Here is a 115343-nt window from a genome sequence, read left to right as displayed (position 1 = left end):
CAAGGTCAAGGTCTACTGCTCCAATAAGTGCAAGCAACGTATTCGCCGAGCACGGGACCGCGCCAATCGTCGGGCCGCAGGCGGAGTGACCCGGGTAGTGGATGAACTGGCCGACCCCATCGCGGAGATGCTTATCCACGATCAGGAAGGAACAATCGGGCGGCACCGGTCATTGATGCGTCATATTGACGATGAGGATGACTACGGCGACACGTTCGAGTACATTCCCCCACTCGGTGACAATAAGGGTCCGCGCAAGATTTGCAGCAAGTGCGAGCGGTCAAAGGGACTGCAGTACTTCTCACCCAAGGCTGACGCCAAGGACGGTTTACATCCGTGGTGCAAACAGTGCCGTAACGCTGTGTCAAGAAAACCACAGAATGGCAGGAAACCGCAGGTCGGTTAGTAGTCCCGAATCCCGGTATTAGTAGAGGATCTATTCCTCGTGTTTTTTTATCGATAGTACGTCGCCGACACATTGGAGGTTTAACCATGCGCTGCTCAAAGCCGGATCTGCACCCGGAAATTCCAAGTGCAAAATATTGCCCTGAGTGCCGTAGGGAACGGCAGGCCCGCTGGCGTCAGCGCTCCCGCGAAGGCCGCGCATTACTCGATGCCATCGGTACCGATGCCGTCGATGAGTAGGGGAATGGGAATATGAAAGTCGATCTCGGCCGTGGTGCACCCACCTATATTGCACTCCGGCGCGACAACGGCGTGACCTTGCACCAGGGTGCCAGTCGCGTCCATCTTGCTGCAGACGAACTAGCAGGGGTGCTAGACGCTATCCATGAAATGACTAGTCAAGGCAGCCGCGTAGCGGCAGGGAAGACGATAAAGAGTGACCACAAGTAGAGGCTACAAATTCACATACCTAAAGAGCCTGCACGGCCTCAAGTTCCCGTCGGACACCTATTACCGGGTATTGGTAACGCTGCTCGACTACGCGAACCCCGACGGCACGTCGGCATATCCCGGCAATGGGCTGCTCGCCAAGGATTGCTGCTGCAGCGTGGACACCGTTAAGCGGGTGTTGTCATGGGCTAGGGCGCGCCACATCATCGTCCTGGTCAAGCGTGGCAGGCGCAATGCCGGCGCGTCTGTATGGCGCTTTCCAGAGTCTGCTCAAGGTGGCATGGCTGCACCCATGAAAGAAGTTCTCAAGGGTGCAGATGACACCGTTTTACCAGGTTCTCAACAGTGCACAACTGTGCACCCCCACCATATCAATACCAGTTCTGATGGCTTAACAAGCCAATCGAGTGACAGTGATGTGGGTGGTACCAATGGACAGCCTACTGATAAGTCCGGGGGCGCTGGCGCGCCCCGGGAGGTGGTCGGGTTAAAAGATGGCTTTCCAGAAAAGAGAAGTATCGAGATACATCACTTCGATACTGATGACTGCTGGACAGGTTCGCCTATTGGTAGTGGCGATGAGGTTGATGTACTTCCTGGTGGGCAGATGGAAGGCAACCCGAACAATTCCGCCGAGCATATAGAACCTACGCATTGCGATGCCATGTTCGGAGCGGCACCTTGCAAGCAGTGCGGTGAGACCATTGATTTGTATGAGCACCACTTTTACACGCGGCTACGCCGCGATGTGTGGGATTGCTGGCACGCGGAGTGTAATGCCCGCGACGCTTGGGGAGGCGGCCAGTTTGAATTCGTCCCCGACCAGTAGCGGCATCGTGGTCGGCATCTTGCTGGACGGCAATGGCTGGACAGCACTTCTTAGGCCGAAACTTTAATAGGGCGCTTATATCAGCGCGAATATTCAACATAGAGGAATCAATGACACCGCTAGGAATACTTGTGTCCACCCGCGACGGCTTGGAGACTGTGCCGCTTACCGCTGACGCGAATGGCTGGACGGCCAATCATGATGGCCATCTTGTTCACGTATCGATCACCCGTAGTGGCCCGACCGCGGTCACACCGTCGCACTGCCGATGGGAGGCCAAGTGAACCTTGACATAGTCGAAATTCCCGCGAACGTAGGCCCACCCTACGAACTCTCGGTAAACGACAATGGGACGCTTCTGCGGATTGCACGTCAGCGTGCCGATGGTGGCGAGGTTCGCGGCGGCGTGTTCTTCGACACCGAGTCCGGGAAGCGCATTTGCGACTCGATCATGGACGCGATTGAACGTCTGGAGGGCCGCACGTAAAAGACTTCGTCGCGATCAACGGGTTATACGGATGATCCGCTCCGCCGGCGAAAAAACACCGCATCGACGCGGTGACGGTGCGCAGTTAGTTGATCGGGGCTGCCACCAAAACGGACCCCGGCGTTGAGCGCGCGTGTCGATCCCCTTCGCACCTGCGCTCCGCCGGGGTCCTCCCTATTCACCAGAGGACAGGATTCACGATGACAATCATTACAGCTGGGGACCGCCCGATCTCCATAGAACGAACTCGCCGCGGCGGCTTCCGGGTATCTCGCAGCGTCGGCGGCAACGGGACCAGCCTGTTGGTATTCGACGGGCCAGACGTCGAACCCGTCGCCAAGGCGGTACTTGGCCTGGTTGAGGCTGGCGCTACCTCGACGGCATGTGCGGCCACCTCGGTGCCGCTGGTGAGCGGCCCGCCGCTGCTCATCAGGCGTATGCGCGACGGCACGCTGCAACTGTCCCGTGAACTGTCGGGCGGGCGCGCATGGATGTCGCTGACTGATGCGGTCGCCGTTGATGTGGCCCTGGCGCTGCTGGCCGAGGTCGCATGATCGTCATCCACGATGAACGCGGCGATGTCCACGTGGGTCGACAGCAGGGCGGTGCCCGCCTGATCGAGATCCGCAGGGTTCTCGGCAACGGGAAAGTGCTGCGCCTAATCCTCAATGAAGCCCTCGCGATCGCCGTCTCGAATGCCCTGGTCGATATCACCGAGGCAGACGAGTGAGCCGCCGCGCCCGCAATGCCAGCAGGTGCCTCATCTGCAAAACAAGATCAACTCACAGGCCGAGTCGGGTATGCGCGATCTGTGCCACTGGCCCGCAAGTAGAGCGTCACTCATCGGGAGACCTGCTCGTGCTTGGCCATCGCATGACGGAGACCGAGGCCTTGGCGATGGTCGACAGGGTCTCGGACCTGATCGAGTTGGGCCACATATTCCACGAGGTCGACTCGTGATCACCATTAGCTCGGCCGGCGACACCATCACCATCGAACCCATCGACGAGTGCGTGATCATTCGCAGAGCAATGGCCGGCCCCGATGGTCGGCAATGGACGTGGCGCCTTGACGGTGCCACTAGCCGTTTGGTTAGCGACGCTCTCGCAGATTGCTGCGAGCTGCTCGAAGGCCAGAGCAACGATCACACCAGCGAGCTGTAAACGTCGCTCAGCGTGGCGCACAGGGCCGCGTGGACCGCACCTGAGTCGGGTCGGTCGAACGGTTGTGCGACAAAACAGGCACAGCAAACACGAAAATCGGCATACATGCAGGTCAGAGGCCCGGGCACCCGCCCCTGGCTACCGTCCAGCGGCCCGCGGGCCACATAGTCGGACAGCCACAGCCTGCTAGCACAGGAATCTCAACCTGAACCCCCAGACAGTGCTCCGCCGCTGGTCGGAAGGGGTGAGGTTCGTCTTGAACCTTACCGATCAGGTACCTATTCGTACCTTACAACTATTGCTTGGAGTGTAACTATGCCACGTAAACGTACCGCAGCACAGAAGCTGCGCGAACAACTCGATGCCGCGTTGGTGCGGGTGTCCGAGGAACGTCACGGCGACCCGGACCGCCTCGATTGGGACGAGCGGGAGCTACAGCATCTTGCCGCCGCGGAGGCTGCTGCCGATCTGGCTGAGCGGCTGACCGAACGTCTAGTCGACCCCGATGTCAGTACGTCGCTGTTGATCAAGTTGGCGGCTGAGCGCCGTATCCAGTTGAAGTCCATCGCCGACCATATCGGCGCCCTGACTGTGTGGGCCACGATCCCGAAGTCCGAGCGGCACGTGAAGGCGGGCCAGTACCGCATGAGGAGTGGGAAATGACTTTCGAGAAGTCAGGGTCGGCGCACCGGCCGAAGCGTGACCCGCGCTATGTGCCTGGTGCGCCGGAATTCGACGGCCTGCTGTGGCTGGAGTCCCAGGGGATGCTCGACAACGAGAGTGACTTCCGGCGCAAGCACTGGAGTACCGGAACGTTCATCCCGTGTGAAGGCGACCCCGAATGTCAGTGCTGGGTCGCTCCCGCTCATTGCCACCGCTGCCACCGACCCGTCAGCGGGCCGGGCGAACTGTGCCCATCATTCAACAACTGCTGAGGAGAACCACCAACATGACCGAACTTCATATCGACGATCCCCGGACCGGCGCGTGGTCGTCGCTGCCGTGGCCAGCCGATCCCAATGAGAAGCACCACCTGATCGCCAATTCACTCGGCCCGTTGTTGATCAGGTGGGCTGAGGGCAATCTTTCCGATGAGGAATCTGCACACGGTCTGATCAATCCGGTGACCGGCGAATCCTGGAAGTTCACCGACGACCAGAAGCGTGCACTGATTCTGGCCCTGGCCTACAGCCCAGAAGATGGCAAGCCCCTATTCGGGCTGTAAATCACTTCCAACGCAAGGAGAACCAACATGACCGACTATCAACCCCCCGAGCTTGCCGTGGATCGCATCGCACGTATCTGGGCTGCCGCTTTCCCGCCGCCCGAGGTTGAGGAACCCTCCGAGGAAGCCGAACCGGAACCGCTCGGCAAGGGCAATGTCGTCCCAAGCGCCGGTAATTCACCCGGCGAGCTCACCGCGGATCAGAAGAAATCGTTGCTCCGCTCGAACAAGTCAAACAATGAGCTGCTGGCGGAGCTGCTCGACAATCAGAACACGTCGTACCTCTGGTACGGACCCCAGCGCTAACCCATCGACCCAACTTATCTAGGAGAACCAACTTATGACCATTCAGCTCAAATCCGTTGACTCGCCCGGCTTTCAGCGTCAGCCCGTCCGCACCCAGATCCTCGCGAAAGCGGGGTTCGCGGCGCCCGATGAGCACGCGGAGCTGGCTAGCCGGTTGGCGGCGTTCAAGAATCTTGACAAGCCCGTGTCGGCCCGCCTGGTCGACGCCCTGATCGCCGGGGATGACGATGATGCCCTGGCGTCCCTGCGTGCCCAGGCGATCGCGGAGCATGGAAGCGTCGAACGTCTGAACGGGTTCGTCGAGAAGGCGGTTGCGCACCGGCTGGCTAGCATCGTCCGGGCGGATGCTGCCGCCACTTATGAGGCTGTGCAGGAGAGGTTCAATACCGCAGCAGCCGCGCTGACGGTCGCGGCAGGTCTGGTCGATCCGACGACCTCGGCGCATGACATCCTCGCCCTGAACGACTTGAAAGTCCAAAAGGCTTGGCAGGCAGCCGCAACCCATTCGGCAGAGTTGGACGCCCTGCTGGTGCCGTTGGTCGGCGCAGCCATGAACGCTGGCGTCGCGCATCCCGCGGCCAGCGATTCCGTGGCCGGGTCACGGAGTCCGAAGTCGAAATCTCTGGCGTTCGGGTTGACGGTCGACGCGTCAGGATGTGAGGACTACCGGGCGCCGTGGAATGCATGGGATTCCGACAACAATGCGTGGGCGGCGCTGCTGGCGGCTGGCGCGACCATTCACGCCAAGGATCTCGATGCATACGAGCCGGCGCGGATTCCGTCACGCTTGGTCGATGTGAAGACGTTGCGGGCCGATGGCACCTACGTCTATATCACGACCGATCCCGACCTTGAGGCCGTGGAGGGCTAGAAACCGCCCCCTGAGCAGCCCACAGAGCGACGAACGCCCCCTACCCAGAATAGTTGGGTAGGGGGCGGTTTCGTGTCTCAGGGTGCGCTAGTTCCGGTACTCCGACCCGTCGTTGTAATACGTCTTCCCCGTGCGGGGACTGGTCCACATGCACGGCTGACCATCGGGGTTGCCGTCTTCGTACTGGCAGGCTGGCAGCGGGTCGGCTCTAACCTCATCGCCGAAGTACAGCCCGAAGATCACGAACCCGGCGGCAACAATCAACGCCATCGCCGCCGCCCTCATCGCGCCGCTACCTCGTCAGCTTTGGCGTAGAACTGGATTCGCTGCACCCATGCCAGCGAGGCTTCGATCTGGTCGGCCAACTGTGCGGTTCGAGTCGCCCGCGCGCCCGACAGTTCTGCCCGCGCCGAATGCGCCGACCCACGAGCTTTCAGCAGTGCAGTTTCGCAATCTTTGAGGTAGGGCGTCGTCGTGCTCATCGTTCGGCCGCCCACAGGCGCGCTAGCCGGGCCACCCGCTCAGCACCGACACGGCGAACCGATTCGGCATGCGCGGCGATGACCCGGGCGTGCCGCTCGGTGATGTAGTTCGCGCCGAGGACGACGTTGACCCGCCGGCCTTGCCGGATACGCAGGACAGGACCGAACACATGGGTAACAGTCCAGGCCCCGGGGGTGTCGACACCGGTACGTGGCGCGTCAGGGCGCCTGCGGATCTTGTCGCCTGCCCGGAAAGTGGTCATTGGTTTCTCCTTAGCGATTTCCGGCAAACGTGATACGTCTGCTCTGCGGTCAAAATACCGCAGTATCGACCGCAGCGATACCGCAATCAACCAACGGCCTCAGTCAGTAGCAGTCGCAGTATCCGCAGTTCAACGGGCATATACGTACCGCAGCAAACTACTGCCAGATGTTGCACACCATTGATTGTGCGGATTTTAAGTCCGCTGCCTCTGCCAATTGGGCTATGGGGGCTTCGCCTGCATCGCCTGCGATCGATAGCACCGTACCTGGACGAGACGCGGCAGCGTGCGCGGCCACTCCCCTGAATTGCGTGATGGTGGCAGTCCAGGGGCAGACAAGGCGCGGATTCTGTCAAACCAACGGTGACAGTCGACAACGGGCAAGTCCGATGGAACCCGGTCACGCGTGGTCCCCGCCGACCGTTGCCATCTGACACCGCCGCGAACGTGAGGTTGTGTGCGAGTCGAGGCCAGAATCTCGCAAACAACCTCACGTTGGGCGAGGGCGTGCGGAGTAAGCTCCGGATAGCCGGTCTCGCGGGAGGCCATCATCAGAAGACTGGACAGCGCCGATACGTCGAAGCACCAACTGACCATCGAACTCCGCAATGTAGTGCGCGAGTACAGGGTTGGTCGGCAGACCGTGCGCGCACTCGACGAAATCAGCCTGGAACTCACCGGCGGGCAGTTTGTGTCGGTGGTCGGACCGTCGGGAGCGGGTAAGAGCACGCTGCTGCATCTGCTGGGTGCGTTGGACTCCCCCGACTCGGGGTCGATCACGTTCGACGACGAGGAGATCGGCAGCCTGCGCGACGAGCAGCAGTCCGAGTTCCGCCACCATCGGGTCGGGTTTGTCTTCCAGTTCTTCAACCTGCTGCCGACGCTGTCGGCGTGGGAGAACGTGGCGGTCCCGAAGCTGCTCGACGGCATCCGCCTGGGCAAGGTCAAACCGGACGCGGTGAACCTGCTGGACCGGGTCGGCCTCGGGAATCGGACCCAGCACCGGCCGGCGGAGCTGTCCGGTGGCGAGATGCAGCGGGTCGCGGTGGCCCGGGCCATGATGATGGACCCACCGCTGATCCTCGCCGATGAACCCACCGGCAACCTGGATTCCACCACGGGCACCGCGATCCTGACGCTCCTTGCCGAGGTCGCACACGAGGAAGCCGGCGGCCGGCTGGTCGTGATGGTGACCCACAACGCCGAGGCCGCCGCGGCGACCGATCGGGTGATCACCTTGCAGGACGGCCGGCTGGGCTCCGACGAGATGTCAGTGGCACCAGGGTGAGACAGGCGATCGCCGCGGCAACGAGCAGGCTACGGGTGTTCAGCCTGCGTGAGCTTATTGTGCACCGTCGCCGCACGATCGCCTCGATCGCCGTAATGGCGGTATCCGCAATGTATCTCGTCGCAATCTTCGGCATCTTCGGGTCCATCACCGGATCGGTCAACCGGTTGGCGGACGGTGTCGCCGGCGTCGCCGCGCTCGAGGTGTCGGGTATCACCGATGCGGGTTTCCCCGAAGCGGTGTTGGCCGACGTGGCCAAGGTTCCCGGTGTCGCGACCGCGGCACCGATGATCCGGATGTCCGCGCCCACAGCGTCGGAGCCGGTCCTGCTGTTCGGCGCCGACGATCGCAGTCGCGCATTGGAAGGCGCCCTGAAAGACGCGGTCGGAGTCCAACTCCAGGCGCCCACAGCCGCCGAGGGTGTCCGGGTAGGCCCCGCCGTCGGCCACGCCAAAGGTGAGACCTTCCAGCTCAGCTCGGGCTCGGTCACCGTCGCCGAAGTACTCGAAGGCAAGCAACTCGCCGACCTCAACGGCGGACACTACGTGCTCGCCCCATTGCCGTTGGCGCAGCAGGTCACTGGACGGCAAGGCCAGCTCGATTCGATCCTCATCACCACGGCACCGGGTGCGGATCTCGCCACGGTTCGCGGCCAGGTCACCGCCGCGGTTGCAGACCGGGCCATCGTGGCTGACCCGAGCCTGCGGGCGGCGCGGGCCGGCGATGGGGTCAAGCTGATGAACTACATGGCCTTGATGGGCGCGGCGGTCGCGTTGGTGGTCGGGGCATTCCTGATCTACACGACGATGACCATGGCGATCGCCCAACGGCGCCCGGTCATCTCGATGCTGCGCGCGATCGGCGGCCGACGCGTCACCATCGTTCGCGACATGCTCGCCGAGGCCGCGATCCTCGGCCTGATCGGCGGCGCCATCGGATCGGCCCTCGGAATAGCTTTGGGCCGCTTGGCGATCGGCCGCCTACCGCCGACAGTCACCCAGGGACTCGAAGCCCGCATCGAATACTGGCTGCCCGGCTACGCGATCCCGGCGGCCATCGTCGCGACAGTCCTCACCAGTGTGGCCGCGTCGGCGATGGCCGCCCGGCAGGTGTACAAGGTGTCACCGATCGAAGCGTTGGCGCCGGTTGGCGTTTCGGCGGCCGACACCGTGGCGCGCTGGTTGCGCATTGTCAGCGGGGTCGCTGCCGTGGTGGTGCTGGCGGCCTCGATCCTGATCGTGTTCTACCAACCGGGCTCGCTGGCGTTCGTGGCCATTGCGGCGCTGTTCACGGCCCAGATCGCGCTGGGTTTCGCGCTCACCGGGCCGATCGTGAAATCCACTGCCGCAGTGGCCCGCATCTTCGGATCGGCCGGGGCCCTTGCGGCGGCGACGATCGAGCGCGCACCGCGGCGCGTGTGGGCGACGGTGATGACGGTGCTCATCGCCGTGGTCACGACCGTGGTGATCACCGGCACCAACAACGACATGATCCGATCCGCCCGTGACATCTTCGCACCGGTCGCCGACGTCGACGTCATGGTCAGCGCCAACTCGCCCGACCGGTATCCCACCGACGTTCTGCCACAGGGACTTACCGAGAAGGTGGCAGCGGTGCCGGGTGTCGCCGACGTCACCGAAGGCTCCTCCGGGTTCGCGGTCGTCGGCGGCACCCGCGTGATGCTCGACGGGTTCGCGTCGGGCACCCATGATCCGCTGTTCCGCGCTCTCGACGAACCCGTGCGCCGCGACGTCCTCGCCGGCCGCGGGGTGGTGCTCTCCCAGAATCTGGGCAAGACCCTCGGCGTCGACGTGGGCGACGAGCTGCAGTTGCAAACGCCCCACGGTCCGCAACCGACCACCGTGCTCGCCCTGGTGCCTTACTTCTCGACCGTCATCGGAACTGTGGGGATGAGCCTCAACCAGATGCGGGAGTGGTTCAACCGCCCGGGCGTGACCACACTGCAGATCACCGCCGCCGACGGCACCGATCCCGGCCAACTGCTGGCTGACATCCGCGGTGTGGTGCCCGCCCCGAACCACACCTACGACGGCCGCACCGCGCTGGCCGGTCTCGAAGCGCCGCTGCATCAGAGCATGCTCATCGCCAACGCCGTATGGATCATCGTGGTGTTCGTCGCCGGGGTCGCACTGCTGAACACGTTGACGCTGTCGGTCCTCGAACGACGCCGCGAAATCGGTGTGCTGCGGGCGATGGGGTCCAGCCGCCGGTACACCCTGGGCATGGTGCTGGCCGAGGCTGCGGCCATCGGCGTCGTGGGCGGTGTCCTGGGGCTGGGCGTCGGCCTCATCGATCAGTGGCTGTTCAGCCTCGTCAGCGGCGACATCATGAACTTCGACGTCACCTTCCGGCCGAGTCCGATGGCGCTGGTCTTCACCCTCGGGGCGCTGGCGATCAGCCTGCTCGGCTCCGTCCCGCCCGCACGGCGTGCGGCGCGGCTCAACATCATTGAGGCCGTCAGCGTCGAATAGCGACGCCCTGCAGATGCGGCGTACACGGCGGTGGCACCAACGTCCGCCGGTTGCTCCGCAGTCCCCGGGTGTCGAATCCGGCCGCGGCGATGGCCTCGACGGTGCGGCGGTTGGGCTCGCACCCGGACGCCAACCATGACCACGGCGTGGCGATGAGATCCTGGAACCGGCCCATCACACCGTCCCCGCGGACATGCTCGAGGACCACCAATCTGCCTCCCGGCGCAAGCACCCGCCGGATCTCGCCGAGAGTCGCCGCCACATCGTCGACCGAACACAACACCAGCCCCACATGCACCGAGTCGAAACTGTTGTCCGGGAACGGCATCGACTCCCCGACCCCGTCGACGATGTCGGCGTCAACGCCGATGCGACGCGCCAACGCGGCAGCCATCCGCCGCATCGCGGCCTCCGGCTCGACCGCGGCAACCGAGGTCACCGCCGCGGGAAGAAACATCAGATCGGTGCCCGGGCCGAGCCCCACGATCAGCAGCCTGCCGGTGGCATGGCTCATCGCCTCCCGCCGGTACCGGCGGTAGAACAGGCGGTCGAATACCGGCATACCGAACCGGTACACGTACGGGAACAACGGATTACGGTGCTTCAGATTCATCCTCCCAGGCAGGGTGCACTTGTGACGCGTTGGCCTTGGCCAGAGAAGTTCACGTTGCCTCCGCACAGTGACACCGCGAGGTTGTTGTCCCCATTCACCACCGCGTGGCTGTTCGGGATGGCGTAGGAAGTGTTGTCGTTCCCGGTTACCCGGTTCGTGCTGCCGAAGGCGGCCCGGACGTCGTTGTTGTCGCCGGTCGCGGTGGAGGTGCTGTCGTCGCCCGCGAAGACGAAGTTTCCGTCGCCGTCAGCCCGTGCGTTGCTGCCGTTGATCGCCAGGACGAAGTTTCTGTCCCCGTTGGCCGTGGCGGTGCTGGCGTTCGCGCCGGGCAGGTCGAACGCGATGGCGGTGCTGCGGCCCGCTGTGGTCGCCGTGCTGCCGCCCAGCTGCACCAGGTTGCGACCGTTGGTCGACACCGCCAGCCCGCCCGTGCGGGGTTGCTGCGTCGCCGCCGCGGTAGGCGACTCGTCGCCCGTCGACGTGTCAGCCCATGCGGTTCCTACCCCGAAACAGAGGGCCGCGATCGGCGCGGCGGCACACACGCTGACGAATTTGGCTGCTGTTTTCATGGGAATCCCACCCTTCCTGGGTGGATAGGACCACCCACACTCTTGGGCACGTCGGCCGGCGGCCAATGGTTCAACCCAGATCCAGACGAAACGGTGGATATTCGTCGCGCATCAACGACACGTACACGGCCACGCGGTAACGCCACCGGACGATCCCCATCAGGAGGTCGAACATGCCCGGCGAAATCGTGCCCCTGGCCGACAACCGCACCGCGGATATCACGCACAGCACCTGCAGCAACGGCTCCATCGCCCAGCAGATGATGATCTGCGGCAGCGCAAGCAAAGGCTTCACCAGCACCATCCACTTGATGAGTCGTTCCGGATAGTCGACGTCGAGTTCGCCCGGATAGTCGGGCCGCGCGGTGAGGGTGAAGGGCGGGTACACATCGGTGCTGTTCATCGGGAACCGGTAGTTCATCACTCGCCAGGACCAGCGCAGCACCCCGACATTGAAGTCGAAGATGGGCCGCGGATAGCGCCCGGTGGCCAGGATCGCCACGCCCGCAACGATGGTCAGCAATGGATACACCAGGTACAGGGCGATCAATATGGGGTAGTGCGGAACGGCCAGCACACACCATTTGACGAGCCAGAGCCAGCGAGAGGGATCGTCGATCGCGCCCCGGACCCGAACCGCGTTCATCGCGGGCGGCAGCTCGTCGCGACCGCCATATGGTGGTTGATGTCCGCGGCCATCCGGCGGTGACTCGTCGACTGCAAGAACGTGGCCAGCGCCCAGGTCATGAACCGGTCCGGGATCATCGCCGCGGGCCCCAGCACCGCCTCACCGTGCGAGACCTGCAGCGACGCCACCCGGGACACGACCGCAACGCGGTGTCGGCGCGTCTTCTCATACCAGCGCAGCGCGCCGGACAGGTCGCGATGGGCATTGCGCTGGAAATCCGACAGCGCTCTGCACAGGACCATCGTGTCGAGCAGTGCCTGATTGGTCCCCTGCGCCAGCGTCGGTGGCATGGTGTGGGCCGCATCGCCGAGCAAGGTCAGTGCGCCGTGGCCCGGTCCGGGAATCGGGTGCCGGAAATGGGGATAGGGCGAATGTGCGAGGTCATCGTCGGTGAGCGTGGCGAGTACACGGTCGACCAGCTCGGACCATCCGGTGAACGTGGACCGGATCACGTCGATCGGGCGTGCCGGCCTGACAAAGTCCGGCGACCACGGCAGGTCGAACCACCACTGGACATCGGAGCCGCCGGCCGGCCACAGGCCGAGGTTTCCGTGCTCACCGATGACGACGAACGCGACGTGCCTGTCCGCGCCGTCGGGAAGCGCGGCCAGCCCCTGCCAGCTGCACCAGCCGGTCGGCTCCGGCCTTCGGGCCCCGACGACACCGCGAACCGTCGAATGCAGGCCATCGGCGCCGATCACCAGATCAGCTTCGGCCGCGTGGCCGTCTGCGAAATCGACCCGTGCGACGGTGCCCGTGTTGACCACGCCGACGGCGTGGGCGTTGCACCGAATCCGTTCGGCTGGAAAGCCTTTCAGCAGCCGTTCGAGCAAGACCTGACGCGGAACCATCCGAACGGGCTCACCGAGGCGGTGCATGATCGTGGACGTGTTCAACGTGGCAAGGGGGCGACCCGTGGATGTCACGACCCGCACGGTGGACAGCTCCTGGCCGGCCCCGTCCATGTCCACGCCCAGCTGTCCCAGCACCGTCGCGCCGTTGGGCCAGATGGTCACGGCACCGCCACCGGCCTGTACATCCGGGCGCTGCTCGAACACGGTGACGTCATGTCCGTCCCGCAGCAATCCCCGGGCGATGGAGACGCCACCTACCCCGGCACCGATGACCAGGACCCGAAGCGGCCCGTTCGGCGCCGACTGAGTGCGAGACCGGCTCCCGGGCCGTTTTGGGCCCACGGCTCAATGTATGACCCTGACCAGGCGGCTGTACAGGGTTCGCACACGTTGGGCGGGGTTCAGGACCACCGCTGGGCCGAAATGACCACCATCGGGCGCGGGAAACGCAGCGTCGCGCACGCATCGTCGAGGGTGGCCTCGATTTCCTCGGCGCATCCGTACAGGTCACCGCCGAAGCAGGCGAATTCTCCGCCGAGCGCGATCCGGGTCAGCACCACGCCACGCTCGCGACGGATGCCGGCCATCTCCACCAGCAGGTCACCCACCGCCGCCGAACATCTCACGAAATGGTGCGCCCCCGAACCGATTTCACCGGACAGTCCCACCAGATCGAGCCGCGGACCGGCCAGCACCGCGCTGACGACATCGGCTGCGGCGACGCTCGGCATCCCGATCAACACCCGTTGCCTGCGGTGCGGGACAGCGGCCGACGCCAGCAGCTCGACGTGCTCGACCGTCGTCACCACCAGCCGACCCGCCCCGAGATTGGCTGTGCAGAACACCAACTCGTCGGCGGTCATCCCGTCGGCATGCACCAGCAGGCGCATCGGGTGGATACTGGCCCCGATCGCGGTGCTGAGCTCCGAACCGGTGCGCACTTCGACGGCGACGCTGTGCTCACGTACCCATTTGGCCACTGCGCCGTCGCTCAAAGCCGTTGCTCGTAGCGATATCTCGACCATGTCGAGCAACCGTCGGGACACCGGGGGCAGTACGGGCGAAACCGGTCGCAGGCCCATCGACAGCGTCACTGAGAACCTCCTCTGAATCCCCCCGGCCGGATGCCGTGGGTGTTCACCCCGAGATTCCGCCGCGGAAGGCCACAAATTCCAGCATCCTTGCAGGGTCTTGACAGGCTGAGCGCAAACCTTGATGCCCCGTTGACAGCGGTCACCACCTTGCGGTGATGACATACGCACAGCCCAGGATCAGGCTGCAGCCGACCATCTGCAGCACCGAGGGCACCTGCGCGAGCACCACCCCGGCCAGCAACAGTGCACCGACCGGGGTGAGCAGCAGCAATGCCGAGCTCACCTCGGCACGCAACGACGGGCTACCAAGCGCCACCAACAACCATCCGAGCACCTGACCGCAAACAGCGGTCAGCACAAGCCATTTCGCCTGACCCCAACCAAGGGTGAGAGTCACACCGCCCCAACAGGTTCCGCCGATGAGGGCAGCCACCGCCGCCGACACCATGATGGTCACGTACGACTGCACCGGCGGCTGATCCGCACCACCGCGCCGAAGCAGGAACAAGAACACCGAGTAACACAACGCGGCCAGCGCGGAGTGCACCGTTCCGGCGACCGGCGCCGACCCCGTTACCCCGTCTTCGAGGACCCCTCCGGTGAGCACCGCACCCACGATGACGACGGGCAGCAGCGCCAGAAACCGCCTGCTCAAGCCCTCACGGTCGATCAGCCAGGCGAGCAGCGGCACCATGACAACCTGGGTGTTGACGAGCACCGCCGAAAGCCCGACGCCGACCTCGTAGATCGCCTGGGTCCAGAACAACGCGTCGGCCGCGAACAGCACGCCCGCCGTGGCTGCCCAGAACTGTGCCCGCATCGTCGGCGCTCCGCGGCGCCGCCACTCCGCGACCGCCAGCGGAGCCAGCAACGGCAGGGCGAAGACACAGCGAAAAAACGACGCCGTGCCCGGCGAGGTGCTCGAGATGGCGACGAACAAGCCCGAGGTGGACACGCCGAGCGCACCCAGAGCCGTGGCCGGCACCGGGCGGTCGGCGATGGCGCCCACCCAGGTGCTCAAGCCACGACTCAACTCGGTAGCCACCGTCTGATCGTAGGAACCGGGACGCCCCGGACGCATCCCGTTTTCCCCGGCTGCCGCCGGGTCCGCAGCGTCGTCGCGAAAGAAGACCGTTAAGGACAGCTGCGGCCGCGTAAAGAATCCGTCAAGACCGTGTCCAGGGGGCTGAGCTGGGCAGATCCTGGGTCAGGCCGCCGAAACACGGTGGCCTGTAAACGTGTCTTAACGGGAGACTGCATGTCCGTGTTGGTGTACGTCCTGCTGACGGTGGCGATCTTCGCCCTCCTCGGCCTGGTGCAGAGGTTGGTCGAACGGCTGTGAGCTACGAGAACATCGTCGGCCTGATTCTGGTGATCCTCATCGCCGTATTCGTCTTCGCCGCACTGCTCTTCCCCGAAAGGTTCTAGTGACTACCACTACCGCGGGGATCGGATTCCTCGCCTTGCTCATCGTGGCCATCGCACTGGTACACCGGCCACTGGGCGACTACATGTACCGCGTGTACACGACGGAAAAGGACTCGCGCCCAGAACGGTTCATCTACCGGCTGATCGGCGCGGACCCACGGGCAGAACAGTCCTGGGGCTCCTATGCCCGCAGTGTGCTGGCGTTCTCGGCGGTCAGCCTCCTGTTTCTGTTCGGCCTGCAACTGCTGCAGGGCAGGCTGCCGCTGCACCTGAATGACCCGGCCACCCCGATGACCCCGGCGCTGGCCTGGAACACCGCCGTCAGCTTCGTCACCAACACGAACTGGCAGGCCTATTCCGGCGAGACGACCCAGGGCCACCTGGTGCAGATGGCCGGCCTGGCGGTGCAGAACTTCGTCTCCGCCGCGGTCGGCATGGCCGTCGCGATCGCGCTGGTGCGTGGCTTCGCGCGGCTGCGCACCGGGGAGCTCGGCAACTTCTGGGCCGACCTGGTCCGGGGCAGCCTCCGCATCCTGCTGCCGATCTCGATCGTCGGCGCTATCGTGCTGATTGCGGGGGGCGTCATCCAGAACTTCGCGCTGCACGACACCGTCGTCACCACGCTCAGCGGCGCCCAACAGACCATCCCGGGCGGGCCCGTCGCCAGTCAGGAAGTGATCAAGGAACTCGGCACCAACGGCGGCGGCTTCTTCAACGCCAACTCGGCGCACCCCTTCGAGAACCCGACCACCTGGACCAACTGGGTGGAGATCTTCCTGATCCTGCTGATCCCGTTTGCGTTGCCGCGCACCTTCGGTCGCATGGTGGGCAGCTCCAAGCAGGGGTACGCGATCGTGGCCGTGATGGGCGTCATCGCCACCCTGAGCGTCAGCCTGACGATGCTGTTCCAGCTGCAGCACCACGGCACCGTGCCCACCGCGGTCGGTGCCGCGATGGAGGGCGTCGAGCAGCGCTTCGGGGTGGCCGATTCGGCCGTGTTCGCGGCGTCGACGACGCTGACGTCCACCGGTGCGGTCGACTCGTTCCACGATTCCTACACCAGCCTCGGCGGCATGATGACGATGTTCAACATGCAGCTCGGCGAGGTCGCGCCGGGTGGTGTCGGGTCCGGCCTGTACGGCATGCTGATCCTGGCGATCATCACCGTGTTCGTCGCCGGCCTGATGGTCGGACGCACCCCGGAGTATCTCGGCAAGAAGATCACTCCCCGCGAAATCAAGCTTGCCGCAAGCTATTTCCTGGTGACGCCGTTGATCGTGCTGACCGGGACCGCAGTGGCGATGGCGCTGCCCGGCCAACGCGACGGCATGCTCAACACCGGGCCGCACGGGCTCTCGGAGGTGCTCTATGCGTTCACCTCGGCCGCCAACAACAACGGCTCGGCCTTCGCGGGCATCAGCGTCAACACCGAGTGGTACAACACCGCCCTGGGTTTGGCGATGCTGTTCGGCCGCTTCCTGCCGATCATCCTGGTGCTGGCGCTGGCGGGCTCGCTGGCCTGCCAGGGCTCCACGCCCGAGTCGGTCGGCACACTGCCCACCCATCGGCCACAGTTCGTCGGAATGGTCGCCGGAGTCACCCTGATCCTGGTGGCCCTCACCTTCCTGCCCATGCTGGCGCTCGGGCCCCTCGCCGAAGGAATTCACTGATGTCTGTTCACACGGCTCAACGAGCTGTCCCCGACCACACCAAACCCAAGCCCGCGAACACTATTCAGGGCGGACTGCTCGACCCGGCCATGCTGTGGCGGGCATTGCCCGACGCGGTCCGCAAGCTCAACCCGCGCACGCTGTGGCGCAACCCGGTGATGTTCATCGTGGAGCTCGGCGCCGTCTGGAGCACGGTGCTGGCGATCGTGGCGCCCAGTTGGTTCAGCTGGCTGATCGTGGGATGGCTGTGGCTCACCGTGGTGTTCGCCAACCTCGCCGAAGCCGTCGCCGAGGGTCGCGGCAAGGCCCAGGCCGAATCATTGCGGAAAACCAAGGCGGACACCATGGCCCGCCGACTCAGCGCCTCCGGCGCCGAGGAACAGGTCCCCGCACCCCAGCTCACCCTCGGCGACATCGTCGTGGTCGAAGCCGGCCAGACCATCCCCGGCGACGGCGACGTGGTGGAAGGCATTGCCTCGGTGGATGAATCGGCCATCACCGGTGAATCCGCCCCGGTGATCCGCGAATCCGGCGGCGACCGGTCCGCAGTGACCGGTGGCACCACGGTGCTCAGCGACCGCATCGTCGTCAAGATCACCCAGAAGCCCGGCGAGAGTTTCATCGACCGGATGATCGCCCTGGTCGAGGGCGCCAACCGGCAGAAGACGCCCAACGAGATCGCGCTGAACATCCTGCTGTCCGCGTTGACGATCATCTTCGTGTTCGCCGTCGCGACCCTGCAGCCACTGGCCATCTACTCCAAGGCCAACAACCCGGGGGTACCGGACACCTTGTCGCTCACCGCAAACGGTGTCAGCGGCATCGTGATGGTCGCGCTGTTGGTGTGTCTGATCCCGACGACGATCGGTGCCCTGTTGAGCGCCATCGGCATCGCCGGCATGGATCGCCTCGTGCAGCGCAACGTGCTCGCGATGTCTGGCCGTGCGGTGGAGGCCGCAGGCGACGTGAATACCCTGCTGCTGGACAAGACCGGCACCATCACCCTCGGCAACCGGCAGGCCTCCGCGTTCCTCCCGCTGGCCGGGGTGACGCCTGACCAGCTCGCCGACGCCGCGCAGCTGTCCAGCCTGGCCGACGAAACACCCGAGGGCCGGTCGATCGTGGTGTTCGCCAAGGAACATTTCGGTCTGCGGGCGCGCACCCCCGGTGAGCTCACGCACGCCGAATGGGTCGAGTTCAGCGCCACCACCAGAATGTCCGGCGTCGACCTCGAAGGCCAGAAGCTGCGCAAGGGCGCAGCCGGTGCCCTCGCGGATTGGGTGCGTGCCGAAGGCGGCACGGTGCCGGCGGAACTCGGCGACATCGTCGACGGTATCTCCGCGGCAGGCGGCACTCCGCTTGTGGTGGGGCAGGTGACCGACAAGGCCGAAGTCCTTGGCGTCATCCACCTCAAAGACGTCGTCAAGCAAGGCATGCGGGAACGTTTCGACGAGATGCGCCGCATGGGTATCCGCACGGTGATGATCACCGGCGACAACCCGTTGACCGCCAAGGCGATCGCCGACGAGGCCGGTGTCGACGACTTCCTCGCCGAGGCCACCCCGGAGGACAAGCTGGCGCTGATCAAGAGCGAGCAGGCCGGTGGCCGGCTCGTCGCGATGACCGGTGACGGCACCAACGACGCTCCCGCGTTGGCGCAGGCCGACGTCGGCGTCGCGATGAACACCGGCACCTCGGCGGCCAAAGAGGCCGGCAACATGGTCGATCTCGACTCCGACCCGACCAAGCTGATCGAGATCGTGGAGATCGGCAAGCAACTGCTGATCACCCGCGGCGCCCTGACGACGTTCTCCATCGCCAACGACATCGCGAAGTACTTCGCGATCATCCCGGCGCTGTTCGTCACCCTGTTCCCCGGCCTGGACCTGCTGAACATCATGCGGCTGCACAGCCCGCAGTCGGCGATCCTGTCGGCGGTGATCTTCAACGCGCTGGTGATCATCGCGCTGATCCCGTTGGCCCTCAAGGGTGTCCGCTACACCCCGAGCAGCGCCTCGAAGCTGTTGAGCCGCAACCTGTGCCTGTACGGCCTCGGCGGCATCGTGGCCCCGTTCATCGGGATCAAACTCATCGACCTAATAATCCAACTTCTCCCCGGGATGTCCTGACATGCAATTCACGAACCTGGTCCGCCAACACGCCGCGGCGCTGCGGGCACTGCTGGTGCTCACCGTCGTCCTCGGCATCGGCTACCCGCTGTTCATCTGGCTGGTCGCCCAACTCCCCGGCCTGAACCACAACGCCGACGGGTCGATCATCGAGGTGAGCGGAAAGCCGGTGGGCAGCAGCCTGATCGGCCAGCAGTTCACCGACGCCGACGGCAACCCGCTGCCGCAGTACTTCCAGAGCCGCCCCTCAGCGGGTGACTATGATCCGATGGCTTCCGGTGCGAGCAACCTGGGCCCGGAAAGCATCGTTGACGCTCCTCGCGTGCGCAGCCTGCTCACCGAGGTGTGCACCCGCAGCCAGGCCGTGGGCGAGCGGGACGGGGTGAGCGGCGCCCGGCCGTTCTGCACCGGGGGCGGGGTGGGTGCGGTGCTGTCGGTGATCGGCCCGCGCGATGCCCAAGGCACCGTGGCGCACCCCACCACGGTGGTCAGCATCAACGAACCCTGCCCGGCCACACCGTTCCTGAGCACCTACCGCGGTGTACGCGTGCAGTGCGCCAAGAGCGGGGAGGACTACAGCGCCGGGGTGCTCGTCCCGGTCATCGGCGCGGCGCGCACCCAGGTGCCTGCCGATGCGGTGACCGCCAGCGGCAGCGGCCTGGACCCCCACATCTCCCCCGCCTACGCCGAACTGCAGGTGAACCGGGTCGCCGAGGCCCGCGGCGTCAGCCCCGACCGGGTCCGCCAGTTGGTCGCCGAACACACCGAGGGCCGCACGCTCGGATTCATCGGCGAACCGCGGGTCAACGTGCTCGAGCTGAACATCGCGCTGGACACGCTTGCCGCTGGTGGATGATGGGCTTGTGAGCACGCCGGCGTCCAACGCCACCAAACGCGGGGAGCTGCGCATCTACCTGGGCGCAGCTCCCGGCGTCGGCAAAACCTACGCGATGCTCGGCGAGGCGCACCGCCGGATCGAACGCGGCACCGACCTGGTGGCCGCGGTCGTCGAGACCCATGGCCGCAAGAAGACCGCCGCACTGCTCGACGGCATCGAGGTGATCGCGCCGCGCTACATCGACTACCGGGGCGGGCGTTTCCCCGAACTCGACGTGGCCGCGGTGCTGGCGCGTAACCCGCAGGTGGTGCTGGTCGACGAGCTCGCCCACACCAACACCCCGGGCAGCCGCAATGCCAAACGCTGGCAGGACATCGAGGAGCTGCTCGCCGCAGGCATCACGGTGATCACGACGGTCAACGTGCAACACCTGGAGAGCCTCAACGACGTCGTCACCGGGATCACCGGCATCGAACAACAGGAGAAGGTGCCCGACGAGGTCGTGCGGGCCGCCGATCAGATCGAACTCGTCGACATCACCCCGGAGGCGCTGCGGCGCAGGCTGTCCCACGGCAACGTGTACGCGCCCGAACGCATCGACGCCGCCCTGTCCAACTACTTCCGGCGCGGAAACCTCACCGCGCTACGGGAACTGGCGCTGCTGTGGCTGGCCGACCAGGTCGACGCCGCGCTGGCCAAGTACCGCGCCGACAACAAGATCACCGACACCTGGGAGGCGCGCGAGCGCGTCGTCGTCGCCGTCACCGGCGGTCCGGAGTCAGAGACCCTGGTGCGTCGGGCATCCCGGATCGCGTCGAAGTCTTCTGCGGAACTCATGGTGGTCCATGTGGTCCGCGGTGACGGGCTCTCCGGTGTCTCGGCGCCACAGATGGGCCGGGTCCGCGATCTCATCGCCAGCCTGGGCGCCACGTTGCACACGGTGGTCGGCGACGACGTGCCCACCGCGCTGCTGGATTTCGCCCGCGAGGTCAACGCCACCCAACTGGTGATCGGCACCTCGCGACGGTCCCGGTGGGCCCGGGTCTTCGATGAGGGCATCGGCTCCACCGTGGTGCAGCGGTCGGAGAAGATCGACGTCCACATGGTCACCCACGAGCAGGCCCGCAGCCCGTTCGCATGGTCGTGGGCCAGCGAGCGTCAGCGGCATCTGGCGTCCTGGCTTGCCGCACTGGCGGTTCCGTCTGTCATCTGCGCGCTCATCGTGTCGCTGCTGGACCCGTACCTCGGCGTCAGCGGCGAAAGCGCGGTGTTCTTCATCGGTGTGCTGGTGGTCGCCCTCCTCGGCGGTGTCGCCCCCGCCGCGCTGTCGGCGGTGCTGTCGGGGCTGCTGCTCAACTATTTCCTGGCCGACCCGCGGCACACCTTCACCATCGCCGAACCCGACAGCGCCGTCACGGTCGTGGTGTTGTTGATGGTCGCCGTGGCAGTGTCGGCGCTGGTCGACATGGCCGCCGGCCGGGCACGTGAGGCCAGGCGCGCGTCGCAGGAAGCTGAGCTGTTGACGCTGTTCGCCGGGTCGGTGCTGCGCGGTGCGGATCTGGGCACGCTGCTGGAACGGGTGCGGGAGACGTATTCGCAACGCGCCGTGAGTCTGCTGCGGGAAAGTGACGGCGACGCGCAGATCATGGCCTGTGTGGGCGAGGATCCCTGTGTGCAGGTCGACACCGCGGACACCGCGGTCGAGGTCGGCGACGACGAGTTCTGGTTGTTGATGGCCGGGCGCAAACTCACCGCCCGCGATCTGCGGGTGCTGAGCGCGGTGGCCAAGCAGGCCGCCGGTCTGGTCAAGCAGCGCGAGTTGACCGAGGAGGCAGGCAAAGCCGAGGCCATCGCGCAGGCCGACGCGCTGCGCCGCTCGCTGCTCTCGGCGGTCAGCCACGATCTGCGCACCCCGCTGGCCGGCGCCAAGGCCGCGGTGTCGAGCCTGCGCAGCGACGACGTCGATTTCTCCGACGAGGACACCGCCGAGCTGCTGGCCACCATCGAGGAGTCGATCGATGCGCTCACCGCGCTGGTCGGCAACCTGCTCGACTCCTCACGGCTGGCCGCCGGCGTGGTCCGGCCGGAGCTGCGCCGGGTGTATCTGGAGGAGACGGTACAGCGCGCCCTGCTGGGGATCAGCAAGGGCGCCACCGGCTTCGCCAGGGAGGGGCTGGACCGGGTGAAGGTCGAGGTCGGCGACGCGGTGGTGATGGCCGACAGTGGTCTACTGGAACGCGTGCTGGCCAATCTGATCGACAACGCGCTGCGGTACGCACCGGCAGGCCCGGTGCGGGTCACTGCGGGGCCGGTCGCCGACCGCGTGCTGATCGCCGTCATCGACGAAGGCCCCGGTATGCCGCGGGGCGCCGAAGAACGGTTGTTCGCACCGTTTCAGCGACTCGGCGATCACGACACCAGCAGCGGCGTCGGCCTCGGCCTGTCGGTGGCGCGCGGATTCACCGAGGCGATGGGCGGCACCATCGCGGCCACGGACACCCCCGGCGGCGGTCTCACGGTCGAAATCGACCTTACCGCACCGCCGAAGGACGGATCGGTATGACGACGAACAAGACCAGGGTGCTGGTCATCGACGATGAACCGCAGATCCTTCGTGCGCTGCGGATCAACCTGTCGGTGCGCGGCTATGAGGTGAGCACGGCGGCCACCGGAGCCGACGCGCTGCGCAGTGCCGCCGATCATCGCCCGGATGTGATCGTGCTCGACCTGGGACTGCCCGACATGTCCGGTATCGACGTGTTGGCGGGCCTGCGGGGCTGGCTCTCCGCCCCGGTGATCGTGTTGTCGGCGCGCACGGATTCCTCCGACAAGGTGGAGGCGCTCGACGCCGGTGCCGACGACTACGTCACCAAACCCTTTGGTATGGATGAGTTTCTGGCCCGGCTGCGCGCCGCGGTGCGACGTGCCGCTGCCGCCGAGACAGACGAGCCGGTGATCGAAACAGCCTCCTTCACAGTCGATCTCGCCGCCAAGAAGGTCACCAAGAACAACGTCGAGGTGCATCTGACGCCCACCGAATGGGGCATGCTGGAGATGCTGGTGCGCAACCGCGGCAAACTGGTGGGCCGCGAAGAGCTGCTCAAAGAGGTGTGGGGGCCGGCCTACGCGACCGAAACCCACTATCTGCGGGTGTACCTGGCCCAGCTCCGCCGCAAGCTTGAAGACGACCCGTCACACCCGGTGCACCTGTTGACCGAAGCGGGGATGGGTTACCGGTTCACCGAGTAGCTTCCCCCGTCGCCTTCTTCCGTCACCTTCTTCCGTCACCTTCCTCCGGCGAGCAGACAGTTCGGTACCTAATACGCGGGCGAAATGGGTACCGAACTGTCTGCTCGCGGGGAAAGGTGCGCGCGACAATGTCTCATTCCGGCTCAGATCGGTGTTCGGCGAGGGACACCAACCGCTGCGTGCATTCGCGGTTGCGGGGATAAGCGAGCAGCAGGCCCAGCCGGCGGGGCACCCAGTTGAGCGGCCCGCCGATCGGCACTTCCGCCATTTCGATGCGGGAACCGCTCTCGGTGTCGTGCAGCCGCAGCGTGATGCGGGCGCCACCGAATGGCCTTCCCTTGGCGCGCAGCACCAGTTCCTCACGCGGTGTGCATGACTCGACCTCGGTTTCGTCGTTGAGCACGACGGGCCAGATGCCGATGGTGTGGTGGATGACGCTGCCCGGGGCCGGCCAATTGGGGTCGACGGCGCGCATGCGGGTGTTGCCGACCACCCACTGTGAGTAGGTCCAGCCGTCGGCGATGACGTTCCACAGCTGCTGCCGTGTTGCTGTCGTATCGCGCTTGACGGTCAGCGAGCTGTCGACTGCCGCCGGAGATGACTCCATCGTGGATGCCCCCTTTGAACTGTGGCGATGGGCTACCCGGACCCGCCCGGCTCAAACCCCGCACCGAAAGGTCTCCTTCGGATGTGATTTGCAGGGTTGCACGGACGTTGCACGTGACGCAGATTACGGTTTGCGGTATGCCCGGTTATCGCGACCTCTTCGACGCCAGCATCACCGATCCGGCCACGTTCTGGGCCGAGGCCGCCAAGGCGGTCACCTGGACGCGCGCGCCGCAACGCATCCTCGATGACAGCAACCCGCCGTTCTACCGCTGGTTTCCCGACGCGGAGCTGAACACCTGCGCCAACGCCCTAGACCGGCACCTGTCCGAACGTGGCGACCAGGCTGCGCTGATCTACGACTCGCCGGTCACCGGGACCCAGCGTACCTACACCTACCAGGAGCTTTGCGACGCGACCGCGAAGTTCGCCGGGGCGCTGCGCGACCTCGGGGTGAGCAAGGGCGACCTGGTCGTGATCTACATGCCGATGGTCCCGGAGGCGGTCATCGCGATGCTGGCCTGCGCCCGGTTGGGCGCCGTGCACTCGGTGGTGTTCGGCGGGTTCGCCGCCCACGAATTGGCGGCCCGCATCGACGACGCGCGTCCGGTGGTGGTGGTCAGCGCGTCGTGCGGGATCGAGCCGACCCGCATCGTCGAGTACAAGCCGATGCTCGACGCCGCGCTGGAAATGGCCGAGCATCACCCGAGCGCCTGCGTCATCCTGCAGCGCGAACAGAGCCCGTGCGACCTGGTCGACGGCCGGGACCGCGACTGGCAGGAGCTGGTGGCCGCCGCGGCGCCTGCCGACCCAGTACCGGTGGCCGCCACCGACCCGCTGTATGTGCTGTACACCTCGGGCACCACCGGCAAACCCAAAGGCATCGTCCGCGACAACGGCGGGCACGCCGTCGCGCTGCTGTGGAGCATGCGCAACGTCTACGACACCCAGCCCGGCGACGTGTACTGGGCCGCCTCCGATGTCGGTTGGGTGGTCGGCCACTCCTACATCGTGTACGCGCCACTGCTGCTCGGCGCGACAACCGTTCTCTACGAAGGCAAACCGATCGGCACCCCGGACGCCGGGGCGTTCTGGCGGGTGGCCGCCGAGCACAAGGTGAAGGTGCTGTTCACCGCGCCGACGGCGATCCGAGCCATCAAGAAGGTAGATCCCGACGGCAGTTTCATCGGCAAATACGATCTGTCGGCGCTGAAGTATCTGTTCCAGGCCGGCGAGCGGCTCGACCCCGACACCTACCATTGGGCCGCCGACAAGCTCGGCATCCCGATCGTCGACCACTGGTGGCAGACCGAAACCGGCTGGGCGATCGCCGCCGATCCGATGGGCGTGGAACCGATGGACATCAAACCCGGTTCGGCGACCGTGCCGATGCCCGGCTACGACGTGCGGATCCTGCGGCCCGACGGCACGGTGTGCGACGCGAACGAAGAAGGCGCGATCTGCGTCAAGCTGCCGCTGCCGCCCGGCACCCTGCCGACGCTGTGGGGTGACGACAACCGCTACGTCTCGTCGTACCTGTCTGCGTTCCCGGGCCATTACCTCACCGGTGACGGCGGCTACCTCGACTCCGACGACTACCTGTTCGTGATGGGCCGCACCGACGACGTCATCAATGTCGCCGGGCACCGGCTGTCCACCGGATCGATCGAAGCCGTGCTGGCCGAACACCCGGCGGTGGCCGAATGTGCGGTGATCGGTGTTGCCGACGAGATCAAAGGCCAGGTTCCGCGTGGCTTCGTGGTGCTCAAGTCGGGGGCGTCGGCCGACGCGTTGGCCGACGAGCTGATCGAGGCGGTGCGCGAAAACATCGGCGCGGTGGCCTTTTTCAAGCTCGTCGACGTGGTGGCCGCGCTGCCGAAAACCCGTTCGGGCAAGATCCTGCGCAAGACCATGCGCGGTATCGCCGACGGCCGTGACGAGCCGGTGCCCTCCACGATCGAAGATCCGTCGGTGCTCGAAGCGCTCAAGGATGTTTTGCAGCGCTGACCCCCGGCGAGCAGACAGTTCGGTACCGGGGAATGCGCGTTCCCGGGTACCGAACTGTCTGCTCGCGCTGAGAGGTCTCGCGCTGAGATCTCGCGCTGAGAGGTCTCGCGCTAGAAAGGCTCCCCGGAGGCGCGGCGCCAGGCCCGGCTGCTCAGCAGCCGGAGACCGTTGAGCGCCACCAGAATGGTCGACCCTTCGTGACCGGCCACGCCAAGTGGTAACGGCAAGTGCCCGAACAGGTCCCAGGCCACCAGCACGGTGATGAACGTGGCGGCGATGGCGAGGTTCGCGATGACCATCCGGCGCGCCCGCCTGGCCAGCGCGATCACTGTCGGGATGGTGTCGAGTTCGTCGCGGATGGTGACCACGTCCGCGGTCTGCAGTGTGAGATCGGCACCCGAGGCGCCCATCGCCATCGACGTGTGGGCGGCCGCCATCGCCGGCGCATCGTTGACGCCGTCGCCGACCACCAGCACCCGTCGTCCGTCGGCCTGAAACTGCTGCACCGCAGCAACTTTCTGGTCCGGAAGCAGGCCGGCGCGGACATCGTCGATGCCGAGCTGGTGGCCCAGCCGTGCGGCCGCACGCTCGTTGTCTCCGGTCAGCAACACCGGCGGCTGCGCGGTCAGCATGCTCAGCCGTCGCACCGCACCGTCGGCGTCGGGCCGGGCCATGTCGAGCAGGCCGAGCACCCCGATGGCGGCGCCGTCGACGGTGACCACGACCACGGTCGCCCCGCCATCCTCGATCCGGTGCACCGCCGGGATCGCCGCACCGGCGTACGCCGACGGGCTGAGCACCTCGACGACCGACCCCGCCACGGTGGCCCGCACACCGCGGCCGGGCAACGCCGCGAATCCCGAGGCATGCGGCACCGTGATCCCGCGGGCGCGCGCCCGCGCGACGATCGCCCGTCCCAGCGGATGCTCACTGAATTGTTCTGCGGCGGCCGCGGTCCCGAGGACATCGGCATCAATGCCGACCAGAGCCACCACGTCTGCCACCTGCGGTCGGCCCTCGGTCAGCGTGCCGGTCTTGTCGAGCGCCACCATGGTGGTGTCGGCCAACCGCTCCATCGCGACCGCGGACTTGACCAGCACGCCGTGCCTGCTGGCGTTGGCGATCGCCGAAAGCAGCGGCGGCATGGTGGCCAACACCACCGCGCACGGTGAGGCCACGATCATGAACGTCATCGCGCGCAGCAGCGTCGACCGCAGGTCGGCACCCAACAGCATCGGGACCGCGAACAACGCCAGCGTGGCAGCCACGACCAGAACCGAATAGCGCCGTTCCACCTTCTCGATGAACAATTGCGTGCGGGCCTTGGTGGCCGACGCCTCGGCCACCATCGCCACGATGCGGGCCACCACGGTCTGAGACGGGTCACGGGTCACCGCAACCCGTAGGGCGGCACCGGCCCCGTTGAGGGTGCCGGCGAAGACTTCATCGCCGGCCCGTTTGGCCGCGGGCAGCGACTCACCGGTGATCGAGGATTGATCGACGTCGGAGACGCCGGCGACGACGGCGCCATCGGCCGAGATCCGCTCCCCCGGCCGGACGACGATGTGGTCCCCGGGCCGCAGGGAGTCTGCCGCGACCGCCCGTTCGGCGCCGTCGGCCTCGACCACCGTGGCACTGTCGGGGGTCAGGTCGAGCAGGCTCAGCACCGACTGCTCGGTACGTCTCGTGGCGACGTCTTCGAGTGCGCCCGACGTCGCGAAGATGACGATCAGCAGCGCGCCGTCGAACACCTGCCCGATCGACGCGGCGCCGATGGCGGCCACGATCATCAGCAGATCGACGTCGAGGGTCCGTTGCCGTAGCGCCTGCACGCCGGCCCAGGCCGGTTCCCATCCGCCGGTGACGTAGCAGGCCAGGTACAGCGCCCACCACACCGCTTCCGGCGCGTCCGCGAGCTGTGCGGCCAGTCCGGCGAGAAACAGCACGAGCGCCCCGGCGGCCCACCGGACCGAGGGCACCGACCACAGCCAGCCCGCCGAACCTCCCCGCGCCGGCGAGGGACGCCCGGGTATCGGCGTGGTGGCCAGGGTGGTCATCGAGTGGCTCCCGTCAGATGCCGAAAAGAGGCAGCAAAGATGCAACAACGCACACCTTTATACATGTAGAGATTGAAATGTATCAACCCTCACTTGCCGTACATGTTTGAATGGACAGATGGGTCACGGAGTCGACGGGCGCACCACGCCGGCGGCATCCCTCGATGCCGCCTCGGCGGCGAAAGTCGCCGAAACCCTGCAGGCCCTGGCCTCACCCAACAGGTTGCTGATCCTCACCCGGCTGCGCGAGTCGCCGTGCTCGGTCACCGAACTGTCCGCGGCCGTGAGCATGGAGCAGCCCGCGGTATCGAACCAATTGCGGCTGTTGCGGGCGCTGGGCCTGGTCACCGGTGACCGATCCGGGCGCAATATCGTCTACCGGCTTTACGACACTCACGTCGCCCAGCTTCTCGACGAGGCCATTTATCACATCGAGCACCTGCGCCTCGGTGCCCGCGATACCACTGCCTGACGTCAGAAAGCTTTTCGGTCAAGAGTTTTCACGCAACGTTCACGGCGACACCGCACACCCGCGGGCAAACGCCACCCCGGCCCGAATTCCTTTATTTTCGAACTGACCCGAACTATTGTGAAGTAGTCATATGTTGATATCCACGCGAGTTCGGACGTTTGCTACCGGCCAACACCGGTACGGCCCGGACAACAAAAGGAGTTGAACAACGATGCACATCGCAGCAACCAAGGGTTCATGTAACTGCCATTGCAACGCCTGCGACGGCGGCCACCACTGCGGCAACCCCCCGAATTGCAACGCACGGCGCTGACGCCGTCGGACGGCCTGCCTGCCGGGCAACCGGCGGCAGGCCGTCATCAACCTTCCCTGGAGCCCTGGAGTTACCCCTAGCCCCGCCCTGATCCTCCGTATGCTGCTGCTGTGCTCACCGCACTGATCTGGGGCCTGGTCGCCGCTTCTTCCTTGATCCTCGGCGCGGTCGCCGGCGTCGTCCGCGACTGGAATCCTCGCCTCATCGGTCTGGTACTCGGCTTCGGTGCCGGCGCGCTGATCTCCAGCATCTCATTTGAATTGGCGGAAGAAGGATTTCGTGTCGGCGGCGCATTGGCGGTGTCGCTCGGGCTGGCCGTCGGCGCCATCGTCTTCTACCTGGCCGACACCGCGGTGGACCGGCTCGGTGCGGGTGGAGCACAGACCGCGGGGCTGCCTCTTCTGCTGGGTGCCCTGCTCGACGGCATCCCCGAACAGGCGGTTCTCGGCATCGGGATCGCCGGTGGCGGCAGCGTCAGCCTGGCGCTGGTGGTGGCCATCTTCGTGTCAAACCTTCCCGAATCAATCGGATCGGCCAGCGATCTGCGGTCCGCCGGGCATTCGGTGCGCCGAATCCTGGGCGGCTGGACCGTGGTGGCGGCGCTGTGCGCATGTGCCACGGTCGGCGGCTACCAACTGCAAGAGGTCGCGGGCAACGCACTCCGCGGCGGGATCAACGGCTTCGCTGCGGGCGCACTGCTGGTCATGCTGGTCGGGTCGATGATTCCCGAAGCCACCGAGAAGGCGCGCGAAAACGCCGGACTCGCTGCGGTGCTGGGATTCGCCGTCGCGGCGGGCCTGTCGCTGGCGAGCTGAGCGGTAGGTTCGGCGAGTGATCCCGCAGTGGCATCTCGGGCCGGTGACCATTCCGGTGCACGCACTGTTCGTCGCGCTCGGAGTCCTTGCCGCGATGCTGGTGTTCGTCGCCGAGGCCCGCAGGCGCGGCGCGGTCAACGAGCAGTCGGTCGTCGCGGTGGCCGGGGCCCTCATCGGCGGGGCGATCGGCATGCGACTGTCCGGGTGGGCCAGGCACCTGGATTTCAGCGCCAATCCGAGCCTCGCCCAGGCCTGGCAGTACGGTTCGCGCAGCATCCTCGGCGGATTGCTCGGCGCATACCTGGGCGTGCTCATCGCCAAGCGGCTCGGCGGGTACCGCGGCAAAACCGGCGACCTGTTCGCACCCGCCGTCGCCCTCGGCATGGCGATCGGGCGCATCGGCTGCCACCTTACCGAGGCGCCCGGCAGGCCCACCACCCTGCCATGGGGCATACACGCACCGGCCACCGTTCCCGAATGTCCCGGATGCCTTGCCGGACAGGCAATGCACCCGTCTTTCCTCTACGAGATCGCCTTCCAACTCGTCGCGTTCATCGTTCTGCTGTGGCTGCGCACCAGGATCAGCCATCCCGGCGAACTCTTCGTCCTCTACGTCGCGGCGTATGCGGTATTCCGGTTCACCGTCGAGTTCACCCGCGCCAACGACACCGTCTGGCTGGATCTCACCCGCCCGCAATGGTTCCTGCTGCCGTCTTTGCTGATCATCGGAATTCGGCTGTGGTACGGCCACCGACGTGGGTACTATCGCCGTTGCGTCCACGAACAGGAAGTGCCCGTATGACGTCACCACCATCGGGGCCCCCGCCGGAGGAGTCCCCCGACGGTGTTCCCCCTCAAGGTCTTCCGCCACAGGACATTCCGCCCGCCTACCTGTACAACGCTCCGCCGCCGCCGGGCTACCCGCCACCACCGACGGGCTATCCGTACGCACCCCAACCGCCGCCACCGCCGCGCATCTCGATCGGTATGGTGTTCCTCGGCCCGCTGCTGTACGCGGGCATCAACCTGATCCTCGGTTTCATGGCGTTCATCGGCGCCGGCGCGGTCGACAGCGACGGCGGCAGTACGAACGTGGTGTTCGCGTTCGCCGCAGTGCTTTTGGCGGTGATCGCATTCGGCGGAGGGGCGCTCCTGTTGCGCTCGCGCAGTCCGCATGCCAAAGGCCTGGGCATCGGTCTGATGATCGGCTGGGCGCTGGTCTCGCTGTTCACCGCCGGATTCTGCACCGGCATCAACCCGACGATGTACAGCACATGACAGCCGGGATGGGACTGCGCGGTGACCGGTTGCACCGCTATGTGACGGCGTTCTGCCCGCGTTGCCACGACGAAGCACCCGAACGGCCGCTGACCGACGTCGCCCGACTGAGCGGCATGCTGATCGAGCACGACGGCCGGATCTGGCTGGAACGCGGCTGCCCGACGCACGGACGGGTACGCACCCTCTACGACGAGGACCCCGAGATCCTGTCCTACCTCGAGGAGTGGACCGCACCCACCAAGACGCACACCCCCGATGTCGCAGGTAATTTCGACCCGATCCCGTCGGCGTACCTCCGCGGACTGCCCGAGATGCAGACCCAGCACACCTGCATTCTGTTGGAGGACATCGCCGAGACCTGCAACCTGCGCTGCCCGACCTGTTTCACCGCCAGCTCCCCCGACCTGCGTGATGTGGTGCCGGTTGCCGAGGTACTCGCCAATGTGGACCAGCGATTGGCCCGTGAGAACGGCAGGCTCGACGTCCTGATGCTCAGCGGCGGGGAACCGACACTGCATCCGGACCTGGCCCACCTGCTCACCGAGCTCGTGTCGCGGCCGATCACCCGGATCCTGATCAACAGCAACGGCGTTCGCATTGCCACCGATGACGGCCTGCTCGAATTGCTCACCGTGCATCGCGAACGGGTCGAGGTGTACCTGCAGTACGACGGACTGTCCGAAACCGCCCACCGCCACCACCGCGGCGGCGACCTGAGACGCGTGAAAAGCCAAGCCCTGCAGCGTCTGTCGCAGGCCGAGATCTTCACCACGCTCGTGATGACCGCTGCACTCGGCGTCAACGACGACGAGATCGGGTCGATGGTCCAGCTGGCACTGGACACCCCTTACGTCGGCGGGCTCACCATCCAGCCCCAGTTCGGCTCGGGCCGCTCGGGCCACATCGATGCGCTGGACCGGCTCACGCACACCGGGGTACTCAAACGGCTCGGGCCACAGACGGCCGACGCGGTGACATGGCGCGACCTCACCGCACTGCCCTGCTCGCATCCGCACTGCTGTTCGGTGGGCTACCTGATCCGCGACGACAGCGGTCGGTGGCGGTCGCTCGTATCGCTGATCGGCACCGACAATCTCAAGGACAAGCTCGGGCTGGTAGCCAACCGCATCGCCGACACCGAGATCCCCCAACAATTGCGCCTGGCGGTGCAGGAATCGCTGCTCGGGTTGCTCTCGGAACAGTCGTCGCTGTCGCATCCGCAGATGGGCGATGTCTGGCGCGCCATCTGCGACAGCTGTGACCTCGGCATGTCGACGCTGCTGACGTTGGCGTCTTCGGCGCTACCCGGGCGCCGCCGCAAGATCCGCAGGCTGCTCGGGGAGCGCGTGGTGCGCTTGACCGTCAAACCATTCATGGATATGTCCACGATGATCGAAGAACGCCTGGTGCAATGCTGCGTCCACGTCGGAACCCGCTCGCCCGAGGTCAATCAGTGCGCGCCGTTCTGCGCCGTCCAGGCCTGGCCTGCACTCGGGCGCCAACGACTCTCGGTGAGCGCCGGTCGGGCGCTACCCCTTGTCGAGACCCGCTAGACGCCTTGCTGCCATGTTCCAGTGGCACAATCTGCAACTGCTGTTCCTAACCGTCCTCTTAAACTGATAACTTCGATCCAAGTGAGCATCCCCACTGTCGGGGCGTGCCGCCCTGTCAGACCCACTCAGGAGTGAATGCCTTGAAGATCACCAATATCAATACGGCGCTGGCTGCCGCGGCACTCGCCGCCGCCGCCATCCTTGCCACGGCGCCGAGCGCGCTGGCCGACGACAGTGCCGTCACCAACGCCGCCCTCGGCAGTCAGGCCAAGCTGGACACCGGAAACGTGGTGCAGAGCTGGACCATCAGCAACCTCAAGCCCAGCACCGATGTGCTCCCCTACCACGTGAACGGCACGTTGTGGGAGGTCACCGCGACGGACGAGGCACTGCAGGGCTCGGCCACCCCGATCGTCTCCAACTTCAACGCACGGGCCGCCGACGGTAAGAACTACCGCGCCCTCTTCCAGGTCGCCAGCCCCGATGGCGTCAACCCGGCCACGCTCGCCCAGGGCCAGAAGACCACCGGAAAGATCTATTTCGACGTCACCGAGGGTGACCCCACCACCGTGGCGTACAACTCCGGCGGCAACGACCTGCTGGTGTGGGACAAGCCGGCAGCGGCACCCGCTCAGAGCGGCAGCACCAGCAGCCCGGCACAGGTCATCACGACCCCGGCACCCGCCGCGGCAGCCGAGGCTCCCGAAGGCACCACCGCGGCACCGGCCGTGGCCACGCCCGCTCCGGCCGGCACCACAGCCACCCCGGCCGGCGCAGGTAGCCGCGCCACCGACCTGCCCGCCGCCACCGAGGGCGCCCCGCTGGCCGCAGGTTCGGAAGGCACCCCGGTCGTGGCCGGGGCCGAGGGAACACCCGTTCCCGCCGGTACCGAGACCACCGCGGCACCCGCCGCCGCCCCGGCTCCGGTTGCCCACGGCACCCCGGTCGCCGAGGGTGCCCCGGCGCCCGCCGGAGCAGGCAACGCCGCGACCGCGGTCCCGCCGGCGGAGCCGGCCATGGTTCCTGCGGGCGCCGAGCCGGCCCCGGCCGTGGTTCCCGCCGGAACCGAGCCGGTTCCGGCCGCCAACGAGGTGCCCGCCCCGGGTGCACCGGCTCCGATCGTCGAGCCCACCACGACGGCACCCGCCGCTCCGGTGAGCAACCACGGGCCTGCCGCCTAATCACGACACGACGGCAACGGCCGAACGCGGATCACCGCGTTCGGCCGTTTTCGTCTGCAGTGCTTGGGGATTCAGGCGATCGACAAGGCGATGCCGTCAAGGATGTCGTGTTCGCTGACGATCAGTTCGTCGATCCCGGCACGCTCGGCGAGCACCGCCGCCAACTCCTCGACGATGATCGCGCCGCCGCCGATGACATCGGCGCGGCCCTGATGCATCGGACCCAGCGCCAGCCGCTGTGCGCGTGTCATCGCGATCAGCTCGTCACACACCCCGAGCAGGTCACCGAAACCGATGCGGGACAGATGAATCGCGTCGGCATCATATTCGGTCATCCGTTGCGCCAGTGCCGACAACGTGGTCATGGTGCCTGCCACCCCGACCCAGGTGCGGGCCCCGTCCACCGGGACCGCCCGCAGCGCCTCGGCCAGTCCGTCGCGGGCCACCGCCCGCGCCTGTGCGATCTCGGCGGCGGTGGGCGGATCCGAATGCAGACACCGCTCCGTTAGCCGGACGCATCCGATGTCGGCGGAAAAGCTGGCCTGCACCTGCTGCGCGCCGAGCACCAACTCGGTGGAGCCGCCACCCAGGTCGACGACCACGAAAGGTGCTCCCGCGGAATCCAGTTCGCCCACAGCGCCGCGGAACGACAGCTCCGCCTCCTCGGTTCCGGTGATCACCTCCGCACTGCTGCCCGCCACCACGGTGCCAAGCACCCGCGAGGTCATCGCGAAGAATTCGTCACGATTGCCGGCATCGCGGGCGGCCGAGGTCGCCACCATCCGCACGGCCGTCACCGAGTGCCCGGTCATCAACGCGGCATAGTCGATCAGCGCTGATTCGGTGCGCGCCAACGCCTCCGGCGCGAATTCACCGGTGGCATCGATGCCCTGGCCCAGCCGCACGATCCGCATCTCGCGATGCACGTCGACGAGGCGGCCATCGACCGCATCGGCGATGAGCAACCGGATCGAGTTGGTACCGCAGTCGATTGCGCCGACCCGGTTCATGCCCATGTGTTGCGCTCCAGTATCCCGGCCATCGCCGGCTCGGTGGCCAGTACCGCCAACGCCTCATCGCCCAGCGGATTGACCCCGGGGCCTTTGGCCAGTGAATGGGCCATCAGCACGTGCAGGCACTTCACCCGGTCGGGCATGCCGCCGCCGGTGAACGTGGTGCCCAGTGGCTCGATCGCGTCACGTTCGGCCAGATAGGACTCGTGGGCGGCCAGATACGCTGCCGCCAGTTGCGGGTCCTGCTGCAACCGCTCGGTCATCTCCCGCATGAGCCCAGAGGATTCCAGCCGGCTGGCCGCGGCCGTCAGCGCCGGGTGCGTGAGGTAGTACAGCGTCGGAAACGGTGTGCCGTCAGGCAATTTGGGCGCAGTCTTGACCACACCGGGCTCCCCGTTTGGGCAGCGGTAGGCGATTTCGAGGACACCTCGAGGTTCACGGCCCAATTGCCGCGCGACCGCCTCGAGGTCGGCGGGCTCAACCACCGGGGCCTGGTACCGGGGCGGGCGCCGGTCCGCCCGGTGCGGGCGGTGGGCCACCCGGTGCGGGCGGCGCGGGCGCAACGGTCGGTGAAACCCCGTGCGGCTGATCGGCGATCGTGTGCCACAGCGAGGTGTACCAGGGCTGGCCTGCGGGCACGGTCGTCCCCGGCAGCCCGGGAGCCCCCGGTTCGGCGGGCACCGCGGCACCGGGCGGCAGCTGCACCTGATAGGGCGTGTCGCCGGGCATCACGAAGCCCAGCCGTTCCCTGGCCTGGGCGGCGATGAAGACCGGATCGGCGAGTTTGACCTTCTGCTCCTCAAGTTCGGCGATCTGTTCCCGCAACTGCTGTTCGGAAGCCTTGAGCTGCTTCATCTCGGTCCGCTGTGCGAAATAGGTGCGCACCGGACCGGCGATCGTCAGCGTCAGCACACACACCACCGCGGCGAGGATGGCGGCTCGTCGCGCAGCCGAACCGAACCGCTGTTCGGATTGCAGCTCGGCCTGCTGTTGAGCCTGTACGGCAATCGCTTTGGAGACGGTCTCATCGGCCACCGGTTCGGATGGCGTCGCCCGCGCCTCCGTCGAACGCGCCTCCGTCGCGCGACGCCGCGTCTGCCCGGCCCGCGGCCGATTCGACTCGCCGGACTTGCCCGGCCTACCAGGTCTGGAGGCCGGGGACCGTCGCTTCGGATCGGGCCGCTTCGGGTCGGGCATCGCGTCTTATTTGGCGTCCAACACGAACCGCGGGAACGCCAGGTCACCGGCGTACCGGGCGGCGTCGCCGAGGATCTCCTCGATGCGCAGCAGCTGGTTGTACTTGGCCACCCGCTCACTGCGGGCCGGGGCACCGGTCTTGATCTGGCCGCTGCCCACCGCCACCGCCAGGTCGGCGATGGTGGTGTCCTCGGTCTCGCCGCTGCGGTGGCTCATCATGGTGCGGTAGCCGCTGTTGTGTGCCAGCGCCACGGCGTCCAGAGTCTCGGTGAGCGTGCCGATCTGGTTGACCTTGACCAGCAGCGCGTTCGCCGCGCCCTTCTCGATGCCCTCTTCGAGGCGTTCGGGATTGGTGACGAACAGGTCGTCGCCGACCAGCTGCACCCGGTCACCGATCGCCGAGGTCAGGGCCACCCACCCGTCCCAGTCGTCCTCGGACAGCGGGTCCTCGATCGACACCAGCGGGTAGGAGTCGAGCAGCCCGGCGTAGAACTCCGCCATCTGCTCGGCGCTGCGGGTTTCCTTCTCGAAGCTGTAACCCGTCCCCGCGGTGAAGAACTCGGTGGCCGCCACGTCGAGGGCCAGCGCAACATCGGATCCCAGCGAGAAACCGGCCGCCTCGATCGCCGAGGAGATCAGGTCCAGTGCGGCCTTGGTGCCCGGCACATCGGGCGCGAACCCGCCCTCATCGCCGAGACCGGTGGACAGGCCCTGCTTCTTGAGAACCGCCTTCAGCGAGTGGTATACCTCGGCGCCCCAGCGCAACGCCTCCTTGAAGGACGGCGCGCCGATCGGGGCCACCATGAATTCCTGCACGTCCACCCCGGTGTCGGCGTGCGCACCACCGTTGACGATGTTCATCATCGGCACCGGAAGGATGTGCGCGTTGGGCCCGCCCAGGTACCGGAACAGGGGCAGCCCGGCCGACTCCGCGGCGGCCTTCGAGACCGCCAGGGAGACACCGAGAATCGAGTTGGCGCCCAGCCGGGACTTGTCCGGGGTGCCGTCCAGGTCCAGCAGGGCCTGATCGACCAGCCGCTGGTCGTCGGCACCGAGACCGATGACCGCGGGAGCGATCTCGTCGAGCACGGCCTCCACGGCCTTCTCCACACCCTTGCCGCCGTAGCGGGCGGCGCCGTCGCGCAACTCGACCGCTTCGTGCTCTCCGGTCGATGCGCCTGAGGGCACCGCGGCCCTGGCGAATGTGCCGTCGGTGAGGGCCACCTCGACCTCGACCGTGGGGTTGCCGCGCGAGTCGAGGATCTCGCGGGCTCCGACCTGCTCGATGATGGGCACTGGTTTCTCCTTATTGTGCTGGCGCTACCGCATGAGCCTAGAGCGTGACCCGGCGTGCAGCGTGTTAGAGGGGGTGACCTTCTGCATAAGCAGTCGCCCAGTCCCGCACGACGCGGGCGTACTGCTCGGAGTAGTTGTACGCCTTCAGGGCGTTCATCCAGCCCCGCGGCGTCGACAGGTCCTTGCCGTACCAACACAGCACTCCGGCCGCGGACAGTGCGGCATCGTCGAAATTGTCCGGGTTGACCTTGCCGTCGTTGTTGGCGTCCACCCCGAAATGGCCCCACGTCTCCGGGATGAACTGCATGGGACCCATGGCGCGGTCCAGGTGGGGATCGCCGTCGAGGCGCCCGCCGTCGGTGTCGGCGATCAGCATGTTGCCCGCGGTTCCGTCCAGCTGCACTCCGCGGATCGGCGGGGTGACATCCCCGTTGGGGGCGATCATCGCGCCGCGATACGTGCCGTGGTGGCTCTCCACCATGCCGATCCCGGCCAGCGTCGTCCAGGCCACGTTGCAGTTGGGGTTCTCCACCTGTGCGACGCGCGCGGCATAGGCGTAAGCCTCCAGGGCGTTGACCGGCAGCTCGAGGCGGGGTGCCCGTTCGAGCGCCCACTCGTGCAGCTGATCAGCCGGCCGCCCCTTGGCATAGGTGTCGATCGCCGGCACCGGGTCCCCCGCCGGCGGCGGCACGCCGTCCGGGATGGGGATACCGAGCTGCCACGAACAGCTGGAAGCCATCAGCAGTGCTGTCGCCCCAATTACCGCGACAGCCCGCAGCCAACGAACTGGCGACACCGGACTCCCTCAACCCCGCTTCTGACTCGTCGCCCATCGTCCCATGCGCCATGACTGGCGCGTAGACCGACAGCCCCCACCACAAGCCGACCGAACAGCGATTGCCCCCTGATAAGGTGAGCCACGCCTTGCTATGGCAAGCCAAGGCTACGTGTTCCATCCGGGTCTAGCGAGGATGCTCAGATGACTCCTGTCGCGGACGTTCCGACCAGCGTACTGGCCGCATCCAACGTCACATCACAGCTGTTCGGCAGCGGTCTCATCGGTCTGCGTGAAGGGCTTGAGGCCGCGATCGTCGTCTCCATCCTGGTGGCTTTCCTGGTCAAAGCCGAGCGCAGAGACGCCCTGAAATGGGTGTGGTTGGGCGTCGGCTCGGCGATCGCCATGACCGTTGCTGTTTTCCTGGTGATCCAGTTCGGCGAGAACACGATCAGCGGCCTTGGCGCCGAGGCCATCGCAGGCATCGCGTCGCTGCTGGCCGTCGTCATCGTCACCACCATGGTGCTGTGGATGAAGAAAGCCGCCGCATCCATGTCCGGTGAGCTGCGCGGAGAGATGTCGCGGGCCCTGCAGACGGGCGGCCCGGCGATCGCCCTGCTGGCGTTCCTGGCGGTCGGTCGCGAGGGCGTCGAAACCGCGTTGTTCATGGTCGGCTATGCCGAGGCTGAAACCCTCTGGCCGCTCACCGGGCTGATCATCGGTGTGCTGATCGCCGCCGCGATCGCCTACGGCATGTACGTCGGCGCGGTCCGCATCAACTTGGCGAAGTTCTTCAAATACACCGGCGTCTTCCTGATCGTGGTGGCGGCAGGCATCCTCGCCTACGGCGTCAAGGCTCTGCAGACCGTCGGTTGGTTGCCGGGTTTGGGCAACGTCGCGTTCGACATGAGCCAGGGTTGGTTCGACTGGTCGGCCTGGTACGGCGAGATCGTCCAGGGCGTGTTCAACATCGACCCGACACCCACGGTGCTGCAGCTGATCGCCTGGCTGGCCTACATCGTCGTGGTGCTCGCCCTGTTCCTGAAGCCCACCAGAATTTCCGGCGCATCCCCCACCGCGCCCGAACCCTCCGAGCCGAGTGTCGACCCGGAGACCTCCACCTCATCCGAAAGGTCGACCACGTGAAGATCACCCCTGCCGTGAAGACAGGAGTCGCGGCGTCTGCCGCGCTGCTTGCCGGTTTCTCGCTGGTCGGCTGCCAGGCAAAGGAGAGCGCGACGACCGAGGACGGCGCAGGCAAGCCCGCGCAGATCACCGTCGATGCCTCCGACACCGAGTGCAAGCTGTCGGGAACCGAGGCAGTGACCGGACCCAGCACGTTCGTCGTCAACAACAGCGGCAGCAAGGTCACCGAGTTCTACGTCTACAGCGAGGGCGAGCGCGTCATGGGCGAGGTGGAGAACATCTCCCCCGGTCTCAAGCGCCAGCTGATCGTGCAGCTGACCCAGCCGGGCACGTACCAGACCTCGTGCCGGCCAGGAATGGTCGGCGAAGGCATCCGCGGCGACTTCGTGGTCACCGGTGAAGCCGTGCAGGTCGACACCGAGGGCAAGTTCAAGGAAGCCGCCGACAATTACAAGCGGTACGTGAACAGCCAGACCGACGCACTGGTGCCTGCGACCGAGGCATTCGTCGCGGCGGTCAAGGCCAAGGACATCGCCAAGGCCAAGTCCCTGTTCCCGACGGCCCGTACCTACTACGAGCGCATCGAGCCGGTCGCCGAGTCGTTCCCCAACGACCTCGACCCCCGCATCGACCTGCGCGAGGCCGACCTGGAGCCCGGCCAGAAGTGGACCGGCTTCCACCGCCTGGAGAAGGATCTGTGGGTGACCGGGCTGCAGCCCGACAGCAACGCGATCGCCGACCAGCTGGTCGCTGATGTCAAAGAGCTCGATGCCGGTGTGAAGGCCCCGGACTGGACGATCGACTCCACCCAGATCGCCGGTGGCGCGCAGGGCCTGCTCGATGAGATCTCGATCAGCAAGATCAGCGGTGAAGAGGACATCTTCAGCCACACCGACCTGTGGGACTTCAAGGCCAACGTCGAGGGCAGCCAGACCGCGGTGGCCTCGGTGCGCCCGATCCTCGACGAGCGCGACGCCGAACTGGGCAAGCGTGTCGACCAGCGGTTCGCCGAGGTCGAGGCGCTGCTGGAGAAGTACCGTCAAGGCGATGGTTTCGTCTCCTACGACAAGGTGACCGAGCCGCAACGTCAGGAGCTGTCGCGCGCGATCGACGCGCTGAGCAAAGAGGTGAGCCAGGTGCAGGGTGTCATCGCCCATCAGTGAGCCCGCTGATCCGGAAACCCCCCAGCCGTCGTCGGGTATCTCGCGACGCAAGCTGTTCGGCGCGGCGGGGGTAACCGCGGCAGTGGTCGGTGCGGCCAGCGCAGGTGCGCTGGCCGGCCGGGCCTCGGCGGCATCGACCTCCCCGCACGGTGCGCTGAGCGGGCCGGTGCCATTTCGAGGTGACCGTCAGGCCGGGATCATCACCGAAGCCCAGGACCGGATGCACTTCTGTTCGTTCGACGTCACCACCGACAAGCGTGAGGACGTCGTCGCCCTGCTCCAGCAGTGGACGGCGATGGCCGAGCGGATGACCCAAGGCGAGGAAACCGAGGCAGGCGGAGCCGTGGACGGCAACCCGTATGCCCCGCCGTCGGACACCGGGGAGGCCCTCGGTCTGCCTGCCTCGCAGCTGACCCTGACCATCGGGTTCGGACCGTCGTTTTTCCTCAAGGACGGCAAAGACCGGTTCGGTATCGCCGACAAACGGCCTGCCGAGCTACAGGACCTGCCCAAGTTCCCCAACGAGACGATGGACCCGGCCCGTTCGGGCGGGGACATCTGCGTGCAGGCCTGCGCCAACGATCCCCAGGTCGCGGTGCACGCGATCCGCAACCTGGCCCGGGTCGGGTTCGGAACCGTGGCGGTGCGCTACTCCCAGCTGGGATTCGGCCGCACCTCGTCCACCACACGGGATCAGGCCACACCGCGAAACCTGTTCGGGTTCAAGGACGGAACGGCCAACCTGAAGGCCGACGAGACCGATCTGCTGGACAAGAACGTGTGGGTGGCCGACGGTGACGGCCCGGACTGGCTGACCGGTGGCACATATCTGCTGACCCGACGCATCCGGATGCGCATCGAGAACTGGGACCGCACCACCCTGCTCGAACAGGAGCGGGTCATCGGTCGGCAAAAGGGCAGCGGCGCGCCCAACGGTCTGAAAGAAGAGTTCGAGGAACTCGACCTCGACCTGGCCGACGACAAGGGTAATCCGCTGATCGACAAGGACGCCCACGTGCGTCTGGTGTCACCCGAGAATCTCGGCGGTATCGAAATCCTGCGCCGCGGTTACAACTTCACCGACGGCACCGACGGATTCGGCCATCTCGACGCCGGCCTGTTCTTCATCGCATTCGTGCGCAGCCCCGAAAAGCAGTTCATCCCCATGCTCGGCGAGATGTCCCGCAAAGACGCGATGAACGAGTACATCACCCACACCGGCACAGCGGTGTTCGCCTGCCCGCCCGGGCTGCGCGAAGACGACTCATCGGCCTACTGGGGTTCGACACTGTTCGCTTAGATGGGCCCGGCCGGCGGGCCGGGCGCCGAACGTGAAGCCTCTGCGAGGATTTCGCCGATTCTTCGCACTGGCTTCACTCTCGCGGCTCGGCGGGCCGGGCATCGAGATCGGCCAGATCGATGCCCTTGGTCTCCGTCAGGAAGCTCACCGCCACCGTCGAGATCACCGCGGCCACAGCCAGATAGCACGCGACGGGCACCCAGGACTCATATGACCGCAACAGCGAAGTACTGATGAACGGAGCCAATGAGCCTGCGAAGATCGATGTCACCTGATAGCCGAGCGAGACACCGGTGTAGCGCATGCGGGTAGGGAACATCTCCGCCATCATCGCCGGTTGCGGCGCATACATCAGGCCGTGCACCAAGAGCCCCAGGGTGATTCCCAGGAAGATGAAGAAGTCGTTCCCGGTCGACAACAGCGGGAAGCCGACGAACCCCCATCCGATCGCCAGTACCGAGCCCAACAGGAACACCGGCTTGCGGCCCCAGCTGTCGGCAAGGCGCCCGAAGAGCGGCACGACGATGAAGTGGATGGCGTGCGCACCGAGGATGAGACCGAGGATCTCAGTCGTCGTGCTGCCAATGGTGAACGCCAGATAGGTGATTGAGAACGTGACTACCATCTGATACATGATGTTCTCGGCCACCCGGGCGCCCATCGCGATCAGTACCTGACGCGGATACTTCTTGATGACCTGGAGGGCACTGGGCGTGGGCTCCGCCGACTTTTCAGCGGCCTCGCGGGCCTCGACAAACAGCGGTGCCTCATCGACTTTGGTGCGGATGTAGTAGCCGACGATGACGATCAGCGCCGAGAGCCAGAACGCGATGCGCCAGCCGTAGGACAGGAACGCCGCTTCGGGCATCACGAAGGACAGGCCCATGAGCACCAGTGTCGCAACGAAATTCCCCAGTGGCAGGGCAGCTTGTGGCCAGCTGGTCCAAAATGAACGACTCTCGTTCGGACTGTGTTCGGCGACCAGGAGCACGGCGCCGCCCCATTCGCCACCGACACCCACACCCTGGAGGAAACGCAGGGCCACCAGGATCAGTGGAGCCAGCATGCCGATGCTCGCGTAGCCCGGAATGCAGCCGATCGCGAACGTGGACGCACCGACGAGCAGCAGACTGACCTGGAGCAACTTCTTGCGGCCCACCCGGTCACCGAAGTAGCCGAAGACCAACCCGCCGAGCGGGCGGGCGATGAAGCCGACGGCGTAGATCAGCAGTGCGTTGATCACGCCGTCGAGGGCGTTGTCGCTCTCCGGGAAGAACAGGGTGCCGAAGACCAGCGCCGAGGACGCGGAGTAGAGCAGGAACTCATACCACTCGATCACGGTGCCGGCCATCGACGCAGCGACGACCCTTCGCAGCTTGCTCGTGGTGGGTGGCTTCTGATCGGTGACGTTGACCATGGCGGCTCCTATCGGCGCGCAGTGGGTGATAGTACGTGGGCCCTGCCCTGCGTCCCAGGTCACGGCCAAGTCAGTGAAACACGAGAAATCCCTGTAAACAACCGATTGCGCAATATTCACCAAAAGCTGGACAACCGATTGTCCACTTTGCTCTAATGCAGTCGACGGAAGCGTCCGTACAACCGCCAATCGAGGTCTTTTAGGAGGCACTGATGCCCATGCTCGACGGGATCCGGGTCGTCAGCTTCACGCACTTTCTGCAGGGGCCGTCCGCCACCCAACTGCTTGCCGATCTCGGCGCTCAAGTCGTCAAGGTCGAACCACCGACCGGTGCGTTCGAGCGTTCCTGGTCGGGGCCCGACGCATACCTCAACGGCGAGAGCGTCTTCTTCCTGCTCGGCAACCGCAACGTCCAGAGTGTGGTTGTCGACCTCAAGGACCCGGAGTGGCTCGACGTCGTGCTGCGACTGACCGACGAGGCCGACGTGCTGATCGAGAGTTTCCGGCCGGGTGTGATGGACCGTCTGGGTCTCGGCTGGGAGCGGCTGCGGGACCGCAACCCGCGGCTGGTCTACTGCTCATTGTCGGGCTACGGCAGCGACGGCCCGTACAAGGACCGCCCCGGTCAGGATGTCTTGCTGCAGTCGATGTCGGGCATCGCGGCGGCCACGGGCGCGGCCGACGGTCCGCCGACGCCGGTGGGTGCATCGCTGGTCGACCAGCATGGTGCGGTGCTCGGCGCGTTCGGGATCCTCGCCGGATTGCACGGCCGGGAACGTACGGGCCGTGGCACGCGGGTTGAGAGCAACCTGCTCAGCGCCGCTCTCGATCTGCAGATCGAACCACTGTCGTACTTCCTGAACGGATTCACCGGTAAGCGCAGCACCAGCGGTGTCTCGTCGCCGTATTACAAAGCGCCGTATGGGGTTTTCACGACCTCCGACGGGCACCTCACCCTGTCGTTGAATGCCCTGGAGGCGCTCGCGGCGGTGTTCGAGGATGACTGGTTCCTCGGCGTCGGAGAAGACTCGTCGTATGCGCGACGCGAGGATGTCAACGAACGGGTCGCCAAGCACATGGTGGAACGCACCACCCAGGAGTGGAGCGCGGTGTTCGCCGCAGCCAAGATCTGGTTCGCGCCGGTCAACACCTATGCCGAGATAGTCGACGACCCCCAGGTCACTCACAACAGATCGGTGATCGAAATCGACCATCCCAAGGCAGGAACCGTCAAACTCCTCGGACATCCGGTGCTCTACGACGGCGAACGACCGGGTGTACGTACCGTGCCGCCCGACCTGGGCAGCGCGAATCGCGCGGTGCTCACCGAGCTGGGTTACAGCGCAACCGATATCAACCGGCTACAAGCGAAAGTGAGCAAGTGATGACGGAAACTCTGGAGGCCGAACAGTCCGTGCTTGAGGGCTCTGCTGAGGCAGGGGTCCTGCAGGTGGTGCTGAACCGTCCGAGAAAGCGCAACGCCTTCGATCTGAACATGGTTCGATCGCTGACGCGCTTGATCGACGGACGCGCGGAGGACACCCGGGTCATCGTGCTCAGTGGGGGCGACTTCTTCTGCGCCGGAGCCGATATCGCGGTGTACGAATCCGGCACTCAGGCCGAGATCGGTGAACTCACGCGCGCCGCGGGGGTACTTGTCGAGACGATCAGCACGGTGCCCATCCCGGTCATTGCCGCCGTGGAGGGCATGGCGCTCGGCGGAGGTTTCGAGGTGGCGCTGGCCGCTGACCTCGTCATCGCCGGCGAGACGGCCAAACTCGGACTGCCCGAGGTATCGCTGGGTCTGATTCCCGGATGGGGCGGCACGCAGCGGTTGGCGGCACAGGTGGGCAGCCGAAAGGCCAAGCAGCTCATCATGCTTCAGCAGCGCTTGATCGCGTCAGACGCCGAGGCACTTGGCCTGGTGAACGAGGTTGTGCCGGCGGGCCAGAGCCTGGATCGCGCGCTCGAGGTGGCCCGTCAACTGGCGCAATCGTCGGCGACCGCGCTGGCCGCAACGAAAGAAATGGTCTCGGGGGCCGAGCGGGCATTGGCCTACGGCGACGAGCGGACGACGCTGATGCGGCTATTCACCTCGGCAGACGGGGTCGAAGGCGTCAACGCGTTCGTCGAGAAGCGGCCCGCGAACTTCGCTCGCTGACCCGCAGTCCCGGTCGATCGAGACGTCAGGCGCCTGCACGAGGCGCCGTCGTCTCATTGATCACCAGCTCCGGCGCGGGGTCGTCGACAACGATGTCCTCCAGGGGGGCACCGCCGAGATGGTTCAGCAGCATCGTCGTGGCCAACTCCCCGAGACGCCGTAGCGGTAGCCGCACCGTCGTCAGCGCCGGGTACACCGTGTCCGAGACCCACGTGGTGTTGATACCGATGATCGAGAGGTCCTCGGGTACCGGAATACCCAGCCGGAGTGCGGCTGCCAGGGCCCCGACAGCCGCGTTGACACTCGCCACGACAACGGCCGTCGGCCCGCCGGCGACGCCCAGCCCGGAATCGCGATGCAGGCACCCGAAGGCATGTGCGCCCGCGTCGGCTTCCCACCCGGCATCGACCACCCATCGCGGGTCAGGGGTCAGCCCGGCGGCTGCCATCGCGTCGAGGTAGCCCTTCTTACGTCGTCTCGCGGTGTCGTGTGCCTGGGTGCCCGAGATGAACGCAATGTGCCGATGCCCCAGTCCGATAACGTGTTCGGTGGCCATCGCCGAGCCGCGTTCGTCGTCCAGGATCACCGATCCCCTCCGATCCGGAAGGCGGGAGTTGATCGTGATCGCCGGCACGCCCGGCTTCAGCACAGCGGCCAGCATGGCGTCGTCGAAATCTTCACGACGCTGGATCAACAGACCATCCACGCGTCCTTCGCGCACCAGGCGCGACAGCTGCTGCGCCCCCGCGGGCGGCACGTCGACCTGGCCGAGCAGTACGTCGGTGCCATGGGCTGCGGTCGCGCTCTGCACGCCGGCGAGCATGTCGGCGAACACGGCATTGTTGACGTCCGGCACGATGAGACCGATTGCACCGGAGCGAGACTGACGAAGCGCACGGGCCCGCGCATTGGGCACGTAATCGAGCTGTTCAGCGGCCGCGAGCACCCGCGCCCGCGTCGCCTCGCTCATCCGCGCCTGCGCATCGCCGGTCAGGGCGCGCGAAGCCACGGATTTGGAGACGCCTGCGGCGCGTGCGACGTCATCGAGGGTCCCCATGCCAGCAATGCTATGCGGTGAATTCACACCCGGCGACGGCAGCTTGGGCTTGAGTCGCCTCAGTCAGCCTGGTCCGTATCATCTTCGACCTCGACAGGCTCGGGTTCATCGGCCTCGACCTCGACCTCGACCTCGACCTCGACAGGCTCGTCCGCGTTCGGCTCGGGCGCGTCGTCGCCGTCACCATCGGTCGGCACCGCCGACGAAGGCCAGTAGTCCCGCCACTCTTCCTCGGTGATCGTGCCGAGTGGCGCGATGTCGAGTTCCTCGGGAACATCCTCACCGCGACGGCCCGCGGCGACGTCGACCTCGACCCGCCGCACCGTGTCCATGAATTCCAGTACGGCTGTGCGCAGGTCGTTCTCGGCATCGGATTCGGCCGTCACGGTGATCGACGTGAGTGCCTCGGGAACCAGGTCCGCGGGCAGGCCGGCCTGTGCGACACGGGATATGACCTTCTGCGCCAACGCCAGCGCCGGCTGACCCGTCGGCACATCGTCCATCGACGACACCACCGAATTGCCGGCCTTCCGCAGTTTCTCCTGCGCCTTGCGCTCTTCCCACTGGGCGAGCTGCTCGTCGAGTGAAACCGATTCACCCGCAAGCACTGCCGGCACCCGATTGCCGAGCTTGCGGACCAGAGCGTCGGCGACGTCGTCGATGCTGAACGGGTGCTGAGGTGCGTCTTCGGCGATACGGGCGTGAAACAGCACCTGCAGCAGCACATCTCCGAGCTCTTCGCGCAGCTCGTCGGCATTGCCGCCGCGGACCGCGTCGAACACCTCGTAGGTTTCCTCCAGCAGGTAGCGCCGCAGCGAGTCGTGGGTCTGCTCGCTCTCCCAAGGGCCGGCGGTGCGCAACTTGTCCATCATCGCCACCGCGTCGACCACCCGTTCGCCGGGCTGTGCGGCCGGCGCGGCGATCAGCCGGGCGCCTGCGGCGAGCCGGGCCTTCACGGCCGGATGCTCGGGATCCGAGGACAGCAGTACGGGCGCATCTTCACCGTCATAGGCGGGCCGCGCCGCCGGCAGCGACCAGGGCACCTTGACCGGCATTTCCTCGGTGTACTGCACGTCGCCGGCGAGCAGATCGATCGCGTCGACCGGGATCAGTGACGGGCGACGTGGGTCGACCAGTACGACCGTCATCGGGCCACTCCCTCACGCATTTCGACGAGACCGCTGATCTCGGTTATACCAATACGTCGGCGGACCTCGACACGCCTGGTCGTCACCGCGTCGTCCCACGTGGGATGGCCGCCCTGCCCGAAGGCAAGGCGGCCATCATGTCACATTCGACTGATTCAGGACTCCGGCGGGAACTGGTCGTCCGGGATCACCCAGTGACCCGGCGTCTCATCGAAGAACGGGTTGGCGACCCCGTTCACCGTCGGCATCTTCTGCAGCTGGCCGGGCGAAATGCCGAAGAACGGATTGGTCACGCCGTTGATGACCGGTGAATTCTTCAGCTGACCGGGCGCGATCTGCTCATTTGGCAGCCGGAAGAAGTTGTTCAACTCGGGAAACTGCACGGTCGGCAGGTCCACGTCCGGGGCGTTCACATCCGGCACGTTTACGTCCGGAACGTTCACACTCGGCACGTTCACATCAGGAACGTTCACACTCGGCACGTTCACATCAGGAACGTTCACACCCGGCACGTTCACATCAGGAACATTCACACCCGGAGCGGGAACCGGAGGCGGCTGGGGCACATTCGGCTCGGCTTGTGCGAGACCTGTGCCGAGGCCAAGCGCGCCGAGTCCCAGTGCACCCACTGTGGTCGTGGTCACTGCGAACTTCTTCATGTTCATGGTCACTCCTTCTCCTTGCGTCACCGCGAGGGCACACCAATCGGTGGCAATCGCGTGATGTTCGGTTGGGAAATTGCATGACCGCCCTATGGCCGACGATCTTGCCGCCTCATCTCACGACGACACTGCAATACCTTGACCCCCCCGCGTGTATGTCGAATGCCAACCGGGGCGCGTTATCAGCGCAGCCGGATTCGAGCGCTGCCGGGGCCACGAAAACCGCCACCACCAGGCGATAAGGCCGAAAAATAAATTTCGCGGTCAGGTCGCTGCCGGCGCGGGTTGTCCTTTGAGCACCGACACCAGACCGGTGACCATCGCCACCAGTTCAAGATCGCGGATGCGCGGCGATCCCACGCCGTCACCGGCGCGCGGGATCGGCACCTGCACCGTCGACGTCGTGGCCCGGTAGTGCGCGCCGGGGTAGAGCCGCTTGAGCCGTAGCTGCGCGGAATCGGGCAGGACCAACGGCGACAACCGCAGCGTCGACGCGGATACCGCGCCGATCTCGGTGATGCCGTATTCGCGGCACAACAACCGCAGCCGCGCAACGGCCACCAGGCGCTCCGCCGGCTCGGGCAGCGCACCGTACCGGTCGATGAGTTCGTCGACGACCGCTTCGACGGCAGCTTCATCGGTGGCCGAGGCCAGCCGTCGGTAACCCTCCAATCGGAGCCGGTCGCTGGGGATGTAGTCCGGCGGCAGGTTGGCGTCGACCGGTAGATCGATTCGGACGTCCTTCTGTTCCTCCGGTGTGGCAATGGTTTTGCCGTCGGCGGCCGCCCGGTAAGCCTCCACCGCCTCACCGACCAGCCGGACGTACAGGTCGAATCCGACGCCGGCGACGTGGCCGGACTGCTCGGCGCCCAGCACGTTGCCCGCCCCGCGGATCTCGAGGTCTTTCATGGCCACCGCCATACCCGCGCCGAGGTCGTTGTTCTGGGCGATGGTGGCCAGCCGGTCATAGGCCGTCTCCGTCAAGGGCACCTCGGGCGGATACAGGAAGTAGGCGTAGCCGCGTTCGCGGCTCCGGCCGACACGGCCGCGCAGCTGGTGCAGCTGGGAGAGCCCGAAGGTGTCGGCCCGCTCCACGATCAGCGTGTTGGCGTTGGAGATGTCCAGCCCGGTCTCGACGATCGTGGTGCAGACCAGGATGTCGTACTCCCGGTTCCAGAAGCCCTCGACGGTGCGCTCCAGGGCCTCCTCGTTCATCTGGCCGTGCGCGACCACCACCCGCGCCTCGGGAACCATCTGACGGACCTTGGCCGCGGCCTGGTCGATGGTGCGGACCCGATTGTGGATGTAGAACACCTGTCCGTCACGCAGCAGTTCGCGGCGTAGCGCGGCCGCCACCTGTTTGTCGTCGTGCGGACCGACGTAGGTCAGCACGGGGTAACGCTCCTCGGGCGGGGTGAGGATCGTCGACATCTCCCGGATGCCGGCCAGGCTCATCTCCAGCGTCCGCGGGATCGGGGTGGCGCTCATGGTCAGCACGTCGACGTGGGTGCGCATCGACTTGATGTGCTCCTTGTGCTCGACGCCGAACCGCTGCTCTTCGTCAACCACGATGAGGCCCAGGTCTTTCCAGGTCACCCCGGTCTGCAGCAGCCGGTGCGTGCCGATCACGATGTCGACCGAACCGTCTTTCATACCTTCGAGCACCGCGCGGGATTCGGTCGGATCGGTGAACCGCGACAACCCCTTCACCGTCACCGGGAACCCGGCCATCCGGGCGGTGAAGGTCTGCAGGTGCTGATCGGCCAGCAGCGTCGTCGGCACCAGCACGGCGACCTGCTTGCCGTCCTGCACGGCCTTGAAGGCGGCCCGGACCGCGATCTCGGTCTTGCCGTAACCGACGTCGCCGCAGATCACCCGGTCCATCGGAACCGGCTTCTCCATATCGGATTTGACCTCGGTGATCGCGGTCATCTGGTCCATCGTCTCGGTGAACCCGAACGCGTCTTCCATCTCGGCCTGCCACGGCGTGTCCGGGCCGAAGGCGTGCCCCGGCGCGGCCTGCCGCTTGGCGTACAGCGCCACGAGTTCACTGGCGATCTCCCGAACTGCGCGCCGGGCTTTGGTTTTCGTGTTGGCCCAGTCGCTGCCACCAAGGCGGCTGAGTGACGGCGCCTCGCCGCCGACGTAGCGGGACAGCTGATCCAACGAATCCATCGGGACGTAGAGCCGGTCGGACCCGCCGCCGCGTTTGGCCGAGGCATACTCCAGCACCAGGTATTCGCGGCGGGCGCCACCGACCACCCGCTCGGTCATCTCCACGAACCGGCCGATGCCGTGCTGGTCGTGCACCACCAGGTCACCCGCGGTCAGCGCCAGCGGGTCGACGACGTTACGGCGTTTGGCCGCAAGCTTTTTGCCCTCCGACGCCGTCACCCGGTTACCGGTCAGGTCGGTCTCGGTGATGATGACCAGGTTCGCGCCGGGCAGTACGGCGCCGTCGTGCAGTGGGCCTTTGAGCACCCCGACGACACCAGCGCTAGGCGCCGCGCCGGGCTCCAACATCGTTGCCGCGGTGTCTGATTCGCCGAGCTGTTCGACGATACGTTGCGCGGTGCCTGCGCCGGGGGTGACGACGGCCGCGTAGCCACCGGTCGCGACGTGAGCGCGCAGCATCGCAAAGATCTCTTCGACGTTGTGCTGCTGTCCGCGTGCCGAAGGCGCCGCACGGATGTCGAGTTCGGTTGCGGTGCCGTCGGAAAGCTGCGAAAGCGTCCACCACGGGTGGCCCCCGGAGCGCGCGGCTTCGCGGGCCTCGTCGAACGGGACGAACCCGGACGCACCCATCGCCTCGATGTCGATCGGCATGTCCCCGCCGACCGCCGCCGTAGACCACGATGCTTCCAGGAACTCGCGGCCGGTCTTGATCAGGTCGGCCGCCCGGCTGCGCACCTTCTCCGGGTCGCACACCAATACCGGCGCATCGGCGGGCAGATGGCGCACCAGCGTCGTCGGCACACCCGGGTGCAGCAATGGCAGCAGCGCCTCCATACCGTCGACGGGTATGCCCTCGGAGAGCTTGGCCAGCATGTCCGGCACGCTGCCCGGGACGCTGTTCTCGTGGGTCGGGTGCTCCTTGGCGAGCACCGCCGCCCGGCTGCGCACCTCGGCGGTCATCAACAGCTCGCGGCACGGGACGGCCACCACGGACTCGACGGCGATCTCCGGGATCGACCGCTGGTCGGCGATCGCGAACATCCGCATCTCGGAGATTTCGTCGCCCCAGAACTCGACGCGCACCGGATGCTCGGCGGTCGGCGGAAACAGGTCCATGATGCCGCCGCGGACCGCGAACTCACCGCGCTTGCCGACCATGTCGACGCGGGTGTAGGCGAGGTCGACCAACCGCGCAATCAGGGCGTCGAAGTCGGCTTCGGCGCCGACGGTCAGCGTGACGGGTTCGATGTCGACGACGTCGGGGGCCATGGGCTGCAGCAGCGAGCGGGTGGTGGTGACCACCACCTGCAGTGGCGGGCCGAGCGTCGCATCGTCGGGGTGGGCCAGCCTGCGCAACAGCAGCAGCCGGGCACCGACGGTCTCCACCCCCGGTGACAGCCGCTCATGGGGCAGAGTCTCCCAGGACGGGAACAGCGCGACGGCATCACCGAGCACGCCGCGCAGTTCTGCGGTCAGATCGTCGGCCTCCCGGCCTGTCGCGGTGACGACGAGCAGTGGGCCGGTCCGCGCGATTGCGGTCGCCACCAGAAAGCGGGCGCTGGCCGGTCCGACCAGTGCAAGATCGGTGGGCCGGTCCGCGGCACGACGCGTGACGTCCTGCAGACAGGGATCGGCCAAGGCCAGTTCAACGAGACCCGCAATCGGGGTCTGGACATAAAGGTGCCCCGGTGCGGTCATGATGTGCCCATTCTAAGGCGTGTCGCCGCGTCAAGATTGGGGCCGGTTCCGTTAAGGAGCCGTCAGGGCGACTTCCTGCGCCCCTGGCACGGTCCACGGTGAAGTCATGACCTTGCTGGAGATCCTGCCGTCCCTGCGCACTGCCACCACCCCGCGACTCGATCCGGCGATCTGGCCACTCACCACGCACGTGGACGATCAGGGCCGGATCACGATCGGCGGGGTGGCGATGACCGACATCGCCGACCAGTTCCGCACCCCGGCCTACGTCGTCGACGAAGCCGACTTCCGGCGCCGCGCCCAGCACTACCGCACCGCGATGCGCGGGGCCGAGGTGGTCTACGCGGGCAAGGCACTGTTGACCACGGCGGTGGCGCACTGGGCCGCCGAGGAAGGCCTCGGCGTGGATGTCTGTTCGGCCGCTGAGCTGGCGACCGCGCTGGCCGGTGGGGTGGCGCCGGGGCGGATCGTGCTGCACGGCAATGCAAAGTCCCACGATGAGCTGCACGAAGCGGTCGATGCCGGGGTCGGGCGGATCGTGTTGGACTCCCCGATGGAGATCACCTACCTGGCCGGTTTGGCGCGCATGCCCCAGCAGGTGCTGATCCGGGTGACGCCCGACGTCGACATCCGGGGACATCGGGCCGTCACCACCGGCGTGTGCGATCAGAAGTTCGGTTTCACGCTGGCGGGTGGACACGCCGCCGAGGCCGCAGCCCGCGTGCTGGCCACCGCCCGGCTCGAGCTGGTCGGCCTGCACTGCCATATCGGTTCGCAGATCAGCGATCCGGACTGCTACCGCGAGGCCATCGGCCGGCTGATCGCTGCCATGGCCGATATCCGCAGCACCCACGGTGTCGTGCTCAGTGAATTGAACATCGGTGGCGGGCACGGCGTCCCGTACGTTTCCGGCGATCCGACGCTGAGCCTCGACGCGTTGGCCGACACCGTCGAGGATGCCGTCGAATCGGCCTGTGCCGCCGAGCGGTTCCCGCGGCCGCGCGTCGTCGTCGAACCCGGCCGTGCCATCAGCGGGCGGGCCGGTGTGACGCTGTACCGGGTGTGCGGGGTGAAAGCCCAGGCCGGCGGGCGGCGCTTCGTCGCGGTGGACGGCGGGATGAGCGACAACCCCCGGGTTGCCCTCTACGGTGCGAAATATTCGGTGGCACTGGCCAATCGCCATCCCATCGGGCCCACCCAGACGGTCACCGTGGCGGGCCGACACTGCGAGGCCGGCGACGAGATCGTGCGCGACGCCGAACTGCCCGCCGACCTGCGTCCCGGTGACCTGCTGGCCGTGGCCTGCACCGGGGCCTATCACCACAGCATGGCCTCGACATACAACATGGTCGGCCGCCCGCCGGTGGTCGCGGTGCGCGACGGCCGCGCCCGGGTGCTGGTCCGTCGCGAAACGACGGCTGACCTGTTGACGCGCGATTGCGGGTGAAGCTCAGTCGCCTTCGAGGTGCGGATCGGCCTCCAGGTGCGTCAGCCCGTTCCACATCAGGTTGACCAGGTGCGCGGCCACCACCTCTTTCTTGGGCTCGCGCACGTCAAGCCACCATTGTGCGGTCATCGACACCGACCCGACGAGAGCCTGGGCGTACAGCGGCGCCAGTTCGGGGTCCAGCCCACGCCGGGAGAAATCACCGGCCAGGATCGAGGCCACCTGGCCGACCGCGTCGTTGAGCAACGTCGAATAGGTGCCCGAGGTGATCGCCGCCGGCGAATCGCGGATCAGGATGCGGAAACCGTCGGTGCGATCCTCGACGTAGGTGAGCAGGGCCAGCGCCACCCGTTCCACACGCACCCGGGAGCGGTTGTTGGTCAGTGACGAGGTGATGCCGTCCAGCAGGGCCGACATCTCGCGGTCGACGACCACGGCGTACAGCCCTTCCTTGCCGCCGAAATGCTCATAGACGACGGGTTTGGAGACGTTGGCGCGCTGCGCGATCTCCTCGATCGAGGTGCCGTCGTACCCGCGCTGGGCGAACAGCGACTTGGCGACCTCGATGAGCTGTTGTCGCCGTTCACTGCCGGTCATCCTGGCGCGGGGTGCACGCACTTCCTTTTCGGGTGCTGCCACGCTGATCAGCCTATCGGGCTTCGACTAGAGTCACCGATTGATCAGTCCGTCGTGGTGTAATCGGCAGCACCTCTGATTTTGGTTCAGATAGTTCAGGTTCGAGTCCTGGCGACGGAGCTCTTATCGCGATTGTGCGAATGCCCGCATGACCGGCGAGCCGCTAGAGGAAACCGCCCGCTCGGACGTCAGGAGGCCGAATGACTGTGTCTACCGAGGCCGCGGTCGTGGTGTTGGCCGCCGGGGCCGGAACCCGGATGCGCTCGGACACCCCCAAGGTGCTGCACACCCTGGGCGGGCGCAGCATGCTCGCCCACGCCGTACACACCGCGGCCGAGGTGACGGCCCAGCATCTGGTGGTCGTGCTCGGCCATGACCGTGACCGCATCGTGCCCGCGGTCGAGGAACTCGCCGACGAGCTCGGCCGCACCATCGACATCGCCGTCCAGGACCAGCAGCTGGGCACCGGCCACGCGGTGGGCTGCGGTTTGACGGCGCTGCCCGACGACTTCGCAGGCACCGTGGTGGTGACCTCCGGTGACGTTCCGCTGCTCGACGCGGCCACCGTGGCCGAACTCATCGCCGGGCACAGCAGCGAGACGGCCGCCGCCACGGTGCTGACCACCACGCTGGCCGACCCGACGGGCTACGGCCGCATTCTGCGCACGCAGGACAACGAGGTCATCGGCATCGTCGAGCAGTCCGACGCCAGCGAATCACAACGGTCCATCCGCGAGGTCAACGCCGGGGTGTACGCGTTCGACATCGCCGACCTGCGCTCGGCGCTGAGCCGGTTGCGCTCTAACAACGCCCAGCACGAGCTGTACCTCACCGACGTCGTCGCGATCCTGCGCCAGGACGGCCGCACGGTACGCGCCAGGCACGTCGACGACAGTGCGCTGGTGGCAGGCATCAACGACCGGGTGCAGCTCTCCGCGCTCGGCGCCGAACTCAACCGCCGCCTGATCGCGGCCCACCAGCGGTCCGGGGTGACGATCGTCGACCCGGCCACCACCTGGATCGACGTCGGCGTCACGATCGGCCACGACACCGTGGTCTACCAGGGCACCCAGCTGCTCGGCACCACCGCCATCGGCGCGAAATGCCAGATCGGCCCGGACAGCACGCTGGCCGACGTCACCGTCGGGGACGCCGCATCGGTGGTGCGCACCCACGGCGGCCAGTCGACGATCGGCACGGGTTCCACGGTCGGCCCGTTCACCTACCTGCGCCCGGGCACGGTGCTGGGCGCCGACGCCAAGCTCGGCGCGTTCGTCGAAGCCAAGAACTCCACCATCGGTGACGGCACCAAGGTGCCGCACCTGACCTATGTCGGCGACGCCGACATCGGCGAACAGAGCAACATCGGCGCCTCCAGCGTGTTCGTGAACTTCGACGGCGAGAACAAGCGCCGCACCACGGTGGGCTCCCACGTGCGCACCGGCTCGGACACCATGTTCGTCGCGCCGGTCACCGTCGGCGACGGCGCCTACACCGGCGCCGGTACCGTGTTGCGCGACGACGTGCCGCCCGGCGCGCTGGCCGTCTCGGACAACGCGCAACGCAACATCGAGGGCTGGGTGGAACGGAAAAGGCCGGGCACCGCGGCGGCCAGGGCAGCAAAAGCTGCCCGGGAAAACCCATAGCCGACTCTTTTCGTTGGCATTCTGGTAACCCGGCAACGGGCGGCCCGCAAGGCTACGTACGATTGCCCCGTATCGATCCCCGACCGCGAAGGCAGCCATAGTGGCCACGGACTGGACCGACAACCGAAAGAACCTGATGCTGTTCTCGGGGCGCGCGCACCCCGAGCTGGCAGAACAGGTCGCCAAGGAACTTGATGTTCACGTGACCGCGCAAACTGCGCGGGACTTCGCCAACGGCGAGATCTTCGTGCGCTTCGACGAATCGGTGCGCGGGTGCGACGCATTCGTCCTGCAATCGCACCCTGCTCCCCTCAACCAGTGGTTGATGGAGCAGTTGATCATGATCGACGCGCTCAAGCGTGGCAGCGCCAAGCGCATCACCGCGATCGTGCCGTTCTACCCGTACGCGCGCCAGGACAAGAAGCACCGCGGCCGTGAACCGATCTCGGCCCGGCTGGTCGCCGATCTGCTCAAGACCGCAGGCGCGGACCGCATCGTGTCGGTCGACCTGCACACCGATCAGATCCAGGGCTTCTTCGACGGACCGGTCGATCACATGCGCGGACAGTCGCTGCTGTGCGGCTACATCGGGGAGAACTATGCCGGGGCCGACATGGTGGTGGTCTCCCCCGACTCGGGCCGCGTGCGAGTGGCCGAGAAATGGGCCGACGCGCTCGGTGGCGTTCCGCTGGCCTTCATCCACAAGACCCGTGACCCCCTGGTGCCCAACCAGGTGAAGTCCAACCGCGTCGTCGGCGACGTGAAGGGCAAGACCTGCATCCTCACCGACGACATGATCGATACCGGCGGCACCATCGCAGGCGCGGTCAACCTGCTGCGTGAGGACGGCGCCAAGGATGTCGTCATCGCCGCTACCCACGGCGTGCTGAGCGACCCGGCCCCGCAGCGGCTCGCCGAGTGCGGTGCCAGGGAAGTGATCGTCACCAACACCCTGCCGATCACCGAGGACAAGCAGTTCCCGCAGCTGACCGTGTTGTCGATCGCACCGCTGCTGGCCAGCACCATCCGCGCGGTGTTCGAGAACGGCTCGGTCACCGGCCTGTTCGACGGATCGGCTTAGCGTGACGGAGCGTATCTACCACAATCCGAAGTGCAGCACCTCCCGCAAGACGCTGGACCTGTTGCGCGACAACGGTATCGAACCAGAGGTTGTGCTGTACCTGAAGACTCCGCCGACGCGGGCGGAGTTGAAGAAGATGATCGCCGACGCGGGCATCGATGTGCGCACCGCGGTCCGCAAGCGCGAATCCCTTTACTCCGAACTGCAATTGGCTGACGCTTCGGACGACGAGCTGCTCGACGCCATGGCGCAGAATCCGATCCTGATCGAGCGCCCGTTCGTCGTCACCGCCAAGGGCACGCGCTTGGCCCGGCCGATCGACGCGGTGCGCGAGATTCTGTGAACCGACTGCGGGCCGCTGCGGTGACCTCGACCGCGCTGGCCCTGCTGCTGTCCGGATGCGGTGCCGAAACCCCTGACTACAAGTCGATCTGGACCACCAGCTCCACCACGACCGCCCCGCCGACCAGTGGCGAGGCGCCGGTGCCGATCTCGCGCTATCTGGAGAGCGTCGGCGTCGAGGGCGAGCCGGTCGCACCGGAGAAGATCCCCGAGCTGACCATCACCATGCCCACCCCGGCCGGCTGGCATGACTACGTCAACCCGAACCTGGCCCCGGGCACCCGGATGATCGCCAAGGGCGACACCTACCCGACCGCGATGCTGTTGGCCTTCACCCTGCACGGCGATTTCGACGTGGCGGCGGCCATCAAGGACCACGGCTATGCCGATGCGCAGCTCTCGGAGAACTTCAAGCAGCTCAATGCCTCCACCGCGGATTGGCACGGTTTCCCGTCGGCCATGATCGAAGGTTCCTACGACCTCAACGGTCGGCGGATGCAGAGCTACAACCGCATCGTCATCCCCAGTGACAACCTGAAGCCTCCGCAGCGCTACCTGGTGCAACTCACGGTCACGACGTTCGCCGACGAAGCCGAAGCCCAGGCCAAAGACATCGAATCGATCATCGCAGGGTTCAACGTCGTCGCTAAGTAGGGTGAGCGGTATGAGCGAATGGACCGCGTCCGACCTGCCCTCCTTCACCGGCCGCACCGTCGTCGTCACCGGCGCCAACAGCGGCCTGGGACTGATCACCGCACGTGAGCTCGCGCGGGTGGGCGCGAAGGTCATCGTCGCCGTCCGCAACCTGGACAAGGGCACTGCCGCGGCGGCCACCATGACCGGCGGGACGGTCGAGGTCCGCAAGCTGGATCTGCAGAGCCTGGACTCGGTGCGCGAGTTCGCCGACACCGTGGAGACCGTCGATGTGCTGGTCAACAACGCCGGCATCATGGCGGTACCGCTGTCGCGGACCGCCGAGGGATTCGAAAGCCAGATCGGCACCAACCACCTGGGCCATTTCACGCTGACCAATCTGCTGCTGCCCAAGGTCTCCGAACGGGTGGTCACGGTGTCGTCGCTGATGCACTGGATCGGATACCTCAGCCTGCAGGATCTGAACTGGAAGTCGCGGCCGTACTCCGCGTGGCGCGCTTACGGCCAGTCCAAGCTGGCCAACCTGCTGTTCACCAGCGAGCTGCAGCGACGGCTGACGGCCTCCGGCTCGCCGGTGCTGGCAGTGGCCGCCCACCCCGGCTATTCGGCCACCAACCTGCAGGGCCACAGCGGCAACCGGTTGGGGTCCAAGCTGGCGACCGCAGGCAACCGGCTGGCCACCGATGCCGCATTCGGCGCCCGCCAGACCCTGTACGCGGTGTCCCAGGATGTGCCGGGCGACAGCTTCATCGGGCCACGCTTTGGGCAGTTCGGTCCCAGCCAGCCCGTCGGTCGCAGCCCGCGGGCCCGCCGGGCGGACACTGCCCGAGCGCTGTGGGAACTGTCCGAGCAGCTCACCGATACCGTCTACCCACTCTAGATTTTTGCTGGGGGCAGTACCTTTTGCTACCCTCACCTGGCATCACGGCGAGGGTGGCCCACTGTCGGGCCACCGTTATCGACGGGAACAATTTTCACTAGTTGTTGCAGCCCTGGCCGTGCTGAATGTTTTGACCGCCAGGATGAGGAGCAACACAATGGCCAAGAATTCGGCCCCCAACAAGCTGACCGCCGCGGTGCGTACCCGCACCGGCAAGGGCGCATCGCGCCAGGCCCGTCGTGACGGCAAGGTGCCCGCCGTGCTGTACGGCCACGGCACCGACCCCCAGCACCTGGAGCTCGCCGCCCGCGAGTTCGCCGCCGTGCTGCGTAAGTCCGGCACCAACGCGGTGCTGACGCTGGACGTCGAGGGCACCGAGCAGCTGGCGCTGACCAAGGCTCTGGAGATCCACCCGATCCGGCGCACCATCCAGCACGCCGACCTGATCGTCGTGAAGCGCGGCGAGAAGGTGACCGTCGAGGTCAACGTCGTCCTCGAAGGTGACGCGCAGCCGGGCACCCTGGTCACCCAGGACGCCAACTCCCTCGAGATCGAGGCCGACCTCCTGTCCATCCCCGAGCAGCTCACCGTGTCGATCGAGGGCATCGAGGCAGGTACCCAGATCTCCGCGAGCCAGATCGAGCTGCCCAAGGGTGTCACCCTGATCTCGGATCCCGAGGTGCTGGTGGTCAACATCGTCGCAGCCCCGACCGCCGCGGAGATGGAAGGCGAAGGGGCCGGCGAAGGGGCCGAGGCGCCCGCCGCCGAGCCTGCTGCCGAGGCCGCCGAAGAGTCCTCCGAGTAATTCTCGATGGCCGAGCCGTTGCTTGTGGTGGGCCTGGGAAATCCCGGGCCCACCTACGCCAAGACCCGGCACAACGTCGGGTTCATGGTGGCCGACCTGTTGGCCGCGCGTATCGGCTCGGCCTTCAAGGTGCACAAGAAATCCGGCGCCGAGGTGGTAACGGGGCAGCTGGCCGGACGACCGGTCGTGCTGGCCAAACCGCGGTGCTACATGAACGAGTCAGGCCGCCAGGTCGGCCCGCTCGCCAAGTTCTATTCGGTGCCGCCTGCCGAGGTGGTGGTCATCCACGATGAGCTCGACATCGACTTCGGCCGCATCAGGCTGAAGTTCGGTGGCGGGGTCGCCGGCCACAACGGCCTGAGGTCGGTGGGTGCGTCGTTGGGCAGCAACGCTTTTGCGCGGGTGCGAATCGGCGTCGGACGCCCACCCGGACGCAAAGATGCCGCCCCGTTCGTGTTGGAGAACTTCAGTTCCGCCGAGCGTGCCGAGGTGCCGACGATCTGCGAGCAGGCCGCCGACGCCACCGAGCTGTTGATCGCCCAAGGCCTGGAGCCGGCCCAGAACACCGTGCACGCCTGGTAATTTCCCCCTGCGCGGCACCTTTCTCCGGCGAGCAGACAGTTAGGTCCCCTGGAATGCGCATTCCAGGGGACCTAACTGTCTGCTCGCGGGGAAAAGGCAACCGAAAAACTCAACGGCCGCGGATGCCGCTGTCGACCACCTTCACCGTCTTGTGCGGATAGCGCTTCTCCGCGTGGGCTTTGGCCGCCGAGTTCGGCAGCACGTAGAGCGTCTCTTTCTTGTCCTGAAGAGGCCGTAGGACCGTGTCCATGAATGCCTTGCGGTCGTCGAGGTAGGGCTCGATCACGTCCTCCCCCGCCGGACACACTGCCAGGCAGTAGGCCGCCTTGTAGTTGGCCTTGAAGGACAAGCTCTGCCACATCGAGGCGTTCTCCGAATCGCTCACCCGAGAACGGAAATCGTCTGCGTCGTCACTGTCGGCAATGGTCTGCACCCAGTCGGTGAAGCCACCCATGAATTCGCGGTAGTTGTGCACCGAGCACGCGACGAAGTCGAACTCGCCATCCTTGCCGATCGCACCGACCGGGCAGGCCGCCACGCACAGCTTGCATTCCAGGCATGGTGAATAGTCAAGCGGTTCACCGTAATCGCTGATGGGCGTGCCCACGAGAATGGTGGCCAACAGGATGAAGTTACCGAATCTGGGATGAATGACGTTGCGGTGGATGCCCATCACGCCCAGGCCCGCGGCCACCGCGATCGGCTTGTGCGCCGCCACCCAGATACGACCGGGATACCTGTCCATCTCCATCGGGAAGGTCGCCGACGGGTTCACCGCGCGGTGACCGGCATCCTCCAACGCACGGGTGATCCGGTGAGCGGCCTCGTTGATGATCTCGCCGCTGCGGTGAAACTCCTGGTTGGCGACGCTGCGCTCGGTGGACCGGACGTTCTCGCGGTTCATCTTCACCACCAGCGAGATATAGCTGCGCACGCCGGGCAGGGCGGTCTCGACATGCTCCTGCTCGGAGGCCAGCGCGGGATTGTCGACGGCGGCGAACGCGACGTCGTCGGCACCGGCGTCCAGACAGAGTTGCCGCAGCTGATCCGCATCGATGACCGCAGGTGGCGCGTCCGCCCGTCGGGCCCGCACCGCCCGCACCGCGCGCACCGTCGGATGGTCGGAGAGTTTCGGCTTGCCCGTCATCCATCTGAGTATAGTCATCTATACCCAGATGGCAACCTCAGAGCCCTTTCCCTGGTCCGCGCCGAGATGTAAGCAGATCCATCGAATTTCGGTCATCAAATGTCGCTTTTTTCGGAGCAGTGTTGCTCCTAGCGTGATGTGAGTCGCCACACACGGCGACCCAATCAGGCTCCAGCATCGACGCTGACCACACGCACGCTCCCGCGAAGGACTCCCACACATGGCGGCAAGAACTGTCCTCGACGCGCCCGCGTTGCGGTCGGCTCATGCTCGCCGGTGCCACCGGGCGCGGATCGGGCTGTGAGGGCAGTTTCGAGGACTTCGACGTGTATCGGGAAGTCCGCTCCTAGAACATCGCTCGTCGCGCCTCCGTTCAGGCGCTGGCCGAAGGACAGAACTCACTTGCACATCGCCACGGCGACAAGGGTCGACAATGCCTGCGCCAACCACTCCGCCACCCACTCCGCCACCGACGCAGAAACATTTATCGGCCGGCCGGAAACATCCAATACCTGTGCTGCACAGAGGAGTTCATCATGACCTTCAGTTCGGCAGAGTCCAGCACATTCTCAGAACCATCGAAATCGGTACTGCGCCGGGCCATCGCCGCGTCGGCGGTCGGCAACATGGCCGAATGGTACGACTATGGTGCGTACGCCTACGTCGCGTCCGAGATAGGCCGGCACTTCTTCCCAGGTAATCACCAGACACTGTTCACCATGCTGGTGTTCGCGGTGTCCTTTGTGCTGCGACCACTGGGCGGCATCATCTGGGGTGTCATCGGAGACCGCCGTGGCCGGCGATTCTCGTTGACAGTCACCATCTTGCTCATTTCGGCAGCGACGTTCTGCATGGGCCTGCTCCCGACCTACGGTTCCGTCGGAATACTGGCGCCGATCCTGTTGATCGGATTGCGCGTCATTCAGGGGTTGTCGACCGGCGGCGAATACGGCGGAGCGGCGACGTTCATGGCCGAGTACGCGCCCGACCGGCGCCGGGGGTTCTACGGGAGTTTCCTGGAGGTAGGCACGATCTCGGGATTCACCCTGGCCGTGTTGGTGGTCGCCGGTACCGAACACGTCATCGGGGCCGAAGCAATGAGCGACTGGGGTTGGCGCGTGCCATTTCTCCTCGGCGGCCCGCTAGGACTGATCGGTTTCTATCTCCGGAACCGACTCGAGGACACCCCGGTGTTTCGCGAATTGGAACGCACCGAGGACACCGCACGCCGCGCCACCGGAATCGCTCGCGAACTGCTCACCGTCTACCGCCGTCAACTGCTGGCATTGGCCGGCTTGACCATCGCACTCAACGTGGCGAATTACACGCTGGTGGCCTACCTTCCCACCTATCTGCAGGCGACCATCGGATTGAGCTCGACGCAGACCGATGTACTGGTCATCACCGGACAGGCGATCATGATCTTCTTCCTGCCTGCAGCGGGCCTCCTGTCCGACCGCATCGGGCGTAAGCCGGTCTGGTGGATTTCCCTGGTCGGCCTGTTCATCCTGGTGACGCCGATGTACCTGCTGATGACCGCCGGTTTCGGTTGGGCTGTACTGGCTTTCGCCATCCTGGCATCGGTGTATCTGTTGCAGCTGGGGACCGTCTCGGCGATGTTCCCCGCGATCTTCCCGGCTCACGTCCGCTACGCGGGATTTGCCATCTCGTATAACGTGGCCACCGCACTTTTCGGCGGAACCGCCCCCGCGGTCAACGACTGGTTGATCGGCTCGACACAGAATGCGATGGCCCCGGCCTTCTACATGATGGGCGCATTCGTGATCGGCATGATCGCGCTGCGATTCGTTCCCGAGACGCGCGGATGCTCGCTGCGTGGCCGCTCGATACCGGGCCTGCAGCCCTCGCACCAAGCCGACGCGATGGCACCGAGCCGGACTATCTGACTGTCCGGCAACGGGACTCGCAGAGCGTATTCACAACCGCCGGTTCACGGCGGGCTCACCACTTCTAAGGAACCTGACCAGATGACTTCGCTCGACGCCGCCCAACCACGGCTGGAACACACCACCGAACTGCTCCAGACCCTCATCCGCAACCGGTGTGTCAACACCGGTCACGAAGACTCCGGAGAAGAAGTTCGCAACGCCGATACGCTGCGCCAGTTCCTCGGGAATGCCGTGGACACCCAGGTCTACGACGCGGCCGAGGGCAGGCGCTCACTGGTCGCCAAGATTCACGGATCCGACCCGACGGCACCGTCTCTCGCGCTGCTCTGCCATACCGATGTGGTACCCGCCGATGACATCGATTGGCTGCACGACCCGTTCGGCGGCGAACTGATCGACGGAATGATCTGGGGTCGCGGCGCGATCGACATGCTCAATATGACGGCCACGATGGCAGCGGCGATCAGGCACGCCGGGCAGTGTGGACACCGACCGCGCGGAGACATCTCGTTCATCGCCACCGCCGATGAGGAAGGCCAGGCCACCTGGGGCGCAAAGCATCTCCTCGACCGCCACCTCCACGATGTCACCACCGATTACGTCGTCACCGAAGGCGGCGGCTGGCCCCTGACCTCGGGTCCGACTCCCAAATTGTCATGGTCTACCGCGGAGAAAGGCACGGTCTGGCTGCGTCTGGTCGTGCACGGACGCGCCGGCCACGCCGCGATGCCCTTCGGGGCCGACAATGCCCTGGTCAAGGCCGCCACGATCGTCGGCCTGCTGGACGCGCACCGCCCGGAACCGGTGATGTCGGAGATCTGGACGCGATGGGTCAGGGGTATGGATTTCGACGCCGAAACCACCTCGGGTTTACTCGATGCGAGCCGCATCCGCGATATCGCCGACGGGCTACCCGAACTCGGGGGAACCGCACACGCATGCACGCACATGACGCTGACTCCGACCGGCGCGCGCGGCGGGATCGCCATCAACTCCATCCCTGAGCGGGTGGAGATCGACATCGATGCGCGGGTGATGCCAGGACAGACGCGGGTGGATGTCGAGCGGGAGATCCGCGCCGCCCTCGGGCGACTCGCCGACGAGGTGACCATCGAGTGGATACATGAACTCGTCACCCACGAATCCCCGCTCGAGACACCGCTGTACGACACGGTGACGGGAATCGTCGACAACATCGCGCCGGGAACACAGCTCGTCCCGAGCATGATCACCGCGTCCACCGACGCCGACTATTTTCGCCGTGCGGGAGCGCAGGTGTACGGCTTCTCGATGTTCTCGGGGTTCGTCGGCCCCAGCGAATTCCGGCACATGTTCCACGGCGCGAACGAGCGCGTCGACACCACCACTCTTGCGCTGTCCACAGAGCTGTGGACGCAACTGATCAGCAAGTTCTGACCCACCGAAAAAAGGCCAACCAGACATGCAAGTCAAGACGATCGACGAAGTTTTCAGCACGCAGGAGTACCGCGAGCGCATCGCCGCGGTGAAACGTGCGGGCCAGCGTGCCGCGATGGACGCGCTCATCGTCACCGATCCCAAGAACATCTTCTATCTCACCGGTTACGACGCTTATTCGTTCTACGTGCCGCAGGCGCTCATCGTCGCGGTGGATCAACCCGATGAGCCGGTACTGATCCTGCGGGAGCAGGATGTTCCCGCAGCTACGGCCCTGACCTGGCTGGCGCCGGCCAACGTCGTGGGATACGACGAGGCCTACATCCACGGCACCCAACATCCCATGCGTGTGGTGGCAGAGACGATCTCGACTCTGCACTGGCGCCCCAAGAACGTCGGCATCGACGAGTCAGATCTGTCGGTCGGCGCGCTCCACGCACTGCACGACACCATGCCCGACGCCACCCTGATGAACGCCACGGGACTCGTCGAATGGATCCGATGCCACAAATCAGCACGGGAAATCGACCTGATCAGGGAGGCCGCGTCATTCAGTGATCAGGCGATGCTCGCGGCCATCGACATCATCGAACCCGGTGTCCGCGAGGCCGACGTTGCCGCCGACATCTACCACGAGCTCATCAGCGGAAAGGGCTCAGCGTACGGTTCCACCCCGTGGCAGCCCTACCTGTCCTGTGGCGTGCACACGAACAATCCGCACATGAGCTGGAGCGGCAGGTTCATCGCGCCGGATTCTCCGATCACGATCGAGCTTGGCGGCCATCGTCACAACTATGCGGCCGGTCTTGCCCGCACCGTCTACCTGGGGTCGCCACCACCTGAGTACCGGCGCCTGGAACGCACCGTGGCGGAGGGCTACGACATCGCCAGGTCGACGATGGCACCCGGGAACACCGCCGAGCAGGTGCATGCCGCCTGGTCGAGTGTCCTTGGCAAGCAAGGATTCACCAAGAACGCGCGCATCGGCTATTCGATCGGGATCTCTTTTCCGAAGACCGCCTGGATCGAGAACACGGTCAGCCTGGCCGCCGGTGACCGCACCGAGCTCCGCCCGAACATGGTGCTGCACCTCATGCTTGCCGTGTGGCTCAATGACATCGGCTACTCGCTGAGCGAGACGTTCGTCGTCGGCGAAACGGGGAGCGAGAGCCTCTCGTCGCTCCCCCACGAACTCATCGTCAAGTAGGCATGCCGATGTCGCACACCATGCCCGACCTGCAGTCGATACTGAAGGCACGCAGCCGAATTGAAGGCTACATCAGGCGAACACCGCTACAGCGTGCCGAGGTGATCAGCGAAACCACCGGTGTCGATACGTATCTCAAACTTGAAACTCTCCAACCCACAGGCAGCTTCAAGATTCGCGGCGCGAGCAATTCCGTCTGCACTCTCGTGGAGAATGGCCAACACAACGGAATAGCCACTGCGTCAACAGGAAACCATGCCCGTGCCGTGGCACACATGGGCAACAGAATGGGTTTACCCGTGAAAGTGTTTGTCGCGGCGTCAGTGCCCGCCGACCGGGTGGCGGCGCTGCATCAGCTCGGCGCGACGGTGGACAACTCGTTCGCCGACCAGTCCGAAGCGATCTGTGCGGCACGGAACCACGCAGAGGCGAACAACTTCGGGTTCATCCCTCCGTTTGACCACCCCGATGTGATCAGCGGCCAGGGTACCGCTGCCCTGGAGCTGTGGGAGGACCTCGACGACATCGACGCCGTCGTCGTTCCGGTGTCCGGCGGAGGTTTGATCACCGGTGTCGGGGTCGCGATGAAGGAACTGCGACTTGCGACGACCGTCATCGGGGTGTGCGCCGAGAACGCGCCTGCGATGGCGCTGTCGCTACGTGCCGGACATCCGGTCAGTCCGCCGGAGATCGACACGGTGGCGACCTCGCTCATGGGAGATCTGGGCCCGGACAACGCCTATACCTTCCCGCTGGCCCAGAAATGCGTCGACGAGATCGCCACCGTGTCGGAAAGCGACATCACGTCCGCGCAACGCAGGCTCCGACAGGACGCCGGAATCGCCGCTGAGGCCGCGGCGGCCGCCGCCCTGGCCTACCTGTGCACCCACCGAGACCGGTGGCAGGGACGCAAAGTCGCCCTGCTGGTCACCGGTGCCGGCGACGCGCAATCGACAGGAGATACACACGGTCAGGAGGAATCACGATGATTCGACCCTCGGGACACTACGCATTGGGGATACGGCGAGGACAGTGGCTGTTCGTGGCCGGACAGACCGGTGAGGACGCCATGGGCCGCCTGGGCGATCTCGCCGAGCAGACGGCGCAGGCGATCGCCAACATCACCGAAATCCTTGCTGCGCACGGCGCGGGGATCGCAGACGTGGTCCGCATGACCTGCTTTCTCGCCGATATCGACGAGTTCTCCACGTTCGATGCGGCGTACTCCCGCGCACTCGGCGGGCCAGGCGGGCAAACTCCCGTGCGGACGACAGTCGGCGCGAACGGTTTACCCGCAGGCGAGTTGGTCGAGATCGAAGCGACCGCCTACCTCGGCGAGACGACGTGACTTCCACAACGCAGCGTAAATAATTCGTTCGGACGGTGTTCGGGCGGTCGTGACCGGGGTACACCGGAGATATGGACACCTTCCGGTCACGCCCCGGCCCGCTGCGGCGGTGCTGGCTGCGCATGCTCGACGGCGGGCGGGTTTGGGGATCTGTGGACATCCGCCCGGGCCGCTTCGGTATCACCAGCTACCGTCTCGTGGTCTACCCACCCGGCCTGGATCAAACCCAGCGGCGCTGGGCGCGGGCGGCGCGGGGCTGGCCGATGTGGGGACTGCTGCTGTGGTTGCTGTGCCAAGCCTGGTTGTCCGGCACCATGGGGCCGGGGCCGGCGTTGGGGATCTCGGTCGCGGTGTTCGTCGCCTCCGGGATCGCCGCGGTCATGTTGGCAGGCGACGCGCGCACTCAGGTCCGCACCATGATCGCGGTCACGATGGCCGGATACGACGACCCGGACTCCCGCGCGGGCCGCGACAAACTACTGGACCTGGCGGCCACACTTCTCGAGGCCGACGACCAACTCGCCCGCGGTGAGCTCAGTCCCGTCGATCACGAGGTGATCTGGTGGCGGGTATACGACCAGTTGCAGGGCGCACATCCCATGCCGAGCAGACGCTGAGGTACCGGAAAAGTCGCGATTCCGGGTACCTACGCGTCTGCTCGCCAGAGGAAGGTTCGCCAAAGGAAGGTTCGCGCCGGGAGACGGTTACTGACTGACCAACGAAACCGAGTTGGCGCGGCGCAGCTTGCCCGACGGTGTCTTCGGGATCGAGCCGGGGCCGAGCACGACGACGTTGCGGGGCCGCACATCAACCTCGGTGACCACCTCGTGGGCCACCTGATGCTCGATACGGCGCACCTCGACCGGGTCCTGCCAGGCGTTGGATTCGACGGCCACGGCGAAGGTTTCGCGGGAATGGCCGGCGTCGAGCCGCACTGCGACGGCGCAGCCCGGGCGCACGCCCTCCACCCGGCCCGCGGCCCGTTCGATGTCCGTCGGGTAGATGTTGCGCCCGGCCATGATGATGACGTCCTTGACGCGGCCGCAGACCACCACGTGGCCGTTCTCCATCAGGTAGCCGAGATCGCCGGTGTCGTACCAGCCGTTCTCGTCCTGGGCGGGCAGGAAGCCGCCCATGGTGATGTAGCCGGGGGTCAGTGACTCGCCGCGGAGCTCGATGACGCCGACGCCACGCGCGGCCATCACCTCACCGTTCTCGTCGACGATGCGGGCTTCCAGGTCCTGCAGCAGCGGGCCAAGGGAGGCCAGCCGCTTGGTGTTGCCCTTTGTGGCGGGCACCGCACGGCGCAGCGCGGCCAGCAGGTCGGTGTCGACCTCGTCGACCACCAGTCCGGCGCCGCACTCGGAGAACGACACCGCAAGCGTCGTCTCTGCCATGCCGTAGGCGGGCAGGATGGCCTCCGGACGCAGCCCGAACGGCTTGCCGGCATCGAGCAGGTCCTCGACGTCGGCCGGCTCGACAGGCTCGGCACCGGAGAGGGCGAAACGCAGCGTGGACAGGTCGAACTGCCCGGGCTCGGCCTGCTTGCGCAGCCGCTTCGCGAACAGCGCGTAGGCGAAGTTCGGCGCCGCGGTCATGGTGCCCTTGTACTTGTCGATCAGCTTGGCCCACAGCAGCGTGTCCCGCAGGAAGTCCATCGGCGTGACCTTGACGAGCTCGGCACCGAAATACATCGGGATGGTCAGGAAGCCGACCATGCCCATGTCGTGGAAGCACGGCAGCCAGCTGACCATGACGTCCTTGTCGACGTCGTACTTGGCGCCGATGAACATCGCCTCGGCGTTGGAGTGGATGTTGCGGTGGGTGATCTGCACGGCCTTCGGCGATCCCGTCGAACCCGACGTCAGCTGCATCAGGGCCAGGTCGTCCTCACCGGTCTCGACCGGGTCGATCGGGTCGGCGGTCAACAGGTCGGCGACCGTGAGGACCAGGATGCCCTTCTCTTCGAGCACGGGGATCGCAACCAGGAACGGCTCGGAGACGATGACGGCCTTGGCCTCGATCATGCCGATCACGTTCATCGTGTCCTCGGCCCACACCGCGAGGTCGGTGCGCGGGGTGGGCTGGTGCAGCATGGTCAGGCTGGCGCCACGCATCCACAGCGCCTGTGCGGTCGGCGCGATCTCCACAGGGAAGCCCGCGAGCACTCCGATGGCGTCACCGGGGCCGACACCCGCGGCGGCGAGCCCACCGGCGATGCAGCGGGCGCGCTCGTGCACCTCACCCCAGGTGTGGCGCACCGGCTCGTGCGGCTCACCGGTCACCATGCCGGTCTTCACCGTGCGGGCATTGCGGTACATCTTTTCGGTGAATCTGCTCACGACAACCTCCTTGGCTTCCGGAGCCGCGGCGCCCACGATGGTAGGCGCAGTGACATTGCCCGGTTTTCCATGCTCCGCCTGACGAGCAACGCTTTTGAATAGGCGCGCGCACACAGTTCGGCAGCAGTTATGTCTCGGTTCGGTGATGGCTTCGTCGGGGCCGCAGCAGCCGTGCGCACCGTTGCGGATGCAAAGACATCGGTGCCGGCAACACAGCGCTGCGCCCGCCCGCCCAGAACTGCGTCGGGCGAGAACTTCGCATGCACCGCATGACCGCTAGCATTCACCGCCGATCATCTTAAGAGACCCTTAAGTAGCTGCCAAACTGTCGCGACAATTGAGGTCTGCATCACACCCCCACCTGCACCAGCAGGGCTCCTCAGACCGATGCCGACGGCGCCGGTACGACGCGCGCGCCGGGCACCGGACCACTGGCCACCCGCACGGTGCGACACACCCCGGCCCCCGACAACTCCGCGCCGACGTCCACCGCCGAGGTCGCCGACGCGCACAGGAACGCGCAGGTGGGCCCCGACCCGGACACGATGCCCGCCAGCGCGCCGGCCTCCACTCCTGCGCGCAACGTGCGACGCAGGTCCGGATACAGGCTCAGCGCCGCCGGTTGCAGCTCGTTGTCCAGCAAGGGCGCAAGTTCGGCCGGGTTGCCGGAGGCCAGCGCGGCCAGCACCTGCTCGGGATCGTCGGCCCGCGGCCGTTCATCGCGGTTCGTGTCGGCGCGCAGCCGGTCCAGCTCGCCGAACACCTTCGGCGTCGACAGGCCGCGACCTGCGAATGCCAGCACCCAGTGGAACATGTTGCGGGCCAGCACCGTGGCCAACTCCTCGCCGCGACCGGTGCCCAGCGCGGTACCGCCGTGCAACGCGAACGGCACGTCGCTGCCCAACCGGGCCGCCAGCGCGTGCAGGTCCCGCCGGGGCACCCCGAGTTCCCACAGCGTGTTCATCGCCACCAGCACCGCCGCCGCATCGGCGCTGCCACCCGCCATGCCGCCCGCCACCGGGATCGCCTTCTCGATCGAGATCGCGACGTCGGGCGCCCGGCCGACGTGATCGGCCAGCAGCCCGGCGGCCCGCCAGGCCAGATTGCGCTCATCGGTGGGCAGGGACTCCACGCCCTCCCCCGACATCGTCAGCGACAACACGTCGGCGTTGCGGACGGTGACCTCGTCCTGCAGTGACACCGCGTGGAAGACCGTCGTCAGATCGTGGTAACCGTCGTCCCGCACATCGCCGACGCCCAGATACAGATTCACCTTGCCGGGAACACGCACAGTGACCGACCCGGTGGGGACCCACTCGGATGCGGTACTGCCGTCAGATGCAGACACGGCCACGACACTATCGCCGCTGACGCGAAACTGTCGGCGAACCTCGGCTGTGCTGCTGGTCAGCGGCGCGCTGCGGGCAGCCGGGAGTCGAGCACCGCCAGCGCCCGCCTGGCCCACCGGATGTTCTCCTGCTCGAACGCGATGCCGCGCAACAGGGTCAGATATGGACCCACGCGCTGCGTCCCGGCGAGATAGTCGTCTTCGGTGCGGCCGCCGAGCAGCCTCGCCTGCGTGCGCTCATAGCGTTCCAGCTTGGCGCAGGCCCGCTCCAGCCGTTCGGCGATGCTGTCGCGCACCGCGCCTGCGTCGCCGGCATCGAGGGCTTGCACGCCGACCAGGAGCTCATCGCGGATGATCGACGGCTTGGGCGCCGTGGCGGTGAACTGCGCGAGGGTTTCGAGGCCTGCCTCGGTCAACGAGTACATGCGCTTGTTGGGCCGACGCTCCTGCAGCACGACCCTGGCCTCGATGAGGCCCGCTTCGGCGAGGCGGTCGAGTTCGCGGTAGAGCTGCTGGGGCGTGGCCATCCAGAAGTTGGCGACGGACGCGTCGAAACCCTTGGCCAGGTCGTATCCGGAGGCTTCGCCGTCGAGCAAGGCGGCGAGCACCGCATCGCGTAGCGCCATCACCGGATCATACAAGCCACCTACTCAAAAAGTTGATTAATCGCATCTGGACATAGGGCCGTCGAGCCTCTACCGTCAATCACACCTATTCAACGAATTGACTAGACGAGGTGGCCGATGCACCCCTTCCGCGCAGCAGTCGAGGCCCGCGACGTGGCCGCCATCGAGGCACTGCTGGCCGACGACGTCGTGTTCACCAGCCCGGTGGCGTTCAAGCCGTACCCGGGCAAGGCGATCACCGCCGCGATCCTGCGCGGGGTGCTCCGGGTGTTCGAAGACTTCCGCTACCTGCGGGAGATCGGCGACGACGACGGCCGCGACCACGCGCTCGTCTTCGAAGCCACGGTGTCAGGGAAAAAGATCACCGGCTGCGATTTCCTGCACCTCGACGACAACGGCCAGATCGACGACCTCATGGTGATGGTGCGGCCACTCTCCGGCGCAACAGCTTTGGCCGAAGCGATGGGCGCACAGTTCGAGCAGATCCAACGTGAGGCCACCGAAGCCACCGCGGCCGCCAAGACCACCACCGAAAGCCGTTGATCGACATGCGTATCGGCCTGGGCATCAACTACGCGGGCGGTTTCAAGGACGTGGCCGCCGAGGTCGCCGACCTCGAGCGGGCCGGCCTGGACATCGTCTTTGTGCCCGAGGCGTATTCGTTCGACGCGGTCAGCGCGCTGGGCTACCTGGCCGCGGCCACCGAACGCGTGCAACTGGCCTCGGGGATTTTGCAGATCTACACCCGCACACCCACGCTGACCGCGATGACCGCGGCGGGACTCGACTACGTCTCCGACGGCCGATTCACCCTGGGCCTCGGCGCTTCTGGGCCTCAGGTCATCGAGGGCTTCCACGGGGTGGCCTATGACGCGCCGATCGCCCGCACCCGGGAGATCATCGACATCTGCCGTCAGGTGTGGCGCCGGGAGTACCTGGAATACCAGGGCAGGCACTACACCATCCCACTACCCGGCGATCAGGGCACCGGCCTGGGCAAGCCACTCAAACTCATCAATCACCCTGTCCGCGACCGGATCCCGATCCTGCTCGCCGCGCTCGGCCCGAAGAATGTCGAGCTGGCCGCCGAAACCGCCGAGGGCTGGCAGCCGATCTTCTACCTGCCCGAGAAGGCCGAACAGGTGTGGGGCCCCGCACTGGCAGCCGGGCACGCCAAACGTGACCCGAATCTGGGACCACTCGAGATCTATGCCGGCCCGGTGCTGGCCATCGGTGACAACGTCGAACCGCTGCGCGAATTCGTCAAGCCCCATGTCGCCCTGTACGTCGGCGGAATGGGGGCCAAGGGCAGGAACTTCTACCACGCCCTTGCCACCAAATACGGCTACGGCCCGCAAGCCGACCGCATCCAGGAGCTCTACCTGGCCGGCGACAAAGAGGGTGCGGCCAAAGCCGTCCCGGACGACCTTGTTCGCGACATCTCGCTGATCGGCAGCGCCGCGTTCGTCAAAGAGCGCGTGGCAGCCTTCCGCGAGGCGGGTGTGACCACACTGAACGTGGTACCCGTCGCCGCGACGTCGGACGAGCGGGTCAGGCTGATCGAGCAACTGCGCGAGCTGCTCTGACCTTCACACCCGCTCAGACGACGCGAACCTGCCCGTCCTCAGCCTTCTCGTCGGCCTCACCCACGAATTCGTTCGACCGTTGCAACAGCCGGACGAAATCGGCGATCCCCAGGGTCTCACCGCGACGTGACGGGTCGATGCTGGCGGCCAGCAGCCGCTGCGCCGACTCGTTACCCGACCCGGCCCACTCCGCGAAGGCGTTGCGGGAGGTCTTGCGGCGCTGCGCGAAGGCGATGTCGATCAGCTTGAACACCTGATCGCGGAACGCGGCGTCCATCGGCCAAGCCGGTGTCTCGTGCCGGTCGATGCGGACCAGCCCCGAGTACACCCGGGGAATGGGCCAGAACACCGTCGGCGACACCATGCCGTGCCTGCGGACGTTGCCGTAGAACCGCGCCTTGGCGCTGGGCACCCCGTAGTCCTTGCCGCCCGGCTCGGCAGCCAGTCGTTCGGCCACCTCCGCCTGCACCATGACCATCACCGTCCGAATCGTCGGGAATTCGGCCAGCAGGTGCAGCAACGCCGGCACCGCCACGTTGTACGGCAGGTTCGCCACCAACGCGGTCGGCTGATCGGTGAGATCGTCCGGCATCAACGTAAGGATGTCGCGGTTGAGCACGGTGAGCCGGTTGATCTCGCTGTGTGAATGGTCAGCGATGGTCGTCGGCAGTTGCCGTGCCAGCAGTGGATCGATCTCCACTGCGGTCACATTCGCCCCGCGATCCAACAACGCCAGCGTCAGCGAGCCGAGTCCTGGCCCGACCTCAAGCACATGGTCGTGGCGATGGACACCGGAAGCCGACACGATGCGCCGAACAGTGTTGGCATCGTGGACGAAATTCTGTCCAAATGATTTGCGTGGCCGAAAGTCAATCTCTTTGGCCAAGCGTCGTATCTCGGTCCGCCCGAGCAGTCGAATAGTCAGCGTGCCCCAATCCTCCCGCTACACGTCGGCCAAGCTCCCCAGCCTTGCCGCGCCTGAGTTACCGTAGCAATCGCAATCTGCTCTTCTCGTGTCGCCAAATCGGCTCTCGAAGCATAGCGTAATCCGCCCTGTCGTTCCCAGGTGTTTTGATCAAATTGGACTCCGCCATAGAAACCGTTACCGGTGTTGATGGCCCAATTACCTCCCGCTTCGCATTGCGCGAGCGAGTCCCAGGTGCCGCCGTTGGTCACCGGGGGCACCTCGGTGCCCGGCTTTGCTCCGACGCGAAGGACACCGTCCTGGGCCGGCGTGATGACGACATTGGCTACTGGCAACCTGCCGGTGACCTTTCCGTTCACCTTCGCGACGGCGAACGTGACGTCCTGGGTGCCGGGCACGCCGGGGTTCTCCACGACCTTCCGGCTCATGTTCATCGTGACGTCCTCGATGCGCTGATTGCCCGGCTCCAGCGGCAGCCGCTCGGTCACTTTCTCGATCCGCGTACGGGTCACCTCGACCTGCATACCTTCGGTGACCGGCGTCGATGCGGCCGGCACAACGGTGTCATCCTGCTGCAGCGGCGCGCCCGCGGCCGACAGCAGTCCTGCCACGTTCGGCGCGGCCAGGTGCACCGTGGAGACGACGCCGCCGTCATTCAGATGCACCGTCTTGGGACTCACCACCGGCAGGGCCATGCCCGCCAGCGGCACCCTGCTACCACGGGATGCGGCGGCGGGCGCCTTGTCCGTCATCTTCAGCTGCGCGAGCGCCTCGTCGACCGTCGATGCGGTGGTCCACACCTGCTTGCTGCCCTGACCGTCCAGAGAGACCTCCAGCGGGCGACTGCGGCGCAAGATGATGCTGTCGGACGGGCCCACCGTCTGCTCGCCCGCGGGGAACAGGTCGTCGCGATCGTCGACGTCGAATCCGTTCTCCTCGACGATGTCGATCACCCGGGACTTCATCGTCGTCACGGTCATCGGCGCGCCGTCGACCGTCAACGTCACCGTCTTCTGTGCAGAAACGGCGTACCCCCCTGCCACGATGAGCGTGACGAGGAGGGCACCGACGATGGCGCGCAGTAAAGGCGACCGAGATTCATGAAGTTGGTTCAGAGCATTCACGTTTTTGGTTTCTCCCGGGTCTGACGGCAGCGTTGAACTCCTGGACGTCAAGCGGTTGATCACAAGACGGTAACGAAAAGGTCTAGGACCGGCAACTCTCGTCAAGCCGGTACACCCGTGTCGCCAAGGCTGCGGTCTCGGCCGCCACCTCTGCGGCGGGCCGATCCAGCAAATCTGCCAGTGCCCGGACAGTGTAAGGCAGGCAGTATGGTTCGTTCGGCGCTCCCCGGTACGGATGCGGCGTCAGGAAAGGCGCATCCGTCTCGACAAGCAGCTGGCCGGGTGGGATCAATCGGGCGGCATCGTGCAGGTCACGCGCGTTACGGAAGCTGACGGTGCCCGACAGACTGAGGATCCAGCCCGCCTCGATGCAGGTGCGTGCCATCTCGGGTCCGGAGGAGAAGCAGTGGAAGATCACCGTGTCGGGCGCGCCCTCGGCGCGCAGCACGTCGAGCACTTCCGCATCGGCTTCCCGGTTGTGGATCATCAACGGTTTCCCCGTGCGCTTGGCCAGGTCGATGTGCCAGGCGAAGCCCTCCCGTTGCTCGGTAGGTGTCGCGCAGCCCTCGAGCCGGCCCGGCCAGTACATGTCCATCCCGGTCTCGCCGACCGCCACCACCCGCGGGTGCTCCGCCAGCCGTTCCAGCTCGGCGCGCGCGGCGTCGTCGAGCGCATTGGCAAGGGTGGGGTGCAGTGCCACCGCCGCGTACACCCGGTCGTCGAAGTCCGCGGCCCGGGTCACCCACTGTGCCGACGCCAGATCATCGGCGATCGTGACGACCTTCTCGACCCCGACCGCGTTGGCCCGATCCAGGATGGCGTGCACGTCCGCGGCGGTTTCTGCACCGCAGGCGTCCAGGTGAGTGTGGGCATCCACCAGCGGGGCCAACGGCTCCGGGGCAGGCGGGATGTCCTTGGCCGAACGTTTGGAGCTTTTTGTCACCACACCCCGAAACAATAAGGTGGCAGGAAATGACTCAGCCCTTCTACATAACTACAGCGATCGACTATCCCAACGGTGCGCCGCACATCGGTCACGCCTACGAGAAGACCGCCACCGACGCGATCGCGCGTTTCAAGCGCCTTGACGGCTTCGACGTGCGGTTTCTCACCGGCACCGACGTCCACGGGCTCAAGATGGCCGAGACCGCCGCGGCCGAGGACATCCCGACCGCCGAGCTGGCGCGCCGCAACTCCGATGTTTTCGAGCGCATGCAACGCAGGCTCGACGTGTCGTTCGACCGGTTCATCCGCACCTCCGACGCCGACCACTACGAGGCGTGCAAGGACATCTGGCGGCGGATGAACGAGTCCGGTGACATCTACCTGGGTACCTACGCGGGTTGGTACTCGGTGCGCGATGAGCGTTTCTTCGCCGAGGACGAAACCGAGGTCCGCGACGACGGCACCCGGATCGCCGTCGAAACCGGCACCCCGGTCACCTGGACCGAGGAACAGACGTACTTCTTCCGGCTCTCGGCCTACGCCGAGAGGCTGCTCGCGCACTACGCCGCACATCCGGAGTTCATCGGCCCCGACGTCCGCCGCAACGAAGTCGTCAGCTTCGTCTCGGGCGGGCTGCGCGACCTGTCGATCTCCCGCACCACGTTCGACTGGGGGGTGCCCGTCCCCGACCATCCCGACCACGTCATGTACGTCTGGGTCGACGCGCTGACCAACTACCTGACCGGGGCCGGCTTCCCGGACACCGGGTCCGAGGCGTTCGGGAAGTACTGGCCCGCCGATCTGCACATGATCGGCAAGGACATCATCCGGTTCCACACCGTCTACTGGCCGGCGTTCCTGATGTCGGCGGGTATCGAGTTGCCGCGACGCGTGTTCGCCCACGGGTTCATCAACGTCAAGGGCGAGAAGATGAGCAAGTCGGTCGGCAACGTGGTCGATCCGATCGCCCTGGTCGACGAGTTCGGGGTGGACCAGGTGCGGTACTTCCTGCTCCGCGAGATCCCGTTCGGCCAGGACGGCAGCTACAGCGAAGACGCCATCATCGGCCGCATCAACGCCGACCTCGCCAACGAACTGGGAAACCTCGCGCAACGCTCGCTGTCGATGGTCGCCAAGAATCTCGACGGCGTGGTGCCCGAGCCCGGGCCGCCGACCGAAGAAGACACCGCGATGCTGGCTGCCGCCGACGGACTGCTGGACCGCGTGCGCAAGCATTTCGACGAACCCGCGATGCACCTTGCGCTGGAAGCGATCTGGTCGGTGCTCGGCGCGGCGAACCGGTACTTCTCGGCCCAGGAGCCATGGGTGTTGCGCAAGACCGACCCCATCCGATTCGGCACAGTGCTCTATACGACGCTGGAAACGGTGCGCATCGCCGCATTGCTGAGCCAGCCGGTCATGCCCGCATCGATGGCCACCCTGCTCGATCTGCTCGGCCAACCCGCAGACGAGCGCACCTTCACAGCCATCGGCACCCGGCTGAAGCCCGGTGCCGCACTTCCGACGCCCGCAGGCGTATTCCCTCGATATCAGGTGGACTGAATGACAACAGGACTGCACGTAAAGCTGCACAGCCTCTATGACGATGTGGTGGCGCGCAACGCGGGTGAGACCGAATTCCATCAAGCCGTCTACGAGGTGCTGCACAGCCTCGGGCCCGTGGTCGCCAAACATCCTGACTACGCCGACAATGCGGTGATCCGCCGGCTGTGCGAACCCGAACGTCAGATCATCTTCCGGGTGCCCTGGATCGACGACGCAGGCAACGTCCAGATCAACCGAGGCTTCCGCGTCGAGTTCAACTCCGCGCTCGGGCCGTTCAAGGGCGGGTTGCGGTTTCACCCGACGGTGTATCTGGGCATCGTGAAATTCCTCGGGTTCGAACAGATCTTCAAGAACTCGCTGACCGGTCTGCCGATCGGCGGCGGCAAGGGCGGATCGGATTTCGAACCGAAGGGCCGCTCCGACAACGAAGTGATGCGGTTCTGTCAGTCGTTCATGACCGAGTTGTACCGGCACATCGGCGAATACACCGACGTACCGGCCGGTGACGTCGGCGTCGGCACGCGCGAGATCGGCTATCTGTTCGGTCAGTACAAGCGGATCACCAACCGCTACGAGTCCGGGGTGCTCACCGGTAAGGGCCTGACCTGGGGCGGGTCGCAGGTCCGCACCGAGGCCACCGGTTACGGCACGGTGTTCTTCCTCAAGGAGATGCTCAAGGCGGTCAACGACTCTTTCGAGGGCAAGCGGGTCGTGGTCTCCGGCGCGGGCAATGTCGCGATCTACGCGATCGAGCAGATTCATGAACTCGGCGGCACCGTGGTGGCCTGTTCGGATTCCAGCGGCTACGTGGTCGACGAGAAGGGCATCGACGTCGGGATGCTCAGGGAGATCAAAGAAGTGCAGCGGGGCCGGATCGTCGACTACGTCGAAGCCCGGGCCGGCGCCGCCCGATTCGTCGAGGGCCGGACGGTCTGGGAGGTGCCGTGCGATATCGCGGTGCCCTGCGCCACCCAGAACGAGATCAACGGCGATGAGGCCGGCTACCTGATCAAGGGAGGCTGCCGCTTCGTCGCCGAGGGCGCCAACATGCCGTGTTCGCCGGCTGCGGTGAAGCAGTTCGCCGAAGCCGGGGTGACGTTCGCGCCGGGCAAGGCCGCCAACGCCGGCGGCGTCGCCACCAGCGCGCTGGAGATGCAACAGAACGCCTCCAGGGACTCCTGGACGTTCGTCGACACCGAAAAGCGGCTGGAAGAGATCATGCGCCGGATCCACAACCGGTGCCTGTCCACCGCCGAGGAGTACGGCCAGCCCGGCAACTATGTGGCCGGGGCCAATATCGCCGGCTTCATCCGGGTCGCCGACGCGATGCTGGCGCTGGGCCTGGTCTGAGTGATCTGAGCCACATCGGCGGGCCGACTGTCACAAACCGGCGACGCACGGTGTCTTGAGGGAAACAAGCCCTTGAGAGGAGACACCATGAAAAAGCAGACCCGCGTCATCGTGATCGGCGGTGGCTACGCCGGGGTGCTGGCCGCCAATCACCTGCAGGCCGGCTCCGACGTGGACATCACGCTGGTCAATCCGCGGCCGGAGTTCGTCGAGCGGATCCGCCTGCACCAGTTGGTCGCCGGGAACAACGACGCCGTCCAGGGCTACGACACGCTGCTCGGTGACGGGGTGCGGCTGCTGGTCGACGGTGCCGAATACATCGACGCCGCGATCCGCCAGGTACAGCTGACCTCCGGCGCCGTGTTGGACTACGACTACCTGGTCTATGCCGTCGGCAGCACCGGACGGGTGCCCGCCTCGGTGCCGGGTGCAGCCGAATTCGCCTATCCGCTGGCCGAATTCGAGCAGGCCCAGCGGCTGCGGTCCCGGTTGCAGGACGTGCCGCTCGCGGCGCCGATCGTGGTGGTCGGCGGTGGACTGACCGGCGTCGAGGCGGCGGGCGAGTTCGCCGAGGCAGGCCGCAGCGTCACCCTGGTCACCGACGTCGTCGGCGCCTCGGTCGGCACCGGGGCCCGCCGCTCGCTGGTCAAGGCGTTGACCAAGCTGGGGGTGACGATCATCGACGGACCCGAGATCCTGGTCGAATCCGTCACGGCCGACGCGGTCGTCATGGCCGACGGCAACCGGCTGCCCAGTGCCGTGACGGTGTGGACGGCGGGATTCGGGGTGCCAGGGTTGGCCGCGGCCAGCGGGCTCACCACCGATACGTTGGGCCGGTTGATCACCGACGAAACCCTGACCAGCGTCGACGACGTCCACATCGTGGCGGCAGGCGACGCGGCATCGCCGTCGGGCATTCCCTTGCGGATGAGCTGCCAGGCAGCGGGCCCGCTCGGCATCCAGGCAGCCAAGACGGTGCTGACCCGGATCGCCGGTGCCGAGCCCGCCGAGCTCAACCAGACGTTCATCGCGCAGTGCATCAGCGTCGGCCGCGGCGCCGGGACCCTGCAGCTCTGCCACGCAGACGATTCGCCGCGCCGGATCCACATCGGTGGGCGGGCAGGCGCTTTCGCCAAGGAGCAGATCTGCCGCGCCACGGTGACCTCCCTGGTCAAGGAGGCACGCAAGCCCGGATCGTTCTTCTGGTTCAAGGGTGACTACCGGGCGCATCAGCTCAGCGAAGCAAATCAGGAGACGGCAGTTCGATGAAAACCCCCGCTGCAGGTAACTCTTCCGAGCACGCTGAACGGTTCACGCTGCTACGGCCGTTGCTGTTCACCATCGCCTACGAAATATTGGGCACAGCAACAGAATCCGACGATGTGCTACAGGAGAGTTACCTGCGCTGGGCCGAAGTGGACCTGGCAAGGGTGATCGACACCAAGGCGTATCTGGCCCAGTTGGTCACCAGGCAGTCCCTCAATGCGCTGCGGGCCGAGTCGCGCAGACGCGAAGAGTACGTCGGCCCGTGGTTGCCCGAGCCGCTGCTGCTGGAAACCAAGGATGCCTCGTCCGATGTCGTCCTGGCCGAATCGGTGTCGATGGCGATGCTCGTGGTGCTGGAGACCTTGACACCGGACGAACGCGCGGTGTTCGTGCTGCGGGAGGTGTTCGGGTTCAGCCACGATGAAATCGCCGCGGCCATCGGGAAATCCAGTGCGGCGGTGCGGCAGCTGGCGCACCGGGCCCGCGAGCATGTGCAGTCGCGGCGCAAGCGTTTCGAGCCGGTGGACCCCCAGTTGTCGATGGAGATCACGGCCAAGTTCTTCGCCGCGGCCTCCACCGGCGATATGGACGGCCTGCTGGAGATGCTCGCACCCGATGTGGTGTGGACCGCCGACAGCGACGGCAAGCGCAGTGCCGCGCGCAGGCCGGTTCACGGCGCCCAGCCGGTGTCCAAGCTGCTCATGGGGCTGATCCGGTTGGGCGGGGCAGGCGGTCGCATCGAGCCGACCATGTACAACAACGCACCGGCCTTGAAGCTCTACCTCGGCGACAGCTTCGAAGGGGTCCTGACCATCGAGATCGTCGACGGCAAGATCACCCACCTCTACGCCATGCGTAACCCGGACAAGCTGGGCGGCATCGACGTCCCCCGGGTGATCAGCCGCTGATTTTTTCCGCGGGCGCCGTGGCCGGGCGCGGGGCCTCGTAGGGTCACGTTGTGCCCGTGACCATTCGTTCGCTGCTGAGGTACTGGAACGCGAGCACCCGGCTCATCGTGGGTGGTGACGGCGAGGGCGAACCGTCGATCGACCAGCCCGTGTCGTGGGTGCACAGCTCCGAGCTGGCCGATCCGACACCGTTCCTCGACGCAGGCCACCTGTTGCTGACCGACGGCAGCCAGTTCCCGCCGCACACACCCACTCGGGACCGCTACGACTCCTACGTGGCCCGGCTTGCCGAGAACGGCATCCTGGGTCTGGGCTTCGGTATCTCCCTCATCCACGGGCGCCTGCCACCCGAACTCGAATCAGCGTGCCGCCGCCACGGACTGCCGTTGTTCCTGATCACCGATCTCACGCCGTTTCTGGCCATCGCCCGATACGTCGCCGACGAGCTGGCAGGCGAACACACCGCGCGCATCCGGTGGTCCCTCGATGCCCACCGGGCGATCGCGCGGGCGGCGATGCGACCCGATGGGCTGACATCGATCCTGGCGGAGCTGGAGAACCAGCTGCATTGTTCGGCACTGCTTTTCGACGCGGTGGGCGCGCGTATCCGCTCCCCCACCGATCCTCCGGTCACCCAGCTCGACGACGCCATCCGCGATGCCGTGCGGACCGTACTGGAGCGCGGTGTGCGCTCGGCGTCCCGCGTCGTGCTCGGTGAGCGGGAGTTCACCATCCAGACGATCGGCCACGGCAAGCGTCTTGACGGCGTGCTCGTGCTGGGCGGCCTGGAGTGGTCGGATCCGGCCGCGGACCTGGTCAACAGCGTGATCGCATTGGCGGGCCTGGCATTGACCCAGAACCGCGCCCTCGACAAGGCCCATCACCATCTGCGGGACGGCCTGTTCGAGCAACTGCGCACAGGCGACCGGGAGCTGGCCACCCGTACCGCCACATCGGTGTGGGGCGGGCTGCCCGCCGAGCCGCTGACGGTGATGGTCGCCCAGAAGCCGCACCACAGCGATTTCCTCCTGGACGCGCTGGAGCGCGAGACCGAGGAACGACGCGGCCGCGTGTTCTACACCCAGCGCGAGGACCGCATCATCGTGCTCACCGAAGCCGCGCCGCCACAGGATCTTCTGCGATTGCTCGCCCGCCATTCGATCCCGGTCGGGACCTCGGCCGACGTCGGGTTCGAGGAGCTGTCTCGCGGCGTGGCCGAGGCCGAGCGCGCGCTACGCCATGCGGTCGAGACCGGTCAGCCCAGCGTCGCGTTCCAGAAATTCCTCGACCGCGGGATGCTCGGGCTGCTGCGCGGCGAGCAGGCGGGTGCGGTGGCCCGTGGCATCTTGCGGGTCCTGCAGGCCCACGACGCCGACAAGGGTGCCGAACTGCTCACCACGGTGCGCGTGTGGATGCAGAACGAATGTGCCTGGGACGCAACGGCCCGCGAACTCGGCATCCACCGGCACACACTGCGCAACCGGATCCAGTTGGCCGGCCGGCTCCTTGACCTCGACCTGGATGTGCTGCGTGACCGCCTCGAACTGTGGGCGGCGCTTCAGCTGATGACCGAGGACTGACGGCGATCGAACACCTGACGCCCGCCCACCCAGGTCGCCTCGGCTTCGACGTGGGCGAGTTCGTCGGCGCCGACGGTCAGCGGGTCGGCCGCGAGCACAACGAAATCGGCGAACTTTCCCGGCTCCAGTGACCCGATGACCGTCTCGCGGTGAGCCGAGGCCGCTGCCGTAAGCGTATGGGCACGTAGCGCTTCGGCGATGCTGAGCCGCTGGTCAGCTGACCCGAGACGCCGGCCCGCGAAGGTTTGGCGATGCACCGCCGCGGCGACCGCTTCCATGGGACGCGGCGGGCACACCGGCGCGTCGGACGACAGCACCACGGGTACGTCCGCATCTCGGATCTCGCCGAGCGGTGTCAGGCGCTGCGCCCGGTCCCCGAGCGAGCCGAGCAACTCGTCGCCGTAACGCAACAGGTACTGCGGCTGGGTGATCGGCCATAGTCGCAGCGCGCGACATTGCCGAACCTGCGCCGCGGTGGGCGCGCCGAAGTGCTCGATCCGGTGCCGGGCGTCCGGTGTGGTGTCGGACGCGAGGCCGTCATGCGCGTCGAGGACCAATTGGATGGCGGCATCGCCCTGAGCGTGCGTGGCTGACTGCAGGCCGAGTGCCGCGACCCGGGTGATGAGCTCGGCGAGCTCCCCGTTCGGGTGGTAGAGGTAGCCGAAGTCGTTGACGCTGCAGCAGTACGGCTCGGAGAACCGCGCGGTGCCCGCCGTGAGCGCCCCGTCGGCGTAGAGCTTCACCCCCGCGATGGCCAGCCGGTCATCGCCGAACCGCCCGCAGACACCGAGCGCTTCGAGGGCACCGATCAGGCTCGAGATCACCAGCATCTCGGCGCGCATCGTCAGCGCACCGGCCCGGTTCGCCCGCAGATAGGTGCCGAGTTCGCGTGCGGTCACCTGTGCGTCGACGACCGTGGTGATGCCACGCTCATGCAGATGTGCCTGCGCGACCTGTAGTTGTGCGTCGAGTGCCGCGGCGTCGTCGGGCAGGTGAAAGTTGGGGCCGTTGTTCGTGATCTTCACACCGCACTGCCCGGTCAGCCAATCGGCGGCCGAATCCCACACGGTGCCGTCGGGTGTGCTGCCGTCGGCCTCGCGGCCGAAATGCCCGCCTGCCGGATCGGGAGTGTCGGCGGTGACCCCCATGGCCCGCAGCGTCCAGCTGTTGACGATGGCGCCGTGGCCGCTGGAATGGAACACGAGCACTTCCCGGTCGGGGGCGACGCGATCGAGATCGTGCCGGGTGAGCAGCCGCTGTTCGGCCACATTGCCGTGATGAAAGCCTTTGCCCCGCACCGGTCCCGAACCCAGGCCTGCCCTGACCCGCAGCGCGGTGACGACGTCGTCGATCGTCGGGGCGGCCTCCCAGCTGCAGTCGACCCACGACGCGAACTGCCCGTACATGAGCGGGTGGCAGTGCGCGTCGACGAAACCGGGAAGCACCGTGCCGCCGTCGATCTCCAGGACGTCGACCCGCGCGGCGGCCTGCGCGCGGCAATCGGCTTCGCTCCCGACCGCGACGATGCGCTCCCCGCGCACCAGCATCGCGGGCACCACATCCTCGCCGGCATGGGGCCGGATCGTGCCGCCGAGGACCAGTACCTCAGCCAGATCGACCGTCATTCCACCGATTCCTTCGCGGGTTCGGCGAGGAGGGTGAGCTGACGGGTCGCCAGCACGCAGCCGGCCGCCCCGACGCACAGCACGGCGAGGTAACCGAAGATCAGCACCGGTGAACCGGACGCCATGCCGAGCAGGGTGGGCAGCACGATCGGGGTCAGCGCCCCGGCCGTCAGGGCAGCGCCCTGGTAGGCCAGCGAGGCCCCCGTGTACCTCACCCGTACCGGGAAGATGCCTGCGATCACGGCCGCGATCGGCCCGTAGTTGCAACCGGTGAACAGGGCCGTCACCACCAGCATGAGCGTGATCACCAGGAAGGATGCGGTATGCGCCAGCAGATACAGCGGCACCGCGATGACGGCGATACCGAGGAGGCCGACCACCGTCACGTATTGCGGTTTCCACTTGTCGCCCCACCAGCCGGCCAGTGGCACGAACACCATCTCGAACAGGCCGGCGATGATCAGCGCGTTGAGCAACAGCTCGACGGCGACTCCGGCTTGTTCGGACGCATAGGACAGGAAGAACGACGAGGTGACGTAGTAGCCACCGGTCGCGACGAGCATCGCGCCGATGCCGATGAGCAGTGGCCGCGGTGACCGGAACACCTCCCGCACCGGTGCGGCTGACAGTTCCGCGGCATTGCGCGCGCGGGCGAACTCCGGCGATTCGCCGACCACCACGCGGACGATGAGCCCGATCACCACGAGCACGGCCGAGAGCAGGAACGGGATCCGCCACGACCCCGCCGCGAGGCCGCCGCCGATGTGTTCGGAGACCGCGAACACCGCAGCGGACAGCGTCGCCCCGACCGAGGATCCGAGTTGGGCGAACGAACCGAAGAACGAGCGGCGCTCATCGGGGGCGTGCTCGATCGCCAGCAGCGCCGCACCGCCCCACTCGCCGCCCATCGCCACGCCTTGCAGCAGCCGCAGGATGATCAGCAGCAGCGGCGCGACGGCGCCGACCGCCGCGTAGGAGGGCAGCAGGCCGATTCCGAAGGTGCCGAGACCCATCAATAGCAGGGTCGCGATGAGCACGGGTTTGCGGCCGTAGCGGTCACCGAGGTGCCCGAAGATGAACGCACCGAGCGGCCGGCCCAGGTAGCCGAAAGACGTTGTCCCAAAGGCGACGACGGTGCCGAGCACCGGATCCATATCCGGTGGGAAGAAGACTTCGCGGAAGACCAGGGCGGCCGCCGTCGCGTAGATGAAGAAGTCGTACCATTCGATGCTGGTTCCCGCTAGCGCGGCGAGCGCAGCCCGCTTTGGCCGCGCGATCGGGACCGAATCTTTCGTCACGGGCGTTTCCTTACTGACCGAAGACCGACACGGCTTGTGTTCGCGATCACGCTAAAGAGCCGATTGTGACGTACACAACCTGACGTTCGTCTACCTCCAGAGCAACCGATCGACAAATGGCCAGCCCTCGGTGGGGGGATGCGCTTTGCTTCTGCCAGGACGACGCAGCAAGCTTGGTCGATGCGGATCGAGCGGCTCGGTGACCTGGGCGCCGCCCCGGCCGTGTTGCGTGGTGTCGCCGCCGCGGCAACCCGCGCCGGCCTGCCGCCGCCGGCCGCGCTGATCGGCGACTGGTTCTCCTCGCGCGCGGTGATCGCCCCGTCGGTGGACACGGCGCCGGTGGCCGCTGCGTTCGATGTGGCCGCGCACGGCGTGCCCCGGGCCGACGTTGTCGGTGGGGGCTGGTTCGGCTACCTGTCGTATCCCGATCCGGGGGCCGACGGGCGTGGGCCGCGGATACCGGAAGCCGCGGGCGGCTGGTCGGACTGCGTGCTGCGCCAGGACGCCGAAGGCTGCTGGTGGTATGAAAGCCTCACGGGTGCAGCGCTTCCCAATTGGCTCGGGGCGATATCGCCGACGCATACGCAGCCGTATGCGTTGCAGTGGACGCCACCTGACCGGGCCACCCACCGGCACGGCGTGCTGGCCTGCCTGGACGCCATCGCGGCGGGCGAGGTGTACCAGGCGTGCGTGTGCACCCGGTTCACCGGCCGGATCGAGGGTGCACCGCTGGACTTCTTTGTCAACGCGGTCACGCGGACCGCGCCGGCGCGGGCGGCCTATCTCGCGGGCCGGTGGGGTGCGGTGGCCTCGCTGTCACCGGAACTGTTCCTCCGTCGCCGCGGCACGGTCGTGACGTCGAGTCCGATCAAGGGCACCCTGCCACGGTCCGCGGATCCGGTGGAGTTGTCGGCATCGGCCAAGGACGTCGCCGAGAACATCATGATCGTCGACCTGGTCCGCAATGACCTGGGCCGGGTGGCGGTGACCGGTTCGGTGACAGTGCCCGAGTTGCTGGCGGTACGGCCGGCGCCCGGGGTCTGGCACCTGGTCTCGACGGTCACCGCGCAGGTGCCTGCCGAAGTGCCGATGGCCGCGCTGCTCGACGCCACGTTCCCGCCGGCCTCGGTGACCGGCACCCCGAAGACCCGCGCCCGCCGGCTGCTGCGCGAGTGGGAACCCTACAGGCGTGGGGTTTATTGCGGGACAGTCGGTTTGGTGTCGCCGGTGGCGGGCTGTGAGCTCAACGTCGCGATCCGCACCGTGGAATTCGCCGCTGATGGCTCGGCGGTGCTCGGGGTGGGCGGCGGCATCACCGCGGACTCCGACCCGGATGCGGAATGGCAGGAGTGCCTGGACAAAGCAGCGTCGATCGTCGTTCCGTCAGGCCCGGCCGCGCAGCACCGCGTCGTAGAGCTCGCGCCGTGACGGGGCACCGGGATTCTCGGCGATCACCTGCGCGCACGCATCTTTGACCCGCGCACCGGCGTCGACCAGTTCTTCCACCTCGGCCACCAGCGTGGGCAGGTCCGCACTCGGCGTGGCACCGGCCAGCACGACGGTGATCTCCCCCAGCACTTTCCCGCCGGCCCACTGCGCCAGCTCGTCGAGCGTGCCGCGCAGGATCTCCTCGTGTGTCTTGGTCAGCTCGCGGCACACTGCGGCGCGGCGGGCCGGCCCGAGCACCTCGACCGCGTCCCGCAGAGTGTCGGCAAGCCGGCGCGGTGATTCGAAGAACACGCACGTGCGCTGCTCGTTGGCCAGGGTGTGCAGCCAGGCGGTGCGGGCGCCGTGTTTGCGTGGCGCGAAGCCCTCGAAGCAGAACCGGTCCGAGGCCAGGCCGGACACCGCCAGCGCCGTCGTCACCGCAGACGGTCCCGGCAGGCACGACACAGGCCACCCGGCTTCTATACAGGCCACCACCAGCCGATAGCCAGGGTCATTGATCAACGGCATCCCCGCGTCGCTGACCACAAGCACCGTCGCACCGCCGCCGATCTCGTCGAGGAGCCCCGGCACCCGGCTGGCCTCGTTCTGGTCGAAGAAGCTCAGCACCCGACCCGCAGGTGTGACCCCGAGGGCCTGGGCCAGCGTGCGGATACGCCGAGTGTCCTCGGCCGCGATGATGTCGGCGCTTGTCAGCGCCTCCACGAGCCGCGTCGAGGCGTCTGCGGGCTGGCCCAACGGCGTGGCGCCGATCAGTAGTTTGCCGGGTGTCACGCCCGACAGCCTACGATCGCTTGCGTGACCGCCCTCGCCACCGAAACGCCGTCGGCTGGTCGCTCGGTCCCCACCATCAGCCCCGCGCCGCTGGTTCCCGTGGCCGATTTCGGGCCGGTCGACCGGTTGCACGGCTGGGCCATGACCGCGGTCATCACCGCGCTTGCCGCCGTCAGCCGGTTCCTCAACCTGGGCTCGCCCACCGATGCGGGCACCCCGATCTTCGACGAGAAGCACTACGCGCCGCAGGCCTGGCAGGTGCTGCACAACCACGGCGTCGAGGACAATCCGGGCTACGGGCTCGTGGTCCATCCACCGGTCGGCAAGCAGTTGATTGCCATCGGGGAAGGATTGTTCGGCTACAACGGGCTGGGCTGGCGGTTCTCCGGGGCGGTCTGCGGCGTCATCATGGTGTTGCTGATCGTGCGGATCGCCCGCCGGATCAGCCGCTCGACGCTGGTCGGTGGGATCGCCGGATTGCTGCTGATCGCCGACGGGGTCAGCTTCGTCACGGCGCGCACGGCACTGTTGGACGGGTTTCTGACGCTGTTCGTGGTCGCGGCGTTCGGCGCGTTGATCGTCGACCGCGACCAGGTGCGGATGCGCCTGCACACCGCGTTTCTCGAGGGCCGCATCGACGAGACTCCGTGGGGCCCGCGGTTGGGTGTGCGGTGGTGGCGGTTCGGTGCAGGCGTGCTGCTGGGCTTGGCCTGTGCGACCAAGTGGTCCGGCCTGTACTTCGTGCTGTTCTTCGGCGTGATGACGCTGGCGTTCGACGTCATCGCGCGCAGGCAGTACCGGGTGCCGCAACCCTGGCTGGGAACGCTGCGACGTGATCTGGGGCCCGCGGTGTACGCGCTGGGCCTGATTCCGGTCTTGGTCTACCTGGCCTCGTATGCGCCGTGGTTCGCCTCCGAAACCGCGGTCAACCGCCATGAGGTCGGCCAGTCGATCGGCGAGAACAGCATCCTGCCGATGCCCGACGCGCTGCGCTCGTTGTGGCACTACACCCACGCGGCGTACCGGTTCCATTCCGGGCTGACCAACGCCGACGGCAACCACCATCCGTGGGAATCCAAACCATGGACCTGGCCGATGTCGTTGCGGCCCGTGCTCTACGCCATCGACAACCAGGATGTGGCCGGCTGCGGGGCACAGTCCTGCGTCAAGGCCGTGATGCTGGTCGGCACCCCCGCGATGTGGTTCATCGCCGTGCCGGTGATCGGCTGGTCATTGTGGCGGGCCGTGGTCGGGCGTGACTGGCGCTACGGCGCAGTACTGGTGGGCTACTTCGCCGGCTTCCTGCCGTGGTTCGCCGACATCGACCGGCAGATGTACTTCTTCTATGCGTCGGTGATGGCGCCCTTCCTGGTGCTGGCGATAGCGCTGATCCTCGGCGACATTCTGTACAAGCCCAACCAGAATCCCGAACGTCGCACCCTCGGGCTGCTGACGGTGTGTTTCTATGTGGCGCTGGTGATCACGAACTTCGCGTGGATGTATCCGATCCTCACCGGTATCCCGATCTCCCAAGCGACCTGGAATCTGGAGATCTGGTTGCCCAGTTGGCGGTAGCGTTGTTTTGCGCCTTGCACGCCGATTTCGACACCAGGGCTGTGAAACCCGAGCTGTGACGACCGTGGTGTCGAAATCGGCGCGCAGAGGAGGCGCGGTTATCCACAGCCCTGTCGTGAAATCGAACAACGGTAGGCCGAATTGTCGGCGCCTGCGCACAGCATCCGAGCATGAGCCAGGCATTTCTGGGTACCGAGGCCGTCGACGCCGGCGCGCTCACCCGTGGACAGCTGCGCTGGCGGTACGCCGCGGCACAGCCACGCGTCTACCTGCCGAAGGAGGCCGCCCCGACCCTGGCCGACAACACCGTGGCCGCATGGTTGTGGACCGGTCGCCGCGCGATTATCGCCGGCCGGGCCGCCGCCGCGCTGCACGGTGCGCAATACGTCGGTGACGACACTCCGGTGGAATTGATCGCCAAGCATGGACGTCGCAGGCCCGGAATCGTGGTGCGCGACGAGCGCCTCGGGTCCGACGAGGTCTGTCGGATCGGTGATGTCCGCGTCACCACACCTCTTCGGACAGCGCTCGACCTCGCCCGATTCCTGCCGCGTAACGCCGCGGTGCGCCACCTCGACGCGCTCGGCTGTGCCACCGGCATCGAGGCCGACCAGGTGCTGGAACTGGCCACGCGATACCCGGGGCTACGCGGAATACGCAGTGCGCGAACGGCCCTGCGCCTGATGGACGGTGGCGCCCAGTCGCCACAGGAAACCCGCGTTCGCCTCATCTTGATCGACGACGGGTTACCGCGACCGCGCACACAGATCCGGGTGTCCGACGGGTTCAACGAGGCGTTCATCGACATGGGGTATGACGAGCCGAAGATCGGCATCGACTATGACGGCAAGCACCACGCCTCGGACCGGCCTCGCTATGTGCACGACATCGGACGCAATGAACTGATCGACCGCCAGGACTGGATCGACATCCATGTGGTCGCCGAGCACAGCCGGGCGTTCATCCTGCATCGCGTGCGAGAGGCGTTCGCCCGCCGAGGCTACTCGCCGACTTCGACATGAGGGTCGCGATGACGCCGATTTCGCAGCCCTGGTGTCGAAACCGGCGCAATCTAAACAGGATCGCGCGCCGCGGGGCAGGACATGCAGCGTGGCCCGCCACGGCCGGTCCCCAGCTCCGACGCCGCGATCGGCAGCACTTCGATGCCCGAGTCCGCCAGCCGCGCATTGGTTTCCGTGTTGCGCTCATAGGCGACGACCACGCCGGGCGCGACCGCCAGGGTGTTGTTGCCGTCATCCCACTGCTCACGCTCGGCAGTGACGGGGTCGAGCCCGGTGTCGATGACGCGCAGCCGGTCGATCCCCATGGCCTCGGCGGCAGCACGCACGAACAGTTGCTCGTCACCGATGTGCACGCCCCCTTCGGCACGCCGGATCGTGAACGCGGACAACGAGTCCACCACGTGGGGATACATCACCACCGCGTCGAGATCGACCATCGTGCAGACCGTGTCCAGATGCATCTGCGCCCGCTCCTGAGCGATGGGCACGGCCAGCACCGTATGCGCCAGATCGTCGTCGAACAAGCTGCGCGCCAACGCTTCGGCACCTGCGGGCGTCGTCCGCTCCCCCACCCCGACCGCGACCACACCCGGCGCCAACAACATCACGTCCCCGCCCTCGACCGGCGCCGACCGGGATTCGTAGGCGCGCCGCACACCGAGAAACCGGGGATGGTGCGCGTAGATCAGGTCGGTCAGCGAGGACTCGCGCACCCGCGCGGGCAGCGCCAGCGAGGTGATGGCCACCCGCGGGCCGATCCAGAACGACGAGTCCCTGGTGAACAGCAGATTGGGCAGCGGCTCGATCACGAAATCCCCGCCGTGATGCATGAGCCGTACCAACGACAGCTCGGCCCCGCGCAGCGGCAGCTCGTTGAATGTCATGCCCGCCATCAGCACATGGGCCAGCGCACCTGGTTCCAGCGTCCTCAGATACTCCGAAAGTTGCTGCGCCAACGGCACACCCAGGCGCCGGGAGTCCACCGCCGCGGATATCCCGTGCATCCGCGCGGCGCCGCTGTAGGCCAGGGCCTCGCTCAGCAGATCCGCCAGCAGCAGCACCTCGACACCTCGGGAGCGCAACAGCGCGGCGAACGCATCGTGTTCCTGCTGCGCCTTGGCCACCCAGGGCAGGCCGTCGAACAGCAGCGCATCGTTGTTGCGTGGTGTCAGACGCTGCAGTTCGGCACCCGGGCGGTGCAGGATGACGACGCGTAGCGTGCCAACTTCGGAGCTGGAGCCCAACACCACATCTGTCACACCATGAACGGTAAACCCTGCCGTCACCTCAAGTAGGGTTTAGGTGTCATGGATATCCACGAATTGAGCCCCGGGGAGATGGCGCGACGCAGCGGTGTCGCGGTCTCGGCGCTGCACTTCTACGAGCGTGAAGGCCTGATCGCCAGCAGGCGCACCTCGGGCAATCAGCGCCGCTATCCACGGGAGACACTGCGCCGGGTGGCCTTCATCCGGATGTCGCAGCGGCTCGGCATCCCGCTGGCCCGGATCCGCGAGGCGCTGTCGAGCCTGCCCACCGACCGGGTCCCCACAAGCAAGGACTGGGCCAAGCTCTCGGCGGGCTGGCGCCAGGACCTCGACGACCGCATCCTGCACCTGCAACGGTTGCGCGACAACCTGACCGGCTGTATCGGCTGCGGTTGCCTGAGCCTGAAAACCTGCCAATTGTCCAACCCTAACGACATGCTGGCCCAGCAGGGACCGGGCGCCGCACGCCTCTGACGAATCGAACGCCTGTGCGATACACTCGCCGCCATGGAGCTGGCGTTGCAAGGCTCGCTGTTCGAGCACGCTGAACGTCGCCGACTCGCCAACGGCGCCTGGGTGGAGCTGCGTTCGGGTTGGCTGGCCGACGCTGACCCGCTGTTCGACGAGCTGATGGACGCCATCCCGTGGCGGGCCGAGCGGCGGGAGATGTACGGCCGGGTGCTCGACGTGCCCCGCCTGATCAGTTTCCACAATCTGGTCGACGAGCCCGCCCCGCACCCCCGTCTGAAGCAGATCCGCCGGCGGCTGAACGATACCTACGCCGGAGAGCTCGGCGAACCGTTCACCACGGCCGGGCTGTGCATGTACCGCGACGGTGAGGACAGTGTGGCCTGGCACGGCGACACCATCGGCCGCAGCCGCACCGAGGACACCATGGTGGCGATTGTGGGCCTCGGAGCCACAAGGGTTTTCGCGCTGCGTCCGCGGGGTGGCGGGCAGACTCTGCGACTACAGCACCGGCACGGCGACCTGCTGGTGATGGGCGGCTCGTGCCAGCGCACCTGGGAGCACTCCATCCCGAAGACCAGCAGGCTGATCGGGCCGCGGATCAGCATCCAGTTCCGCCCGCACGATGTGCGCTGAGCCCTATCCGCGCACCGCGTGCACCGCGGCGCTCAGCAGGTCGCGGGCCCGCTTGGTATCGACGGGCGCTACCGGCTTGTCGGGCACCACCAACGGGTTGGCGGTCACGATCACCATGTACGACCCGAAACTGGCCACATAGTTGAACAGCTCGCCGGTGCGGGGCCTGCCCTGCACGGCGGTCTGCACGATGCGGTGGGTGCCCACCGTGCGGACCCCCTCGATCTGCGGGGACTCGACGACGTCGACCTGACCGCGGGAACCGGGCCCCGCGAACTTCACCTGTTTGCAGGCATCACCAGGGTCGTTGAACGGGATCGGCTCGTTGGTCTCCACGGCCAGCACGATGAACCGGTTGCCCGCCCCCTCGGCCGCGGTCGCCGCCATGTTGCCCTGCAGCCCGGGCGGCATGGACTGGCCCTCGGCGAACTTGGCACAGTCGGCGGGCTCGAACTTCACGCCCGGCGGCATCTTCTGCGGGGCCAGCATTTTCGGATCGATACCGGTCGGGGCGACGTCGCGGACCTTGAACTCCGGGCCGAAGCTCGACCTCAGCTGGTTGACGTTGGCGATATCGGCGTTCGGAAACTCCGTTTGGTCTGATTGACCGCAGGCGACCAGGGTCAGGGTGCAGGCCGCGGTGCCCACGGTGGCGAGTACCACATTCCGGTTCAGCATCGCGTCAAACCTACCCGGCGCCGCGTCTTCAGCCGCGTAGCGCCGACACCGTTTTCACGAGCAGGTCGGCCGCAAAGTCCGCGGACAGTGGCGGATTCGGAGAACCCGGATCGGTGATGACGGTGACGAAGCAGTGGTAGTCGCCCAGGTCCGCGGTGAAGGTGTCGGCGTGTGAGCGGGTCTCGGTGCCACCTTCGACGACGGTGGTCACCGCTGTGGCCATAGCGGAGGTCACGGCACCGTCGATGGCAGGCGCCGTGATCGCGTTGACCGTGCCGGTGGCGTGGCCACCGGAGACGGTCCACTGCTCGCACTCATCGGCCAGCGCAGGGTCCGGCGGGGCGGCGGCGCGGGTCACCACGGCGTACACGATGCCGCCCGCTCCCGAAGCCGACCAGCCCCGGCCGGTCGCCGTGTCCACCGCGGGTGCGGCGACCGTCGCGCAGTCTGCCGGATCGGCCGACCAGTTCGGGCCGAATCCCCACAACGACACCGGTGTGGCGCGGCGGTCGATCTCGGCGACCTCGTATCCCGCGGGCAGATCCGCCCGCACGCGGTCGATCCTGGCCGGGTTGACCATCTTCGCCGTGCTCGATGCGCCCGGCGTCGACGGTGTGTTCGGCGCGGGTGGCTGCCCGCACGCGGTGAGGCCCAGCGCCAGGGCCACCGCGGCCGCGATAACGCGCACGCCGCGTTGTTACCACAGCCGGGGTGTTACCGCTGCGGACCTGCGGAATTTAGCGCTGGGCGCGCCGGTTGAAGTGGTTGAGATATGAGCGCGGGCAGGAGGCATGACGGGTGAACGGATTGGCGTTGGCCGCAGTCACCGGTGGTGCGCTGTCCGCACTGACGTTGGGCTTCCCGACCCAGGCCTGGGCCGCACCGTCCGGGGTCGGTTCGGCCCAGGACACGATCGACGAACTGCAACGCGACGGCTACCGCGTGACGCTGTACAAAATCGGGGCGGCGCCGCTGGACCGGTGCACGGTCGCGTCGGTCCGCGCGCGGCCCGCCGCGCCTGCGACTGTCCTGCTCACCGCGCGCTGCTAGCCGCTTCTGATCGTCTCCGACCGCGAGTACGCCGACGCCGCGGCGATCTGTTCGTCGGTGGGCCGCACCCCGGTGTAGCGCTCGAACTGTTCGGCCGCCTGCAACGCGATCACCTCGGCCCCGGTGATGACGGACTTGCTCGCCGCCCGGGCCGCAGCGATCAGTGGTGTATGGGCGGGCATCGCGACGACGTCGAAAACCATCCGGGCGGCCTCGATCGTCACCGGTTCGAACGCGCTGCGGTCTTGCTCGGGGCCGCCGGCCATCCCGACGGGCGTGACGTTGACGAGCACCGCCGCGGTGAGTCCGTCGACCTCGGGTGCATAGTCGTAACCCAGCCGGTCCGCCAACGCGCTCCCGGTGTCCCGATTGCGCGCGACAATCGTGCCTGCATGAAAACCGTTGTCCCGGAACGCCGCACCGACCGCGTTGGCCATACCACCGCTGCCCCGGATGAGCACCGAATCACTCGGTTCCAGCTGGTGGCGTTCGATGAGGCTCTGCACCGCGATGTAGTCCGTGTTCGACGCGGTGAGAGACCCTCCGTCGTTGACGATGGTGTTGACCGCCTCGATCGCACGGGCCGACGGCTCGATCTCGTCGACCAGCGCCATCACGTCACGCTTGAACGGCATCGACACCGAGCAGCCGCGGATTCCCAGTGCCCGCACCCCGCCGATGGCCGCGGCGATGTCGGTGGTGGTGAACGCCTTGTAGAGGTAGTCCAGGCCGAGTCGATCGTAGAGATAGTTGTGGAACCGGGTGCCGATGTTGCTGGGCCGTGCGGCCAGCGAGATGCACAGCGTGGTGTCTTTGCTCAGGGGCGGCCTCATTGATTGACCGCCCTGATCACCTGTCGGGTGGCATCGCAGATCCGTGCGGTGAGCGCGCTCGGTAACGGCGTGGAGTCGGCAGGAGGAACGTCCACTTCGGTTGTCACTATGCCGAGATCCTCTCGTTCCCACACCGCGCCGAGCTTATCCAGGATCTTGCGCATGGCGTAGTTGTCGCTCAGCACGCGCGCGCTGAAGCGTTTCACCCCAACACATCCCGCCGACACCACCAGAGCGCTCATCAGAACGCTGCCGATGCCGCGGCCCTGATAGTCATCCCCCACGGTGAAGGCCACCTCCGCGGTCGTCGCACCGTGTCCCTCCCGGACGAACCGGCCGTCGGCGACCACCGGGCCCAGCGCCCCCTCGGTCATCACCCAGACGAAGTGATCGGCGTAGTCCACCTCGAACAGGTATTCCAGCAACGCCTTGGTGGGCTTTCGCACGGATTGGAAGCGCCGGTAGAGGGTTTCGCTGGAGAACTCGACCGGTCCGTTCATGGTGCGCTCGACGTCGCCGGGCAGCACCGGCCGCAGGTAGAACCATTCGTGAGTGCGGACCTGCACCGGAATCGGGATGATGAACGCTGCCAGCCGCTGGCGGGCGATCCGCACCATCCGGTCGAACATTCCGGGCAGGTCCAGGATGATGTCGAACGCGTCGCGTTCACCCACCCAGCCGGTCAGCGGTTCGGCCGCCACCACCGTCGCGTTGCGCGGTGCGTCGCGCAGCAGGGCAATCTCACCGATGATCAGGCCGGGCTCGATGTCGAGAACCGTGGCTTCGCCGTCGGGACCCTCGTGACTGACCCGGACGCGTCCGGAGGCGATCAGCATGAACGTGACGGCCTGGTCCCCCTGCCGGATCAGCACCTGGCCGGGGACCGCCGACAGCGGGCGGAGCTGCTCGGCCAGCGGGGCGAGGGTGGCAGGCGGATATCCCGCGAAGAATTCCAAAGCCGCCAGATCCTCGGCGCGGACTTCGGTCAGCTCGGCCACGTACCCCAGGCTACGACGTGTCCACGCCTGTGGTCAGGGCTTGGCGAATCCTTCCGCGGCGAGCACTTTTTGGCCGTCTTCCCCCGCCACAAGGGCGACGAAGCGACGGGCCAGCTCCTGCCGGTCGGACTCCTTGAGGACCGCGATCGGGTAGGTGTTGACCGCCTTCGCGGCCTCGCCGAAGGCGACGGCGGTGACTTTGTCCCCGGCACCGGAGGCGTCGGTGACGTAGACGATCCCCGCGTCGGCCTGACCGGTGGTCACCTTGTTCAGCACATCGGTGACCGAGGTTTCCTCGCTGACCGGGGACAGGGTGATCCCGGCGGCGTGCTCGACCTTTTCCGTCGCACCTCCGCACGGCACCGGTGGCGCACACACCACCACACTCAGATCGGGTCTGGTCAGATCCCGAAAGGACTTGATGCCCTTCGGGTTCCCCGGCGCGACCGCGATGGTGAGGGTGTTGGTGGCGAAGTCGACCGGGGCACCGTCGAGCAGGTCCGCGTCGGCGGCCTTGTCCATGTTGCGGGTGTCGGCCGAGGCGAAGACATCGGCACGCGCGCCCTGGGTCAGCTGGGTCACCAGGTCCGAGGACCCCGCGAAGGAGAACTCGACCGAGGTGCCGGGATTGTCGGTCTCGAACTGCTCGCCGATCTCGGTGAACGCCGTCTTCAACGACGCCGCGGCGAACACGGTGATCGACTCGGTCCCCGCGGAGTCGCCGGTCGAGCCACAGCCGCAGGCCAGGGCGATCGTCAACGCGGCGCCCAGCCACAACGCCCGCAACCGGGTCATGACTGTCCTCGCGGGGTTTCGACGATCACCGTGGTGGCTTTGACGACGGCGACCGCGACGCTGCCGGGTTCGAGGCCCAGTTCCCGCACGGCCTGACTGCTCATCAATGACACCACCGTGAACGGCCCACACTGCATCTCGACTTGAGCCATCACCTTGTCGGCGGTCACGTTGGTCACCAACCCGGCGAACCGGTTGCGCGCCGAACTGCCGATACCCAGCGGGTCCTTCGGCGGGCCGGAGGAATGGTCGCGTGCGAACGCCGCGAGGGCGGCGCCGTCGATCACCTTGCGGCCCGCGGAGTCGAGGTGTGCGGGCAGCGCACCATCGTCAACCCAGCGCCGCACCGAGTCGTCACTGACGCCGAGCAACCCGGCCGCTTCACGAATACGTATCTCCGGCATCACCAGAGCCTAACAACCGCATTCACGGATAAAACAGGCAGTTAAATCCGCTAACACGGATCTATGCCTGGATGGTGTCCCCGCCGAATCGGACGCCGCTCAACTCAGCGGCTTTGGCTTGCAACCGTTGGGCGATATAGGCGTCGGCCTGCACGAGTCGCTCGGCATGCCACCGGATGTCCTCGGCGAATTCCCTGGCAGCGGTGTACCGGGTGGCCATCGTGTAGACATCCATTCGTCGGCGGTCGGTGACCGACAGATCCTCGGCGACCCGAAACCCCGCCTCTTCTGCCACGTTGATGGCTTCGAGCGTTTGAAACTGGGCGGCCCGGATATCCCGGCAGCCGTTCTCGGCGATGTCGGCGGCTTCACGCTGAATGTCGCCCTGTTTGCGGACCACATTCGCGTCGGTGGTGACACGGTCGAGCGCGGCATCTCTGGCGTCGCCGACCCAATCGGTGCCGCCCGGGGAGGAGATGTTCTGCCGGTGCCGCGCAAACAATTCCTCGGACTCAGCCGCCAATTGGCGCCACCGCATGGCAGCATCTTCCAAATGCGTTGTGTCCCAAGCTGCGATCTGCGATCGGGTCAGCGCTGCACTAGCAGTCGCACTCACATTGGCTCCGCCAAGCTCCCTGCGTATTGACCGTCAATGGCGTCGTACCGACCCGCAGCAGCGACCATACTCCCTGCCTGGGCACTCACCCGTGTCGATTGACGAACCCGCGCCGAATACGTCGCAGTGTCCATCGCTGAAACAGCCGCGTGGGTGGGGTGAGCCCCCGCCCGTCCACCGGCAGTTACCGGAGTCAATTCCAGGGCTATTGAGTCGCTGCCGCCAGCGCCTGCACTTAACCCTCGTGAATTGACTTCCAGATCGTTCGCCATCGCAATCCCCCAACTGGCCAATCTGCTGTAGCAGGCTATCGCAAGGTATTCCCGAGGGTAAGCCTGGGGACCCGCTTTCACTCCGAGATGCTCAAACCCGATGAAACAGCGTTGAATCGGAAAGATCAGCACGCACAGGTAAGGCCGATGAGTCCCGGTCCGGAATGGCCAGGGACCGGGCGCGAGTTGTCCGATGCGTCCGGAAACACGACGAATACGCGATTCGACAATTGGGCCGGAGATACGATTTCAGCATCGGTGGTGGTGCGGATCACAGGCCGAACTTACAGGAAATAATTCCATAAAAGATGGCTACAGCAAATATTCCTCGGGGGCCGAGGTCCAACGTCCTCGTCCCCGGGGAGATCCGGTCGGTGGCCTGCCGTCAAGTTCCGCACCTGCCAGATCTGAGCGTGACACAGGATGCCGACCACATCGGTGATCATGAACTGGGTGTTCCGGCAGGGATCGACGTGCCGAGCTGCGCTTGCGCTCCCTGGAGTAGGCCGTCCTCGTGGCCTCACGCTCAATCAGTGGCCACGCGCGATCCAGTCATCACGTCTTCGGCGACTGTGGTGGATGCCCCGTGGCCGGGGTGGATTTGCGTACCCGCCGGCAAGCCCAGGATTCGATCACGAATGGAATCGATGATCGTCGGGAAATCGGAATAGGAGCGCCCCGTGGCGCCGGGCCCTCCCGCAAACAACGTGTCGCCGCTGAACATCAGGTGCCCTCTGGCAGGTACAGGCACACGGAGCCTGGTGAGTGACCCGGGGTATGCACCACTTGGAGCTCGGTTCCGCCGAAGCCGACGCGTGCAGCACAATTAGGACGTCGAGACTGAAAACACCCTTGGTAACCAGCTTTTCGAGCCGCAGATCGTCTGAACGGGCCACCACTTTCGATTCAGTCACAGCATCACGACCGAACGCAGTACGGTGCCGGCGTGAATGGCTTCGAAGGCCGCCTCGACGTCATCCAGAGCGATTCGTTCGGTGACGAATCGATCGAGCGGGAGCCGCCCTTGACGGAACAGCGCGACCATGGTGGGGAAATCCCGCTCAGGAAGGCAATCTCCGTACCATGACGACTTGAGTGCTCCGCCGTGTGAGAAGACGTCGATCATCGGAACTTCGAGTCTCATGTCCGGTGTCGGCACTCCGACGAGGACCAACGTTCCGGCGAGATCCCTGGCATTGAACGCCTGCATCCAGGTTTCTGGTCTGCCGACGGCATCGATCACCACGTCAGCACCTACACCGCCGGTGAGCGCACGAATGGACTCCACGATGTCGCACTCGCCCGCGAGCAGAGTGTCCGTCGCGCCGAATTGCTTCGCCCAGTCCAGTTTTCGTCGGTCACGGTCGACGGCGATGATCGTGGTGGCACCCACCAATGCAGCTCCGGCGATCGCGGCAATGCCGACACCGCCACATCCGATGACGGCGACGGAATCGCCCCTGGTGACACCACCGGTGTTGATGCTCGCGCCGATCCCGGCCATGACCCCACACCCGAGCAGGCTGACGGCTGCCGGATCGGCCCGCGGGTCGACCTTGGTGCATTGCCCCTCGTGCACCAACGTCTTCTCGGCAAACGCCCCGATACCCAGGGCCGGCGTCAACTCTGTGCCGTCTTCCAACGTCATCGCACGAGACGCATTGTGCGTGTTGAAGCAGAATTGCGACCGACCACGACGGCAGGCCCTGCACTCGCCGCAGACGGCACGCCAGTTCAGCACCACGAAGTCCCCCGGCTGTACGCGCGTCACCGCGGATCCGATCGCATCGACCACCCCGGCGGCTTCATGGCCGAGCAGGTACGGGAATTCATCGCCGATGCCGCCGTTCCGATAGGCGACATCGGTGTGACACACCCCGCAGGCTTGGACTCGCACCACGACGTCGTGTGGCCCTGGATCGGGAAGGACTATCGCGGCAATCTCGGTTTCGGCGGACTTTCGCAAAGAAATGATTCCGCGCACGGTTTCTGACATCAGGCTCCTGGATCGTCGGGGCGCGCGTCGAGCAATCGAAGCGCATTCATCGGGCACGCGGACACGGCCATGGCCACGTCGTCGAGTTCGGTGGCCGACATGGCGGTTCTGCGGCCGATAACCTGCACGTCGCCGTCATCGTCGAGTTGCAAGGTGTGCGGCGCGGTGGCCACGCACTGTGCGTGCCCTTCGCACCGTCTGCGATCGACTTCGACGCGCCGCCCCAGCGCTTCGAAGCTCACGTCGCATCCGCAGGCTTGACGTCAAGGCACAACCGCGCTGAACGACTTCGGGATACACACACCATCATGCGGTCGCCGGCTGCGCGCTCCTCGTCGGTGAGGATGGAATCCCGGTGCTCGGGGATCCCGGACCGCACCGGAATCTCACAGCTACCACACACGCCCTCCTCACACGAGGAGATGACGTCGATACCGCAGTCGCGCAGGACATCCAAGACACTGCGGTCGGCGGGGACGGTCAGCACCCGGCCGCTGCAGCCCAACTCGATCTCGAACTCGGCATCGATCACATCGTCGGTCGGCTGACGTGCCTGAAAGCGTTCCAACCGCAACGAGCTGAGCAGCTGCCGCCGCTCACAATGGTCTTCAACGGCTCTCAACAGTGGCTCGGGCCCACAGCAGTAGATCAGGGTGTCGGGCGCGCACCGGCTCAGTGCTCCCTCGATGTCGAGCAGCCCGTCGACGTCCTGCGGGCGGATCGATACGTTGGGGCCGAGTTGTTCGAGCTCCTCCGTGTAAGCCATCGACGTCCGATGACGACCGCCGTAGACCAGTTGCCAGTCTGCACCGGATGAGATTGCCGTGTCGATCATGGGGATGATCGGAGTGATTCCGATGCCGCCGGCGATGAAGAGGTAGCCGGGCACTGGCTCAAGCGCGAAGTTGTTCCGCGGCCCGGCCACCTCGAACACCGAGCCGACCTGAACAATGTCGTGGACAGCCCGAGATCCGCCGCGGCCGGAAGCCTCTCGCAGCACTGCGATTCGATAGTGCTGTCGATCGGAAGGGCGGCCGCAGAGCGAATACTGGCGAACCACGCCCGGCGAGACGGTGAGATCGATGTGAGCGCCGGGCTCCCAGTCGACGAGTGGCCCCCCATCACGATCGCGGAAGCTCAGTTCGATGACGTCGTCGGCGATGTCACGCCGACTCGACACCTCCAGAAACATGCTCACGTTCGTGACGGCTCGGCGGTGAATGCGACGGGAAGCGACGTCACCGCCATCAGACCTGCGATGACACCTGCCTCGTCGACGTCGCCGACGAGGTGAACATCCGGAATCCTCGTCAGGAGTACCTGGAGCACCGCGCGCATCTCGGCGCGCGCAATATGCTGTCCCTGACAGGAGTGCAACCCTCCCCCGAACGCGACATGGGCGTTGCGGGACCGGTCGGCGTCGAAGCACTCGGGCTCGTCGAACTGGCGGGGGTCTCTGTTCGCCGCCGCCAGATTCATGACGATTCGCTGGTTCTCCGAGAACTGCACTCCACCAACGGAACTGTCGCCGTGGACAGTTCGTGCGAAGAACTGCAACGGGGTGGTCAACCTGAGGCTTTCCTCGATGACACGATGCAGCAGAGCTTTGTCGTCGTTGTTGACCAGGCGGTCACGCAGTCCCGGTACGGTCAATACGTATCGCAGCAGCCCCCCGATTCCGGTTGCGGTCGAATGGTGTCCGCCCAGCAGGTATGCGGTCATGATGCCGGTGACGCGTTCCGCGTCCACCGGTACACCGTTGAGCTCCCCCGTCGCGATGTCGGTCAGGTAGTCGTTACGAGGTTGTCTGCGCCGAAGCTCCAGCTGTGCCTCGTTGAACGCCGCGAACCCCTGCATGTTCGCCTCGAACTCCGGGGTGCCGATGCTTTCGAACAGCTCGATGGCGATTCGGCGCACCTCTACGGACTCGTCCTTGTCGAGCCCCACCATGCGTCCAATGACAATGGCCGGCAACGGTTCTGCCAGCTCAGCGGCGAGGTCTGCCGTGCCGCGCGCCGCGAACTCGTCGACCAGCCCGTTGGCGATCTCCACGATCGTCGGCTCGAAGCCGCGCACCGCACGCGGGTTGATGGGGCCGTCCATCATCTTGCGCAACGTGGTGTGTGCCGGTGGGTCGAACTCCAGTGGAGGAACCCGCGGCACTCCGGTGTCGGGGATGAATACGCCCTCACCCGACGTGAACGTATCTGAATTGGACAGGATCTCGCGCACGTCAGCGTAGCGACTGACGTAATCGAAGCCCCCGAAGCGCTCGCTGTGGGCGATCGGGCACTGCTCCCGCATATCGGTGTACGCCTGTCGCATGTCAGCGGCCGGCACCGTGGAGTCGTTGTGGTCGAACTCGGTCAGTCGGTCAGACTTATTGGCACAGTTCATTGTTGGTTCACCATCCCTCGTTGGAAATCAGGACACCGTTACCCGCACGGAGGCGAATGCGCGGATGACGTTGTTGACGCCTCGCGAGCTCGTGTCGAGCTCGATCCGCTCGACGCGCTTGGCCAGTGCTGCCAGCACGGCATGCGCTTCGATGCGGGCCAGGCCTTGCCCGGCGCAGCTGTGGATGCCGTATCCGAACCCGACGTGGTCGGCGCACCGCCGGGTGATGTCGAAGTCGTCGGGATTGGTCCATTTGCGCTCGTCGCGGTTGGCGGACGCGTACAACACCAGCACCGGGTCACCTTCATCGAGCATGACGTCGTGATATGCGGTTGGTCGGGACACGTGGCGGCAGAATCCACGAATGGGTGTTTCGAGTCGAAGTACCTCGTTGAAGGCATTCGGGATCAGATCCGGATTTGCCCGTATCGCGTCCCACTGGGCAGGGTGCGTGGCGAAGAGCCAAATTGCGCTTCCCACAGCGCTGATGGTGGTGTCGAGCGACGGAGCAAGGTAGTCGATGAGCAGTGCAGGACATTGTTCGAGCGTGATCCGACCCGCGTCGGCTGCCGCCAGCACACCGGCGCCGAGGCCGCCGGGCGCCAGATCTCGGGCGCCGACGCGGTCAGCGGCGTACTGCGCCATTTCGGCGACGGCAGGCAACGACTGCCTGCCACGCTCGTTGAGCGGGCCGAGCGCGTTGAACGTCGCGGACGCCCAATCCAGCATGCGGTCACGGCCTTCCTGGGGAAGTCCGATGAACTCCGGTACGACGGACAGCGGTAGCACCTGCGCCAGCTCCGTCACGGCGTCGAAGCTGCCGCGCTCGACGAGGCTCTCGACAAGCCGATCGGCCTGCTCCTCGATGGCCTCCCTACGTTTGGCGAGCGCGCGCGGCGTCAGCGAGTGCGCGACGATGTCGCGATACTCGTCGTGCTCGGGCGGATCGCTACCCAGGGTTGTGCCCTTGGCCACCTCGTTGAGCGGATCGTTCAGTGCCACACCTCGTCCCGAGGAGAACGTGTCGAAATCCTTCAGCACTTCGCGGACGTTCTCATAGCGGGCCACCGCCCATGCCTGGTAGCGGTTCATCCACACGATCGGGCCCGCGTCACGGAGCTCCCGATAGCCTCCGTAAGGCTCGATGATGTGTTCATCTGCGTAGATGTCGACATCGGATGCGGGCGTCCTCAGTCTGTCCGCCAAGGGCCGCCGTACCCCGTCGTCCGAGGTGATGCTCGGCGGCATGTCAGTGCGCCCCCGTGACGTCAATCGCCAATAGCTCACGGACGAGTGCGGTGACCTGATCCGGAGCCTCGATCGGCCAGAAGTGCCCCGCATCGATGTACCGCACCAGCACCTCGGGTGCATTCGGGATGTAATCCCGTGCCTGTTCGTAGAATTCGCGTGGCTGGGTCTTGCTGTCGTAGCCCTGCATGACCATGACGGGACACTTCCAGCTCTCGAGCAGACGGTTCCGCCGCTCGATCCACTCCTGGCGGAACGTCGACGAATTGAAGTACCGCGGAACAGCCTTCTCGATATCCTCGAATGAGTATTCCTGGATGATGCGACGCATGTCTGCGTCGGACACCGGGCGCATGGTCAACCACGTGTAGGCCCAGACCACGAAGTGTGTCTTGTCGAGCATCATTCCCGAAAACGGTGAGTCGGCGAACAATTGGCCTTGCGGCGCCAGACTCGGGTGGAAGTGGTAGAGATGCTGCTCGCCGCGGCCATAGCGTAGTACGCGGTCTGGATGATTGGCGGCGATGAAATCCGCTTGGCAGGTTCCGCGGTCGTGGGTCACGACGTTGAAGCGATCAACCCCGATGACGTCCAGTGCGGCGAGCAGTTGTTCGCCGGCGGCTTCGTGCCGGTAGTCTCCTGGAGACTTCTCCGACTGACCGTAACCCTTCAGATCGAAAGCGATGCAGCGGTATTCGCCGGCCAGTGCCGCCATCTCGTGATGCCATTCATACCAGGACTCCGGTATCCCGTGCAGGAACACGATCGGTTCGCCCTCGCCGGCCTCGACGTAGTGGAAGCGCACGGTCTCCTGATCGCCGGGCGCATCGACGAAATGGTGTGTGAAGGTGACACCGTCGAGCACCTCGACATCGCCTTCTTCATCGACCGGCCGAGGCTGCACGTCGCGAAATTCGGCGACCCGGGCCGCCACGCGCGCTTCGTCGGGCATGAAGTCAGCGAGCACCTCGACTGCCCTGTCGGGGAGTGCCGAGTACTCCAGATCCGATGCCGTCATCTCGCGAATCCTCCTTTGTCGACTCTGATCAACACGTGTCGTCAGAGCCGTGACCTGTCAGCGAACCCGGCGCCTTCAATGATCACGCTCGCCGGTGGATGCAACGATTCCCCGGCCGAAGGCGAGGCACAATGCAGTTGCGGGTATCGGCCAAGGCCGCCGCGATTTCAGGACAGAGGTTGGCCTGCGTCGAGGGTCCGCGAGTTCAGCGCGTGCCGCAACGTTTCGGATGGTGTTGCGCCATACGCCTTCCGGTACTGCTCAGCGAACCGTCCGAGATTGCTGAAGCCCCAGCGCCGGGCGATCGCGCCCACCGTATTTCCCGCGCAGGCGTCACCGGCCGACAACTCGGCGTGTGCGCGCTGCAGACGGCACTTGAGGATGTACGCAACGGGCGTCGTTCCGAGGGTGTCCCGGAAGTTCTGCTCCAATGCACGCAGACTGACTCCCAGGGCTTTGGCGACCTCGCTCGGGGTGACGGTGGCCGGACGGGCCTCGATGAACTCGACCGCTCGGCGAACGGCCGACCGTCGATTCGACGAATCGTTGTTGACCAGCGCGGCGCTGCCGGTATTGGGCTGGGAGACCAGCAGTGTGAGCAGGAGTTGGTCGCGTATCCGTGCCGCCAGCGGTGCTGACAGGTGCTGCCCGGGTGGAACCCGGGAAACTGCCAGCTCGGCGAGCCGGAAACATCCCAGAAGACTCTCCAGCACATGCGGCGAGTCGACTTCGCGTTTGAAGTCGAGACGCTCGACTTCTCCGAGCAACGATCCGGCAAAGTCGGTGAGCGCGGACCGCTCGATCTTCAGACAGAACATCGACATATTCGGCGACCACTCCATCATGAATGGCTCCGTGGACGAGATGACCGCAGCACCGCGCCCCGCGTGCGCTTCGAAACGATGCCGCCCCTGAATCATTTCGAGCTTCCCCTCAAGTGGGAAGCAGACGCCGATGGCCTGGTCCATCGGGGGCGCGACGACCGCCAGCGCCGCCCGGTAGTTCATGTAGAACAGCGACAGCCCGTTGAGGGTCAGGCCGTTGACCCGCGCGTCGAACTCGGACGGCGCATCGACCAACCGGAGCCTGTGCTGGGAGAACAGCTTGGCACCGCTGACTTCGGTATCGCGGACCGACCGCGATCGGAGCAACGCCCGCCGCGCCAGCGGCTCATGCTCCAGTTGCGCGGTTGACATCGATGTTCTTTCCGATCGGAGGCTGCGGATGCCCAGGCCCACTCAGGCACGATACCGTCGCCGAAGCGTCGGCAAGGCAAGGTTCAGGTAACGGCGCAGCGATGGGCAAAGCCGAGTTGCCGGTGGTGCAGCGTAGCGCCGACGCGGTGGTGGTCGATGCTGTGCCCCGCTCGGCGAATGAGCTCCGGTCTGATCGAGACTTCGGGCCGAAAACGCGAGGTAAACGCCGCCAGCGCAGCCTCGGACACGTCCCACAAGGAGTCGTATTCGCCGAGCGCGTGATGTACCGGAGCGGTCACCGCGGCGGCCACCTCGTCGAGACGTTCGAACGCCCACCTGGCGGCGGCTCTCAATTCGACGATCGGAGCCGGCGCGTAGCAGATACCCGCCGCCTCCACCACGTCGGCCGAGACGGTGGCCTCCGGGCCGTAGAAGATCTGTCTCCGCAACTCGGCCGGCAATTCGGCGAGACCGGACCCCGGAATCGCTCCCAATTGTTCGCCGAGTCCGCTGTCGGACAGTTGTGCGCCCATGCCGCTGACGGACAGCCCCACCAGACACCAGTCAAGTTGCCGTGCAGCCAATTCCAGGCTGATCATTCCGCCGATGGAATGACCGACCAGGAAGACGGGCCGATCCTCATCGCCGATCGCCGATGCCACGGCGCGCGCCAGGATCTCGGCCTGGTGTGCATAGGTGTTCACCTCGTCGGCGAGCCGGGTGCTTCGCCCGTATCCGGGCCTGTCGATGCGAAGAACGTCGAATCCGCTGCGGTTGGCTATGTCGACGAACGAACCAGCTTGGGATCCGGCCACTTTGAAGTACTCGCTCGTATACCCCCCGCCGTGGAGCAGGACCAACAGCGGGTAACCGTGCACCGGGAGTTCCGCGGGTTCATACGTCGATTCGACCGTGAGCCCATCGACATCGGCGCTGAGAGTGTGCATGGAGTGATGTCCTTCCGTCGCTGACCCAACTCGATCGTTGATCTCGTTATCCGCGTGGCGGATTCGGGCTGAAGCGGGTGAACTGGAGTAGGGCGTCCGGGTCGTCGACAGCCTCCAGGTTCGCCGCCCGTTCCGGGTCCAGGCCCTGGACAATCCGTTTGACCGGCACCTCCATGCGTTTGCCGGTCCGAGTGTGGGGTAACGCGCGGACCACCAGGATGTCGTCGGGCACGTGTCGCCGGGACGCCTCGACCGCGATACGTTCGCGAATGTGCGCGCGCAGCCGATCGTCGAGTTCTCGACCGTCGGACATGACGACGAACAGCGGCATCCAGTACGTCCCGTCGCCACGCTCCACACCGATCACGAGTGAGTCTGCGATCTCGGGCATCCGCTCAACCACGGCGTAGATGTCGGCACTGCCCAGCCGCACGCCCTGACGGTTCAACGTGGCATCGGAACGACCCGAGACAATGACACTGCCGCGGTCGGTCAAGGTGACCCAGTCGCCGTGACGCCAGATACCGGGATAGGTGGCGAAGTAGGCATCGCGGTATTTGTGGTAGCCGGGATCATTCCAGAAGTACAGCGGCATCGACGGCATCGGCTTGGTGATCACCATCTCGCCGACCTGGCCGGTCAGCTGATTCCCGGCATCGTCATATGCATCGAGCGCCACTCCCAGGCACGGCGCGGAGATCTCGCCGGCCCACACCGGTGTGGTGGGAGCGCTGCCGGCGAAACCACTCACGACGTCGGTGCCGCCGGTGGTCGAGGCCACCTGAACCCGGCTCCCGACGCGCTCGCGAACCCAGTTGTACGAAGCGGCAGGCAAGGGCGCGCCCGTCGCACCGATTCGAACCAGCGCACTCAGGTCGAGGTCGCGGCCGGGGTGCAGGTCGGCTTTGTCGCACAGCGCGAGATAGCCCGGACTCACGCCCAAGGTGTCGACGCGATTCCCGGCGGCGATCTCGAACAGTCGCGCAGCGTTCGGAAACGCCGGGCTGCCATCGTAGGTGACGATGGAGGCGCCGGTGAGCAGTCCGGACACCTGCAGATTCCACATCATCCAATTGGTGGACGTGTACCAGAAGAAGACACTCCCGACCCCGACGTCGTTGTGCAACGCCAGCAGTTTGAGATGCTCCAGAAGCACTCCGCCGTGTCCGTGGACGATGCCCTTGGGTTGGCCGGTCGTGCCCGACGAGAACAGGATCCACAGCGGGTGACCAAACGGGACACGCTCGAAGCGCGGATCCGCCGAGGCCATCGTGGCCTCATCCCAGGTTGCCGAACGGGGGCCACCCGGCAGGTCCAGTCCGAGGTGGGGCACCCACACGGTGGCGCGAAGAGTGGTCAACGATTCGGCCAGCGCTACTGCGGCGGCTCGCCGGTCGATCCGTCGCCCGTTCCACTCATAACCGTCCGCAGCGATCAGCACGGTCGGCTTCAGCGCGGCGAATCGAGATGCGGCGCCGTCGGTTCCGTAGTCCTGTCCGCACTGTGACCAGATCGCTCCGATGCTCGCCGCGGCCAGGAACCCCACGACGGCGTGGATGCCGTTCGGAAGATAGCCGACAACCCGGTCACCTGACTGCACGCCGAGGCTCCGCAACCATGCCGCGAATGCACCGACCTGCGAGCGTAATTCGGCAGTACTGACATCGTGGCGGTGCCCACCTTCGGTGAGGGTGATGACCACCGCGTCGTGTCGCGTCGAAAGAGCGTGTTCGGCGTAGTTCAGCCGGGTGTCCGGAAACCACTGGGCCCCAGGCATATCCGTCGATCCCAGGACAGTCTGGTGATCACCGTCGGCCTCGATGCCGAAAAAATCCCACAGGCAGGCCCAGAATTGCTCCGGACGAGTGGTGGACCATTTCCAGAGGTCGCGGTAAGTAGGCACGTCGACGCCGTACCGTGCGGTGGCTTCAGCAGTGAACCGGGCAAGCTGCGTGCATTCCGCCTGCGTCGATTCGGGCACCCAGATGGGTGCCGGGCCGGCTGACGCCGAAGACACCTGAGCAACGGGCGCCCGGTCTCGGCCACCAACTCGATCAATCTTCACAGGACTCGACTTTTTCACAGGAAAATCGATTAAACAAGTAATACTCTGACATTGTGACTCGACGACTGTGGATGAATACCTATGAGCGGCCGGTTAGACGAGAAGGGATCGCCCATGTCGCAGAACGATGACCATCCGGCCGGATTGGTCGACGTCCATGCACACTTCACCACTCCTGGCTATATCACCGCGGCAAAGGCGGCCGGCCATCGGCAAGCGGACGGTATGCCGGAGAGCTACTGGCCGCAGTGGAGCCGAAGCCGCCATCTGGAGTTGATGGAGGAAGCCGGGATATCGCGGACCCTGCTGTCGATGTCGTCTCCGGGGGTGCACTTCGGAGACGACGCGGCCGCACGATCGTTGGCCCGTGAGGTCAACGTCTTTGCGGCCGAGGCGGTGCGGGAGCATCCGGACGCGTTCGGCTTCTTCGCCACGGTGCCGTCACCTGCGGTCGATGCCGCGCTTGAGGAGGCCAGTTTCGCGATCGACGAACTGGGCGCCGAGGGAGTGATCCTGCTCAGCAACAGCAGGGGCCATTACCTCGGTGATGCGCGCCTCGATCCGCTGCTTGCCGAGCTGAACCGGCGCAAGACCATCGTCTTTGTGCACCCCACATCGTGTATCGGACACGAGGAGCTCGCCTGCGGACGTCCGCGTCCGATGATCGAGTTCTTGTTCGATACCGCGCGCACCGTCGTCGACCTCATCCTCAGCGGAGCCGCCGAACGTTGTCCGGACATTCGCTTCATCATCCCGCATGGCGCCGGAGTGCTGCCATTGTTGGCCGATCGGGTGCAGCTGTTCCAGATGCTGGAATCCGGCGCGTCCACCGAACCGACTGTCGCCGACCTGTTGGCAGGGTTCTGGTACGAGCTGGCGGGTACGACATCGTCCCGGCAAGTCCAGGCCTTGCGCAGCATCGCCCGGGACGACCGGCTGTTGTACGGCAGCGATTACCCCTGGACTCCGTCGCATGTGGTCACCGCAGCGCTCCAGGAACTTGACCAGGCCTTCGACGAACCCGGGTCCGCCTGGCGCAATCTCAGCACCGACAATGCGCGCACGTTGCTGGCGGACAAAATGTCCGTTTGACATGTCCAATCTCTGTGGAGCTAAGGGGAATCGAACCCCTGACCTTCTCGATGCGAACGAGACGCGCTACCAACTGCGCTATAGCCCCTAGTGCCGGTACAGGCTATCAGTCACGGGACGTCAGCCGAAACTGACCGCCTTACTGCCCTGCAGCACGAGGTAGATCGTATTCGCGGCCGTACTGCGCGTAGTCGAGATGCTCGAAGATCGGGTCTTCATCGTCGATCTCCAGCACCACCGAGCCGGGCCGGCGTAACCGGGCTGGCACCACGTCAAGCTTGGGGTCCTCGGTGTTCTCCACGCCCAGCCGTGACCGCATGACGCGTTGTGCACGGCGACGGCGCAGCTGTTCCTCGATGCGGGTCTGGCGGCGCAGGTAGGCCAGATACAGGACGGTCACCGTGGCGGTCGCGCCGCACACCCACCAGGCCGACGGGGTCAGCAGGAATGCCGCGGCGGCCGAGAACACCAGCACGACGGCGAACACGCTGAGCACGCGCTTGCGGAACTTGAACTTGCGGGCGCTCACCTCGGCCGCGGTCTTGGATTCGAAGCGGCGCTGACGTGAGGCGCTCGCCGGGGCGGCAGGCTCTTCGTCCTGTTCCCCGGCCTGCTCGTCGCCGGCCTCGCCTTCCAGGCCGGATGTGTCCGCGACGTACTCGTACTCGTCGGCGGTGCCATCCTGCTCGGCGGGGCCCTGGTCCTCTTCGATGAGATCGTCGGGGTCGTCGAGATTGAGTGGGATCTGGTCGGTTTGAGCCTCGAGGTCTTCGGCGACTTCTTCGACGGTGTCTTCAGCGATTTCTTCGGCTTCGGGCGCGGCGGAGGTGCCGACCGGCAGCGCGCCGGAGTCTTCGTCGACGACGTCGACATCGAGGTAGTCGGGTTCGCCCGTCTCGGGCTCGACGACGGCCGTGGCCACCACCACCGAGCGTTCCGGCAGTTCCTCGGATTCGTCGTCGACGTCCTGGTCGAGGTCGTCGGCGGACGGCCGCCAGTGCGGGTCACTGTGGTGACCGGCGGCGGGCCCGCGTCGCAGCCGTTGCGCGTTGCGTCCGCTGTTGAGCACACGTGTGGCCAGGGCGACGTCGCTGGTGCGACGGACGGCGTCACGCTTGCTGATCAACATGGGCACCAGCACGAAAAGCCAGAGAACGACGAGCGATATCCACAGCAGGGACTGGGGGATGCTTGGCATGACGCCTGCTCCTTTCCCCATCAGGCTAGGTCTGTGACCAGCGCATCCGTGGAGGGCGCGCCGAGGACAATTACACACCTGTAATTCACTTGATACAAGCACCAACAGTCACAAACGTCACATCTGTAACATTTCCGCATACTTCGCGACGCTGAGATTGCCTACAGGGCTGTGGATCCGGTGAAACCGCAGCCGTCAGCGCAATTTCAACGAGCCGTAGCGACCGGCGCGTCGAAACCCCGTCAGCCCCAGGCGGCCCGGCCGGCCCGCACCAGCGCCTGGGCCGCCGACTCGGTCAGCTCCTCGGCCGTGACCGCCACCAGCAGGTGGTCCCGCCATGCCCCGTCGACTTCCAGGTACCGGCGCAGCAGTCCCTCTTCCCGGAAACCGACGTGCGCCAGCACCGCCCGGCTCGCGGCGTTCTCCGGACGCACCGTGGCCTCCACACGGTGCAACCGCACCGCGCCGAAGCAGTGGTCCAACCCGAGCGCCAGCGCGGCGGTGGCCACCCCGCCGCCGGTCCTGGAACTGTCCACCCAGTAGCCGATCCACGCCGACCGCAGCGCACCGTGTGTGACGTTGCCGATCGTGAGCTGACCGGCGAAGTGCCCGTCAAGCTCGATCACATACGGCAGCATCCGCCCCTTACGGGCCTCCGCCCGCAACCCCGAACACACTGCAGGCCATGATGAAACCGCATGGCGCACCTGCCAATCCGTGCCGGTCACCGGCTCCCACGGTTCGAGGTGGTTGCGGTCGGCCATCCTGATCCGGCTCCACACCCCGGCGTCGCGCAGCCGCACCGGCCGCAGCCGCACCAGCCCGGCGGGCACCCGCAACGGTCCTACGGGTTCGGGCCAACCTGGATGCATCCCCCCGGAGCGCCTCATCAGCCGCGCTGGGCCAGAAATGCAACGTCGACGGTCTCGCCCGTACGGATCTGGTCGGCATCGCTGGGCACCACCACCAGACAGTTCGCCTCGGCCAGCGTGGCGAGCAGGTGGGTGGATGACCCGGGAGCACCACCGAGCGCCTGCACCAGATACTCCCCCGTCTCCTGGTCGCGCATCAGCTGCCCACGCAGGAATCCCTTGCGGCCCGCCACCGAGGTGATCGGCGACAGCGTGCGGGCCTGCACCACCCGGCGCATCGGCGCCCGCTTGCCCAGCGACAACCGGATCAGCGGACGGACCATCACCTCGAACACCACCAGGGCGCTCACCGGGTTCGCGGGCAGCAGGAAGACCGGAACACCTTCACGGCCCAGCTGCCCGAACCCCTGGACGGAACCGGGGTGCATCGCGATACGGGTGACCTCCATATCGCCGAGCTCGGAGAGCACCGTACGCACACCCTCGGCCGCGGTCCCGCCCACCGCGCCGGCGATCACCACGATCTCGTTCCGATTGACCTGTCCCTCAACAGTTTCCCGAAGCTCACCGGGATCGGTGCTGACGATGCCGACGCGGTTCACCTCCGCTCCGGCGTCGCGGCCTGCCGCCGCAAGGGCATAGGAATTCACGTCGTAGACCTGCCCGGTGCCGGGGGTCCGCGACACGTCGACAAGCTCGCCGCCGACGCACAGCACCGACAATCGCGGGCGCGGATGCACCAGCACGCGGTCGCGGCCCACCGCGGCCAGCAGGCCCACCTGCGCGGCGCCGATGATGGTGCCTGCGCGCACCGCCACATCGCCGGGCTGCACATCGTCACCCGTGCGACGGACGTAGGCGCCGGAGCGCACACCGCGCAGCACCCGCACCCGGTTGTCGCCGCCGTCGGTCCAGCGCAACGGCAGCACCGCGTCGGCAAGGGTCGGCATGGGCGCCCCGGTCTGCACGCGGGCCGCCTGCCGGGGCTGCAGCCGGCTGGGCGTGCGTGCCCCCGCTTCGATGGACCCCATCACCGGCAGGCTGATCTCGCCGGACCCGCTGTCGTCGGGATCGTCGCCGTCACCCGCCGAAAGCACATCGACGCTGCGGACCGCATATCCGTCGATGGCGGCCTGGTCGAAGCCGGGCATCGGCCGTTCGGTGACGACCTCCTCGGCACACATCAAGCCCTGCGCTTCGGCTATGGCCACCCGCACTGGACGGGGTGCCACCGCGGCGGCCGCCACCCGAGCCTGCTGCTCCTCCACCGAACGCACAACACGCCTTTCTTCCCGTCTGCCGGGCCCCGGCGCACGGTTACAGTGCTAGTTCTCCTGCTCGGCCAGGCCGAGTCGTTCGACCAACCACTGCCGCAACTCGGGGCCGTAGTCGTCACGCTCCAACGCAAAGTCAACCGCAGCCTTGAGGTAGCCGCCGGGATTTCCCAGGTCGTGTCGAGAGCCGCGGTGCACCACCACATGCACCGGATGGCCCTCTTCGATGAGCAACGCGATGGCATCGGTGAGCTGGATTTCCCCGCCCGCACCACACGAAACCCGACGCAGGGCGTCGAAGATCGCCCGGTCCAGCACGTAGCGGCCGGCCGCAGCGTAGGGCGACGGCGCGTCGGCAGCCTTGGGCTTCTCCACCATGCCCTTGACCCGCAGCACGTTGGGGTTGTCCGCGTCGGGCACGGTCTCCACATCGAACACGCCGTAGGCGCTGATCTTTTCGGGCTCCACCTCGATGGCACACAGCACCGAACCGCCGCGTTTGGCCCGCACCCGCGACATCGTCTCCAGCACGCCGGTCGGCAGCACCAGATCGTCGGGCAGCAGGACCGCGATGGCATCCTCGTCGGGTTCGAGGCTGGCCTCCACGCAACTCACCGCATGACCGAGCCCCAGCGGCTCTGCCTGGACCACGGATTCGACCTTGATCAGCCCAGGCGCCCGCCGCACCTTCTCCAGCATCGATTTCTTGCCGCGGGCTTCCAGCGTGCCCTCAAGCACCAGATCCTCGACGAAGTGCGCGACGACGCTGTCCTTGCCTTCGGAGGTGATGATGATCAGCCGCTCGGCGCCTGCGTCGGCGGCCTCGGCGGCCACGAGCTCGATTCCGGGGGTGTCGACCACAGGAAGCAGTTCTTTGGGCACCGTCTTGGTGGCCGGCAGAAAACGCGTTCCCAGACCGGCAGCCGGGACGACCGCGGTGCGCGGAATGGGCACGAATGGTGCCTTTGGAGCTGTGGTCATCGTTCACACATTAACGTCCATTCTGAAATGGTGGAGTTCGTGGCCCCACCGACCAAGACCGAGTTGCGCGCCGCAGTTGTGCGGGCGCGCCGCGCGTTACCCCGGCAGCAGCGCGACGCCGAGGCCCTGGCCCTGTGCCGGTGGCTGCCTGCGCTGGTCGGGCCAGCTCACACCGTCTGCGCCTACGTGCCGGTGGGTTCGGAACCCGGGTCACCGGCCCTGCTCGACGCCTTGCTGGAACTCGGTGTGCGCGTGCTGCTTCCGGTAGCCCGCCACGATGCCGACGGGGTGCCGCTGCCGCTGCAGTGGGGCGAGTACCGACCCGACGCGCTGATCGCGGCGGAGTTCGGATTGCGCGAACCGTCACCCCCGTGGCTGCCTGCCGACGCGGCCCGCGAGGCGCAGGTCATCGTGGTTCCGGCCCTGGCGGTCGACCGGACCGGGACGCGGCTGGGCCGCGGCGCCGGGTTTTACGACCGCACGCTGGGCTCCGCGGCTGCCGGCACCCGGTTGGTCGCGGTCGTGCGTGACGACGAACTCGTCGACACGCTGCCGGCAGAACCGCATGACGTGCGGATGACGCATGCGTTGACGCCGACGAACGGCATCGTCGCACTGGGGGGTTGAGCAGATTCTCGACCTGAATTCGGTCACCTGAGCCCGATACGAGGCATAGCGTTCGTGGTCTGTCTTTTTATGACCTGTATCACGCCGTGCGGAAGGGCTGTGACCGAAATGGGTGAAACACCAA

General features: G+C 66.3%; 113 protein-coding genes, 2 tRNA genes and 1 pseudogene (2 of these 116 cut by a window edge). 61 read left to right on the top strand and 55 right to left on the bottom strand.

From position 1 onward, the window contains the following. The 10 genes from M1247_RS29685 to M1247_RS29640 all read left to right on the top strand — a co-directional run. A protein-coding gene (locus M1247_RS29685) for a hypothetical protein (RefSeq protein WP_317159989.1) crosses the window boundary here: on the top strand, nucleotides 1–406 show its 3' portion. 395 nt of this gene lie to the left of the window's left edge; the window shows 406 of its 801 coding nt (coding positions 396–801); the start codon falls outside the window, past its left edge; it ends in the stop codon at nucleotides 404–406. 435 nt (nucleotides 407–841) lie between these two features. Continuing rightward, nucleotides 842–1684 (top strand): helix-turn-helix domain-containing protein, encoded by an 843-nt coding sequence (locus M1247_RS29680; RefSeq protein ID WP_317159988.1) that lies wholly within the window; start codon nucleotides 842–844, stop codon nucleotides 1682–1684. 687 nt (nucleotides 1685–2371) lie between these two features. Next, nucleotides 2372–2725, top strand: a complete 354-nt coding sequence (locus tag M1247_RS29675; protein ID WP_317159987.1) for a hypothetical protein — start codon at nucleotides 2372–2374, stop codon at nucleotides 2723–2725. Continuing rightward, a complete protein-coding gene (locus M1247_RS29670) occupies nucleotides 2722–2901 on the top strand; it encodes a hypothetical protein (RefSeq protein ID WP_317159986.1) in 180 nt (59 codons plus the stop codon). Before M1247_RS29675 ends, M1247_RS29670 begins: the two co-directional genes overlap by 4 nt. Nucleotides 2902–3127: 226 nt before the next feature. Continuing rightward, nucleotides 3128–3334, top strand: coding sequence for a hypothetical protein (locus tag M1247_RS29665; RefSeq protein WP_317159985.1), 207 nt, complete (start codon nucleotides 3128–3130; stop codon nucleotides 3332–3334). Between the two features lie 315 nt (nucleotides 3335–3649). Continuing rightward, nucleotides 3650–3997, top strand: a complete 348-nt coding sequence (locus tag M1247_RS29660) for a hypothetical protein (RefSeq protein WP_317159984.1) — start codon at nucleotides 3650–3652, stop codon at nucleotides 3995–3997. After that, complete coding sequence (locus M1247_RS29655; protein WP_317159983.1) at nucleotides 3994–4269, top strand: hypothetical protein; 276 nt, start codon at nucleotides 3994–3996, stop codon at nucleotides 4267–4269. Before M1247_RS29660 ends, M1247_RS29655 begins: the two co-directional genes overlap by 4 nt. Nucleotides 4270–4283: 14 nt before the next feature. After that, on the top strand, nucleotides 4284–4559 hold the full coding sequence (locus M1247_RS29650) for a hypothetical protein (protein WP_317159982.1): 276 nt from the start codon (nucleotides 4284–4286) through the stop codon (nucleotides 4557–4559). A gap of 27 nt (nucleotides 4560–4586) precedes the next feature. Then, a complete protein-coding gene (locus M1247_RS29645) occupies nucleotides 4587–4865 on the top strand; it encodes a hypothetical protein (protein ID WP_317159981.1) in 279 nt (92 codons plus the stop codon). Between the two features lie 34 nt (nucleotides 4866–4899). Further along, a complete protein-coding gene (locus M1247_RS29640; protein ID WP_317159980.1) occupies nucleotides 4900–5736 on the top strand; it encodes a hypothetical protein in 837 nt (278 codons plus the stop codon). 87 nt (nucleotides 5737–5823) lie between these two features. On the opposite strand, the gene M1247_RS29635 is transcribed toward M1247_RS29640, so the two are convergent. The 3 genes from M1247_RS29635 to M1247_RS29625 are packed head-to-tail and all read right to left on the bottom strand — an operon-like array spanning nucleotide 5824 to nucleotide 6481. Beyond that, nucleotides 5824–6006, bottom strand: coding sequence for a hypothetical protein (locus M1247_RS29635; RefSeq protein ID WP_317159979.1), 183 nt, complete (start codon nucleotides 6004–6006; stop codon nucleotides 5824–5826). Between the two features lie 11 nt (nucleotides 6007–6017). After that, a complete protein-coding gene (locus M1247_RS29630) occupies nucleotides 6018–6218 on the bottom strand; it encodes a hypothetical protein (RefSeq protein WP_317159978.1) in 201 nt (66 codons plus the stop codon). Then, the gene (locus tag M1247_RS29625; protein ID WP_317159977.1) at nucleotides 6215–6481 is read right to left on the bottom strand and encodes a hypothetical protein; all 267 of its coding nucleotides are present in this window, start codon (nucleotides 6479–6481) and stop codon (nucleotides 6215–6217) included. Before M1247_RS29625 ends, M1247_RS29630 begins: the two co-directional genes overlap by 4 nt. 589 nt (nucleotides 6482–7070) lie before the next feature. On the opposite strand from M1247_RS29625, the gene M1247_RS29620 reads away from it, so the two are divergent. Beyond that, entirely contained in the window at nucleotides 7071–7769 is a 699-nt protein-coding gene (locus tag M1247_RS29620; protein WP_317160007.1) for an ABC transporter ATP-binding protein, read from the top strand. A 95-nt stretch (nucleotides 7770–7864) separates the two neighbouring features. Further along, nucleotides 7865–10261 (top strand): FtsX-like permease family protein, encoded by a 2397-nt coding sequence (locus M1247_RS29615; protein WP_317160006.1) that lies wholly within the window; start codon nucleotides 7865–7867, stop codon nucleotides 10259–10261. Here M1247_RS29615 and M1247_RS29610 read toward each other — a convergent pair. From M1247_RS29610 to M1247_RS29585, 6 genes are all read right to left on the bottom strand, one after another. Continuing rightward, complete coding sequence (locus tag M1247_RS29610) at nucleotides 10248–10868, bottom strand: class I SAM-dependent methyltransferase (RefSeq protein WP_317160005.1); 621 nt, start codon at nucleotides 10866–10868, stop codon at nucleotides 10248–10250. The genes M1247_RS29615 and M1247_RS29610 overlap by 14 nt on opposite strands. A 2-nt stretch (nucleotides 10869–10870) precedes the next feature. Continuing rightward, entirely contained in the window at nucleotides 10871–11443 is a 573-nt protein-coding gene (locus M1247_RS29605) for a hypothetical protein (protein ID WP_317159976.1), read from the bottom strand. A 70-nt stretch (nucleotides 11444–11513) separates the two neighbouring features. Continuing rightward, complete coding sequence (locus tag M1247_RS29600) at nucleotides 11514–12089, bottom strand: DUF4389 domain-containing protein (RefSeq protein WP_317159975.1); 576 nt, start codon at nucleotides 12087–12089, stop codon at nucleotides 11514–11516. Further along, a complete protein-coding gene (locus tag M1247_RS29595) occupies nucleotides 12086–13327 on the bottom strand; it encodes an FAD-dependent oxidoreductase (protein WP_317159974.1) in 1242 nt (413 codons plus the stop codon). The genes M1247_RS29600 and M1247_RS29595 overlap by 4 nt, the downstream gene beginning before the upstream one ends. A 59-nt stretch (nucleotides 13328–13386) precedes the next feature. Further along, the gene (locus M1247_RS29590) at nucleotides 13387–14079 is read right to left on the bottom strand and encodes a type III PLP-dependent enzyme domain-containing protein (protein ID WP_317159973.1); all 693 of its coding nucleotides are present in this window, start codon (nucleotides 14077–14079) and stop codon (nucleotides 13387–13389) included. Between the two features lie 139 nt (nucleotides 14080–14218). Next, entirely contained in the window at nucleotides 14219–15124 is a 906-nt protein-coding gene (locus tag M1247_RS29585) for a DMT family transporter (protein ID WP_317159972.1), read from the bottom strand. A gap of 293 nt (nucleotides 15125–15417) precedes the next feature. Here M1247_RS29585 and M1247_RS29580 point away from each other — a divergent pair, with 293 nt between their 5' ends. Genes M1247_RS29580 through M1247_RS29555 form a run of 6 tightly spaced genes read left to right on the top strand, consistent with a single transcriptional unit; the run spans nucleotide 15418 to nucleotide 23393 of the window. After that, a complete protein-coding gene (locus tag M1247_RS29580) occupies nucleotides 15418–15507 on the top strand; it encodes a potassium-transporting ATPase subunit F (RefSeq protein ID WP_317159971.1) in 90 nt (29 codons plus the stop codon). Beyond that, a complete protein-coding gene (gene kdpA, locus M1247_RS29575; protein ID WP_317159970.1) occupies nucleotides 15507–17177 on the top strand; it encodes a potassium-transporting ATPase subunit KdpA in 1671 nt (556 codons plus the stop codon). Before M1247_RS29580 ends, kdpA begins: the two co-directional genes overlap by 1 nt. Beyond that, nucleotides 17177–19306: a potassium-transporting ATPase subunit KdpB gene (gene kdpB, locus M1247_RS29570; RefSeq protein WP_317159969.1), complete on the top strand. Its 2130-nt coding sequence runs from the start codon at nucleotides 17177–17179 to the stop codon at nucleotides 19304–19306. The genes kdpA and kdpB overlap by 1 nt, the downstream gene beginning before the upstream one ends. 1 nt (nucleotide 19307) lies before the next feature. Continuing rightward, nucleotides 19308–20162, top strand: a complete 855-nt coding sequence (locus tag M1247_RS29565; RefSeq protein WP_317159968.1) for a potassium-transporting ATPase subunit C — start codon at nucleotides 19308–19310, stop codon at nucleotides 20160–20162. A 7-nt stretch (nucleotides 20163–20169) separates the two neighbouring features. After that, a complete protein-coding gene (locus M1247_RS29560) occupies nucleotides 20170–22707 on the top strand; it encodes a DUF4118 domain-containing protein (RefSeq protein WP_458695264.1) in 2538 nt (845 codons plus the stop codon). Continuing rightward, complete coding sequence (locus M1247_RS29555; protein ID WP_317159966.1) at nucleotides 22704–23393, top strand: response regulator; 690 nt, start codon at nucleotides 22704–22706, stop codon at nucleotides 23391–23393. Before M1247_RS29560 ends, M1247_RS29555 begins: the two co-directional genes overlap by 4 nt. Nucleotides 23394–23526: 133 nt before the next feature. Here M1247_RS29555 and M1247_RS29550 read toward each other — a convergent pair whose 3' ends face one another. Further along, nucleotides 23527–24000 (bottom strand): SRPBCC family protein, encoded by a 474-nt coding sequence (locus M1247_RS29550; protein WP_317159965.1) that lies wholly within the window; start codon nucleotides 23998–24000, stop codon nucleotides 23527–23529. A 137-nt stretch (nucleotides 24001–24137) separates the two neighbouring features. Here M1247_RS29550 and M1247_RS29545 point away from each other — a divergent pair, with 137 nt between their 5' ends. Further along, nucleotides 24138–26006 carry a propionyl-CoA synthetase gene (locus M1247_RS29545; protein ID WP_317159964.1) on the top strand — a complete coding sequence of 623 codons (1869 nt, stop codon included), beginning with the start codon at nucleotides 24138–24140 and terminating at the stop codon, nucleotides 26004–26006. Nucleotides 26007–26116: 110 nt separating this feature from the next. Here M1247_RS29545 and M1247_RS29540 read toward each other — a convergent pair whose 3' ends face one another. Continuing rightward, complete coding sequence (locus M1247_RS29540) at nucleotides 26117–28063, bottom strand: heavy metal translocating P-type ATPase (RefSeq protein WP_317159963.1); 1947 nt, start codon at nucleotides 28061–28063, stop codon at nucleotides 26117–26119. 118 nt (nucleotides 28064–28181) lie between these two features. Between M1247_RS29540 and M1247_RS29535 the strand changes: the two genes are divergently transcribed. From M1247_RS29535 to M1247_RS29510, 6 genes are all read left to right on the top strand, one after another. Then, nucleotides 28182–28535, top strand: coding sequence for an ArsR/SmtB family transcription factor (locus tag M1247_RS29535; RefSeq protein WP_317159962.1), 354 nt, complete (start codon nucleotides 28182–28184; stop codon nucleotides 28533–28535). 423 nt (nucleotides 28536–28958) lie between these two features. Further along, nucleotides 28959–29663, top strand: coding sequence for a ZIP family metal transporter (locus M1247_RS29530; RefSeq protein ID WP_317159961.1), 705 nt, complete (start codon nucleotides 28959–28961; stop codon nucleotides 29661–29663). 16 nt (nucleotides 29664–29679) lie between these two features. Then, a complete protein-coding gene (locus tag M1247_RS29525) occupies nucleotides 29680–30465 on the top strand; it encodes a prolipoprotein diacylglyceryl transferase (RefSeq protein WP_317159960.1) in 786 nt (261 codons plus the stop codon). Further along, nucleotides 30462–30941: a hypothetical protein gene (locus tag M1247_RS29520; protein ID WP_317159959.1), complete on the top strand. Its 480-nt coding sequence runs from the start codon at nucleotides 30462–30464 to the stop codon at nucleotides 30939–30941. The genes M1247_RS29525 and M1247_RS29520 overlap by 4 nt, the downstream gene beginning before the upstream one ends. Then, nucleotides 30938–32497, top strand: a complete 1560-nt coding sequence (locus M1247_RS29515; protein WP_317159958.1) for a radical SAM protein — start codon at nucleotides 30938–30940, stop codon at nucleotides 32495–32497. The genes M1247_RS29520 and M1247_RS29515 overlap by 4 nt, the downstream gene beginning before the upstream one ends. Before the next feature lie 140 nt (nucleotides 32498–32637). Next, complete coding sequence (locus M1247_RS29510) at nucleotides 32638–33678, top strand: DUF1942 domain-containing protein (protein ID WP_317159957.1); 1041 nt, start codon at nucleotides 32638–32640, stop codon at nucleotides 33676–33678. Nucleotides 33679–33749: 71 nt separating this feature from the next. Here M1247_RS29510 and M1247_RS29505 read toward each other — a convergent pair whose 3' ends face one another. The 5 genes from M1247_RS29505 to M1247_RS29485 all read right to left on the bottom strand — a co-directional run bounded on the left by M1247_RS29505 (nucleotide 33750) and on the right by M1247_RS29485 (nucleotide 37980). Then, on the bottom strand, nucleotides 33750–34694 hold the full coding sequence (locus M1247_RS29505) for a Ppx/GppA phosphatase family protein (RefSeq protein WP_317159956.1): 945 nt from the start codon (nucleotides 34692–34694) through the stop codon (nucleotides 33750–33752). After that, complete coding sequence (locus M1247_RS29500; protein ID WP_317159955.1) at nucleotides 34685–35176, bottom strand: DUF501 domain-containing protein; 492 nt, start codon at nucleotides 35174–35176, stop codon at nucleotides 34685–34687. Before M1247_RS29500 ends, M1247_RS29505 begins: the two co-directional genes overlap by 10 nt. Beyond that, nucleotides 35169–35888 carry an FtsB family cell division protein gene (locus M1247_RS29495; protein WP_317159954.1) on the bottom strand — a complete coding sequence of 240 codons (720 nt, stop codon included), beginning with the start codon at nucleotides 35886–35888 and terminating at the stop codon, nucleotides 35169–35171. Before M1247_RS29495 ends, M1247_RS29500 begins: the two co-directional genes overlap by 8 nt. 6 nt (nucleotides 35889–35894) lie before the next feature. After that, on the bottom strand, nucleotides 35895–37184 hold the full coding sequence (gene eno / locus M1247_RS29490) for a phosphopyruvate hydratase (RefSeq protein WP_317159953.1): 1290 nt from the start codon (nucleotides 37182–37184) through the stop codon (nucleotides 35895–35897). Nucleotides 37185–37248: 64 nt separating this feature from the next. Next, entirely contained in the window at nucleotides 37249–37980 is a 732-nt protein-coding gene (locus M1247_RS29485) for a lytic transglycosylase domain-containing protein (RefSeq protein WP_317159952.1), read from the bottom strand. Between the two features lie 183 nt (nucleotides 37981–38163). On the opposite strand from M1247_RS29485, the gene efeU reads away from it, so the two are divergent. From efeU to efeB, 3 genes are read left to right on the top strand one after another with little or no spacing between them, the layout of a single operon-like run. Next, nucleotides 38164–39105, top strand: coding sequence for an iron uptake transporter permease EfeU (gene efeU, locus M1247_RS29480; protein WP_317159951.1), 942 nt, complete (start codon nucleotides 38164–38166; stop codon nucleotides 39103–39105). Next, nucleotides 39102–40268: an iron uptake system protein EfeO gene (gene efeO / locus M1247_RS29475; protein WP_317159950.1), complete on the top strand. Its 1167-nt coding sequence runs from the start codon at nucleotides 39102–39104 to the stop codon at nucleotides 40266–40268. The genes efeU and efeO overlap by 4 nt, the downstream gene beginning before the upstream one ends. Beyond that, the gene (gene efeB / locus M1247_RS29470) at nucleotides 40249–41568 is read left to right on the top strand and encodes an iron uptake transporter deferrochelatase/peroxidase subunit (RefSeq protein WP_317159949.1); all 1320 of its coding nucleotides are present in this window, start codon (nucleotides 40249–40251) and stop codon (nucleotides 41566–41568) included. Before efeO ends, efeB begins: the two co-directional genes overlap by 20 nt. Before the next feature lie 73 nt (nucleotides 41569–41641). On the opposite strand, the gene M1247_RS29465 is transcribed toward efeB, so the two are convergent. After that, nucleotides 41642–42985: an MFS transporter gene (locus M1247_RS29465; protein WP_317159948.1), complete on the bottom strand. Its 1344-nt coding sequence runs from the start codon at nucleotides 42983–42985 to the stop codon at nucleotides 41642–41644. A gap of 212 nt (nucleotides 42986–43197) precedes the next feature. Here M1247_RS29465 and M1247_RS29460 point away from each other — a divergent pair, with 212 nt between their 5' ends. Further along, a complete protein-coding gene (locus M1247_RS29460; protein ID WP_317159947.1) occupies nucleotides 43198–44370 on the top strand; it encodes a CaiB/BaiF CoA transferase family protein in 1173 nt (390 codons plus the stop codon). Continuing rightward, the gene (locus tag M1247_RS29455) at nucleotides 44370–45146 is read left to right on the top strand and encodes an enoyl-CoA hydratase/isomerase family protein (RefSeq protein WP_317159946.1); all 777 of its coding nucleotides are present in this window, start codon (nucleotides 44370–44372) and stop codon (nucleotides 45144–45146) included. The genes M1247_RS29460 and M1247_RS29455 overlap by 1 nt, the downstream gene beginning before the upstream one ends. Before the next feature lie 25 nt (nucleotides 45147–45171). On the opposite strand, the gene M1247_RS29450 is transcribed toward M1247_RS29455, so the two are convergent. The 4 genes from M1247_RS29450 to mfd all read right to left on the bottom strand — a co-directional run bounded on the left by M1247_RS29450 (nucleotide 45172) and on the right by mfd (nucleotide 51886). Further along, nucleotides 45172–46203: a LacI family DNA-binding transcriptional regulator gene (locus M1247_RS29450; RefSeq protein WP_317159945.1), complete on the bottom strand. Its 1032-nt coding sequence runs from the start codon at nucleotides 46201–46203 to the stop codon at nucleotides 45172–45174. Nucleotides 46204–46262: 59 nt separating this feature from the next. Continuing rightward, the gene (locus M1247_RS29445) at nucleotides 46263–47351 is read right to left on the bottom strand and encodes a nucleoside triphosphate pyrophosphohydrolase (RefSeq protein WP_317159944.1); all 1089 of its coding nucleotides are present in this window, start codon (nucleotides 47349–47351) and stop codon (nucleotides 46263–46265) included. Between the two features lie 155 nt (nucleotides 47352–47506). Further along, complete coding sequence (locus tag M1247_RS29440; RefSeq protein WP_317159943.1) at nucleotides 47507–48016, bottom strand: hypothetical protein; 510 nt, start codon at nucleotides 48014–48016, stop codon at nucleotides 47507–47509. Nucleotides 48017–48277: 261 nt separating this feature from the next. Beyond that, nucleotides 48278–51886 (bottom strand): transcription-repair coupling factor, encoded by a 3609-nt coding sequence (gene mfd / locus M1247_RS29435; RefSeq protein WP_317159942.1) that lies wholly within the window; start codon nucleotides 51884–51886, stop codon nucleotides 48278–48280. A 106-nt stretch (nucleotides 51887–51992) separates the two neighbouring features. On the opposite strand from mfd, the gene lysA reads away from it, so the two are divergent. Continuing rightward, nucleotides 51993–53333 (top strand): diaminopimelate decarboxylase, encoded by a 1341-nt coding sequence (lysA, locus tag M1247_RS29430; protein ID WP_317159941.1) that lies wholly within the window; start codon nucleotides 51993–51995, stop codon nucleotides 53331–53333. Between the two features lie 3 nt (nucleotides 53334–53336). On the opposite strand, the gene M1247_RS29425 is transcribed toward lysA, so the two are convergent. Next, the gene (locus M1247_RS29425) at nucleotides 53337–53930 is read right to left on the bottom strand and encodes a TetR/AcrR family transcriptional regulator (protein ID WP_317160004.1); all 594 of its coding nucleotides are present in this window, start codon (nucleotides 53928–53930) and stop codon (nucleotides 53337–53339) included. An 87-nt stretch (nucleotides 53931–54017) separates the two neighbouring features. Between M1247_RS29425 and M1247_RS29420 the strand changes: the two genes are divergently transcribed. The 8 genes from M1247_RS29420 to pth all read left to right on the top strand — a co-directional run bounded on the left by M1247_RS29420 (nucleotide 54018) and on the right by pth (nucleotide 59959). Then, nucleotides 54018–54089 (top strand) — tRNA-Gln (locus M1247_RS29420). 80 nt (nucleotides 54090–54169) lie between these two features. Further along, nucleotides 54170–55615 carry a bifunctional UDP-N-acetylglucosamine diphosphorylase/glucosamine-1-phosphate N-acetyltransferase GlmU gene (gene glmU / locus M1247_RS29415; protein WP_317159940.1) on the top strand — a complete coding sequence of 482 codons (1446 nt, stop codon included), beginning with the start codon at nucleotides 54170–54172 and terminating at the stop codon, nucleotides 55613–55615. A 100-nt stretch (nucleotides 55616–55715) separates the two neighbouring features. Next, nucleotides 55716–56696, top strand: a complete 981-nt coding sequence (locus M1247_RS29410) for a ribose-phosphate diphosphokinase (protein WP_317159939.1) — start codon at nucleotides 55716–55718, stop codon at nucleotides 56694–56696. 1 nt (nucleotide 56697) lies between these two features. Beyond that, a complete protein-coding gene (gene arsC, locus M1247_RS29405) occupies nucleotides 56698–57039 on the top strand; it encodes an arsenate reductase (glutaredoxin) (protein ID WP_317159938.1) in 342 nt (113 codons plus the stop codon). Further along, nucleotides 57036–57692, top strand: coding sequence for an LpqN/LpqT family lipoprotein (locus tag M1247_RS29400; protein ID WP_317159937.1), 657 nt, complete (start codon nucleotides 57036–57038; stop codon nucleotides 57690–57692). The genes arsC and M1247_RS29400 overlap by 4 nt, the downstream gene beginning before the upstream one ends. 10 nt (nucleotides 57693–57702) lie before the next feature. Continuing rightward, on the top strand, nucleotides 57703–58572 hold the full coding sequence (locus M1247_RS29395; protein ID WP_317159936.1) for an oxidoreductase: 870 nt from the start codon (nucleotides 57703–57705) through the stop codon (nucleotides 58570–58572). A gap of 157 nt (nucleotides 58573–58729) precedes the next feature. Then, on the top strand, nucleotides 58730–59377 hold the full coding sequence (locus M1247_RS29390; protein WP_317159935.1) for a 50S ribosomal protein L25/general stress protein Ctc: 648 nt from the start codon (nucleotides 58730–58732) through the stop codon (nucleotides 59375–59377). Nucleotides 59378–59383: 6 nt separating this feature from the next. Then, nucleotides 59384–59959, top strand: coding sequence for an aminoacyl-tRNA hydrolase (gene pth, locus M1247_RS29385; RefSeq protein WP_317159934.1), 576 nt, complete (start codon nucleotides 59384–59386; stop codon nucleotides 59957–59959). Between the two features lie 109 nt (nucleotides 59960–60068). Here pth and M1247_RS29380 read toward each other — a convergent pair whose 3' ends face one another. Next, nucleotides 60069–61106: a 4Fe-4S binding protein gene (locus M1247_RS29380; protein WP_317159933.1), complete on the bottom strand. Its 1038-nt coding sequence runs from the start codon at nucleotides 61104–61106 to the stop codon at nucleotides 60069–60071. Between the two features lie 536 nt (nucleotides 61107–61642). Here M1247_RS29380 and M1247_RS29375 point away from each other — a divergent pair. The 6 genes from M1247_RS29375 (at nucleotide 61643) to M1247_RS29350 (ending at nucleotide 67604) form a co-directional block, all read left to right on the top strand. Continuing rightward, on the top strand, nucleotides 61643–63013 hold the full coding sequence (locus M1247_RS29375) for an MFS transporter (RefSeq protein ID WP_317159932.1): 1371 nt from the start codon (nucleotides 61643–61645) through the stop codon (nucleotides 63011–63013). 81 nt (nucleotides 63014–63094) lie between these two features. Further along, nucleotides 63095–64432: a M20/M25/M40 family metallo-hydrolase gene (locus M1247_RS29370; protein ID WP_317159931.1), complete on the top strand. Its 1338-nt coding sequence runs from the start codon at nucleotides 63095–63097 to the stop codon at nucleotides 64430–64432. Nucleotides 64433–64457: 25 nt separating this feature from the next. Then, on the top strand, nucleotides 64458–65639 hold the full coding sequence (locus tag M1247_RS29365) for a M24 family metallopeptidase (protein ID WP_317159930.1): 1182 nt from the start codon (nucleotides 64458–64460) through the stop codon (nucleotides 65637–65639). Nucleotides 65640–65641: 2 nt separating this feature from the next. Beyond that, complete coding sequence (locus M1247_RS29360) at nucleotides 65642–66628, top strand: threonine ammonia-lyase (RefSeq protein WP_317159929.1); 987 nt, start codon at nucleotides 65642–65644, stop codon at nucleotides 66626–66628. Beyond that, nucleotides 66625–66987 (top strand): RidA family protein, encoded by a 363-nt coding sequence (locus tag M1247_RS29355; RefSeq protein WP_317159928.1) that lies wholly within the window; start codon nucleotides 66625–66627, stop codon nucleotides 66985–66987. The genes M1247_RS29360 and M1247_RS29355 overlap by 4 nt, the downstream gene beginning before the upstream one ends. Before the next feature lie 71 nt (nucleotides 66988–67058). Beyond that, nucleotides 67059–67604, top strand: coding sequence for a DUF6611 family protein (locus M1247_RS29350; RefSeq protein ID WP_317159927.1), 546 nt, complete (start codon nucleotides 67059–67061; stop codon nucleotides 67602–67604). A gap of 87 nt (nucleotides 67605–67691) precedes the next feature. Here M1247_RS29350 and M1247_RS29345 read toward each other — a convergent pair whose 3' ends face one another. The 3 genes from M1247_RS29345 to M1247_RS29335 all read right to left on the bottom strand — a co-directional run bounded on the left by M1247_RS29345 (nucleotide 67692) and on the right by M1247_RS29335 (nucleotide 71303). Next, the gene (locus tag M1247_RS29345) at nucleotides 67692–69329 is read right to left on the bottom strand and encodes a fatty acyl-AMP ligase (RefSeq protein ID WP_317159926.1); all 1638 of its coding nucleotides are present in this window, start codon (nucleotides 69327–69329) and stop codon (nucleotides 67692–67694) included. Nucleotides 69330–69708: 379 nt separating this feature from the next. Further along, nucleotides 69709–70677, bottom strand: coding sequence for a 4-(cytidine 5'-diphospho)-2-C-methyl-D-erythritol kinase (locus M1247_RS29340; protein WP_317159925.1), 969 nt, complete (start codon nucleotides 70675–70677; stop codon nucleotides 69709–69711). Between the two features lie 59 nt (nucleotides 70678–70736). Then, on the bottom strand, nucleotides 70737–71303 hold the full coding sequence (locus tag M1247_RS29335; RefSeq protein ID WP_317159924.1) for a PadR family transcriptional regulator: 567 nt from the start codon (nucleotides 71301–71303) through the stop codon (nucleotides 70737–70739). 117 nt (nucleotides 71304–71420) lie between these two features. On the opposite strand from M1247_RS29335, the gene M1247_RS29330 reads away from it, so the two are divergent. Together M1247_RS29330 and M1247_RS29325 are read left to right on the top strand one after the other, a co-directional pair. After that, entirely contained in the window at nucleotides 71421–71846 is a 426-nt protein-coding gene (locus M1247_RS29330; protein WP_317159923.1) for a nuclear transport factor 2 family protein, read from the top strand. Nucleotides 71847–71851: 5 nt separating this feature from the next. After that, the gene (locus M1247_RS29325; RefSeq protein ID WP_317160003.1) at nucleotides 71852–72889 is read left to right on the top strand and encodes an LLM class F420-dependent oxidoreductase; all 1038 of its coding nucleotides are present in this window, start codon (nucleotides 71852–71854) and stop codon (nucleotides 72887–72889) included. Nucleotides 72890–72902: 13 nt separating this feature from the next. Here the strand turns inward: M1247_RS29325 and rsmA are convergent, their stop codons facing one another. From rsmA to M1247_RS29310, 3 genes are all read right to left on the bottom strand, one after another. After that, nucleotides 72903–73814, bottom strand: coding sequence for a 16S rRNA (adenine(1518)-N(6)/adenine(1519)-N(6))-dimethyltransferase RsmA (gene rsmA, locus M1247_RS29320; protein WP_317160002.1), 912 nt, complete (start codon nucleotides 73812–73814; stop codon nucleotides 72903–72905). Next, entirely contained in the window at nucleotides 73811–74938 is a 1128-nt protein-coding gene (locus tag M1247_RS29315) for a resuscitation-promoting factor (protein ID WP_317160001.1), read from the bottom strand. The genes rsmA and M1247_RS29315 overlap by 4 nt, the downstream gene beginning before the upstream one ends. A gap of 82 nt (nucleotides 74939–75020) precedes the next feature. Beyond that, nucleotides 75021–75881 carry a TatD family hydrolase gene (locus tag M1247_RS29310; protein ID WP_410506965.1) on the bottom strand — a complete coding sequence of 287 codons (861 nt, stop codon included), beginning with the start codon at nucleotides 75879–75881 and terminating at the stop codon, nucleotides 75021–75023. Between the two features lie 29 nt (nucleotides 75882–75910). On the opposite strand from M1247_RS29310, the gene metG reads away from it, so the two are divergent. From metG to M1247_RS29285, 5 genes are all read left to right on the top strand, one after another. Beyond that, on the top strand, nucleotides 75911–77446 hold the full coding sequence (gene metG / locus M1247_RS29305) for a methionine--tRNA ligase (RefSeq protein WP_317159921.1): 1536 nt from the start codon (nucleotides 75911–75913) through the stop codon (nucleotides 77444–77446). Then, entirely contained in the window at nucleotides 77447–78799 is a 1353-nt protein-coding gene (gene gdhA, locus M1247_RS29300; RefSeq protein ID WP_317159920.1) for an NADP-specific glutamate dehydrogenase, read from the top strand. It begins immediately after the preceding gene. An 87-nt stretch (nucleotides 78800–78886) separates the two neighbouring features. After that, nucleotides 78887–80068: an NAD(P)/FAD-dependent oxidoreductase gene (locus M1247_RS29295; RefSeq protein ID WP_317159919.1), complete on the top strand. Its 1182-nt coding sequence runs from the start codon at nucleotides 78887–78889 to the stop codon at nucleotides 80066–80068. Beyond that, entirely contained in the window at nucleotides 80065–80973 is a 909-nt protein-coding gene (locus M1247_RS29290; protein WP_317159918.1) for an RNA polymerase sigma-70 factor, read from the top strand. The genes M1247_RS29295 and M1247_RS29290 overlap by 4 nt, the downstream gene beginning before the upstream one ends. A gap of 56 nt (nucleotides 80974–81029) precedes the next feature. Further along, nucleotides 81030–82553, top strand: a complete 1524-nt coding sequence (locus tag M1247_RS29285; protein WP_317159917.1) for a PucR family transcriptional regulator — start codon at nucleotides 81030–81032, stop codon at nucleotides 82551–82553. On the opposite strand, the gene M1247_RS29280 is transcribed toward M1247_RS29285, so the two are convergent. Both M1247_RS29280 and M1247_RS29275 read right to left on the bottom strand, forming a co-directional pair. Further along, entirely contained in the window at nucleotides 82532–84178 is a 1647-nt protein-coding gene (locus M1247_RS29280) for an amidohydrolase (protein WP_317159916.1), read from the bottom strand. The two genes, M1247_RS29285 and M1247_RS29280, sit on opposite strands and share 22 nt — an antisense overlap. Next, entirely contained in the window at nucleotides 84175–85476 is a 1302-nt protein-coding gene (locus M1247_RS29275) for an MFS transporter (protein WP_317159915.1), read from the bottom strand. Before M1247_RS29275 ends, M1247_RS29280 begins: the two co-directional genes overlap by 4 nt. Nucleotides 85477–85656: 180 nt before the next feature. On the opposite strand from M1247_RS29275, the gene M1247_RS29270 reads away from it, so the two are divergent. Next, nucleotides 85657–86904: an aminodeoxychorismate synthase component I gene (locus M1247_RS29270; protein WP_317159914.1), complete on the top strand. Its 1248-nt coding sequence runs from the start codon at nucleotides 85657–85659 to the stop codon at nucleotides 86902–86904. On the opposite strand, the gene rsmI is transcribed toward M1247_RS29270, so the two are convergent. Then, complete coding sequence (gene rsmI / locus M1247_RS29265; RefSeq protein WP_317159913.1) at nucleotides 86860–87696, bottom strand: 16S rRNA (cytidine(1402)-2'-O)-methyltransferase; 837 nt, start codon at nucleotides 87694–87696, stop codon at nucleotides 86860–86862. The two genes, M1247_RS29270 and rsmI, sit on opposite strands and share 45 nt — an antisense overlap. 24 nt (nucleotides 87697–87720) lie before the next feature. Between rsmI and M1247_RS29260 the strand changes: the two genes are divergently transcribed. Together M1247_RS29260 and M1247_RS29255 are read left to right on the top strand one after the other, a co-directional pair. Continuing rightward, nucleotides 87721–89271 (top strand): dolichyl-phosphate-mannose--protein mannosyltransferase, encoded by a 1551-nt coding sequence (locus M1247_RS29260; RefSeq protein WP_317159912.1) that lies wholly within the window; start codon nucleotides 87721–87723, stop codon nucleotides 89269–89271. Nucleotides 89272–89441: 170 nt separating this feature from the next. Next, entirely contained in the window at nucleotides 89442–90293 is an 852-nt protein-coding gene (locus M1247_RS29255) for a putative endonuclease domain-containing protein (RefSeq protein WP_317159911.1), read from the top strand. A 50-nt stretch (nucleotides 90294–90343) separates the two neighbouring features. Here the strand turns inward: M1247_RS29255 and arcA are convergent, their stop codons facing one another. Beyond that, nucleotides 90344–91552 (bottom strand): arginine deiminase, encoded by a 1209-nt coding sequence (gene arcA, locus M1247_RS29250; RefSeq protein ID WP_317159910.1) that lies wholly within the window; start codon nucleotides 91550–91552, stop codon nucleotides 90344–90346. A 48-nt stretch (nucleotides 91553–91600) separates the two neighbouring features. Here arcA and soxR point away from each other — a divergent pair, with 48 nt between their 5' ends. Together soxR and M1247_RS29240 are read left to right on the top strand one after the other, a co-directional pair. Further along, the gene (gene soxR / locus M1247_RS29245; RefSeq protein WP_317159909.1) at nucleotides 91601–92032 is read left to right on the top strand and encodes a redox-sensitive transcriptional activator SoxR; all 432 of its coding nucleotides are present in this window, start codon (nucleotides 91601–91603) and stop codon (nucleotides 92030–92032) included. 33 nt (nucleotides 92033–92065) lie between these two features. Next, nucleotides 92066–92662: an alpha-ketoglutarate-dependent dioxygenase AlkB gene (locus tag M1247_RS29240; protein WP_317159908.1), complete on the top strand. Its 597-nt coding sequence runs from the start codon at nucleotides 92066–92068 to the stop codon at nucleotides 92660–92662. Nucleotides 92663–92665: 3 nt separating this feature from the next. Here the strand turns inward: M1247_RS29240 and M1247_RS29235 are convergent, their stop codons facing one another. Together M1247_RS29235 and M1247_RS29230 are read right to left on the bottom strand one after the other, a co-directional pair. Further along, a complete protein-coding gene (locus M1247_RS29235) occupies nucleotides 92666–93340 on the bottom strand; it encodes a DUF5642 family protein (RefSeq protein WP_317159907.1) in 675 nt (224 codons plus the stop codon). Nucleotides 93341–93368: 28 nt separating this feature from the next. Further along, nucleotides 93369–94028 carry a DUF5642 family protein gene (locus tag M1247_RS29230; protein WP_317159906.1) on the bottom strand — a complete coding sequence of 220 codons (660 nt, stop codon included), beginning with the start codon at nucleotides 94026–94028 and terminating at the stop codon, nucleotides 93369–93371. Between the two features lie 110 nt (nucleotides 94029–94138). On the opposite strand from M1247_RS29230, the gene M1247_RS29225 reads away from it, so the two are divergent. Beyond that, entirely contained in the window at nucleotides 94139–94390 is a 252-nt protein-coding gene (locus tag M1247_RS29225) for a hypothetical protein (protein ID WP_317159905.1), read from the top strand. Here the strand turns inward: M1247_RS29225 and M1247_RS29220 are convergent. The 15 genes and pseudogenes from M1247_RS29220 to M1247_RS29150 all read right to left on the bottom strand — a co-directional run bounded on the left by M1247_RS29220 (nucleotide 94387) and on the right by M1247_RS29150 (nucleotide 109127). After that, nucleotides 94387–95223 (bottom strand): shikimate 5-dehydrogenase, encoded by an 837-nt coding sequence (locus M1247_RS29220; RefSeq protein ID WP_317159904.1) that lies wholly within the window; start codon nucleotides 95221–95223, stop codon nucleotides 94387–94389. The genes M1247_RS29225 and M1247_RS29220 overlap by 4 nt on opposite strands. Then, the gene (locus M1247_RS29215; RefSeq protein ID WP_317159903.1) at nucleotides 95220–96221 is read right to left on the bottom strand and encodes an acetyltransferase Pat; all 1002 of its coding nucleotides are present in this window, start codon (nucleotides 96219–96221) and stop codon (nucleotides 95220–95222) included. The genes M1247_RS29220 and M1247_RS29215 overlap by 4 nt, the downstream gene beginning before the upstream one ends. Nucleotides 96222–96254: 33 nt before the next feature. Next, nucleotides 96255–97016, bottom strand: coding sequence for a molybdate ABC transporter substrate-binding protein (gene modA, locus M1247_RS29210; protein WP_317159902.1), 762 nt, complete (start codon nucleotides 97014–97016; stop codon nucleotides 96255–96257). Next, a complete protein-coding gene (locus M1247_RS29205) occupies nucleotides 97013–97420 on the bottom strand; it encodes a TOBE domain-containing protein (protein WP_317159901.1) in 408 nt (135 codons plus the stop codon). Before M1247_RS29205 ends, modA begins: the two co-directional genes overlap by 4 nt. Nucleotides 97421–97481: 61 nt before the next feature. Then, nucleotides 97482–98036, bottom strand: a complete 555-nt coding sequence (locus M1247_RS29200; protein WP_317159900.1) for a hypothetical protein — start codon at nucleotides 98034–98036, stop codon at nucleotides 97482–97484. 802 nt (nucleotides 98037–98838) lie between these two features. Further along, a pseudogene (locus M1247_RS29195) lies at nucleotides 98839–99124 on the bottom strand (MBL fold metallo-hydrolase); the annotation flags it as partial. A 94-nt stretch (nucleotides 99125–99218) separates the two neighbouring features. Then, a complete protein-coding gene (locus M1247_RS29190) occupies nucleotides 99219–100304 on the bottom strand; it encodes an S-(hydroxymethyl)mycothiol dehydrogenase (RefSeq protein WP_317159899.1) in 1086 nt (361 codons plus the stop codon). Next, nucleotides 100304–100546: a ferredoxin gene (locus tag M1247_RS29185; RefSeq protein ID WP_317159898.1), complete on the bottom strand. Its 243-nt coding sequence runs from the start codon at nucleotides 100544–100546 to the stop codon at nucleotides 100304–100306. The genes M1247_RS29190 and M1247_RS29185 overlap by 1 nt, the downstream gene beginning before the upstream one ends. Then, on the bottom strand, nucleotides 100543–101496 hold the full coding sequence (locus M1247_RS29180) for a PDR/VanB family oxidoreductase (protein ID WP_317160000.1): 954 nt from the start codon (nucleotides 101494–101496) through the stop codon (nucleotides 100543–100545). The genes M1247_RS29185 and M1247_RS29180 overlap by 4 nt, the downstream gene beginning before the upstream one ends. Nucleotides 101497–101498: 2 nt before the next feature. Beyond that, complete coding sequence (locus M1247_RS29175) at nucleotides 101499–102701, bottom strand: cytochrome P450 (protein WP_317159897.1); 1203 nt, start codon at nucleotides 102699–102701, stop codon at nucleotides 101499–101501. A 27-nt stretch (nucleotides 102702–102728) separates the two neighbouring features. Then, a complete protein-coding gene (locus M1247_RS29170) occupies nucleotides 102729–103949 on the bottom strand; it encodes a cytochrome P450 (RefSeq protein WP_317159896.1) in 1221 nt (406 codons plus the stop codon). 1 nt (nucleotide 103950) lies between these two features. Further along, the gene (locus tag M1247_RS29165) at nucleotides 103951–104967 is read right to left on the bottom strand and encodes an alpha/beta fold hydrolase (protein WP_317159895.1); all 1017 of its coding nucleotides are present in this window, start codon (nucleotides 104965–104967) and stop codon (nucleotides 103951–103953) included. A 167-nt stretch (nucleotides 104968–105134) separates the two neighbouring features. Then, on the bottom strand, nucleotides 105135–106163 hold the full coding sequence (locus M1247_RS29160; protein WP_317159894.1) for a helix-turn-helix transcriptional regulator: 1029 nt from the start codon (nucleotides 106161–106163) through the stop codon (nucleotides 105135–105137). A gap of 83 nt (nucleotides 106164–106246) precedes the next feature. Then, the gene (locus M1247_RS29155) at nucleotides 106247–107110 is read right to left on the bottom strand and encodes an alpha/beta hydrolase (RefSeq protein WP_317159893.1); all 864 of its coding nucleotides are present in this window, start codon (nucleotides 107108–107110) and stop codon (nucleotides 106247–106249) included. A gap of 46 nt (nucleotides 107111–107156) precedes the next feature. Next, nucleotides 107157–109127 (bottom strand): acetoacetate--CoA ligase, encoded by a 1971-nt coding sequence (locus M1247_RS29150; RefSeq protein ID WP_317159892.1) that lies wholly within the window; start codon nucleotides 109125–109127, stop codon nucleotides 107157–107159. A 162-nt stretch (nucleotides 109128–109289) separates the two neighbouring features. On the opposite strand from M1247_RS29150, the gene M1247_RS29145 reads away from it, so the two are divergent. After that, nucleotides 109290–110267, top strand: coding sequence for an amidohydrolase family protein (locus tag M1247_RS29145; RefSeq protein ID WP_317159891.1), 978 nt, complete (start codon nucleotides 109290–109292; stop codon nucleotides 110265–110267). A gap of 15 nt (nucleotides 110268–110282) precedes the next feature. Here M1247_RS29145 and M1247_RS29140 read toward each other — a convergent pair. The 5 genes from M1247_RS29140 to M1247_RS29120 form a co-directional block, all read right to left on the bottom strand. After that, nucleotides 110283–110355 (bottom strand) — tRNA-Ala (locus tag M1247_RS29140). 51 nt (nucleotides 110356–110406) lie between these two features. Continuing rightward, entirely contained in the window at nucleotides 110407–111465 is a 1059-nt protein-coding gene (gene sepX, locus M1247_RS29135; protein ID WP_317159890.1) for a divisome protein SepX/GlpR, read from the bottom strand. Between the two features lie 242 nt (nucleotides 111466–111707). Further along, entirely contained in the window at nucleotides 111708–112337 is a 630-nt protein-coding gene (locus M1247_RS29130) for a GNAT family N-acetyltransferase (protein ID WP_317159889.1), read from the bottom strand. A gap of 17 nt (nucleotides 112338–112354) precedes the next feature. Beyond that, the gene (glp, locus tag M1247_RS29125) at nucleotides 112355–113614 is read right to left on the bottom strand and encodes a molybdotransferase-like divisome protein Glp (protein WP_317159888.1); all 1260 of its coding nucleotides are present in this window, start codon (nucleotides 113612–113614) and stop codon (nucleotides 112355–112357) included. Between the two features lie 48 nt (nucleotides 113615–113662). Further along, nucleotides 113663–114592, bottom strand: a complete 930-nt coding sequence (locus M1247_RS29120; RefSeq protein ID WP_317159887.1) for a UTP--glucose-1-phosphate uridylyltransferase — start codon at nucleotides 114590–114592, stop codon at nucleotides 113663–113665. 27 nt (nucleotides 114593–114619) lie between these two features. Here M1247_RS29120 and M1247_RS29115 point away from each other — a divergent pair, with 27 nt between their 5' ends. Both M1247_RS29115 and M1247_RS29110 read left to right on the top strand, forming a co-directional pair. Then, nucleotides 114620–115219, top strand: a complete 600-nt coding sequence (locus M1247_RS29115; protein WP_317159886.1) for a 5-formyltetrahydrofolate cyclo-ligase — start codon at nucleotides 114620–114622, stop codon at nucleotides 115217–115219. A gap of 108 nt (nucleotides 115220–115327) precedes the next feature. Further along, nucleotides 115328–115343 carry the start of an amino acid permease gene (locus M1247_RS29110; RefSeq protein ID WP_317159885.1) on the top strand. 1805 nt of this gene lie beyond the right edge of the window, so only the first 16 of its 1821 coding nucleotides appear in the window; its start codon is at nucleotides 115328–115330; the stop codon falls past the right edge of the window.

The sequence above is a fragment of the Mycobacterium appelbergii genome, assembly GCF_032883035.1.
GTDB classification, from domain to species: domain Bacteria; phylum Actinomycetota; class Actinomycetes; order Mycobacteriales; family Mycobacteriaceae; genus Mycobacterium; species Mycobacterium appelbergii.
This window is presented reverse-complemented; position numbering and strand designations above follow the sequence as displayed.

Coding starts and splice junctions, on each gene's coding strand:
- M1247_RS29205 (WP_317159901.1), bottom strand. CDS start 97,420: ATGCCGGAGATACGTATTCGTGAAGCGGCCGGGTTGCTCGGCGTCAGT.
- M1247_RS29395 (WP_317159936.1), top strand. CDS start 57,703: ATGAGCGAATGGACCGCGTCCGACCTGCCCTCCTTCACCGGCCGCACC.
- M1247_RS29460 (WP_317159947.1), top strand. CDS start 43,198: ATGCCCATGCTCGACGGGATCCGGGTCGTCAGCTTCACGCACTTTCTG.
- M1247_RS29270 (WP_317159914.1), top strand. CDS start 85,657: ATGCGGATCGAGCGGCTCGGTGACCTGGGCGCCGCCCCGGCCGTGTTG.
- modA (WP_317159902.1), bottom strand. CDS start 97,016: ATGACCCGGTTGCGGGCGTTGTGGCTGGGCGCCGCGTTGACGATCGCC.
- M1247_RS29370 (WP_317159931.1), top strand. CDS start 63,095: ATGACTTCGCTCGACGCCGCCCAACCACGGCTGGAACACACCACCGAA.
- M1247_RS29155 (WP_317159893.1), bottom strand. CDS start 107,110: ATGCACACTCTCAGCGCCGATGTCGATGGGCTCACGGTCGAATCGACG.
- M1247_RS29565 (WP_317159968.1), top strand. CDS start 19,308: ATGCAATTCACGAACCTGGTCCGCCAACACGCCGCGGCGCTGCGGGCA.
- M1247_RS29540 (WP_317159963.1), bottom strand. CDS start 28,063: ATGACCACCCTGGCCACCACGCCGATACCCGGGCGTCCCTCGCCGGCG.
- M1247_RS29240 (WP_317159908.1), top strand. CDS start 92,066: ATGGAGCTGGCGTTGCAAGGCTCGCTGTTCGAGCACGCTGAACGTCGC.
- M1247_RS29330 (WP_317159923.1), top strand. CDS start 71,421: ATGCACCCCTTCCGCGCAGCAGTCGAGGCCCGCGACGTGGCCGCCATC.
- M1247_RS29635 (WP_317159979.1), bottom strand. CDS start 6,006: ATGGCGTTGATTGTTGCCGCCGGGTTCGTGATCTTCGGGCTGTACTTC.
- M1247_RS29220 (WP_317159904.1), bottom strand. CDS start 95,223: ATGAGGCCGCCCCTGAGCAAAGACACCACGCTGTGCATCTCGCTGGCC.
- M1247_RS29600 (WP_317159975.1), bottom strand. CDS start 12,089: ATGAACGCGGTTCGGGTCCGGGGCGCGATCGACGATCCCTCTCGCTGG.
- M1247_RS29645 (WP_317159981.1), top strand. CDS start 4,587: ATGACCGACTATCAACCCCCCGAGCTTGCCGTGGATCGCATCGCACGT.
- kdpB (WP_317159969.1), top strand. CDS start 17,177: ATGTCTGTTCACACGGCTCAACGAGCTGTCCCCGACCACACCAAACCC.
- M1247_RS29605 (WP_317159976.1), bottom strand. CDS start 11,443: ATGAAAACAGCAGCCAAATTCGTCAGCGTGTGTGCCGCCGCGCCGATC.
- glmU (WP_317159940.1), top strand. CDS start 54,170: ATGACTGTGTCTACCGAGGCCGCGGTCGTGGTGTTGGCCGCCGGGGCC.
- M1247_RS29520 (WP_317159959.1), top strand. CDS start 30,462: ATGACGTCACCACCATCGGGGCCCCCGCCGGAGGAGTCCCCCGACGGT.
- M1247_RS29165 (WP_317159895.1), bottom strand. CDS start 104,967: ATGACGGCATCGGATCTGGAGTACTCGGCACTCCCCGACAGGGCAGTC.
- M1247_RS29390 (WP_317159935.1), top strand. CDS start 58,730: ATGGCCAAGAATTCGGCCCCCAACAAGCTGACCGCCGCGGTGCGTACC.
- M1247_RS29655 (WP_317159983.1), top strand. CDS start 3,994: ATGACTTTCGAGAAGTCAGGGTCGGCGCACCGGCCGAAGCGTGACCCG.
- M1247_RS29295 (WP_317159919.1), top strand. CDS start 78,887: ATGAAAAAGCAGACCCGCGTCATCGTGATCGGCGGTGGCTACGCCGGG.
- gdhA (WP_317159920.1), top strand. CDS start 77,447: ATGACAACAGGACTGCACGTAAAGCTGCACAGCCTCTATGACGATGTG.
- M1247_RS29660 (WP_317159984.1), top strand. CDS start 3,650: ATGCCACGTAAACGTACCGCAGCACAGAAGCTGCGCGAACAACTCGAT.
- M1247_RS29120 (WP_317159887.1), bottom strand. CDS start 114,592: ATGACCACAGCTCCAAAGGCACCATTCGTGCCCATTCCGCGCACCGCG.
- M1247_RS29550 (WP_317159965.1), bottom strand. CDS start 24,000: ATGGAGTCATCTCCGGCGGCAGTCGACAGCTCGCTGACCGTCAAGCGC.
- mfd (WP_317159942.1), bottom strand. CDS start 51,886: ATGACCGCACCGGGGCACCTTTATGTCCAGACCCCGATTGCGGGTCTC.
- pth (WP_317159934.1), top strand. CDS start 59,384: ATGGCCGAGCCGTTGCTTGTGGTGGGCCTGGGAAATCCCGGGCCCACC.
- M1247_RS29280 (WP_317159916.1), bottom strand. CDS start 84,178: ATGACGGTCGATCTGGCTGAGGTACTGGTCCTCGGCGGCACGATCCGG.
- M1247_RS29375 (WP_317159932.1), top strand. CDS start 61,643: ATGACCTTCAGTTCGGCAGAGTCCAGCACATTCTCAGAACCATCGAAA.
- M1247_RS29425 (WP_317160004.1), bottom strand. CDS start 53,930: ATGACCGGCAGTGAACGGCGACAACAGCTCATCGAGGTCGCCAAGTCG.
- M1247_RS29505 (WP_317159956.1), bottom strand. CDS start 34,694: ATGGGCATGAACCGGGTCGGCGCAATCGACTGCGGTACCAACTCGATC.
- M1247_RS29515 (WP_317159958.1), top strand. CDS start 30,938: ATGACAGCCGGGATGGGACTGCGCGGTGACCGGTTGCACCGCTATGTG.
- M1247_RS29495 (WP_317159954.1), bottom strand. CDS start 35,888: ATGCCCGACCCGAAGCGGCCCGATCCGAAGCGACGGTCCCCGGCCTCC.
- M1247_RS29380 (WP_317159933.1), bottom strand. CDS start 61,106: ATGACGGGCAAGCCGAAACTCTCCGACCATCCGACGGTGCGCGCGGTG.
- M1247_RS29670 (WP_317159986.1), top strand. CDS start 2,722: ATGATCGTCATCCACGATGAACGCGGCGATGTCCACGTGGGTCGACAG.
- lysA (WP_317159941.1), top strand. CDS start 51,993: ATGACCTTGCTGGAGATCCTGCCGTCCCTGCGCACTGCCACCACCCCG.
- M1247_RS29535 (WP_317159962.1), top strand. CDS start 28,182: ATGGGTCACGGAGTCGACGGGCGCACCACGCCGGCGGCATCCCTCGAT.
- M1247_RS29445 (WP_317159944.1), bottom strand. CDS start 47,351: ATGACGGTCGTACTGGTCGACCCACGTCGCCCGTCACTGATCCCGGTC.
- M1247_RS29640 (WP_317159980.1), top strand. CDS start 4,900: ATGACCATTCAGCTCAAATCCGTTGACTCGCCCGGCTTTCAGCGTCAG.
- efeU (WP_317159951.1), top strand. CDS start 38,164: ATGACTCCTGTCGCGGACGTTCCGACCAGCGTACTGGCCGCATCCAAC.
- M1247_RS29360 (WP_317159929.1), top strand. CDS start 65,642: ATGCCGATGTCGCACACCATGCCCGACCTGCAGTCGATACTGAAGGCA.
- M1247_RS29350 (WP_317159927.1), top strand. CDS start 67,059: ATGGACACCTTCCGGTCACGCCCCGGCCCGCTGCGGCGGTGCTGGCTG.
- M1247_RS29630 (WP_317159978.1), bottom strand. CDS start 6,218: ATGAGCACGACGACGCCCTACCTCAAAGATTGCGAAACTGCACTGCTG.
- M1247_RS29235 (WP_317159907.1), bottom strand. CDS start 93,340: ATGCTGAACCGGAATGTGGTACTCGCCACCGTGGGCACCGCGGCCTGC.
- soxR (WP_317159909.1), top strand. CDS start 91,601: ATGGATATCCACGAATTGAGCCCCGGGGAGATGGCGCGACGCAGCGGT.
- metG (WP_317159921.1), top strand. CDS start 75,911: ATGACTCAGCCCTTCTACATAACTACAGCGATCGACTATCCCAACGGT.
- M1247_RS29145 (WP_317159891.1), top strand. CDS start 109,290: ATGTCGCAGAACGATGACCATCCGGCCGGATTGGTCGACGTCCATGCA.
- M1247_RS29365 (WP_317159930.1), top strand. CDS start 64,458: ATGCAAGTCAAGACGATCGACGAAGTTTTCAGCACGCAGGAGTACCGC.
- M1247_RS29175 (WP_317159897.1), bottom strand. CDS start 102,701: ATGAACTGTGCCAATAAGTCTGACCGACTGACCGAGTTCGACCACAAC.
- M1247_RS29450 (WP_317159945.1), bottom strand. CDS start 46,203: ATGGGGACCCTCGATGACGTCGCACGCGCCGCAGGCGTCTCCAAATCC.
- M1247_RS29545 (WP_317159964.1), top strand. CDS start 24,138: ATGCCCGGTTATCGCGACCTCTTCGACGCCAGCATCACCGATCCGGCC.
- M1247_RS29115 (WP_317159886.1), top strand. CDS start 114,620: ATGGTGGAGTTCGTGGCCCCACCGACCAAGACCGAGTTGCGCGCCGCA.
- M1247_RS29290 (WP_317159918.1), top strand. CDS start 80,065: ATGAAAACCCCCGCTGCAGGTAACTCTTCCGAGCACGCTGAACGGTTC.
- M1247_RS29440 (WP_317159943.1), bottom strand. CDS start 48,016: ATGAACATGAAGAAGTTCGCAGTGACCACGACCACAGTGGGTGCACTG.
- M1247_RS29650 (WP_317159982.1), top strand. CDS start 4,284: ATGACCGAACTTCATATCGACGATCCCCGGACCGGCGCGTGGTCGTCG.
- M1247_RS29335 (WP_317159924.1), bottom strand. CDS start 71,303: ATGGCGCTACGCGATGCGGTGCTCGCCGCCTTGCTCGACGGCGAAGCC.
- M1247_RS29455 (WP_317159946.1), top strand. CDS start 44,370: ATGACGGAAACTCTGGAGGCCGAACAGTCCGTGCTTGAGGGCTCTGCT.
- M1247_RS29555 (WP_317159966.1), top strand. CDS start 22,704: ATGACGACGAACAAGACCAGGGTGCTGGTCATCGACGATGAACCGCAG.
- M1247_RS29625 (WP_317159977.1), bottom strand. CDS start 6,481: ATGACCACTTTCCGGGCAGGCGACAAGATCCGCAGGCGCCCTGACGCG.
- M1247_RS29180 (WP_317160000.1), bottom strand. CDS start 101,496: ATGTTTCTGGAGGTGTCGAGTCGGCGTGACATCGCCGACGACGTCATC.
- M1247_RS29615 (WP_317160006.1), top strand. CDS start 7,865: ATGGCGGTATCCGCAATGTATCTCGTCGCAATCTTCGGCATCTTCGGG.
- M1247_RS29675 (WP_317159987.1), top strand. CDS start 2,372: ATGACAATCATTACAGCTGGGGACCGCCCGATCTCCATAGAACGAACT.
- M1247_RS29465 (WP_317159948.1), bottom strand. CDS start 42,985: ATGGTCAACGTCACCGATCAGAAGCCACCCACCACGAGCAAGCTGCGA.
- M1247_RS29130 (WP_317159889.1), bottom strand. CDS start 112,337: ATGCATCCAGGTTGGCCCGAACCCGTAGGACCGTTGCGGGTGCCCGCC.
- M1247_RS29160 (WP_317159894.1), bottom strand. CDS start 106,163: ATGTCAACCGCGCAACTGGAGCATGAGCCGCTGGCGCGGCGGGCGTTG.
- M1247_RS29325 (WP_317160003.1), top strand. CDS start 71,852: ATGCGTATCGGCCTGGGCATCAACTACGCGGGCGGTTTCAAGGACGTG.
- M1247_RS29255 (WP_317159911.1), top strand. CDS start 89,442: ATGAGCCAGGCATTTCTGGGTACCGAGGCCGTCGACGCCGGCGCGCTC.
- M1247_RS29170 (WP_317159896.1), bottom strand. CDS start 103,949: ATGCCGCCGAGCATCACCTCGGACGACGGGGTACGGCGGCCCTTGGCG.
- M1247_RS29190 (WP_317159899.1), bottom strand. CDS start 100,304: ATGTCAGAAACCGTGCGCGGAATCATTTCTTTGCGAAAGTCCGCCGAA.
- M1247_RS29355 (WP_317159928.1), top strand. CDS start 66,625: ATGATTCGACCCTCGGGACACTACGCATTGGGGATACGGCGAGGACAG.
- sepX (WP_317159890.1), bottom strand. CDS start 111,465: ATGCCAAGCATCCCCCAGTCCCTGCTGTGGATATCGCTCGTCGTTCTC.